The sequence below is a fragment of the Ruegeria sp. CDSC045 genome, assembly GCF_059610725.1.
In genome coordinates, this window is the sequence record NZ_JBXWOE010000008.1 from 54,548 (window position 1) to 165,599 (window position 111,052).

Annotated in this window: 113 protein-coding genes, 1 other RNA gene and 1 riboswitch (2 of these 115 cut by a window edge); of the genes, 66 read left to right on the forward strand and 48 right to left on the reverse strand. The window is 58.0% G+C overall.

Features of this window, described 5'->3' with window-relative positions; genetic code table 11:
• The 3 genes from rnhB to AC2FH6_RS14505 all read left to right on the forward strand — a co-directional run.
• A protein-coding gene (gene rnhB, locus AC2FH6_RS14495) for a ribonuclease HII (RefSeq protein WP_496692538.1) crosses the window boundary here: on the forward strand, positions 1–616 show its 3' portion. It extends 2 nt beyond the left edge of the window; 616 of the gene's 618 nt are visible here — the last part of the coding sequence; only part of the start codon is in view: it crosses the left edge, with 1 base visible at position 1; it ends in the stop codon at positions 614–616.
• A gap of 106 nt (positions 617–722) precedes the next feature.
• Positions 723–1,826, forward strand: coding sequence for a site-specific DNA-methyltransferase (locus AC2FH6_RS14500; protein WP_142637139.1), 1,104 nt, complete (start codon positions 723–725; stop codon positions 1,824–1,826).
• A 145-nt stretch (positions 1,827–1,971) separates the two neighbouring features.
• Positions 1,972–3,354 carry an adenylate/guanylate cyclase domain-containing protein gene (locus AC2FH6_RS14505; RefSeq protein WP_496703285.1) on the forward strand — a complete coding sequence of 461 codons (1,383 nt, stop codon included), beginning with the start codon at positions 1,972–1,974 and terminating at the stop codon, positions 3,352–3,354.
• A gap of 84 nt (positions 3,355–3,438) precedes the next feature.
• On the opposite strand, the gene AC2FH6_RS14510 is transcribed toward AC2FH6_RS14505, so the two are convergent.
• Positions 3,439–4,575, reverse strand: a complete 1,137-nt coding sequence (locus tag AC2FH6_RS14510) for an alkane 1-monooxygenase (RefSeq protein ID WP_496692535.1) — start codon at positions 4,573–4,575, stop codon at positions 3,439–3,441.
• Between the two features lie 58 nt (positions 4,576–4,633).
• Positions 4,634–5,689: an A/G-specific adenine glycosylase gene (gene mutY / locus AC2FH6_RS14515; RefSeq protein WP_496677842.1), complete on the reverse strand. Its 1,056-nt coding sequence runs from the start codon at positions 5,687–5,689 to the stop codon at positions 4,634–4,636.
• Between the two features lie 81 nt (positions 5,690–5,770).
• Here mutY and AC2FH6_RS14520 point away from each other — a divergent pair, with 81 nt between their 5' ends.
• Together AC2FH6_RS14520 and AC2FH6_RS14525 are read left to right on the forward strand one after the other, a co-directional pair.
• Positions 5,771–6,277, forward strand: coding sequence for a DUF721 domain-containing protein (locus AC2FH6_RS14520; protein WP_496689939.1), 507 nt, complete (start codon positions 5,771–5,773; stop codon positions 6,275–6,277).
• Between the two features lie 14 nt (positions 6,278–6,291).
• Entirely contained in the window at positions 6,292–6,954 is a 663-nt protein-coding gene (locus tag AC2FH6_RS14525) for a DsbA family protein (RefSeq protein WP_496703287.1), read from the forward strand.
• Between the two features lie 36 nt (positions 6,955–6,990).
• On the opposite strand, the gene lpxK is transcribed toward AC2FH6_RS14525, so the two are convergent.
• From lpxK to AC2FH6_RS14545, 4 genes are read right to left on the reverse strand one after another with little or no spacing between them, the layout of a single operon-like run.
• A complete protein-coding gene (gene lpxK, locus AC2FH6_RS14530) occupies positions 6,991–7,989 on the reverse strand; it encodes a tetraacyldisaccharide 4'-kinase (protein WP_496703289.1) in 999 nt (332 codons plus the stop codon).
• Complete coding sequence (locus tag AC2FH6_RS14535) at positions 7,976–9,211, reverse strand: 3-deoxy-D-manno-octulosonic acid transferase (protein WP_496692532.1); 1,236 nt, start codon at positions 9,209–9,211, stop codon at positions 7,976–7,978. The genes lpxK and AC2FH6_RS14535 overlap by 14 nt, the downstream gene beginning before the upstream one ends.
• On the reverse strand, positions 9,208–10,008 hold the full coding sequence (locus tag AC2FH6_RS14540; RefSeq protein ID WP_496703290.1) for an inositol monophosphatase family protein: 801 nt from the start codon (positions 10,006–10,008) through the stop codon (positions 9,208–9,210). Before AC2FH6_RS14540 ends, AC2FH6_RS14535 begins: the two co-directional genes overlap by 4 nt.
• Entirely contained in the window at positions 9,995–11,341 is a 1,347-nt protein-coding gene (locus AC2FH6_RS14545; protein ID WP_496703292.1) for a TldD/PmbA family protein, read from the reverse strand. Before AC2FH6_RS14545 ends, AC2FH6_RS14540 begins: the two co-directional genes overlap by 14 nt.
• A gap of 155 nt (positions 11,342–11,496) precedes the next feature.
• On the opposite strand from AC2FH6_RS14545, the gene AC2FH6_RS14550 reads away from it, so the two are divergent.
• Complete coding sequence (locus tag AC2FH6_RS14550; protein ID WP_496703294.1) at positions 11,497–12,240, forward strand: FkbM family methyltransferase; 744 nt, start codon at positions 11,497–11,499, stop codon at positions 12,238–12,240.
• A 35-nt stretch (positions 12,241–12,275) separates the two neighbouring features.
• Here the strand turns inward: AC2FH6_RS14550 and AC2FH6_RS14555 are convergent, their stop codons facing one another.
• Entirely contained in the window at positions 12,276–13,805 is a 1,530-nt protein-coding gene (locus AC2FH6_RS14555) for a DUF2125 domain-containing protein (RefSeq protein ID WP_496702718.1), read from the reverse strand.
• A 139-nt stretch (positions 13,806–13,944) separates the two neighbouring features.
• Here AC2FH6_RS14555 and AC2FH6_RS14560 point away from each other — a divergent pair, with 139 nt between their 5' ends.
• From AC2FH6_RS14560 to AC2FH6_RS14570, 3 genes are read left to right on the forward strand one after another with little or no spacing between them, the layout of a single operon-like run.
• The gene (locus AC2FH6_RS14560) at positions 13,945–14,688 is read left to right on the forward strand and encodes an SDR family oxidoreductase (RefSeq protein WP_496703296.1); all 744 of its coding nucleotides are present in this window, start codon (positions 13,945–13,947) and stop codon (positions 14,686–14,688) included.
• Complete coding sequence (locus AC2FH6_RS14565; protein ID WP_496703298.1) at positions 14,685–15,293, forward strand: enoyl-CoA hydratase/isomerase family protein; 609 nt, start codon at positions 14,685–14,687, stop codon at positions 15,291–15,293. Before AC2FH6_RS14560 ends, AC2FH6_RS14565 begins: the two co-directional genes overlap by 4 nt.
• Positions 15,290–16,027, forward strand: coding sequence for a VOC family protein (locus tag AC2FH6_RS14570; protein ID WP_496702714.1), 738 nt, complete (start codon positions 15,290–15,292; stop codon positions 16,025–16,027). The genes AC2FH6_RS14565 and AC2FH6_RS14570 overlap by 4 nt, the downstream gene beginning before the upstream one ends.
• Here AC2FH6_RS14570 and AC2FH6_RS14575 read toward each other — a convergent pair whose 3' ends face one another.
• The gene (locus tag AC2FH6_RS14575; protein ID WP_496702712.1) at positions 16,028–16,324 is read right to left on the reverse strand and encodes an HNH endonuclease; all 297 of its coding nucleotides are present in this window, start codon (positions 16,322–16,324) and stop codon (positions 16,028–16,030) included.
• Positions 16,325–16,371: 47 nt separating this feature from the next.
• Here AC2FH6_RS14575 and AC2FH6_RS14580 point away from each other — a divergent pair, with 47 nt between their 5' ends.
• Positions 16,372–17,544, forward strand: a complete 1,173-nt coding sequence (locus AC2FH6_RS14580) for a TIGR03862 family flavoprotein (protein WP_496703299.1) — start codon at positions 16,372–16,374, stop codon at positions 17,542–17,544.
• Here the strand turns inward: AC2FH6_RS14580 and holA are convergent.
• From holA to AC2FH6_RS14600, 4 genes are all read right to left on the reverse strand, one after another.
• Positions 17,541–18,569 carry a DNA polymerase III subunit delta gene (gene holA, locus AC2FH6_RS14585; protein WP_496702708.1) on the reverse strand — a complete coding sequence of 343 codons (1,029 nt, stop codon included), beginning with the start codon at positions 18,567–18,569 and terminating at the stop codon, positions 17,541–17,543. The genes AC2FH6_RS14580 and holA overlap by 4 nt on opposite strands.
• Positions 18,566–19,069, reverse strand: coding sequence for an LPS assembly lipoprotein LptE (gene lptE, locus AC2FH6_RS14590; protein WP_142637105.1), 504 nt, complete (start codon positions 19,067–19,069; stop codon positions 18,566–18,568). The genes holA and lptE overlap by 4 nt, the downstream gene beginning before the upstream one ends.
• On the reverse strand, positions 19,056–21,593 hold the full coding sequence (leuS, locus tag AC2FH6_RS14595; protein WP_496703301.1) for a leucine--tRNA ligase: 2,538 nt from the start codon (positions 21,591–21,593) through the stop codon (positions 19,056–19,058). Before leuS ends, lptE begins: the two co-directional genes overlap by 14 nt.
• A 71-nt stretch (positions 21,594–21,664) precedes the next feature.
• Entirely contained in the window at positions 21,665–22,153 is a 489-nt protein-coding gene (locus AC2FH6_RS14600; RefSeq protein WP_142637277.1) for a DUF3576 domain-containing protein, read from the reverse strand.
• A gap of 283 nt (positions 22,154–22,436) precedes the next feature.
• Between AC2FH6_RS14600 and AC2FH6_RS14605 the strand changes: the two genes are divergently transcribed.
• Both AC2FH6_RS14605 and AC2FH6_RS14610 read left to right on the forward strand, forming a co-directional pair.
• Positions 22,437–23,474 carry a porin gene (locus tag AC2FH6_RS14605; protein WP_496692521.1) on the forward strand — a complete coding sequence of 346 codons (1,038 nt, stop codon included), beginning with the start codon at positions 22,437–22,439 and terminating at the stop codon, positions 23,472–23,474.
• Positions 23,475–23,576: 102 nt separating this feature from the next.
• Positions 23,577–24,236, forward strand: a complete 660-nt coding sequence (locus AC2FH6_RS14610) for a YggS family pyridoxal phosphate-dependent enzyme (RefSeq protein WP_142637099.1) — start codon at positions 23,577–23,579, stop codon at positions 24,234–24,236.
• On the opposite strand, the gene AC2FH6_RS14615 is transcribed toward AC2FH6_RS14610, so the two are convergent.
• On the reverse strand, positions 24,220–24,720 hold the full coding sequence (locus AC2FH6_RS14615) for a L,D-transpeptidase family protein (protein WP_496703303.1): 501 nt from the start codon (positions 24,718–24,720) through the stop codon (positions 24,220–24,222). The two genes, AC2FH6_RS14610 and AC2FH6_RS14615, sit on opposite strands and share 17 nt — an antisense overlap.
• Entirely contained in the window at positions 24,717–25,811 is a 1,095-nt protein-coding gene (gene ribA, locus AC2FH6_RS14620) for a GTP cyclohydrolase II (protein WP_496703304.1), read from the reverse strand. The genes AC2FH6_RS14615 and ribA overlap by 4 nt, the downstream gene beginning before the upstream one ends.
• Positions 25,812–25,974: 163 nt before the next feature.
• On the opposite strand from ribA, the gene AC2FH6_RS14625 reads away from it, so the two are divergent.
• The 6 genes from AC2FH6_RS14625 to AC2FH6_RS14650 all read left to right on the forward strand — a co-directional run bounded on the left by AC2FH6_RS14625 (position 25,975) and on the right by AC2FH6_RS14650 (position 29,983).
• Entirely contained in the window at positions 25,975–26,661 is a 687-nt protein-coding gene (locus tag AC2FH6_RS14625; RefSeq protein WP_142637092.1) for a response regulator transcription factor, read from the forward strand.
• A gap of 228 nt (positions 26,662–26,889) precedes the next feature.
• Positions 26,890–27,282, forward strand: coding sequence for a GFA family protein (locus tag AC2FH6_RS14630; protein ID WP_496692520.1), 393 nt, complete (start codon positions 26,890–26,892; stop codon positions 27,280–27,282).
• Positions 27,283–27,353: 71 nt separating this feature from the next.
• Complete coding sequence (locus tag AC2FH6_RS14635; protein ID WP_496692519.1) at positions 27,354–28,142, forward strand: exodeoxyribonuclease III; 789 nt, start codon at positions 27,354–27,356, stop codon at positions 28,140–28,142.
• A 75-nt stretch (positions 28,143–28,217) separates the two neighbouring features.
• Positions 28,218–29,132: a thioredoxin gene (gene trxA, locus AC2FH6_RS14640; RefSeq protein ID WP_496702695.1), complete on the forward strand. Its 915-nt coding sequence runs from the start codon at positions 28,218–28,220 to the stop codon at positions 29,130–29,132.
• Between the two features lie 27 nt (positions 29,133–29,159).
• Positions 29,160–29,801 (forward strand): LON peptidase substrate-binding domain-containing protein, encoded by a 642-nt coding sequence (locus AC2FH6_RS14645; protein WP_142637086.1) that lies wholly within the window; start codon positions 29,160–29,162, stop codon positions 29,799–29,801.
• Positions 29,798–29,983 (forward strand): Trm112 family protein, encoded by a 186-nt coding sequence (locus tag AC2FH6_RS14650; protein ID WP_142637084.1) that lies wholly within the window; start codon positions 29,798–29,800, stop codon positions 29,981–29,983. Before AC2FH6_RS14645 ends, AC2FH6_RS14650 begins: the two co-directional genes overlap by 4 nt.
• Here AC2FH6_RS14650 and AC2FH6_RS14655 read toward each other — a convergent pair.
• The gene (locus AC2FH6_RS14655) at positions 29,980–31,206 is read right to left on the reverse strand and encodes an FAD-dependent monooxygenase (RefSeq protein ID WP_496703387.1); all 1,227 of its coding nucleotides are present in this window, start codon (positions 31,204–31,206) and stop codon (positions 29,980–29,982) included. The two genes, AC2FH6_RS14650 and AC2FH6_RS14655, sit on opposite strands and share 4 nt — an antisense overlap.
• A gap of 89 nt (positions 31,207–31,295) precedes the next feature.
• Here AC2FH6_RS14655 and AC2FH6_RS14660 point away from each other — a divergent pair, with 89 nt between their 5' ends.
• The 4 genes from AC2FH6_RS14660 (at position 31,296) to AC2FH6_RS14675 (ending at position 37,452) form a co-directional block, all read left to right on the forward strand.
• Positions 31,296–32,624, forward strand: coding sequence for an amidase (locus AC2FH6_RS14660; protein WP_496703306.1), 1,329 nt, complete (start codon positions 31,296–31,298; stop codon positions 32,622–32,624).
• 107 nt (positions 32,625–32,731) lie between these two features.
• Positions 32,732–33,913 carry an aminotransferase class I/II-fold pyridoxal phosphate-dependent enzyme gene (locus tag AC2FH6_RS14665; protein WP_496703307.1) on the forward strand — a complete coding sequence of 394 codons (1,182 nt, stop codon included), beginning with the start codon at positions 32,732–32,734 and terminating at the stop codon, positions 33,911–33,913.
• Between the two features lie 14 nt (positions 33,914–33,927).
• Positions 33,928–36,816: a DNA translocase FtsK gene (locus AC2FH6_RS14670; protein WP_496703309.1), complete on the forward strand. Its 2,889-nt coding sequence runs from the start codon at positions 33,928–33,930 to the stop codon at positions 36,814–36,816.
• A 39-nt stretch (positions 36,817–36,855) separates the two neighbouring features.
• Positions 36,856–37,452, forward strand: coding sequence for a LolA family protein (locus AC2FH6_RS14675; RefSeq protein ID WP_496703311.1), 597 nt, complete (start codon positions 36,856–36,858; stop codon positions 37,450–37,452).
• Between the two features lie 12 nt (positions 37,453–37,464).
• On the opposite strand, the gene AC2FH6_RS14680 is transcribed toward AC2FH6_RS14675, so the two are convergent.
• Together AC2FH6_RS14680 and AC2FH6_RS14685 are read right to left on the reverse strand one after the other, a co-directional pair.
• Positions 37,465–38,046: a transglycosylase SLT domain-containing protein gene (locus AC2FH6_RS14680; RefSeq protein ID WP_282021966.1), complete on the reverse strand. Its 582-nt coding sequence runs from the start codon at positions 38,044–38,046 to the stop codon at positions 37,465–37,467.
• Between the two features lie 60 nt (positions 38,047–38,106).
• Positions 38,107–38,988, reverse strand: a complete 882-nt coding sequence (locus tag AC2FH6_RS14685) for an AEC family transporter (RefSeq protein ID WP_496703313.1) — start codon at positions 38,986–38,988, stop codon at positions 38,107–38,109.
• Between the two features lie 80 nt (positions 38,989–39,068).
• On the opposite strand from AC2FH6_RS14685, the gene hspQ reads away from it, so the two are divergent.
• Positions 39,069–39,395, forward strand: coding sequence for a heat shock protein HspQ (gene hspQ / locus AC2FH6_RS14690; protein WP_142637073.1), 327 nt, complete (start codon positions 39,069–39,071; stop codon positions 39,393–39,395).
• 34 nt (positions 39,396–39,429) lie between these two features.
• Here hspQ and AC2FH6_RS14695 read toward each other — a convergent pair whose 3' ends face one another.
• From AC2FH6_RS14695 to AC2FH6_RS14705, 3 genes are all read right to left on the reverse strand, one after another.
• Positions 39,430–41,007 carry a gamma-glutamyltransferase family protein gene (locus AC2FH6_RS14695; protein WP_496692512.1) on the reverse strand — a complete coding sequence of 526 codons (1,578 nt, stop codon included), beginning with the start codon at positions 41,005–41,007 and terminating at the stop codon, positions 39,430–39,432.
• 212 nt (positions 41,008–41,219) lie between these two features.
• Entirely contained in the window at positions 41,220–41,660 is a 441-nt protein-coding gene (locus AC2FH6_RS14700; protein WP_496692511.1) for an ATP-binding protein, read from the reverse strand.
• A 32-nt stretch (positions 41,661–41,692) separates the two neighbouring features.
• A complete protein-coding gene (locus AC2FH6_RS14705; protein ID WP_496703315.1) occupies positions 41,693–42,031 on the reverse strand; it encodes an STAS domain-containing protein in 339 nt (112 codons plus the stop codon).
• A gap of 100 nt (positions 42,032–42,131) precedes the next feature.
• Here AC2FH6_RS14705 and AC2FH6_RS14710 point away from each other — a divergent pair, with 100 nt between their 5' ends.
• The 3 genes from AC2FH6_RS14710 (at position 42,132) to AC2FH6_RS14720 (ending at position 44,427) form a co-directional block, all read left to right on the forward strand.
• Positions 42,132–43,304, forward strand: a complete 1,173-nt coding sequence (locus tag AC2FH6_RS14710; RefSeq protein WP_496703316.1) for a thiolase family protein — start codon at positions 42,132–42,134, stop codon at positions 43,302–43,304.
• A 73-nt stretch (positions 43,305–43,377) separates the two neighbouring features.
• Positions 43,378–43,845 carry a GAF domain-containing protein gene (locus tag AC2FH6_RS14715; RefSeq protein ID WP_496703318.1) on the forward strand — a complete coding sequence of 156 codons (468 nt, stop codon included), beginning with the start codon at positions 43,378–43,380 and terminating at the stop codon, positions 43,843–43,845.
• A 57-nt stretch (positions 43,846–43,902) separates the two neighbouring features.
• A complete protein-coding gene (locus AC2FH6_RS14720) occupies positions 43,903–44,427 on the forward strand; it encodes a GNAT family N-acetyltransferase (protein WP_496703320.1) in 525 nt (174 codons plus the stop codon).
• A gap of 39 nt (positions 44,428–44,466) precedes the next feature.
• On the opposite strand, the gene AC2FH6_RS14725 is transcribed toward AC2FH6_RS14720, so the two are convergent.
• Positions 44,467–44,796, reverse strand: coding sequence for a DUF1294 domain-containing protein (locus tag AC2FH6_RS14725; protein ID WP_282021963.1), 330 nt, complete (start codon positions 44,794–44,796; stop codon positions 44,467–44,469).
• Positions 44,797–44,853: 57 nt separating this feature from the next.
• Between AC2FH6_RS14725 and AC2FH6_RS14730 the strand changes: the two genes are divergently transcribed.
• The 10 genes from AC2FH6_RS14730 (at position 44,854) to rarD (ending at position 55,928) form a co-directional block, all read left to right on the forward strand.
• Positions 44,854–45,423 carry a helix-turn-helix domain-containing protein gene (locus tag AC2FH6_RS14730; protein ID WP_281973073.1) on the forward strand — a complete coding sequence of 190 codons (570 nt, stop codon included), beginning with the start codon at positions 44,854–44,856 and terminating at the stop codon, positions 45,421–45,423.
• The gene (locus AC2FH6_RS14735; RefSeq protein ID WP_496703322.1) at positions 45,423–46,046 is read left to right on the forward strand and encodes a LysE family translocator; all 624 of its coding nucleotides are present in this window, start codon (positions 45,423–45,425) and stop codon (positions 46,044–46,046) included. The genes AC2FH6_RS14730 and AC2FH6_RS14735 overlap by 1 nt, the downstream gene beginning before the upstream one ends.
• A 5-nt stretch (positions 46,047–46,051) precedes the next feature.
• Positions 46,052–46,432 (forward strand): GFA family protein, encoded by a 381-nt coding sequence (locus AC2FH6_RS14740; protein ID WP_496692506.1) that lies wholly within the window; start codon positions 46,052–46,054, stop codon positions 46,430–46,432.
• Between the two features lie 15 nt (positions 46,433–46,447).
• The gene (locus tag AC2FH6_RS14745; RefSeq protein WP_496703324.1) at positions 46,448–48,898 is read left to right on the forward strand and encodes a GcvT family protein; all 2,451 of its coding nucleotides are present in this window, start codon (positions 46,448–46,450) and stop codon (positions 48,896–48,898) included.
• A 19-nt stretch (positions 48,899–48,917) separates the two neighbouring features.
• On the forward strand, positions 48,918–49,394 hold the full coding sequence (locus AC2FH6_RS14750) for a cupin domain-containing protein (protein ID WP_496692504.1): 477 nt from the start codon (positions 48,918–48,920) through the stop codon (positions 49,392–49,394).
• A 2-nt stretch (positions 49,395–49,396) separates the two neighbouring features.
• Positions 49,397–50,449 (forward strand): alcohol dehydrogenase family protein, encoded by a 1,053-nt coding sequence (locus tag AC2FH6_RS14755; RefSeq protein ID WP_496703326.1) that lies wholly within the window; start codon positions 49,397–49,399, stop codon positions 50,447–50,449.
• Positions 50,450–50,461: 12 nt separating this feature from the next.
• Positions 50,462–51,352 (forward strand): homocysteine S-methyltransferase family protein, encoded by an 891-nt coding sequence (locus AC2FH6_RS14760; protein WP_496703328.1) that lies wholly within the window; start codon positions 50,462–50,464, stop codon positions 51,350–51,352.
• A gap of 12 nt (positions 51,353–51,364) precedes the next feature.
• Positions 51,365–52,339 (forward strand): GlxA family transcriptional regulator, encoded by a 975-nt coding sequence (locus AC2FH6_RS14765; protein ID WP_496703330.1) that lies wholly within the window; start codon positions 51,365–51,367, stop codon positions 52,337–52,339.
• A gap of 89 nt (positions 52,340–52,428) precedes the next feature.
• Positions 52,429–54,882: a GcvT family protein gene (locus AC2FH6_RS14770; protein ID WP_496703332.1), complete on the forward strand. Its 2,454-nt coding sequence runs from the start codon at positions 52,429–52,431 to the stop codon at positions 54,880–54,882.
• A 143-nt stretch (positions 54,883–55,025) separates the two neighbouring features.
• The gene (gene rarD, locus AC2FH6_RS14775) at positions 55,026–55,928 is read left to right on the forward strand and encodes an EamA family transporter RarD (protein ID WP_496703334.1); all 903 of its coding nucleotides are present in this window, start codon (positions 55,026–55,028) and stop codon (positions 55,926–55,928) included.
• Here rarD and AC2FH6_RS14780 read toward each other — a convergent pair.
• Both AC2FH6_RS14780 and AC2FH6_RS14785 read right to left on the reverse strand, forming a co-directional pair.
• Positions 55,919–56,635 carry an SGNH/GDSL hydrolase family protein gene (locus AC2FH6_RS14780; protein WP_496703336.1) on the reverse strand — a complete coding sequence of 239 codons (717 nt, stop codon included), beginning with the start codon at positions 56,633–56,635 and terminating at the stop codon, positions 55,919–55,921. The two genes, rarD and AC2FH6_RS14780, sit on opposite strands and share 10 nt — an antisense overlap.
• Positions 56,632–57,042, reverse strand: a complete 411-nt coding sequence (locus tag AC2FH6_RS14785) for a nuclear transport factor 2 family protein (protein WP_496703338.1) — start codon at positions 57,040–57,042, stop codon at positions 56,632–56,634. The genes AC2FH6_RS14780 and AC2FH6_RS14785 overlap by 4 nt, the downstream gene beginning before the upstream one ends.
• Before the next feature lie 60 nt (positions 57,043–57,102).
• On the opposite strand from AC2FH6_RS14785, the gene AC2FH6_RS14790 reads away from it, so the two are divergent.
• A complete protein-coding gene (locus AC2FH6_RS14790; protein ID WP_496703389.1) occupies positions 57,103–57,786 on the forward strand; it encodes an RluA family pseudouridine synthase in 684 nt (227 codons plus the stop codon).
• Between the two features lie 2 nt (positions 57,787–57,788).
• On the opposite strand, the gene AC2FH6_RS14795 is transcribed toward AC2FH6_RS14790, so the two are convergent.
• The gene (locus AC2FH6_RS14795; RefSeq protein WP_496703340.1) at positions 57,789–57,974 is read right to left on the reverse strand and encodes a hypothetical protein; all 186 of its coding nucleotides are present in this window, start codon (positions 57,972–57,974) and stop codon (positions 57,789–57,791) included.
• Between the two features lie 103 nt (positions 57,975–58,077).
• On the opposite strand from AC2FH6_RS14795, the gene AC2FH6_RS14800 reads away from it, so the two are divergent.
• The 4 genes from AC2FH6_RS14800 (at position 58,078) to AC2FH6_RS14815 (ending at position 61,055) form a co-directional block, all read left to right on the forward strand.
• Positions 58,078–58,770, forward strand: coding sequence for a helix-turn-helix transcriptional regulator (locus tag AC2FH6_RS14800; protein ID WP_496703342.1), 693 nt, complete (start codon positions 58,078–58,080; stop codon positions 58,768–58,770).
• Positions 58,771–58,887: 117 nt separating this feature from the next.
• Positions 58,888–59,559: a YiaD family glycine zipper/OmpA-like lipoprotein gene (locus tag AC2FH6_RS14805; RefSeq protein ID WP_142637036.1), complete on the forward strand. Its 672-nt coding sequence runs from the start codon at positions 58,888–58,890 to the stop codon at positions 59,557–59,559.
• Positions 59,560–59,674: 115 nt separating this feature from the next.
• Positions 59,675–60,217 (forward strand): NADPH-dependent FMN reductase, encoded by a 543-nt coding sequence (locus AC2FH6_RS14810; protein ID WP_496703344.1) that lies wholly within the window; start codon positions 59,675–59,677, stop codon positions 60,215–60,217.
• Between the two features lie 49 nt (positions 60,218–60,266).
• Positions 60,267–61,055, forward strand: a complete 789-nt coding sequence (locus AC2FH6_RS14815) for an HTD2 family dehydratase (protein ID WP_496677824.1) — start codon at positions 60,267–60,269, stop codon at positions 61,053–61,055.
• Here the strand turns inward: AC2FH6_RS14815 and AC2FH6_RS14820 are convergent.
• Both AC2FH6_RS14820 and AC2FH6_RS14825 read right to left on the reverse strand, forming a co-directional pair.
• Positions 61,047–61,526 (reverse strand): GNAT family N-acetyltransferase, encoded by a 480-nt coding sequence (locus AC2FH6_RS14820; RefSeq protein ID WP_496692494.1) that lies wholly within the window; start codon positions 61,524–61,526, stop codon positions 61,047–61,049. The two genes, AC2FH6_RS14815 and AC2FH6_RS14820, sit on opposite strands and share 9 nt — an antisense overlap.
• Complete coding sequence (locus AC2FH6_RS14825) at positions 61,523–62,563, reverse strand: NAD(P)/FAD-dependent oxidoreductase (RefSeq protein ID WP_496692493.1); 1,041 nt, start codon at positions 62,561–62,563, stop codon at positions 61,523–61,525. Before AC2FH6_RS14825 ends, AC2FH6_RS14820 begins: the two co-directional genes overlap by 4 nt.
• A gap of 49 nt (positions 62,564–62,612) precedes the next feature.
• On the opposite strand from AC2FH6_RS14825, the gene mnmC2 reads away from it, so the two are divergent.
• The gene (gene mnmC2 / locus AC2FH6_RS14830; RefSeq protein ID WP_496703346.1) at positions 62,613–63,278 is read left to right on the forward strand and encodes a tRNA (5-methylaminomethyl-2-thiouridine)(34)-methyltransferase MnmC2; all 666 of its coding nucleotides are present in this window, start codon (positions 62,613–62,615) and stop codon (positions 63,276–63,278) included.
• A complete protein-coding gene (locus AC2FH6_RS14835; protein WP_281973084.1) occupies positions 63,275–64,144 on the forward strand; it encodes a DMT family transporter in 870 nt (289 codons plus the stop codon). Before mnmC2 ends, AC2FH6_RS14835 begins: the two co-directional genes overlap by 4 nt.
• Here the strand turns inward: AC2FH6_RS14835 and AC2FH6_RS14840 are convergent.
• Positions 64,118–66,082: a lytic transglycosylase domain-containing protein gene (locus AC2FH6_RS14840; protein ID WP_496703391.1), complete on the reverse strand. Its 1,965-nt coding sequence runs from the start codon at positions 66,080–66,082 to the stop codon at positions 64,118–64,120. The genes AC2FH6_RS14835 and AC2FH6_RS14840 overlap by 27 nt on opposite strands.
• A 133-nt stretch (positions 66,083–66,215) precedes the next feature.
• On the opposite strand from AC2FH6_RS14840, the gene dapA reads away from it, so the two are divergent.
• Positions 66,216–67,088: a 4-hydroxy-tetrahydrodipicolinate synthase gene (gene dapA, locus AC2FH6_RS14845; RefSeq protein ID WP_496703348.1), complete on the forward strand. Its 873-nt coding sequence runs from the start codon at positions 66,216–66,218 to the stop codon at positions 67,086–67,088.
• 99 nt (positions 67,089–67,187) lie between these two features.
• On the opposite strand, the gene AC2FH6_RS14850 is transcribed toward dapA, so the two are convergent.
• The 6 genes from AC2FH6_RS14850 to pdxR all read right to left on the reverse strand — a co-directional run bounded on the left by AC2FH6_RS14850 (position 67,188) and on the right by pdxR (position 76,091).
• On the reverse strand, positions 67,188–68,060 hold the full coding sequence (locus AC2FH6_RS14850; protein ID WP_281973086.1) for a dimethyl sulfoxide reductase anchor subunit family protein: 873 nt from the start codon (positions 68,058–68,060) through the stop codon (positions 67,188–67,190).
• Complete coding sequence (locus AC2FH6_RS14855) at positions 68,060–68,809, reverse strand: 4Fe-4S dicluster domain-containing protein (RefSeq protein WP_271949727.1); 750 nt, start codon at positions 68,807–68,809, stop codon at positions 68,060–68,062. Before AC2FH6_RS14855 ends, AC2FH6_RS14850 begins: the two co-directional genes overlap by 1 nt.
• Positions 68,806–71,619, reverse strand: a complete 2,814-nt coding sequence (locus tag AC2FH6_RS14860) for a molybdopterin oxidoreductase family protein (protein WP_496703350.1) — start codon at positions 71,617–71,619, stop codon at positions 68,806–68,808. Before AC2FH6_RS14860 ends, AC2FH6_RS14855 begins: the two co-directional genes overlap by 4 nt.
• 87 nt (positions 71,620–71,706) lie before the next feature.
• Positions 71,707–72,720: a phosphate acetyltransferase gene (pta, locus tag AC2FH6_RS14865; RefSeq protein ID WP_496677819.1), complete on the reverse strand. Its 1,014-nt coding sequence runs from the start codon at positions 72,718–72,720 to the stop codon at positions 71,707–71,709.
• 5 nt (positions 72,721–72,725) lie between these two features.
• Entirely contained in the window at positions 72,726–74,504 is a 1,779-nt protein-coding gene (xsc, locus tag AC2FH6_RS14870; RefSeq protein WP_142637005.1) for a sulfoacetaldehyde acetyltransferase, read from the reverse strand.
• Between the two features lie 126 nt (positions 74,505–74,630).
• Positions 74,631–76,091, reverse strand: a complete 1,461-nt coding sequence (gene pdxR / locus AC2FH6_RS14875) for a MocR-like pyridoxine biosynthesis transcription factor PdxR (RefSeq protein WP_496703352.1) — start codon at positions 76,089–76,091, stop codon at positions 74,631–74,633.
• A 135-nt stretch (positions 76,092–76,226) separates the two neighbouring features.
• Between pdxR and AC2FH6_RS14880 the strand changes: the two genes are divergently transcribed.
• Both AC2FH6_RS14880 and AC2FH6_RS14885 read left to right on the forward strand, forming a co-directional pair.
• Positions 76,227–76,535: an ArsR/SmtB family transcription factor gene (locus AC2FH6_RS14880; protein WP_282021955.1), complete on the forward strand. Its 309-nt coding sequence runs from the start codon at positions 76,227–76,229 to the stop codon at positions 76,533–76,535.
• Positions 76,528–77,559: a permease gene (locus AC2FH6_RS14885; protein WP_496692487.1), complete on the forward strand. Its 1,032-nt coding sequence runs from the start codon at positions 76,528–76,530 to the stop codon at positions 77,557–77,559. Before AC2FH6_RS14880 ends, AC2FH6_RS14885 begins: the two co-directional genes overlap by 8 nt.
• Before the next feature lie 42 nt (positions 77,560–77,601).
• On the opposite strand, the gene AC2FH6_RS14890 is transcribed toward AC2FH6_RS14885, so the two are convergent.
• A complete protein-coding gene (locus AC2FH6_RS14890; protein ID WP_142636997.1) occupies positions 77,602–77,991 on the reverse strand; it encodes a hypothetical protein in 390 nt (129 codons plus the stop codon).
• A gap of 51 nt (positions 77,992–78,042) precedes the next feature.
• On the reverse strand, positions 78,043–78,801 hold the full coding sequence (locus AC2FH6_RS14895; protein WP_142636995.1) for a DUF1013 domain-containing protein: 759 nt from the start codon (positions 78,799–78,801) through the stop codon (positions 78,043–78,045).
• Positions 78,802–78,931: 130 nt separating this feature from the next.
• Here AC2FH6_RS14895 and AC2FH6_RS14900 point away from each other — a divergent pair, with 130 nt between their 5' ends.
• On the forward strand, positions 78,932–79,561 hold the full coding sequence (locus AC2FH6_RS14900; protein ID WP_496692574.1) for a ribonuclease T2 family protein: 630 nt from the start codon (positions 78,932–78,934) through the stop codon (positions 79,559–79,561).
• Between the two features lie 369 nt (positions 79,562–79,930).
• Here AC2FH6_RS14900 and AC2FH6_RS14905 read toward each other — a convergent pair whose 3' ends face one another.
• The 4 genes from AC2FH6_RS14905 to AC2FH6_RS14920 all read right to left on the reverse strand — a co-directional run bounded on the left by AC2FH6_RS14905 (position 79,931) and on the right by AC2FH6_RS14920 (position 83,759).
• On the reverse strand, positions 79,931–80,518 hold the full coding sequence (locus AC2FH6_RS14905) for a hypothetical protein (RefSeq protein WP_496692486.1): 588 nt from the start codon (positions 80,516–80,518) through the stop codon (positions 79,931–79,933).
• A gap of 99 nt (positions 80,519–80,617) precedes the next feature.
• Positions 80,618–81,211 (reverse strand): recombination mediator RecR, encoded by a 594-nt coding sequence (gene recR / locus AC2FH6_RS14910; protein WP_496692485.1) that lies wholly within the window; start codon positions 81,209–81,211, stop codon positions 80,618–80,620.
• Positions 81,212–81,275: 64 nt separating this feature from the next.
• On the reverse strand, positions 81,276–81,620 hold the full coding sequence (locus AC2FH6_RS14915) for a YbaB/EbfC family nucleoid-associated protein (RefSeq protein WP_496692484.1): 345 nt from the start codon (positions 81,618–81,620) through the stop codon (positions 81,276–81,278).
• A gap of 387 nt (positions 81,621–82,007) precedes the next feature.
• Entirely contained in the window at positions 82,008–83,759 is a 1,752-nt protein-coding gene (locus tag AC2FH6_RS14920) for a DNA polymerase III subunit gamma/tau (protein WP_496689908.1), read from the reverse strand.
• Between the two features lie 156 nt (positions 83,760–83,915).
• Here AC2FH6_RS14920 and AC2FH6_RS14925 point away from each other — a divergent pair, with 156 nt between their 5' ends.
• On the forward strand, positions 83,916–84,416 hold the full coding sequence (locus AC2FH6_RS14925) for a protein-tyrosine phosphatase family protein (RefSeq protein ID WP_425595855.1): 501 nt from the start codon (positions 83,916–83,918) through the stop codon (positions 84,414–84,416).
• Position 84,417: 1 nt separating this feature from the next.
• On the opposite strand, the gene AC2FH6_RS14930 is transcribed toward AC2FH6_RS14925, so the two are convergent.
• The gene (locus tag AC2FH6_RS14930) at positions 84,418–84,822 is read right to left on the reverse strand and encodes a hypothetical protein (RefSeq protein ID WP_496703355.1); all 405 of its coding nucleotides are present in this window, start codon (positions 84,820–84,822) and stop codon (positions 84,418–84,420) included.
• 83 nt (positions 84,823–84,905) lie between these two features.
• Positions 84,906–85,125: riboswitch (cobalamin riboswitch) on the reverse strand.
• Between the two features lie 139 nt (positions 85,126–85,264).
• Between AC2FH6_RS14930 and AC2FH6_RS14935 the strand changes: the two genes are divergently transcribed.
• Positions 85,265–86,122 carry an alpha/beta hydrolase family protein gene (locus AC2FH6_RS14935; RefSeq protein ID WP_282021949.1) on the forward strand — a complete coding sequence of 286 codons (858 nt, stop codon included), beginning with the start codon at positions 85,265–85,267 and terminating at the stop codon, positions 86,120–86,122.
• A gap of 21 nt (positions 86,123–86,143) precedes the next feature.
• On the opposite strand, the gene rsgA is transcribed toward AC2FH6_RS14935, so the two are convergent.
• The 3 genes from rsgA to AC2FH6_RS14950 all read right to left on the reverse strand — a co-directional run bounded on the left by rsgA (position 86,144) and on the right by AC2FH6_RS14950 (position 89,328).
• Positions 86,144–87,172: a ribosome small subunit-dependent GTPase A gene (rsgA, locus tag AC2FH6_RS14940; protein ID WP_496703357.1), complete on the reverse strand. Its 1,029-nt coding sequence runs from the start codon at positions 87,170–87,172 to the stop codon at positions 86,144–86,146.
• A 158-nt stretch (positions 87,173–87,330) separates the two neighbouring features.
• An RNA gene (gene ffs / locus AC2FH6_RS14945) (signal recognition particle sRNA small type) lies at positions 87,331–87,429 on the reverse strand.
• 39 nt (positions 87,430–87,468) lie between these two features.
• Positions 87,469–89,328: a 5'-nucleotidase C-terminal domain-containing protein gene (locus AC2FH6_RS14950; protein WP_496703359.1), complete on the reverse strand. Its 1,860-nt coding sequence runs from the start codon at positions 89,326–89,328 to the stop codon at positions 87,469–87,471.
• A 177-nt stretch (positions 89,329–89,505) separates the two neighbouring features.
• Between AC2FH6_RS14950 and nudC the strand changes: the two genes are divergently transcribed.
• From nudC to AC2FH6_RS14965, 3 genes are read left to right on the forward strand one after another with little or no spacing between them, the layout of a single operon-like run.
• Positions 89,506–90,486, forward strand: coding sequence for an NAD(+) diphosphatase (nudC, locus tag AC2FH6_RS14955; protein ID WP_142636972.1), 981 nt, complete (start codon positions 89,506–89,508; stop codon positions 90,484–90,486).
• A gap of 40 nt (positions 90,487–90,526) precedes the next feature.
• On the forward strand, positions 90,527–90,994 hold the full coding sequence (locus AC2FH6_RS14960; RefSeq protein ID WP_496677812.1) for an SRPBCC family protein: 468 nt from the start codon (positions 90,527–90,529) through the stop codon (positions 90,992–90,994).
• A gap of 24 nt (positions 90,995–91,018) precedes the next feature.
• Complete coding sequence (locus tag AC2FH6_RS14965; protein ID WP_496702638.1) at positions 91,019–91,486, forward strand: GNAT family N-acetyltransferase; 468 nt, start codon at positions 91,019–91,021, stop codon at positions 91,484–91,486.
• 1 nt (position 91,487) lies between these two features.
• Here the strand turns inward: AC2FH6_RS14965 and AC2FH6_RS14970 are convergent, their stop codons facing one another.
• Positions 91,488–92,321: a prephenate dehydratase gene (locus tag AC2FH6_RS14970; RefSeq protein ID WP_271949791.1), complete on the reverse strand. Its 834-nt coding sequence runs from the start codon at positions 92,319–92,321 to the stop codon at positions 91,488–91,490.
• 119 nt (positions 92,322–92,440) lie between these two features.
• Here AC2FH6_RS14970 and AC2FH6_RS14975 point away from each other — a divergent pair, with 119 nt between their 5' ends.
• From AC2FH6_RS14975 to AC2FH6_RS14995, 5 genes are all read left to right on the forward strand, one after another.
• Positions 92,441–92,950 carry a c-type cytochrome gene (locus tag AC2FH6_RS14975; protein ID WP_281973121.1) on the forward strand — a complete coding sequence of 170 codons (510 nt, stop codon included), beginning with the start codon at positions 92,441–92,443 and terminating at the stop codon, positions 92,948–92,950.
• Between the two features lie 174 nt (positions 92,951–93,124).
• A complete protein-coding gene (locus AC2FH6_RS14980) occupies positions 93,125–95,029 on the forward strand; it encodes an extracellular solute-binding protein (protein ID WP_282021944.1) in 1,905 nt (634 codons plus the stop codon).
• Between the two features lie 9 nt (positions 95,030–95,038).
• The gene (locus tag AC2FH6_RS14985) at positions 95,039–96,124 is read left to right on the forward strand and encodes a microcin C ABC transporter permease YejB (RefSeq protein ID WP_142636962.1); all 1,086 of its coding nucleotides are present in this window, start codon (positions 95,039–95,041) and stop codon (positions 96,122–96,124) included.
• On the forward strand, positions 96,125–97,231 hold the full coding sequence (locus AC2FH6_RS14990; protein WP_142636960.1) for an ABC transporter permease: 1,107 nt from the start codon (positions 96,125–96,127) through the stop codon (positions 97,229–97,231).
• A complete protein-coding gene (locus AC2FH6_RS14995) occupies positions 97,228–98,805 on the forward strand; it encodes an ABC transporter ATP-binding protein (RefSeq protein WP_496703362.1) in 1,578 nt (525 codons plus the stop codon). Before AC2FH6_RS14990 ends, AC2FH6_RS14995 begins: the two co-directional genes overlap by 4 nt.
• Before the next feature lie 19 nt (positions 98,806–98,824).
• On the opposite strand, the gene AC2FH6_RS15000 is transcribed toward AC2FH6_RS14995, so the two are convergent.
• Positions 98,825–100,753 carry an elongation factor G gene (locus tag AC2FH6_RS15000; protein WP_496703363.1) on the reverse strand — a complete coding sequence of 643 codons (1,929 nt, stop codon included), beginning with the start codon at positions 100,751–100,753 and terminating at the stop codon, positions 98,825–98,827.
• A 207-nt stretch (positions 100,754–100,960) separates the two neighbouring features.
• Positions 100,961–102,316 (reverse strand): oxygen-independent coproporphyrinogen III oxidase, encoded by a 1,356-nt coding sequence (gene hemN / locus AC2FH6_RS15005; RefSeq protein ID WP_496703365.1) that lies wholly within the window; start codon positions 102,314–102,316, stop codon positions 100,961–100,963.
• A 61-nt stretch (positions 102,317–102,377) separates the two neighbouring features.
• On the opposite strand from hemN, the gene fnrL reads away from it, so the two are divergent.
• Both fnrL and AC2FH6_RS15015 read left to right on the forward strand, forming a co-directional pair.
• Positions 102,378–103,121, forward strand: a complete 744-nt coding sequence (fnrL, locus tag AC2FH6_RS15010) for a transcriptional regulator FnrL (RefSeq protein ID WP_496703367.1) — start codon at positions 102,378–102,380, stop codon at positions 103,119–103,121.
• A 73-nt stretch (positions 103,122–103,194) separates the two neighbouring features.
• Positions 103,195–103,449, forward strand: a complete 255-nt coding sequence (locus tag AC2FH6_RS15015) for a GlsB/YeaQ/YmgE family stress response membrane protein (protein WP_142636950.1) — start codon at positions 103,195–103,197, stop codon at positions 103,447–103,449.
• Between the two features lie 28 nt (positions 103,450–103,477).
• Here the strand turns inward: AC2FH6_RS15015 and AC2FH6_RS15020 are convergent, their stop codons facing one another.
• The gene (locus AC2FH6_RS15020) at positions 103,478–104,317 is read right to left on the reverse strand and encodes a universal stress protein (RefSeq protein WP_142636947.1); all 840 of its coding nucleotides are present in this window, start codon (positions 104,315–104,317) and stop codon (positions 103,478–103,480) included.
• 195 nt (positions 104,318–104,512) lie between these two features.
• On the opposite strand from AC2FH6_RS15020, the gene ccoN reads away from it, so the two are divergent.
• Genes ccoN through ccoP form a run of 4 tightly spaced genes read left to right on the forward strand, consistent with a single transcriptional unit; the run spans position 104,513 to position 107,947 of the window.
• A complete protein-coding gene (gene ccoN, locus AC2FH6_RS15025; RefSeq protein ID WP_142636945.1) occupies positions 104,513–106,120 on the forward strand; it encodes a cytochrome-c oxidase, cbb3-type subunit I in 1,608 nt (535 codons plus the stop codon).
• Between the two features lie 14 nt (positions 106,121–106,134).
• A complete protein-coding gene (gene ccoO / locus AC2FH6_RS15030) occupies positions 106,135–106,863 on the forward strand; it encodes a cytochrome-c oxidase, cbb3-type subunit II (protein WP_142636943.1) in 729 nt (242 codons plus the stop codon).
• Positions 106,864–106,874: 11 nt separating this feature from the next.
• Complete coding sequence (locus tag AC2FH6_RS15035; protein WP_142636941.1) at positions 106,875–107,087, forward strand: cbb3-type cytochrome oxidase subunit 3; 213 nt, start codon at positions 106,875–106,877, stop codon at positions 107,085–107,087.
• Positions 107,084–107,947, forward strand: a complete 864-nt coding sequence (ccoP, locus tag AC2FH6_RS15040) for a cytochrome-c oxidase, cbb3-type subunit III (RefSeq protein WP_496703369.1) — start codon at positions 107,084–107,086, stop codon at positions 107,945–107,947. Before AC2FH6_RS15035 ends, ccoP begins: the two co-directional genes overlap by 4 nt.
• A 103-nt stretch (positions 107,948–108,050) precedes the next feature.
• Here ccoP and AC2FH6_RS15045 read toward each other — a convergent pair whose 3' ends face one another.
• Positions 108,051–108,233: a hypothetical protein gene (locus tag AC2FH6_RS15045; protein ID WP_281973103.1), complete on the reverse strand. Its 183-nt coding sequence runs from the start codon at positions 108,231–108,233 to the stop codon at positions 108,051–108,053.
• A gap of 100 nt (positions 108,234–108,333) precedes the next feature.
• On the opposite strand from AC2FH6_RS15045, the gene AC2FH6_RS15050 reads away from it, so the two are divergent.
• The 3 genes from AC2FH6_RS15050 to AC2FH6_RS15060 form a co-directional block, all read left to right on the forward strand.
• Positions 108,334–109,209: a LysR family transcriptional regulator gene (locus tag AC2FH6_RS15050; RefSeq protein WP_496703370.1), complete on the forward strand. Its 876-nt coding sequence runs from the start codon at positions 108,334–108,336 to the stop codon at positions 109,207–109,209.
• Between the two features lie 100 nt (positions 109,210–109,309).
• Positions 109,310–110,737 carry a cytochrome c oxidase accessory protein CcoG gene (ccoG, locus tag AC2FH6_RS15055; protein ID WP_281973105.1) on the forward strand — a complete coding sequence of 476 codons (1,428 nt, stop codon included), beginning with the start codon at positions 109,310–109,312 and terminating at the stop codon, positions 110,735–110,737.
• Positions 110,738–110,739: 2 nt separating this feature from the next.
• Positions 110,740–111,052, forward strand: partial view of a FixH family protein gene (locus AC2FH6_RS15060; protein ID WP_496703372.1) — the 5' portion only. It continues 146 nt past the right edge of the window; only the first 313 of its 459 coding nucleotides appear in the window; it begins with the start codon at positions 110,740–110,742; its stop codon lies off the right edge, out of view.

A 111,052-nucleotide genomic window follows, 5' to 3' on the forward strand; every position in this document is an offset into this window, starting at 1 on the left:
GACCACACCAGATTATGAGATTGAAAAAGCCGCTCTTGCGCAGGGATATCTGCGGATTGCCGGTGTCGATGAGGTTGGCCGAGGTCCGCTGGCCGGTCCTGTTGTGGCGGCGGCGGTGGTCCTGAACCCCGCGGAAATTCCCCAAGGTCTGAACGATTCAAAGAAACTCTCGGCCAAGCGCCGGGCCGCATTGGATACTGCCCTGCGTGGCTGCGCCGAATTCGCGGTGGCCGAGGCTTCGGTGGCCGAGATTGATGAGCACAACATCTTGCGTGCCTCGCATCTGGCAATGGAGCGCGCGGTGGCGGCGCTGGATCCCCCCCCTGATTATCTGTTGATCGACGGAAATATGATTCCGCGCGGACTGGCCATTCCGGCGCAGGCAGTGGTCAAAGGCGATGCCCATTCCGTGTCGATCGCCGCAGCTTCGATCCTTGCCAAAAACTGGCGCGATCAACTGATGGTGGATTTGGCGCAACAGCATCCGGGATACGGCTGGGAGACAAATGCCGGTTATCCGTCAAAACAACACAAGGATGCGCTGCGAAATCTTGGTGTGACCCCTCACCATAGAGTTTCGTTCAAGCCCGTCCACAATATGTTGTATCAAGAGTAAATCGTAAGCCGCTGATTCAAAAAAGAAATTGACGGCGAATCGTCTTTGACTCATCCTTGTCTCAACCAAATGAGCGCATAAGCGCCGTGGAACTTGAGGCAGCGATATGACAACGACCACCAAAAAGGGCGCGACAGCGCTCCCTGTAAACACGATTCTATCCGGGGACTGCATCGAAGTGATGAACAGTCTGCCCGAGGCATCGGTTGACCTGATTTTTGCCGATCCCCCATATAACCTGCAGTTGAAAGGGCAACTGCACCGCCCCGATAACAGCCAAGTGGATGCAGTCGATGATCACTGGGACCAGTTTTCCAGCTTTGGCGTCTACGACCAGTTCACGCGGGAATGGCTGAAGGCGGCCCATCGTCTGCTGAAGCCCAATGGCGCCATCTGGGTGATTGGATCGTATCACAACATTTTCCGCGTTGGGTCTGCGTTGCAGGATGCAGGGTATTGGATCCTCAACGATGTAGTTTGGCGCAAATCGAACCCGATGCCGAATTTCCGTGGCAAGCGGTTCACCAATGCGCATGAGACAATGATCTGGGCCTCCAAGCGTGAAGGGGCGAAATACACCTTCAACTATGAGGCACTGAAAGCGTTGAACGAAGGCGTCCAGATGCGCAGCGACTGGGTGCTGCCGATCTGCACTGGCCATGAACGGCTCAAGGATGAAAACGGCGACAAGGCGCATCCGACGCAGAAACCGGAATCATTGCTGCACCGCGTGCTGGTTGGATCAACCAATCCGGGTGACGTTATTCTGGACCCGTTCTTTGGCACCGGGACTACGGGGGCCGTGGCCAAGATGCTGGGTCGCGAATTCATCGGGATCGAGCGCGAAGAAAGTTATCGCAAAGTGGCCGAAAAGCGCATCGCGAAAGTGCGTAAATTCGACCGCGAAGCGCTGGAGGTCAGCGCCAGCAAACGCGCCGAGCCACGCGTGCCCTTTGGCCAGTTGGTCGAACGCGGCATGCTACGCCCGGGCGAGGAACTCTATTCCATGAACCAGCGTCACAAGGCCAAGGTCCGCGCCGATGGGACACTGGTGGGGCAAAATATCAAGGGTTCGATCCATCAGGTTGGCGCCCATCTCGAGAATGCGCCCTCCTGCAACGGCTGGACCTACTGGTGCTTCAAGCGCGACGGCAAAACCGTGCCGATCGACGTCTTGCGTCAGCAGATCCGGTCCGAGATGCACAACTGATAGACCAATACCGCCGGTGCCTGTGGCCTGACACAAGGCACTAAGCCTTGCCCCGCCGATCAACGGCGGGGTCTTTTGTTTCTTTCCCTGATGAGTTCCGATATGAGCCTAATGAAGCAATCGGCGCAGTGTAGGAGCTTTCGCAATGTCGGACACAGCAGCCAGCGAACCTCGGGCTAGGCGGTTCTTTTTCACCCGTCCGAACGAAGTAGAAATCGAGAATAAATACACCGAAGCTGCGCTGGAACGGCACAAGCGCGAGGGGCTGGAGCTTGCTGTCCGGGCCCGCTGGATCGCAATGGGTCTGACTGGCCTTTTGCTGATCTACCTGAACCCGCATTGGGAGGTCCTTTGGTATCATTTCATCCTTTTGCTGATTTGCGCAAATGGTTGGATGATCCGACGGGCAGGCCGTGTGGGGCAATCTCGGACAGAGTTGCTACTAATCTTTGTTGACCTTTTGATTATGACTTTGGGGATGATCATTCCCAACCCGTTCAGCGATGATGTGCGCCCGTTGGCGATGCAATTCCGGTTTGACAACTTTCAGTATTTCTTCGTCATTCTTGCAGCAGGAACCATGGCCTATTCCTGGCGCACGGTGATTGCCATAGGCACATGGACTGCAATAATCTGGACTACCGGATGGGTGATCGCCTGGTGGGTTGCGTTTCCGATTCCCGGCATAAGTGAGAAAGTGGCCGAGGCCTTGCAGGGGTATCCGGATGTAGCCGAGATGTTGGATCCAAATAGTTTCAGATCTTCGATCCGAATCCAGCAAGTGATTGTGTTCCTGATGGTGGCGGTGACGCTGGGCGTGTCGATGCGGCGGCTCAATCATCTGCTGATGACCAATGCTGGGTTGGAACGGGAACGAGCGAACCTGTCGCGATATTTCTCACCAAATGTGGTGGAGGAACTGAGCCAAAATGATGATCCGCTCAAACAGGTGCGAAAAGAGAATGTCGCAGTGCTCTTCATAGATATTGTGGGGTTCACCAAATATGCGGCGGGTCGTGATCCTTATGACGTGATCGAGGTGCTGCGTGGATTTCACGCCAGGATGGAGGCCGAAGTGTTCCGCCATCATGGGACATTGGACAAGTACTTGGGCGATGGTCTTATGGCAACTTTCGGGACCCCGGTGACGACACCGTTGGATGCGACCAACGCGGTATCCTGCGCGCGCGGCATGGTGACTGTGATTGACCGGTGGAACATAGAACGTAGACGTGCCGGAGAGCCCGAAATTCATGTTGGCATCGGTGTCCATTATGGCTCGGTTGTTCTGGGGGATATTGGCGCCAACCGTCTGGAATTTGCTGTGATCGGTGATGCGGTAAACGTCGCTGCGAAACTTGAGGCAATGACCCGCGAGCTGCAGGCCCGGATCGTGCTGAGTGATGCGGTGCGCCTGCAGCTTGAGCAGGAAGGGAGCAGTGCCTCCGAACTGACAGCCGAATTTACCGAAAACAAGGGCCACCCTGTGCGCGGTGTTGAATACCCGATGGATATCTGGGTGATGTAGCTTAAGGCTCTATCGTCGATGGACCATGCATCAAAGACGCAGGGCCAGTCGTTGGGCCGGGCAGCGCGCCGAGGCACGCTGCGGTCAGGACCCTGGCATCGGGTTTTGTGACTTGTTGTAGGGTTGCCAGTCTGTGACTTCGGGGTAGTACCGGCGGCGCCAATCCCGCACACGGGGGTTCATGACACGCCGCCAGAGCGGTGGGATCATCGCGGCGATCGTCATCACTGGGTATCCGTAGGGCAGTTGCGGTGCGGTGTTCTGATCGTGATGTTGAAGCAGTGGAAATCGACGGTTGGGTTTGTAGTGATGGTCCGAGTGGCGCTGTAGATTGATCAGCAGCCAGTTCGACGCTTTTTGCGACGCGTTCCACGAATGACAGGGCAGGACGTGTTCGTACTTCCCCTGGCCCAGATATTTTCGGGTCAGCCCGTAATGTTCGACATAGTTCACCAGTTCAAGCTGCCAGATGGCGACGCCGGCCTGAATCAGAAACAGGACAAGGCCGGACCATCCGCCAATCAAACCTGCCAACGCCAGCAAGCCGCCCTGTAATATCCAATACCGCCAGAACGGGTTTGTGCGGTCCGTCCAGGGGCGGTCCTTGCGCGCCAGTTTCTCGCGCTCGGCATGAAAGGCGGAGGCCAGACATTGCCACAGAACACGCGGATAGAAGCGATGAAAGCCTTCGTTGTACCGTGCTGTTACCGGATCGCGCGGGGTTCCGACATAGCGGTGGTGAACCAGCAAATGTTCGGACCGGAAGTGCGAGTACAAGACCATGGCCAGTAGGATGTCGCCAAGCCCGCGCTCCAGCCGGCCCTTCTGGTGCATCAGTTCGTGGCTGTAGTTGATTCCAATCGTTCCCGAGATCACACCCATGCCAAAGAACAGGCCGATCTTTTCTGGTGAAGACAGGTGAGAGCTGTGCGTCACATACCAAAGCAGCCCGTAAAGGGTCAGGAACTGTACCGGAACCCAGGCTTTGGTCAGCAGGATATACCAGCGCAACATGCTGTCCGGCGTCTCTGGGTCCGCATTTTCGAGGTCGAGCCCGGTGAGCTGATCCAGCGCGGCAAATATCCACCATGTTGAAAGCGGCACCAGCAAGACCCACCAGCCACCCACAAAGGCCGTGGCCCAAATCAATGGAATCAGCAAAAACGAGACCCAGAATGGAAGGGTGGATTGCCAGCGAGTCAATGTTTCAGATGCGATCATCAAAGGCTCCGGTCGACGCGGGACAGACTATCCGTAGATCGTGTTTCAGCATAATGTGTTACTGGTTGCGCCAGAGGTCAAATGCCTTGCGCATGACCGTCGGCAGATCGCTGGGCCGAAAGGCATGTTTATCAAGCAAGATCATGTCCTCCGGTGCCGCACCGGGCGGTAAAGAGGTTGCCCAAACCTGCAGGATCAGGTGGAAATGCGTGAACGTGTGGCGCACTTCGCCCGGTAGAACGCGCCAGTCCGCCGCAAACGGCGCGGTGTCAGACGGCGCATCGGACCATTCGGATCCCGGCCATCCCAGCATACCGCCCAAAAGCCCTTTGTCTGGGCGGCGTTCAAGCAACATCGCCCCGTCCGCTGTCTGGGTGATGTAGACATGGCCATAACGTGTGGGTTTTGGCTTTTTCGGTGTTTTGCGGGGCAGATCGGCCTGGGTACCCGCAGCGTGGGAGCGGCAACGCGTGCGCATTGGACATATCCCGCATGCCGGGGATCTTGGGGTGCAGACAGTCGCACCCAGATCCATCACGGCCTGTGCATAGTCGCCCGGACGCACCGCTGGGGTCAATGCAGCTGCACGTTGCTTGAGTTGTGGTTTTGACCCCGGCAGCGGATCGTGAATGTCGTATAGGCGGGCTATGACACGTTCGACATTGCCGTCCAACACGGTTTCCGGACGATCAAAGGCAATGGCTGCAATCGCGGCGGCTGTATACGGGCCTATGCCCGGCAGGTTCAGCAGCTCATCGTGTGAGTCGGGAAAACAGCCATCATGGCTTTCAACCACAACGCGCGCGCATTTCAGCAGATTGCGGGCGCGGGCATAATATCCCAGACCGGCCCATTCCCCCATGACCTGCTCGTCAGGCGCTGCGGCCAGTGATTCAACTGTCGGCCACCGAGATGTGAACCGCAGGAAATAGTCGCGCACCGCTGCCACAGTTGTCTGCTGTAGCATGACTTCGGACAGCCAAACCCGATAGGGGTCAGGACGCATTCCGGAAGACCTATCGGCAGGACCGATGCGCCATGGCATTTCACGGGCATTGCGGTCGTACCAGGCCAGCAACTCATCGCTGAAGTCAATTTCGTGGGTGTCACGCAAGTTTTACATATCTCCTTGTCGGGTTTCGCTGGCGCCCGGTGTTCTGCCCTTTACAATAGAGAGACAGGAGTTGGAAACCAGATGCAGCCCAGACGTTCTTCGACACGCGGCTTTAAACGTACTGCGACATTGCTGAACGGCCAGATCAGGCGCGCCGGGGAAAGCCGGGGATTCGCCGTTTCACGCCTGTTGACCCATTGGGCCGAGATCGTCGGACAGGATGTGGCCTCGATCGCGCGGCCGGTTAACGTAGGCTATGGCAAGGGCGGTATGGGGGCCACGCTGACGGTGCTGACCACCGGCCCGCAGGCGCCGATGCTGGAAATGCAGAAGGAACAGCTGCGCGGTAAGGTGAATGCGGTCTATGGCTATAATGCGATTAGTCGGGTGCGCATCACCCAGACGGCTCCTACAGGATTTGCCGAGGGGCAGGCCAGCTTCGACCACAAGCCGAAACAGGCGAAACCCACAATCGAACCAGAAATTGCAGCCGAGGCAGACCGGGCTGCGCAGGGCGTCCATGATGGCGATCTGCGTACAGCCCTTGAACGTCTGGGCCGTAACGTTTTATCCAAGCAAAAACGCTGAGAAAGGGCTGATTCATGAGCCGTATTGCAATCGGAATCTGCGCGGCTGTCGCCATAGCCGCAGGTGGCTATTGGCTGTCGCTGTCAAATTCCTCTCCGTCCAACCCGCTGGTCAGCAGCGCCGAGGCACAACAGGCCGATCTGGACACTTCGACCATCATCGAAATGGTGCAAGGGTCCGCGGACGCGCCCGTCGAGATCATCGAATATGCGTCCTATACCTGTCCGCATTGCGCGAGTTTTCATCAGGGGCCGCTGAAGAAAATCAAAAAGGACTACATCGACACCGGCAAGGTCAAGTTTACCTACCGCGAAGTGTATTTTGACAAATACGGACTTTGGGCCTCGATGGTCGCGCGCTGCGGCGGCCCCGAGAAGTTCTTCGGCATCTCCGACTTGATCTACAAGGATCAGGCTGAATGGACCCGTGCCGGTGGACCTGCGGAGATCGTGGATGAACTGCGCAAGATCGGACGTTTAGCTGGGATCAGCAATGACCAGCTTGATGCTTGCCTGCAGGACGGAAATCGTGCGCAGACCTTGGTGGCCTGGTATCAGGAGAACGCAGAACGCGACGACATCAGAGCAACCCCATCCTTTATTGTGAACGACAAGAAGGTCGACAATCAGTCTTACGAAGAATTCAAAAAGCTGATCGACGCCGAACTGGGCAGCTAAATCCAAATACGACCGGCCTGTCAGGGCCGGTCGCCTTCAGGGCGAAGGCGCGACCTGCAGTAGCAACTGTTTGACCCGGTCGCCCTCGTCCATATTCAGCCGGACTGGTAGGGTGATGACTTTGCTGCGAAAGGCGGCTGGCAGGCGGACCGCATCTTTTTCCGTCGTGACCATCTGAGCGCCCAGCAGGCGTGCTTCATTCTCTAGCCGTGTCATCAGGGCCGGTGTCAGGGGCTGGTGATCGTCCAGCGCCTCGGCCCGCAGCAGGGTGGTGCCCTGTTGGCGCAATGTGGCAAAGAACTTTTCCGGATGACCAATTCCTGCAAAGGCGAGAACCGGCGTGCCCGTCCAATCCATTCCGGTCTGCAGCGGTTCGACCGCACCGGTCGCATGTGGAACCGTCAGATTTCCCCCCCAGCGGGCGGCGAACTGTGTCTGCGCGTCTGAGCCGCCCAGCGACAACACCAGATCGGCCCGTTGCAATCCGACATCAACAGGCTCGCGTAATGGACCCGCAGGCAGGCACAATCCGTTGCCGAAACCACGTACGGCATCCACTACGATGACCGAGAAATCCTTGGCGACCGAGGGGTTCTGAAACCCGTCATCCAACAGGATTACCGTTGCCCCGGCCTGGGCAGCGGCTTTTGCGCCCGCGGCGCGGTCCTTGGCCACCCAGACATCCGCAAATGCGGCCAGCAGCAGCGGTTCATCCCCGACTTCTGCCGCCGAATGTTTGCCAGGATCGACGCGCACAGGTCCTGTCAGTGCGCCGCCGTGGCCTCGGGTGACAACATGGGTCTGATGCCACGCGTCCCGCAGCTGTTCGATCATCCAGATCACGGTTGGTGTTTTGCCGGTCCCGCCTGCATTCAGGTTTCCAATGCAGATAACGGGGACGCCTGGGTTGAAACCTGTTTCCGAGGCCAGCCTGCGGGCTGTCGCCGCCGCATAAACCCGTCCCAACGGGGACAGCAGCCGGGCCCTGAGGTCCAACTGATCCGGAGCGGTGTTCCAAAAGTCAGGTGCCCGCATCGTCGGTGCTCCGTTCGTCCAGATAGTCCTGTACCAGTTCGATCAGCTGATCTGATTGCGGCGCGCCGTCGGTCACGATCTGCCAGCCTGCCAAAGCCATATCCGCCGCGCGGTCAGGCGCAAGTAGCTCTACCACGGCATCCCCAAGTTCGGTTGCGGTTCGGACCGTTAAAGCGGCGCCTGCCTGGTCCAGCTGATCGTAGGCTGTCTGATGCTGGTCAACATGTGGGCCATGTATGACAGCCGATCCCAGGGCGGTCGCACCAAACGGATCCTGTCCCCCGTCGCCCCGTTCGAGCGAGTTGCCGATAAAGGACACTGCCGAAACACGGTACCACAAGCCCAAAACCTCTGGGTCCGAGGACAAGACGACCTGTGTGGTATCTTCAATCATGCCGCCATCGTCCCAGTTGATGCAGCGCAAGTCCATGGCTTCGAGCCGCCGGTGCAGTGGGGCGGCTTCCTGTATGTCGGCGACATGCAGGATTAAGGTCAACCGGGGCAGCATCCGCATGGCCTGACGGTGGGCGCTGAGGACCGAGATGAACTCTTTATCCTTCACCCAGGCCGCAAGCCAGATGGGTCTGCTTGAAAAGGCGTGATTGGTTTCGATCAGTTCGTCTTCGGGCCACGGAGAAGGGTTCGGACTTATCAGCAGAGGAGGCGCCTCGCTGACCTTGGTGAAGGCGATTCCCAGTTTGCGGATCTGCCGGGCCGTTTCGTTGCTGGTAGCCAGAATTCGTTGAAAGCAATCGAGAGTGTACCGGCTGATATCGGGCAGCCACCGGGTCCCACGCGCGGTGTTCAGGTCGATTTCAGCTTCGATCAGGATCAACGGCACTTCGCGCTCGTGGGCACGGGTAATCACATTGGGCATCAGCCCGCCGCCAACCCAAATGCCAATATTCGGACGCCAATGGTCCAGAAACACCCGCGCGGCGCCGGTTTGTTCCGAAGGTAGGTTCACAAGTATGTATTTCGAGCAGTCCCACTGACTCAGGTCCGCTTCGGGTGGGGCCGACAGGACAACCGACAGGCCTGGGCGCGACTGCAGCAGCCTGTGGCAGAAATCCATCATCGCCCGAAGGCGACCCGGATTGGCGATGTGAATCCAGATCAGATCTCCTGATGGTCGGGGCACATAGGGTTGGTCCCCGTTGCCGGGTACGCCCCACGAAAGCACGCGATAGGCCGCCAGACTAAGGGATCGCGGTTTGCTCATGGCGCAATGCCCGCACTGTCTGGGTCAATCTGATCAGCCAGTTGCCGGTGCAATGGCGGGTTTGCCGCGATGACACCATTCAGGCGCGGATGTGGGTTGTTAAAGCGCAGTGGGGCGCCAAGCCGGTCCGTACATATGCCACCTGCCTCTTGGACGATCAAATCCCCTGCGGCGATGTCCCATTCCCAGCTGGGGCGCAGTGTCAACATTCCGTCAAAGCGACCCTGCCCGACCAATGCCAACCGATAGGCAAGCGACGGGCGATAGTTTCGACGGAATTGAGGAACCCGGCCCTGACACCAGTGCCGGCTGTCCAGATTGGGTTTCGCGGCCAGGATCTCGGCCGTCGTGATGTCTTGGGTGTCCGATACGACAATCGGCGCGCCGTTTAGTGTGGCCCCTTGGCCCTTGGCCGCCGCATACAACAGGTCACGCAAGGGCAGGTAAATAACCGCCGCCGTCACCTGACCATGTTCCGCCACAGCCAGGGAATGCGCCCAGGTCGAGGAACCTTCGGTGAAGCTGCGGGTGCCGTCGATCGGGTCAATGATAAAAACCCGGTCCCGGGACAGGCGATGCTGGGTGTCCTCGGTCTCTTCGCTGAGCCAGCCGTAACCCGGTCGCGCAGAGGGCAAGCGCTGTTCGAGCATCGCGTTCACGGCCAGATCAGCCTCGGTTACCGGGCCTGCACCATCGGGCTTATCCCAGCGTTGTGCTTTTGCCCCGGAATACCGTGTTGCGATGTTTCCAGCCTCGCGCGCGGCGTCAATCAGCAGGGGCAGATCAGTTGCCGGCAAGTGTCATTCCCTCGATCAGCAACGATGGGACCACACGCGACAAATAGGGGCGGGCGTCATTCGCCGGAATAATCCGCAGAAGCATATCGCGCAGATTTCCGGCGATGGTGCATTCGTTGACCGGATGGGTGATCTCTCCGTTTTCGACCCAAAAGCCCGAAGCCCCACGAGAGTAATCCCCTGTATTGGGGTTGATGGTCGATCCGATCATCGACGTCACCAACAATCCGGTGCCCATATCGCGCAGCAGCTCTGCGCGGCTGTGCTCGCCCTGTGTCAGGCTCAGGTTCCAGTTGCTGGGCGACGGAGGCCCGGACACGCCACGCGTAGCATTTCCTGTCGAGGCCATCTTGAGCTTGCGTGCGCTGGACAGGTCCAATGTCCAGCCCGTCAATACACCGTTTTCGATGATCGCCCGGCGTTGTGTGGGCAGGCCTTCGGCATCAAAGGGGCGCGACCCGGACATGCGCGGGCGATGTGGGTCTTCGATCAGCGAAAGATATTCCGGCAGAACCTGCTGTCCTAGGCTATCCGACAACCAGGACGAGCCGCGCGCGATGGATGTGCCGTTGCTGGCGCCCAGAAGATGCCCGATCAGCGACGAGGAAATCCGTTCATCGAACAGAACCGGATAGACGCCTGTTGCAGGCTGGCGCGCGCCGACCTGTGCCACTGCACGTTCGCCTGCGGTCCGGCCAATCTCGTCCGGGCTGCGCAAATCGCTTTGGAAGGTGCGGCTGTCGCCGTCGTAATCCCGCTCCATCCCGGTGCCCTGGCCCGAGATTGCCACGCAGGAGGTCGACCGGCTGCTGCGCTCATACCCGCCGGAAAAGCCGTTGGTGGCGGCCAGATGCACGCGGTGGGTGCCATAGGCGGCTGCGGCATCCGACACTTGTGTGACACCGTCGACCGTAAGCGCCGCGGATTCCGCCGCCAGAGCGTCCTGCAAAAGGTCTTCGGCCGTGGGTGCCGGCGCGGGATCGCGCAGTTCCAGCGCCTGAATATCCCAATCCCGGATCAGCTGGTCCTCATTCGCCAGACCGGTAAACGGGTCTTCGGGCGCTTCGCGGGCCATGGCAACGGCGCGTTCGGCCATGGCCGTCAGGGTTTCGGCGCGGCTGTCGGAACTTGAGACGATGGCTTGACGCTTGCCCAGAAACACCCGCAGCCCCAGATCGGTGCCCTCGGACCGCTCGGCGGCCTCAAGCGCGCCAGAGCGTACCTCTACCGAGACCGAAGACCCGTCCAGCACGATGGCATCCGCAGCCTCGGCCCCGGCCTTTCGGGCGGCATCCAGCAGGTGTTGGCTGATCTCTTCGGGTGTGCGCGTCATGTGGCCTCCGGTCTTGTTTCTTTGGACCTATCGTCCGCCCGTCCGTCCCGCAAGACCTGCGGTCATTTTCGGGGGTTTGCAGAAAGGCCAGAAAGGCGAATTTCGCATGTGGCTGCAATAATTCCGCTGTTTTGTCCGTAGCCGTAGGTTAGTAGTTGATCCAACTGGATGAGAATGAGACGACTGGGCAGGAAGAACGGGCAGGCCACAACATGCAGAACAATCTATCGCTGCGCGGGGTTACGATCCCCGATGATCCGCAGATCATTACGCCTAAGGTCAAGCGTTCAATCCTGGCCGAGCGTTACGAAAAAGACGAAGTGACCGGTCTGCCGAAATTCATCGACGCGAAGGATCGCGTGGTAGAGCTGGGCGCTGGGATCGGCTTCATCTCATCCTATCTGGTGACGCAACTTGGTGTACGCCACGCAATGTGCATCGAGGCGAACCCGACGCTGTGTGAATTCATCGGCCGTGTCCACAAGGCAAATGACATTGCGAATGTCGAGGTGGTGAACGCGGTTGCTCTCGGCGATACACGGGTTCCCGGAACCGCCCGATTTTACATACGTGAACCGTTCTGGTCCTCATCTCTGGACCCTGATCCGGACTATGTCAGAGAGGTCAGCGTGCCGGAACGTCCTCTGTCAGAAATTCTGCGGGACTTTGAAGCCAACGTGCTGATCGTCGATATCGAAGGAGGCGAGAAGTTTCTGTTCGACGGGGTCGATCTTGTGAATGTCCAGAAAGTCTATCTTGAGGTCCACACCCGTAAGATCGGATTGCACGGGATCAAGGCTTGTTTCGATCATCTTTCGGCACTTGGGTTTGCCTACGATCAACGTGTCAGCAGCGGTGGGTCGGTGCTGTTCCGGCGTGTTCGCCGGCGCTCGTCGTAAAAGGGAAGGCAGCCGGGCCGCCTTCCCTGTTTCTTTTATTTGATGCGCTGTCCATTGGCCAGAATTTGACCATCTTCCTTGAACTCGATTGTCGAATTCAGCGTGTCGGGCTCTTCCCCTGGCACTGCCATGAGACCCATCATCATTCGCGCGCCCATTGCGTCTTGCTCGGCAATCAGACCCATACCGATCAGAGTGTCGATCAGGGCATTCGCACCAACCAGTTGCAGGTTCGCAACGCCAGCGGGGGTCGGCAGACCGCCCAGTTCCTCAGTGTTGGAATTGTCGAAGGTGAAGTCGCCATCGCCGGACAGTTCCGCACCGACCATAGAGACCAGCAACTCGTTGATCGTCAGAGAGTGCAATTCACCCGGCGCTTCGTCCGCAAACTCAAGCGCCTCTACGGCCTCTGGGTCAAAGAGGTTGGTCAGCACTTTGGCCGTACCGGAAAGGTCCAGCGCAATCGTGGCCGGATCGCGTGGCAGGGCGGCTGCGGGGTCAAAAATGCTCCACAGTACGTCTGACATGGTGAAGTCCGACAGGTTCATGGCCAGGCCAAAGGGCTGAATCTCTTCAGATTCATGGAGCGGGAATTCGAACTTGAAACCAGCACTTTCCATGGCAATTTCGATTGGAAAGGGCAGTTCCGCAGTGGTTACAGCAATCTTGGCGCTGTTTTGTTCGACGTCATATTCAAGTCGGTTGGCGTCGATGCTACCGGAAAGTCGTCCACCTTCGGATTCGCTGGCCAGCGTAAAGTCTTCGCCTTCGCTGCTGCCCGCCATAGAGGTCTGGCCCGATCCGTAGGTAAAGACGCCCGAGAACGCAAAGCCAGCTTCATAGATTGCCTGCGGGTCAGAGAGATCGAAATCTGAAGGGATAATGCTGGTGCCGTCGAAGGCCAGATCGCCAAGCGTGCCGTCGAATTTTCCAGCGTCGTCGCTTTCGGGATCCTGAAATGCCAAGCTGTAGGTCATCTCTGATGCCGTAAAGCTTTGGTCGACATCGCGGTTTTCGCCGATCTTCATTTGCGAGCTGCCGCTCACATCCGCCATTTCAAGGTAGCCACCAACCACTTCGGGCGGCAACGTTTCACCGTCGACTTCGATGTTACCCAGTTTGATTCCAAGGCTGTCTGCAGAGTAATCGTAAGTCACATCATCCGGATCGCCAGAGACGGTCATAACAAGCCCGCTGTGGAGGTATTCGATATCGACTGTAAATGACTCGTCCTGACCATCGACATTGCCGGTGACGGTCATGGGGAAACTTTCCGGGACACCAATATTGACGCTCCCGTCGCCATTGTCGGTGAGGGTCATTTCAGGCATGGCCATGCTGAACGATCCCTCTTCTTCCGGGAGATCCATCGACATCGTCAGGTTTTCGATGGTGATACCATTGCCGGTATCTGTCTGGTCACCTGATACAGTATAGCCCATCTGCGCCAGATAGGACTGCCAGTCATCCCAGACTTCCTGTGGAGTAACGTCGGCAAGCGCCCCCTGCGAAATGACAGTGTAGGCCAGAACTGCGCCGCAGGTGCGGCGGAGAAAAACGGACATCATAGAACCCTTCTTGATCAAATTTGCGCGCATGGTGATGCCGGTGGCGGCGGGCGTCAAGGGGGAAGGGCTGGACCCATTCCCCGTTCGCAGGATAGAGGTTCATTAATTCTCAGGACAATGGAGGTACTGGAACCTTATGCAGGGGAAAACCGTACTGATCACTGGGGCCAGTCGCGGCATCGGGGCCGAGGCAGGGCGCGTATTTGCCGCAGCAGGGGCTAATGTCGTGCTAGTGGCGCGTAATCGGGATCAAATTCAGGAACTGGCGTCGTCGCTTGGTGAAAACGCTATTGCACTGGCCTGCGACGTCAGTGACTTCGCCCAGGTCGAGCTGGCCGTGGAAGAGTGTGTAAACAAGTTTGGCGGACTGGATGTTCTGATCGGCAATGCGGGTGTCATAGACCCGATCTTCCATTTATCCAGCGCTGATGTTGCCTCATGGGGCAAGGCGATCGACATCAACCTCAAGGGTGTATTTCACGGAATGCGTGCCGCGCTGCCGGTTATGCGCGCTGCGGGTGGGGGGACTGTCCTGACGGTCTCTTCCGGTGCGGCGTCGAACCCAGTCGAGGCCTGGAGCCATTATTGCGCATCGAAGGCCGGTGCCAAGATGCTGACGGAATGTCTGCATCTTGAGGAATCCTCAAATGAGATCCGCGCCATGGGCCTGTCGCCCGGCACGGTTGCAACCGATATGCAGCGGGTCATCAAGGCCAGCGGGATCAACGCCGTCAGCCAGTTGGATTGGACCGATCATATCCCCGCCGATTGGCCGGCGCGGGCGCTGTTGTGGATGTGTTCGTCAGACGCGGATGAGTTTCTAGGCACCGAAATTTCGCTACGGCGCGAAGATATTCGGCAAAGGGTTGGATTGACGTGATTGAATTGAACAAAGCGGACGGGCTGTGGACAGTCACGCTCAACAACCCCGACAAGGCAAATGCGCTGACCGGTGCGATGCTGACCGAACTGTGCGAGATTGCCGAGGCTGCGACCGATGCAAGTGCGTTGATCCTGACCGGGGCTGGCAAAGTGTTCAGCGCCGGGGCCGATCTGGAAGAGGCGCGCGCCGGTCTGGCGACCTCGGACCTGTGGGAGAGGTTGTCTGGGGCCATCGCCGCGCTGCCCTGCCTGACGGTCGCCGCACTGAACGGGACGCTGGCGGGCGGGGCCAATGGCATGGTGCTGGCCTGCGATATCCGCATCGCCGTACCGGAAGCCAAGTTCTTTTATCCGGTTATGAAGCTGGGTTTTCTGCCACAACCCTCTGATCCCGCACGCATGGCGGCCCTGATCGGTCCGGCTCGGACAAAGATGATCTTGATGGCCGGGCAAAAGATCACTGCGGATGAGGCTTATGCCTTTGGGCTGGTCGATCGCGTGGTTGCACCTGAAGACCTGATGCAGACCTCCCTTGATCTGGTGGCTGACAGCGTCGCCGCCAATCCTGAAATTGCGACTGGTATTGCGCGGTTATGTTCATGAGGTTGTCTGCCCTGCGTCTGCGCGTGGCTGACACGGATCGTCTTGCCGAGTTTTACGGGGATGCAATGGGTATGACTGCACGCCGGCAGGGCGCAAGCCTGCGATTGGGATATGTCGGGCAGGATGCCGATCTGCTTTTGATGCCCGGCGGGGGCGGGTACACACATGATCGGGGCCAGAGATATTGGAAGATCGGCATCACCCTGCCGGATGTTGATCTGGCCGCCGCCTATCTGCGCGAAAAAGACATCGAGGTTTCCGAGCCGGACCAGTTTCTGGATATCGGCTATATGTGCCACCTGACTGATCCCGAGGGTTTCGTGATCGAACTGCTGCAACACGATTTCCGTGGCAATCGCCCGGACGGTATCGCCGATCCCAAGACCCCTTTCGCGGATGCGCGTATTGGACAAATCACCCTGCGCACCGGGAACATCGCGGCCGAGGATTCCTTTTGTCGTGCACAGGGGATGCAGCTGTTATCTGTGCAGGATGTGGCACAATATGGGTTCGATCTGCACTTTTATGCCTTCACCGACGAGGTTCCCCCTAATGCTGACCTGTGGTCTGTTGAGAACCGCGAATGGCTTTGGAAACGCCCCTATACCACGCTCGAGTTTCAGCACAGCGCAGGTGCTACGTTTGCTCGGGCCCCCGATTTTCGGGGGCTTGAGATGCAGGGCTTGGCCCAGCCCGGCCATGATGCTTTTGGCGACCCTGTCCTGCCGGGCTGATTACCGACGACGCCGTTTTCTCGGCACTTTGGATCGAAAATCAGGGGGCCGTTTGCGAATCCAGTTCAGAAATCTTTCTAGGCGAGGGTGGGCGCGCAATGCTTCGATCGTATTGAAATCCCGTGCCAGCTCCGCTTCGGTCAGGGTGGCGTGGATCTCTTTGTGGCAGATCACATGCAGAAAAACCGTGGGGCCGCCCTTGCCCCCTTTCAGTTTTGGGATCAGATGGTGCAGGCTGCCGTTCCCATCGGGGATCGGCCGGTCGCAGAGGGGGCAGATCGGGTCGCGGTCGGTCATATCAGCGTAACGTCGCGCCGCAGGGCGCAAAAGGCAAGAGGACAGCAATGGCACAAGCCGTCGTGATCGGAGGCGGGCCAGCGGGCCTGATGGCGGCGGGTGAACTGGCCGCCGCAGGTCATGATGTGCTGGTGGCCGAGGCCAAACCCTCGGTCGCCCGAAAGCTTTTGATGGCGGGCAAGTCCGGCCTGAACCTGACCAAGGATGAATCGCTGGAAACACTCCTGTTGTCTTATGGCCCCGGTGCTGAGTGGCTGCGCCCCATGCTGGCGGAGTTTGATGCCACCGCCGTTCAGGACTGGGCGCGCGATCTGGGGCAAGAGGTGTTTACAGGCTCAACCGGGCGGGTGTTTCCAAAGGCGATGAAGGCCTCACCACTGTTGCGAGCTTGGCTGGGGCGGCTTGATGCGGCGGGGGTGCAAATCAATACCCGGTGGCGGTGGACTGGCTGGAACGGCGATGCCCTGGAATTCGACACTCCGGAAGGCCTCCAGCAGATCAAGGCAGACGCGACCATTCTGGCGATGGGCGGCGCAAGCTGGGCGCGGTTGGGATCGGATGGCGCCTGGGCCCCGCTGCTGCAAGAGGCAGGTGTCGACCTGTCGCCATTTACCCCGGCGAACTCGGCCCTGTCGGTGGAGTGGAGCGCACATATGCAGCCGCATTACGGGGCTGCGATCAAATCCGTTGGGTGGACTGCCGGGGGTGTGATCAGTCGCGGCGAGGCGACGATTTCATCCAAAGGCCTTGAAGGCGGAGGGCTCTATTCCCTGACGCCCGCTTTGCGAGAAGGAGCGCCGTTGAGTGTTGATCTGGTTCCCGATCTGGATGTAACTACCTTGCAGCAGAAAATTGCAACCAAGAAATCCAAGACGACGCAGTCGCAATGGATGAAGAAATCTCTGCATCTGTCTCCGCAAAAGATCGCTCTGTATCACGAGATGAACAGGGGAAGCGGTCTGAGTGTCGAAACGTTGAAATCTCTGCCCCTCAGCCACGCGGGGTTGCGGCCAATGGATGAGGCAATCTCAACCGTTGGAGGTGTTCGGCAAGGCGCTTTGGACGAAGGGTTGATGCTGAAATCCAGGCCCGGAATGTTTTGTGCCGGCGAGATGCTGGATTGGGAAGCTCCGACTGGTGGGTATCTGCTAACTGCCTGTCTGGCGACAGGGCGATGGGCCGGGCGATCAGCTGCAAACTGGCTGGCGCGGACCGCTTAACGCGACTTTGCCAGCATCGCCAGACGGATCATGGCACGTTCGACCAAAGCCATGGCTGGGGCCGTTTGCCCAGCTGACCGCAATGACAGATCCGTATCAGTCAGAACGGTCAAAGCGGTCTGCAGTTTGGGTGCCCCCCATCCCTGTGCTTGCCGCAGAATACGATCACGCCGCTTTCCATAGACGGGTGGGCGCAACTTGCCGACGCCCTGTGCCGCACCACCGGGATCGGCGGCACAGGCGTAAAGCGTTCGAAAGTGTCGGGTTGCTCCGATACACAGGCTGACCGCATTTGTACCTTGCGATTGCAGCCGTCGTATCAGCGGGCTAATCTCTCCGGCTCTGCCTTCGGCGACCACGTTCAGGACATCGTCCAGAGCGGCCTCGGTCGAGCTGGGTGCACAGGCCTCGATATCTTCGAGAGCCAATTCAGTATCGTCTCCGCGCTTGTAAAGAGACAATTTTTCAATGGTTTGCGTAAAGTCCCCGGGGCTGATGGCCGTGGCAAGTTCGGTGATGGCCGACATTGCATCCGGTGGAATGTTATTGACTCCGGCCTGTGCCAGAACCCGTTCAACCTCGGCCCTAGAGGGCGGATCGTCATAGATCCCAACGGCATAGGCTGCGGGATGCAACTCGAATGCCTTACGGATCTTTGAGCTGGGTTTGAGCTGCCCGGCAGTCACGATGATCTGAGCGTCGCCCGTTGCCCAATCCTCGAATGCGGTAATGATGGCTGGGGCGGCGACATCAGTTGCATCTTCGACGAAAACTGCACGTGGGCCGGGGAAGAACCCGACAGCCTTGACCGCGTCCAGCAACAGTGCCGGTTCCCCGCGCAGATCACCACCTGGCATTCGGGTCAGGCGCATTTCCTCTTCGGCGCCTTCTCCCAGCAGGGCTGACAAGACCTGTTGCCGTTTCAAGGCCACACGCATCGCATCGGATCCGTAAATCAACAACCCTGCCTTGCCCGCGTCCGGTTTGGCGAAATACCCCTCAGCCTCGCGCGGGCTGAGCTTCATTGGGTCAGGCCCGGTGCTGCATAAAGGCGGTTCACGATTTGATCGGACAGGATGATCATCAGCCGCTCGGTCGCGTCACGTTCGTCCGCAAGCGTTGAGACGGTTGAGCCTGCAGCGGAATAGCCCACGAAATCATGGACATTTCCTGATACCAGAATCCGCCCGGTTTCAGCGGACCTGAGGGAAAATTCCGCGCGCCCTTCGATTGTATACCGGTTTGTCTCGTTGGTAGTCGTGATCGCTGCAGATTGCGTGGCCGTAGCAACCTTAACATCCAGATCATACAGCTTTTGTGCGCTCGCATCCCGGCCCAGCCGCTGTTCCAAATTCTGGACAAGCAAATAGCTTTCCACGGAATTTGGCTCAGTTACAGCAACTTTACCATGCAATGCTTCACCTGTTCCGCCCGGCGCGTAAACGGGTTGGAACCCGCATGCGGCCGCCAGCAAGCAAGCAGCCAGCGGCATCAACAAAAGGCTTCTGCGATTAAACAACGACATTCACGATCCGACCTGGAACAACGATCACTTTCTTCGGCGCGGCACCGTCCAGTGCCTTTTGCACAGCTTCGGTGCTGAGCGCGATTTTTTCAACCTCTGCCTTGTCCATATCTTTTGGAACGCTGATTTCCGCGCGGCGTTTGCCGTTGATCTGGATCGGCAGGGTTACAGTGTCATCGACCAGCATAGCTTCGTCCGCGACGGGCCAGGGGGCTGTTGCGATCAAACCTTCGCCGCCCTGATGCGCCCAGATATCTTCGGCCAGATGTGGTGTCATCGGCGACATCAACTGTGCCAGCGTCTTTATCGCCTGCTTTTGGGCCGCTGCACCCGCTTTGGATTTTGCCAGCGTATTGGTAAACGCATAGAGCTTTGCAATGGCGGCATTAAAGCCGAAGCTTTCAACACCAAGCGTCACGTCATGGATGGCTTTGTGCATCTCGCGCAGCAGGTCTTGATCCCCGTCGCCTTTTGCCTCGGGGTCCATCGCGCCGATCTTGTCGCAGAGGTTCCAGACACGGTTCAGGTGCTTGAATGCAGCCTCTGCGCCTGATGCTGTCCACTCCACATCCCGCTCGGGCGGTGAATCGGATAACACGAACCAGCGCGCGGTATCCGCGCCGAAGGCCGAGATAATGCTGACCGGGTCGACCACGTTTTTCTTGGATTTCGACATCTTGGCCGAGGGGATGATTTCGACCTCCGTGCCATCGGCGAGTTTGCCGTCGGTCACATCCTCGGGCAGGTGATAGACCGGACGGCCATTGGCGTCGTGGGTTTGATAAATCTCGTGCGTGACCATGCCTTGGGTAAACAAGGCATCAAAGGGCTCGATGGCCTTTTTCGGCAAATGGCCAGTGATCTGCATCGCCCGCGCAAAGAAGCGGGAATAGAGCAAGTGCAGGATAGCGTGTTCGATGCCGCCGATATATTGATCGACATTCATCCAGTATTCAGCCTCGGCCAGATCGGTCGGGGTTTCCGCGTGCGGAGCCGTAAAGCGGGCGAAATACCACGACGAATCGACGAACGTATCCATCGTGTCGGTTTCTCGCTTGGATGGCGCACCGCAAGACGGGCAGGCGCAGTCGCGCCAGGTCGGGTGGCGGTCCAGAGGATTGCCCGGTTTGTCAAAAGTGACATCGTCGGGCAGGCGGATCGGCAAGTTTTCTTTCTTTTCGGGCACCACGCCGCAGGATTCGCAATGCACCACGGGAATCGGGCACCCCCAATAGCGCTGACGCGACAGACCCCAATCGCGCAGACGGTATTTGGTAACGCCTTCGCCCCAGCCCGCTTTTTCGGCGAAATCGACGGTGGTGTTGATTGCGTCATCACCCGTGGCGTCGGTCAGCCCGGCAAAATGGTTTACCCAGCGGACTTTTTCGGTTTTCGGCGGAACGAATGCGGTTTTGTCGACCGGCGTGTCATTATCAAGCGCAAAGAACGTGTCGACGACGGGCAAACCGTACTTACGGCAGAAATCCAGGTCGCGCTGGTCGTGGGCCGGGCAGGCAAAGATGGCGCCGGTGCCGTAATCCATCAGGATGAAATTGGCGATCCAGACCGGCAGCTCCCAATTCGGATCCAGCGGGTGTTTGACCTTGATACCAGTGTCATAGCCCAGCTTTTCGGCGGTCTCTATGGCCTCTTCCGTGGTGCCGCCCTTGCGGCATTCGGCAACGAACTCAGCCACTTCGGGGTTTTCGGCCTCAAGTTGCTTGGCAATCGGATGGTCCGGCGAGATGCCGACGAAAGACGCACCCATCAGTGTATCGGGGCGCGTTGTATAGACGGCGATTGGCTCACCACCATCGATGCGTTCAAAGCCAAACTGCAATCCACGCGACTTGCCGATCCAGTTTTCCTGCATCAGGCGCACTTTTGCCGGCCAATTCTCCAGCGTTTCCAGCGCATCCAGCAATTCCTCAGAGTAATCGCTGATCTTGAAGAACCATTGCGTCAGCTCGCGCCGTTCAACCAATGCGCCCGAGCGCCAGCCGCGCCCGCCTTCGACTTGTTCATTGGCCAGTACGGTCATATCGACCGGGTCCCAGTTCACCACTGCGTTCTTGCGGTAAACCAGACCGGCCTGCAGCATATCCAGGAACAGCGCCTGTTGCTGGCCGTAATATTCTGGGTCACAGGTGGCGAATTCGCGGGACCAGTCGATGGACAGGCCCAGAGGCTTCATCTGGCTGCGCATGTCGGCGATGTTGCCATAGGTCCAGTCTTTCGGGTGACCGCCAATAGCCATCGCAGCGTTTTCTGCAGGCATCCCGAACGCGTCCCATCCCATCGGGTGCAGCACGTTATGGCCGGTCGCAAGCTTGTGGCGCGCGATTACGTCGCCCATCGTATAGTTGCGCACATGTCCCATATGGATGCGGCCAGACGGGTAGGGGAACATTTCAAGCACATAGTATTTCGGCTTGTCCGCCTTGTGGTTGGCGGTGAAGATTCCGGCCTTGTCCCAGGCCTCTTGCCATTTTGCTTCGATTTCGGTGGCCGAATAGCGCGACATCGTGCGGTCCTTCGTAATGAAAACGCCGGGCATGAACCCGGCGTGGTAATATTGTGATTTGAAGCGGGTTGCTAGAGCTTGTTGTCCGCAATGCGCAGCTGACGGGCGCGGGACAGGATTGCATCTTCGATTGCGCGTGTGGTTGCCGCGCTGACCGGGGCACCCCCGCTGGTCTGCAGCGCAACCGACAAGGATCGTGCCGCCAGGGCGGGATCGCTGATGTGAACCGTGGCCCTGTATTGCCGTCCGCCACCCGGAGGCGTGCCGTAACCTGTTACGATTACACCGGTAAAGGGATCGACTTCCTGCACAGGCAGAAAGTTAAGGACATCCAGCGAGGCAGCCCACAGATAGCGGTTCACATTGGTAACCTGCTCGGCGTCTGCGGTGTTGAATACATCCCAGATCGTTGAGCGATTCGGATCGTTCAGCTCACGCTCGTCCGAGCGACCGCCATCCACATTGAGTGGCGTTGCACTGGGTTCTGCGTTGCGATTCTGTCCGCAAGCCGACACCGCGGCTGTCACTATGATCAAACCGAAAATTGTCTGCAGGCGCATGTTGGACAGGTTCCGTTTCGTTGGTTTTAGGTTATTCACGTTACTCCTAGACAAGGTCTGGTTCGTCAACAAGCTTAATCTTGTCACATCCAGAGCAGGCTTCGGGGTTGATTCAGTGGGCAAATCAGACTGTGGCATCCTTGCACCAATTCTAGGCCAATGCGCGTCAGTTTTTATGCCAAGCTTGCGTGACAGGGGCAAAAAGGGCGAAACGGTTCCCGTGCTGAGACATGTGCCTAAGCACGTGTCGAGTTAAAAAACTTTTGAAACCGAGGGAAACAAGATGAAAAAAGTTCTCTTCGCATCGACCGCACTGATTGCAACCGCAAGTGTTGCAGCGGCCGAAGTTAAGTTCAGCGGCTACGGCCGTTTTGGTATTGGTTATCAGGAGGACCGCACAGCGGCCACCACCACCACCACTACCACCACCACTACTGCAAGTAGTGCAACTGTTCAGAACGTTAACGTGTTCGCGAACGACACTGACGACGCAATCCTGGTCTCGCGCTTCCGCTTGAACATCGACGGCACAGCCGAAACCGATGGCGGCGTTGAGTTCTCGGCTCGTGTACGTCTGCAGGCTGACGAAGACTCGTCCACCGGCGAAGCCAACTCGGCTGGCCTGAACGGCGCGCGCTTCTCGGTCATCTACGGTGGTCTGCGTGTTGACGCTGGCAACGTTGCTGGTTCTTTCGACAACTTGGCAAACTACTACGGTAACGAGCCTGGCCTGGAAAACTTCATCGGTCAGTATTCTGCCGTTGACTATAGCTTCCTGGGTTACTCGTCGACCGGTTCGGGTTCGAACGCTGTGTTCTTCCAGTACGCAGTTGGTGACTTCGCCTTTGGTGCGTCGTACGACCAAGCAACTATCTTTAACGGTGGTGGCAGCACAACCGACGCGGATCGTTGGGACGTAAGCGCGACTTACACCTTCAACAACATCACTGCAGCGCTGGCCTATGGTCAAACTGACGCGGGCACTGGTGGCGACGATCCAAGCCTGCTGGTCTTCACCCTGGGTGCAGAATTCGGCGACTTCTCGGGTACGCTGTTTGTTGCTGACGATAAAACCGAAGTTGACGCCACCGACGGCACTGCTTGGGGTGTATCGGGTGCCTACAATGTTGGCGCCGCGACCACGCTGACCTTCGCCTACGGTGACGGTAACGCTGATGCGGACACGCAGCAGTACGGCATCGGCGCCATCTACGACCTGGGTGGCGGTGTATCGCTGCGCGGTGGTGTAGGTGTCAGCGACTGTGACGTCTGCGACGACTCGACCACACGTGCCGACTTTGGTGCACAGTTCAACTTCTAAGTTGATCTGAGCCGCAAGGTTTAAGGGCAGGTCTTCGGACCTGCCCTTTTCTTTTTGTCCGACATAGTGTTTTTCTTCGCCCATAACTGATCGAGGACCCAAATGTCGCTGCAAGAAATCTCTGCCCGGATAACCAAAGCCGAAACCGCCTCGGGGCGGGACGTTGGGGCCGTGAAGCTGATCGCCGTGTCAAAGGTTCAGCCGAATGAGCGTGTAGCGGAAGTGCTTGCTTTAGGGCATCGCTGTTTCGGTGAAAACAGGGTTCAAGAAGCCGTCGGAAAATGGCCGGAATTCAAATTGCAGTACCCGGATGTCGATTTACATCTGATTGGGCCGTTGCAAACGAACAAAGCCCGTCAGGCGTTGGATCTGTTCAGCACGATCCATTCTGTTGACCGCCCCAAACTGGCCAATACTCTGGCCCGGCTCGCGCAAGAGGTCGGCACTTGCCCGGACCTGTTCATTCAGGTCAATACCGGTGAAGAGGATCAAAAGGCAGGAATTCTGCCCACTGAGGCAGACGCATTTATTGCCGATTGCCGCGGGCTCGACCTTCCGATTCAGGGCCTGATGTGCATTCCGCCTGTCGAGGAAGAGCCATCTCTGCATTTCGCCTTGCTTGCCAAGATAGCTGAACGCAATGGTCTGAAAGGGCTATCCATGGGGATGAGCAGCGATTTCGAGCAGGCCATTGCACTTGGCGCGACCCATGTGCGCGTCGGCTCGGCCATTTTCGGCGAACGAGTTAAGCCTGAGGGATAATCAGCCGCGTGCCTGGCTCGATTCGACGTGCGATCCACCGCAGATGGTCGCGCCGAAAGGCAACGCAGCCTTCTGTAGGAAAACCAGGCCGTCGCCATTGATGCAGGAAAATTGCTGAACCGCGCCCGGCCACCGCATTGGGCCAGTTCCAGTCAGTGATCAGAACCAGATCGTAAAGCGGGTCCGCGCGGCGGAGTTTTTCGTGGCTGAAAGGATAAGGTGTGCTGACCATATGATTGTACTGCGTGTCTTCCACATCATCTGACCAGAGGTCCTGAGGACCGATTGGGATGGCCCAAGGCGTCGGTCTTGCGAGCCGGTCGGGCCGGTACAGTATCCCAACGATGTTGAGGCAGCCGGTCGGCGTGGCGCCGTCCCCCTCACGCTTGCTGTTGCTTAACCCACCTTTCCCGATCGAACAGGGAAAATACCCGCCGCGAAAACGAACGCCGCGGCGGGTTAGAACCAGATCTGCGGGTGTCACAGCAAATGTCCCGACTTGGCTGCTTTGGTGGCCAGATAGTCGCGGTTATGGGCAGTTTCGCCGACTTTCAGCGGGACGCGTTCGGTGACGGCGATGCCGGTCTTCTCCATCATCGCGATCTTGGCGGGGTTGTTGGTCAACAGCCTTACGGAACTGAAGCCGAGCAATTTCAGGATGTCCGAGCCCAGACGGAAATCGCGCTCGTCATCCTCGAACCCGAGACGGTGATTGGCCTCGACTGTATCGAACCCTTGATCCTGCAGGAAATAGGCGCGCATCTTGTTGGCCAAGCCAATCCCGCGGCCTTCCTGATTCAGATACAGAAGTACTCCTGCCCCTTCAGACCCCATCTGGGCCAGGGCCCCACGCAGTTGTGGCCCGCAATCACATTTCAGGCTGCCCATCAGATCACCGGTGAAGCAGGCCGAATGCAGCCGAGCCAATACCGGTTTGCTGCGGTCGGGGCGGCCGATCTCGATTGCGTAATGTTCCTCGCCGCCATCTTCAGGGCGAAAAACGTGCAGGCGCCCGGCTTCGGATACCTCCATCGGCAGTCGGGCGGCCACGACCTCATTCAAAATGCTTCGATCCGACAGATGTGGCGCGGCGCGGGTATGGTCAATACATGTCAGGCCATGTGCAGTAGCGAAGGTTCGGCCGTCTTGGACAGGAACAACGATTGCCGCCGGCAGAAGGTGGGCTGACTTGGTCAAAGCAATGGCAATGCGATGCAGATTGGCGTTGCCCTGACGCTCTGTCATCAGTGGGCCTTTCATAGGCGCGTTCAGATCGTCCGAGGGATCGGCCACCGCCTGCACCCAGGCAACATCGGCATCTGCCGGAACGATCACACGCGCTAGGTCACCGTCATAGGCCCGTGCCTTTAATGTCTCGGCCCGTCGGACAGTCACTGCGACAACAGGATCGCCACCCAGACCTTGCAAGTCGGCAAGCCGCTGTGCGCTCAGCGTTTCCGACGCAATGGCCAGTACGCTAAAGCCGGTGTCATCCGTCAGGGCGACCGGCAAGCCCATGCGCAGGTCAGCCCGTGCCCGAGCGAGCAGTTCCGAGATATCCGGGATAAGACTCATCTGTTGTTACCCTGTAACGATCAGCCCTTCATGTAGCCTGATCAAAAGGAAATGTGAAACAATTCCTCATCCTGAGACACGAGGGCGTGAAACGGTTGCAGCAAACCTTGTTGATTGCATCTTTCGCGCGCAAGTGGTGGAAAAGGGCTTAGGAGGACCGGATATGGCACAGCTAAAGAAAATCCTGCTAGTGGATGATGATGAGGATCTGCGCGAAGCGTTGAGCGAACAACTCGTGATGACCGAGGATTTTGATGTATTCGAAGCATCGGACGGGGCATCAGCCATGGAGCGGGCTCGCGAGGCGATTTACGATCTGGTCATTCTGGATGTTGGCTTGCCCGACACCGATGGGCGCGAGCTGTGCCGCCTGATGCGCAAGCAAGGTGTGAAAAGCCCGATCCTGATGCTGACCGGTCATGACAGTGACGCGGACACCATCCTGGGTTTGGATGCCGGTGCCAATGACTATGTTCCCAAGCCGTTCAAGTTTCCGGTCCTTCTGGCACGTATCCGTGCGCAGCTGCGCCAGCATGAACAATCAGAAGACGCGGTATTTGTACTCGGGCCTTATACGTTCAAGCCGGCGATGAAGATGCTGATCACCGACGAAGACCGCAAGATTCGACTGACCGAGAAGGAAACCAATATCCTCAAGTTCCTGTACCGGTCCGCCGACGGTGTCGTCGCCCGTGACATTCTGCTGCATGAGGTCTGGGGCTATAATGCCGGTGTCACCACACATACGCTGGAAACTCATATCTATCGCCTGCGTCAGAAGATCGAGCCCGATCCATCCAACGCGCGCCTTTTGGTCACAGAATCGGGTGGATATCGCTTGGTATCGTAACTTGATGTGGATTGACTTGGATCAAAGTGATACCCTGTAGACATCTTTAAGTTACTCCCAACCCGTACATGTCCGGGTAATGACATGTACCTCCCTGTTGGACTGCCGGGCCTGATGGCCCGGCCTTTTTTGTTTGTGCTGCAAAATGTTTTGCGGCTCCTAGCGGATTGCGACAAACTATATGTTCATGTAATGTTCTATTTCTGGAATGCAAAATTGGAGGCGAAAGTGATTCATGGAAGTTGCCTGTGTGGCGCCGTAAAATTCCAACTTACCAGTGAACCTTCGGTTATGGGAACATGCCATTGTTCGCGTTGTCGGAAGGCAGGTGCAAGCACTGTTGTCTTCGTCAAGAAAGATGATGTTGTTTGGCTGGACGGTAAGGACCGAGTTGTCACTTACCAGCCTGAACCGCCCTATAAATATGGCAGGTGTTTCTGCGATACCTGTGGGACGTCGCTTGGTGAAATTCTGGCTGATGCGGACAGTTTTCCGATTGCGGCTAATGCGCTGGACACTCCGTTTGATCTGAAAGTCCAGTTTCACGAATCCGTATCTGAGATACCGCATTGGTACGAGATTTGCGATGATGCGCCCCAATCCTCAGGGCATCCGTCCTGATAATTTCTTTTACGATGGTACCTGTGAAAGCACCGCGTTAGGGTGCGCCAACCGCGACAGAGGAATTCCCTATGCCTTTTACTCTTGCCACATGGAACATCAACTCGGTCCGCCTGCGCGAGCCTATCGTGCTGAAATTGTTGCGCGAAGAGGCGCCGGATGTTCTGTGCCTGCAGGAATGCAAGTCTCCGGTGGACAAGATCCCCACCGAAGGGTTTGCCGAACTGGGTTACACTCACATGGTTGCGCGCGGGCAAAAGGGCTACAACGGCGTTGCGATCCTGTCTCGCCTGCCGATGGTCGAGGCGGGAGACATGGATTTCGCAGATCTCGGCCATGCGCGCCATATCGCGGGGCGGCTGGAAAACGGCGTGACGATTCACAATTTCTATGTCCCTGCGGGCGGTGATGTGCCGGATCGTGAGGTGAATGAGAAATTTGGCCAGAAGCTGGATTACCTGACCGATATGCGTGACTGGTTCCACGCGGAAAAGCCGGAAAAATCCATTCTGGTTGGTGATCTGAACATCGCTCCGCGTGAGGATGATGTCTGGTCGCACAAACAGTTGCTCAAGGTCGTTTCGCATACACCGGTCGAGGTCGAGGCTTTGGCCGAAACACAGGACTCAGGCGGTTGGGTCGATGTCACCCGGCAGGACATCCCCGAAGGGCAGCTTTATAGCTGGTGGTCCTACCGCGCGCGGGATTGGGACGTGGCCGACAAGGGGCGGCGGCTGGATCACGTCTGGGCGACCCCGGATATCTCGAATGCAGGCCATTCCAGCCGCGTTCTGCGCAACGCGCGCGGGTGGGAAAAGCCCAGTGATCACGCCCCGGTCTTTGCGACCTTTGACGTCTGACGTAAAACTCTGCCCTTGGTTTCCGGGTCAAGCGACTGCATATAGAGCGCAAGTTTAATCGAAAGAGTGACAGCCATGGACCTTCTGAACGGCGCAGACACCCCCGCCACCGATCTGATCAAGGACGGGACCGAAGCCACTTTTATGGCGGATGTGGTCGAAGCCTCGCAGGACGTGCCGGTCATCGTTGATTTCTGGGCGCCGTGGTGCGGCCCATGCAAAACGTTGGGCCCGCTGTTGGAAGAGGCTGTGACCGCCGCCAAGGGTGCGGTCAAGATGGTCAAAGTCAATGTGGACGAAGCACAGATGATCGCCTCACAGATGCGCGTTCAGTCCATTCCGACCGTTTATGCCTTTCACAAGGGTCAGCCGGTTGACGGGTTTCAGGGCGCGGTGCCCGGGTCCGAGATCAAGGCCTTTGTCGACCGTGTGATCGAGGCGACAGGCGGCGAAAGCCCTGGTGGTCAACTGGACGATGCCGTTGAGGCGGCCGAGGAAATGTTGACCGAAGGTGCTGCGGGGGATGCGGCACAGACCTTTGCCGCCATTCTGGGCGAAGATCCGAACCACGCCGCTGCCTATGGCGGGCTGGTACGCGCGCATATCGCCACGGGTGATCTGGAGCAGGCCGAAGCAATTCTGAACGGGGCCCCGGCGGAGATTTCCACATCGCCAGAGCTTGAAGCGGCAAACGCACAGTTGGAACTGGCCAAGCAAGCGGCAGATGCCGGCCCGGTGGCCGAATTGACCGCAGCGGTTGAGGCCGATCCTGACAATCATCAGGCACGGTTCGATCTGGCGCAGGCCCTGCATGCCAATGGCGAGGTTGAAGAGGCGGTGGCGCAGCTGCTGGAAATGTTCCGCCGTGACCGTGAATGGAACGAAGGCGCGGCCAAGTCTCAGCTGTTCACGATATTTGATGCGCTCAAACCTAATGATCCGATTGTTCTGAACGGGCGGCGCAAGCTCAGCTCGATGATATTTGCCTAATTCTGGATCAGAGCTACACTCGGGTACATGATGCATCCCGCTGATCTGCCGGAAACGGTATCCGTTTTCCCTTTGCCCGGGGCGCTGTTGCTGCCCCGATCGCGCTTGCCGCTGCATATATTTGAGCCGCGCTATCTGCAGATGCTGGACGACGCTTTGAAAACCCAGGAACGGTTGATCGGGTTGGTTCAACCGAATCCCTGTCAAAGCAACGAAAACAAGCTGCACCAAATTGGCTGCGCGGGGCGGGTGACGCAGTTTTCCGAAACTGAAGACGGCCGCTATCTGATCACTCTGACTGGCATCTCCCGGTTCCGTATTCAGGCCGAGTTGGATGCATTTACCCCATACCGCCGTTGTAACGTGACCTGGCGCGGGTTTGACCGTGATCTTGGCAAGGTCGAGCACGACGAGGGTTTTGATCGGGTGGGGCTTTTGAAGCTGTTGGAAAAATTCTTTTCGTCGCGAAAGTTGTCGGCTGATTGGGATATGTTGAAAGACGCGAATGATGAACTGCTTGTGAATTCGCTGTCGATGTTGCTGGATTTTGATCCGGAAGAAAAACAAGCCTTGCTAGAGGCTCCCTGTTTGCGCACCCGACGCGAGACTTTGGTGACACTGATTGAATTCGCCATGCGCGGCGGAGCGAATGAGGAAACACTACAATGACCACCGTTGAACACGCTTTTGACCGCCACATGCTTGAGGCGCTAATTTGTCCAAAGACGCATACAACGCTGCATTATGACGCTGAAAAACAGGAACTGGTGTCAAAAGCGGCGGGTTTGGCCTTTCCGATCCGCAATGGCATTCCCGTCATGTTGGTGGATGAGGCGCGCGAGCTGGACTAGATCGCCCGACCCTGCAGTAGTTTTGGCAGGTCCCCAGTCAGGCCAGCGGCCTCGCGCACGAAACCGCGACGCAGGCCGGGTAGTGACCCGACGACGCCCATCCCGATATCCCGTCCGATCCGTAGTAGAGGATTGTCGTTGGAAAACAGCTTGTTGAACACATCCGTCGCCATCGCTAAAGACGCGGTATCAAACCGTCGCCATTCCTGAAAACGCTCCAAAACCAGTGGCGAACCAATATCTTCCCCGCGCCGTCCGGCCAGGGTCAGTACCTCGGCCAGGGCGCCCACGTCGCGCAGGCCCGCATTCAGGCCCTGGCCTGCAATCGGGTGCATTCCATGGGCTGCGTCTCCGACCAGCGCCATCCGTTCTCCGATGAAAGAGTTGGCGATGGTCAGGTTCAGCGGATAGGTAAACCGATCTCCGGCCAGACGGATTTCGCCCAGGAAATCGCCGAATCTGGGGCGCAGGACCTGCAGATAGTCCTCCTCGGGCAGGGCGTTGATGCGCTTGGCCATTTCTGTTCGCTCGCTCCAGACGATAGAGCTGCGATTGCCGGTCAGAGGCAGAATGGCCAAAGGGCCGGGTGGCATGAAGAACTGATGCGCGATGCCGTGATGCGGCAAGTCATGTTCGATGGCGCAGACCAGCGCGGTCTGCCCGTAATCCCATCCTGTGCGTTTGATCCCGGCACGTTCCGCTGTGCCGCTGCGACGCCCATCGCATCCGATCAGCAGCGCACCCTTGACGACCGCGCCATCATCCAATGTCAGGCTGACGCCTGTTCCCGAGGTCTGCTGTGACACTACCGACTTGCCGCTGATCTGGGTAATGGCCTTTTCCGCGGCCATCGCGTCCAGAAAGGCACGGCGCAGGAGGCGGTCTTCGACCATAAAGCCCATCGGACCTTCTTCGATCTCGGCATGGTCGAAATGCATGAAAAACGGCGACGGGCCAGCGCCTGCATGGCCATCGGTGACCTTGATTTCGAGCATTGGCTGCGCGTGTTTGGCAACCCGTGTCCAAACCCCAATCGCCTCTAGCAGGCGCTGCGAAGCCAGGGCCAACGCATAGGCTCTGCCGTCAAAAGCCGCATTTTTGCGAACCTTTTCGGCCAGCGCGTCAATGACGGTAACTCTGTGCCCTGTTTGTGCCAGTGCCAAAGCCAAAGCGGGGCCATTCAGGCCGCCGCCGACGATCAGGATATCCGAGCTCTGTTCCATGCTGCGCACTATGCGCGCCCATTCGGGATTGTCCATGTGCGGTCCTGTCGCTACCGTCGCTGGGAATGCAGAAATCGAAGGGGGCAGTGATGCAGGATTGGTTGTCGATGACGGCTTGTGATCTGGGTCGGGGCATTGGCATGGGCCAGATTGACCCGGTTGAACTGACAGAGACCTTTCTGACTGCAATAGCAGCCCACCCGCATCGCGACCGTATCTATGCCCGCGTGACCGAAACGCGCGCCCGAGCCGAGGCTGAGGCGGCGCAGGAACGGGCCAAGCTGGGATTGCGCCGATCATTGTTGGATGGGGTGCCGATCAGTTGGAAAGACCTATTCGATACTGCCGGGACTGCCACCGAGGCAGGAACGGCACTGCTGAAAGACCGGGTTCCCAAAACTGATGCAATCGTGCTGCGAAATGCCAGTGCCATGGGCGCTGTATGCCTTGGCAAAACCCATATGAGCGAGCTGGCTTTCTCGGGTCTGGGCCTGAACCCGATCACCGGAACACCGCCCTGCATCGATGATGAGGACGCGGTTCCCGGAGGATCATCTTCGGGGGCTGCGGCATCCGTGGCTTGGGGGTTGGCGGCTTGCGCGATTGGCTCGGATACCGGTGGGTCAGTGCGGATACCGTCAGCCTGGAACAATCTGGTCGGGCTGAAAACCACTGCCGGGCGGGTCAGCCTGGAGGGTACAGTCCCGTTGTGCCTGCGGTTTGATACCGTTGGACCGCTGGCCCGCTCGGTCGAAGATGCGGCCCATATGCTGGCCATGCTGGAGGGCGGGACGCCAGCTGATTTGCGCGGAGCCAATCTAAAGGGGCGTCGTTTCGCGGATTTGCAGACTGTCGCCAAGGATGATTTGCGCGCAGAGCCGCGTGTCGCTTACGAGGATGCCCTGGATCGGTTGCGTGAGGCCGGTGCAGATATCCTGCCTCTTGAGGTCCCTGAACTGACCGACGCGATGGGGCTGTCGGGGGTTCTTTACACCACCGAAGCCTATGGCCTGTGGCGCGATGTGATCGAGGCCAACCCAGATGTGATGTATCCCGAAATACTCGAACGGTTCCGTGCTGGACGAAATGCTTCGGGCCCCGATTATGTTGCAGCCTGGTCAAGGTTGAAGGCGTGTCGCGGTGCATGGGACGTGGGCACTGCCGGGTTTGACGCCGTTTTGGCCCCAACTGCACCGATCCTGCCGCCCAATCTTGAACGGCTGATGAGCGATCATGACTATTACGTCACCGAAAACCTGCTGGCTTTGCGGAACACCCGGATCGGCAACCTCATGGGGCTGGCAGCGCTGACCTTGCCGACCGGAAAACCGGGCTGCGGGCTGATGATGATGGGTTATCCGGGGTCCGAAGAGGCGCTTTTGCGGCTTGGTTCCGCGGCCGAGGCCGCATTGGCTTGAATGCCACAATCCCCTGATTCGGCACCTCTTTGTCTGGACGAAGCCCCGCCCGGCCTGTAACCTGCTTGAAAACGGGGCGGAATGATCCCGATATTGAGGCAGTAGTTATGAATTTCCCCGAGCGGTTTTCGAACCTTCCGGAATACGCATTCCCGCGCCTGCGCACCCTGTTGGATCATCACCAACCGGGCGGTGAAGTGATTCACATGACCATTGGTGAGCCGATGCACGCATTTCCTGCCTGGGTCAGCGATGTTATCGCGGAAAACGCTGCCGGGTTTCAGGGATACCCGCCGAATGAGGGCTCGGCCGAGCTGCGCGGCGCGATCACTGACTGGATTGCACGCCGCTATGGCGTCACGATGGACCCGGACACGCAGGTTATGGCCCTGAACGGGACGCGCGAAGGGCTGTATAACGCCGCAATGGCGCTGTGCCCCGAGCAGAAAAACGGGCAAAAGCCGGTTATTCTGTGCCCGAACCCGTTCTATCAGGTCTATATGGTTGCTTCGATTTCGGTCGGGGCCGAGCCGGTTTTTGTCCCTGCCACGGCGGCCACAGATCATCTGCCTGACTATGCCGGTTTGCCCGCCGATGTGCTGAACCGCACCGTCGCCGCCTATATCTGCTCCCCCGCCAACCCGCAGGGCGCAGTGGCCACGCGCGAATATTGGGCCGAGCTGATCCGGCTGGCCGAGACATATGATTTCCGCATCTTCGCCGATGAATGCTATTCCGAGATTTACCGCGACACAGCGCCAACGGGTGTTTTGACGGTCGCAAAGGAACTGGGCGCTGATCCCGAACGGGTCACGCTGTTCAACTCGCTGTCAAAGCGGTCGAATGTGGCCGGGCTGCGGTCAGGTCTGATTGCAGGCGGGCCGGAAACGATCCGTCGGGTCAAGCAGTTACGCAGCTATTCGGGAGCGCCATTACCTCTGCCATTACAGGCCGCTGCCGCGAAACTTTGGGCCGATGAGGCGCATGTGGTCGAGAACCGCGCGCTCTATCAGGAAAAATACGCCATCGCAGACGAGGTGTTTGCAGGCATCCAGGGCTACATGCCGCCCGAAGCCGGGTTCTTTCTGTGGCTGCCGGTTGAAAATGGCGAGGAAACCGCATTGAAACTGTGGCAGCAGACCGGAGTTCGGGTGCTGCCGGGCGCATATCTTTCTCAAGGTGATCCGGGGCAAAACCCGGGCGAGCAATTTATCCGGGTCGCTATGGTGGCCCCAAAAACAGAGATGCGGCAGGGGCTGATCACGCTCCGCGACTGCATTTATTCGTGAGGTACGAGGGCAAAATGGCATCATATAACGCGCGCAACCGCGATCCATTGCTGGACAGCACGACTCAGGCCGCCATCGAGAGGCGCAGCAAAGAGTTGATCGGCATCGCCCTGATCCTACTTGGGTTGGCTTCGGCGGCAATGATCTGGTCCTACACACCGGATGACCCGAACTGGATGGTGTCGACGGATGCACCAGTGCAAAACTGGATGGGGCGTGTTGGTGCCTCGATCGCGGCGCCATTGTTCATGATTGTCGGTTGGGGCAGTTGGAGCATCGCGTTGGTGTTGATCGGCTGGGGTGTGCGTTTTGCCGGGCATTTCGGTGAAGATCGTGCCGTCGCGCGCCTGATATTTGCACCGATCTGGATCGCCATTGTCTCGGTCTATGCGGCGACATTAGTGCCGGGTGAGGCTTGGCGCGTAACGCATAGTTTTGGTCTGGGTGGATTGTTTGGGGATACGGTCATGGGTGCCTTCCTGACCTTGTTGCCCATATCCTCGCATTTTATTGTCAAGCTGATGTCTCTGGCGATGGCTATTGGGATGCTGACGCTGGGTGTGTTTGTTCTTGGTTTCACCAAGGAAGACGTGCGCAAGGGGATTCGTGCCTTTCTGCTGGGGCTGGTCATGTCCTATGACATACTGATGAATCTGCTGGGCCGTGGGGCTGCCGCAACAGCGGAGGCTGCGCGCGAACGTCGTGCCCAATGGGACGAACGCAAGATGGCCCGCGCCGAAGGGGCCGTGTTCGACGACGAGATTGCCTTTGCGGACCCTGTTTTCGACGAGCCACTTCTGGAAGCGCCCGAACCGGTAAAGACCGGCCTTCTGTCGCGCATTCCTGATCTGATCCGTCGCCCGGACCCTATGCCCGAACCCGAGCTGATCGACCGTGAACCTGTCGCGGGTTACGAGGAAATGCCGGGTGAGGACCGTATCCGTTCAAAGATTTCTGCCGCCGTGCGCAACCGTAAGGTTGCAGTCGGAGAGATGGCTCCTGAGCCCGATCCCGACCTGCCGCTGACCAAAGGGCGGGGCCGTGGACCCGACCCGTTGATCCTGAACGCAGGGCCTGCGGACGATCTGCCGCCCGAGCCGCCAGTGACATCAACCGGGCTGCCGCCCGAACCGATGCTGTCAGCGAAGCCTGAAACAGAATGGCAGGAACCGCTGCATCAGGATTTTGCGCCCGAGCCAGATTTCGATGACGAGGCCGTTTTCGAGGATGACGCCGATGAGATGCCGCAAGCCCGCCCAGCGATGAAAATCCCCGTGGCCGAGCCGCGCAAGCCTGTGGTTGCGCAACCCGTGCGCCGCACCCCGCCGCCCTCGCGCCGGGCCCAGGCCGAGGCGCAGCCCGCGTTGTCGTTCGAGGAAAAGCACTCCGATTTCGAACTGCCTCCGCTGGGCCTGCTGTCCAACCCCTCCAGCATTCAGCGCCATCACCTGAGCGATGAGGCCCTGGAAGAGAATGCGCGGATGTTGGAAAATGTGCTGGATGACTATGGCGTCAAAGGTGAGATCGTCAGCGTCCGCCCCGGTCCAGTTGTCACCATGTACGAACTTGAGCCGGCTCCGGGTTTGAAAGCCAGCCGCGTTATTGGTCTGTCGGATGACATTGCCCGCTCGATGTCGGCCCTGTCGGCGCGGGTTTCGACCCTGCCGGGCCGCTCGGTCATCGGGATCGAACTGCCCAATGAAAACCGTGAAATGGTGGTGCTGCGCGAAATCCTTTCGAGCCGTGACTTCGGAGACGGCAATCAGGCGCTGCCTTTGGCGCTGGGCAAGGATATCGGCGGTGAATCCGTTGTGGCCAATCTGGCCAAGATGCCCCACCTGCTGATCGCGGGGACCACCGGTTCCGGTAAATCGGTGGCGATCAACACGATGATCCTGTCGTTGCTGTATAAGCTGACGCCGGATGAATGCCGCCTGATCATGATCGACCCCAAGATGCTGGAATTGTCGGTCTATGACGGCATCCCGCATCTGCTTTCTCCGGTCGTGACAGACCCGAAGAAGGCGGTTGTCGCCTTGAAATGGGTCGTGGGGGAGATGGAGGATCGCTATCGCAAGATGTCCAAGATGGGCGTGCGTAACATCGCGGGCTATAATGGCCGGGTGAAAGACGCGCTGTCCAAGGGCGAAATGTTCAGCCGCACGGTCCAGACCGGTTTTGACGACGAAACAGGTGAACCGATGTTCGAGACCGAGGAATTCGCACCCGAGTCGATGCCCTATATCGTTGTTATTGTCGACGAGATGGCCGACCTGATGATGGTCGCGGGCAAAGAGATCGAGGCCTGCATCCAACGTCTGGCGCAGATGGCGCGGGCCTCAGGTATCCACCTGATCATGGCCACGCAGCGCCCCTCGGTCGATGTGATTACCGGCACGATCAAGGCGAACTTTCCGACTCGGATTTCCTTCCAGGTGACGTCAAAGATCGATAGCCGCACCATTCTTGGTGAAATGGGCGCCGAACAACTGCTGGGTCAGGGTGACATGCTGTATATGGCGGGTGGCGCGAAGATCACCCGTTGCCACGGTCCGTTTGTCTCGGATGAAGAGGTCGAGGAAATCGTCAACCATCTGAAGCAATTCGGCCCGCCGGATTATATGAGCGGTGTGGTCGATGGACCGACCGAGGAAAAGGCTGATAATATCGACGCTGTTCTGGGTTTGAACACCGGGGGCAACACCAATGGCGAAGACGCCCTGTACGATCAGGCCGTGGCGATTGTGATCAAGGATCGCAAATGCTCGACCTCGTATATCCAGCGGAAACTTGCCATTGGCTATAACAAAGCTGCGCGTCTGGTTGAGCAGATGGAGGACGAAGGCATTGTTTCATCGGCAAATCACGTCGGAAAACGCGAAATCCTGGTGCCAGAGCAATAGGATATTTAATAACAAGGGCAGAGCGCTTATCTGGGTCTTATGAAACAGATTGCTTTTGCCCTTGCACTGACACTGGCCACACCCGCCGCCTGGGCTGCGGACAAGTTGCCGCTGTCGCAGATATCGAATTACCTGAATGGTCTGAAAACTGTCGAGACGACATTTACACAGGTCAATGATGATGGCTCACTGAGCACAGGAAAGCTGTGGGTCGCACGGCCTGGAAAGATGCGGTTCGAATATGACCCGCCAGACAGCGCCGTTGTGTTGGCGCGCGCTGGCACCGTACAGATATTCGATCCGAAATCCAATCAACCGCCCGAGCAGTATCCGTTAAAGCGAACCCCTCTGTCCCTGGTTTTGGCGCGGAATGTCGATCTGGGTCAGGCTAATATGGTGGTTGGGCATGACTTTGACGGAACGGCCACTGTCGTGACAGCACAGGACCCGAAAAACCCTGACTCCGGTCGAATTGAGCTGATGTTCACTGGCGATCCGGTTGAGCTGCGAAAATGGGTGATCCACGATAATGCAGGCGGACAGACAACGGTTCTGTTGGGTCAGCTTGAGACCGGAAAGAATCTAAGCAGCAACTTGTTCTCGAATAAGAACAGAAGCGGGTCAGGCAATCGCTGACCCGCTGTTTGTTCAGTAACGACAGCCTGACAGTTGCGCCTGGTACATCCGGGCGCGCGCATCCACATCATTGGCTACGTTCAGCAACCACGTCTTGCTGTAATGGCTGCCGCGGGCATAACCGGTATGGCCTTCATGATAGGCCAGATACTGATTGCGCGTGTCGCTTGGCTGGATGCCATTCCGCTCATAGCTTTTGTTCATGTACCAGCCGATGAAATCCGAAGCGTCCCGAATACGATCCCGCTTGGCCCGGCGTTTGCCGGTTTCGCGCTGATACTCATCCCATGTCCCGTCCAGCGCCTGGCTGAAGCCATAGGCGCTGCTCTGACGGCCCATCGGAATCACACCCAGAACATATTGATGGGGCGTTCGCGCATCGTGGCGATACCGGCTTTCCTGATAGATCGTTGCCATCTGAACGTGAACGGGGATTCCCCATTTCCGCTCGGTGCTTTTGAACGCCTTGATATATTCAGGCCGTTCACGCGCAATGCTGCATGCATCATTCAGCTTGCTGGGTGGCTGGTTGGAACCACCCCCGCAGGATGCCAAAAGCAGCACCCCGAAGAGTACGATAAGAATTCTGCTCATGTGCCTCGTGCCTTTTTTCTTCATTCTAGCGCAGATTGAGCGATTAGGAAATCACAATCGCTACAGAACAATAGCTAGAATTATAGGCAAAGCGCCGACGGACATCAGGGTTGAGACCATAACCAGCCCCGCAACCGCGTCAGAATCCGCCTCGAACCGTTCGGCTAGCAGGTATGAGGTTACGGCAACCGGTGTACACATCTGCACCACCAGAACGCCGAACGCGACGTTATCCAGATCAAACCCTTTTGCGATTGCCCATGCCAGGGCAAAACACACGACCAGTTTCAACGCCGATAGCCAGACCGCTTGCCCTAGCTTTCTGGTGGTCAGCCGCGCAATCGCAACACCAAGCGTGATCAGCATCATCGGAATCGCCATCTGTCCCAGCAGGTCCAGCGTATTGGTCACGAAGACAGGTGTTTGCCAGCCCTGCCACAGAAACAGCGCCCCCAGCAGAGTAGCCCAAACCATGGGTTCACGCGCTACCTTGCCGAAAGCGCCTTTTCCCGCCACCAAGTAGATCCCGTAAGTAAAGGAAAACAGGGCGGTAACGGCCAGAAATATCACCGCGAAACCCAAGCCTGCCTGCCCAAATGCGAAAATGGCCAGAGGCAGGCCCAGATTCCCCGTGTTGCCGAATATCAGCGGCGCCAGATAGGTGCGCCTTTCCAGCTTGCTGGCCCGGACAAATACGCCAAATGCGACCGCCAGCCCGACATGGCCTGTGATGGCGGCCAAAGTGAACCGGGTCAGCTCTCCGGGCGGGATCTGGGTTTGCATCAGGGCCACGAAAATCAGGCTGGGCACGGCGAGCGTCACCGCAAGGCGGGTCACAAATTGCAGCCTGTATTCAATGCCAAGTTTGACCCAGGCAAACCCGATCCCCGCCAAGAGGAAGACCGGGGCCACGATTTCAAGCACTGTCAGTAAGAGGTTCACAGACTGTTTCCCATTATTTTAGATCAATGATTGGCATTCCTATGAGGAAACGGGTAGTAAGACCTTTGGGGGCAAACGTGATGCTAAAGACACAAGCAAAGTACCGGCTGGGCCAAGTCGTCCGCCACAAAAAACATCCCTTCCGAGGGGTGATTTTTGACGTGGACCCAGAGTTTTCAAATACCGAAGAATGGTATCAGGCCATTCCCGAAGACAGCAGGCCGATCAAGGATCAGCCGTTTTATCATCTGTTGGCGGAAAATGACCAATCCTTCTATGTTGCTTATGTTTCTGAACAAAATCTGATTGCTGACCAGTCCGGAGAACCGGTCGAGCATCCGGATATCCCTGATATGTTTGGTCCGTTTGAAAACGGCGCATATCCGTTGCATTTCCATTTGAACTAAAATTGGAAGCGTGGGTGAAGCCGGGCCCATACTGTCAATAACCAAGCGCGCACCCATCTTTTCGTGGATCGCTTGCGCCTTGCAAAACGCCGCTCTTCTGGATTCGGATCGCTTGAGCCCCGCCAAGAGGTGTTTCTGAAATCAAAACTTTGTGGCCGATTTCAGATAATTGTTGCGCAACATTACGCGGAATTCCGCGTTCCAGTTTCAAGACAGGTCCGTCTGCAAAGGCGCGCGGTGTGTCTATGGCCTGCTGCAGCGCAAACTCATCGTCGGTTAGTAGCGAGACCAGCTTTGCATGCCCTGTGGGCTGAAAGGCGCCACCCATCACACCGAAGGGCATCAGGATTTTGCCTTTCTGTTTCAACATGCCGGGAATGATTGTGTGCATCGGACGTTTGCCGCCGCCGAACTCGTTCGGATGGCCTGATTGCAACGTAAATCCAGACCCACGGTTTTGCAGCAGAATGCCGAATTTCTCAGAAGCGATACCGGATCCAAAGCTATGAAAGATCGAATAGATCAGCGATACCGCCATCCTGTCCCTGTCGACCACCGTGATATAAACCGTGTCCTTGTGGATGGCTTCGGTCAGTGGGGCAGCAGCGGGCATGGCATGGTTTGGATTGATAAGCTCTGCCAGCCGATCGGCTGTTGTCTGGTCCCAAAACCTGTCTGCGTGTGTCGTATGATCCGGATCGGCGATGAACCTGTTGCGGGCATCGTAGGCGAGTTTTGAGGCTTCGGCCTCGATATGCAGACGCTCTGCGGATAGCGGATCCATGGATCCGAGGTCAAAGTTCTTGAGGATATTCAGCAGCAAAAGGGCGGTTGCACCTTGGCCATTGGGCGGATGTTCCAGCAGGTCCAAGCCACGATAGTGCCCTGCGACCGGAACTGTAGGTGTGGCGGCGGTCGCGTCCAGATCTTCTGCTGTGTGTACCCCGCCCATGGCCGTCAGGGTCGAGATAATATCTTCTGCGACCTCGCCCGCGTAAAACGCCTTTCGTCCGTATTTGGCGATTCTGCGCAGCACTTCTGCCTGCCCGGCGGACCGGAACATGTCTCCGGTCTTTGGAACGTCTCCTTTCAGCAGATAGTGGTTCCTGGCTGCCCCCTGCAACGTGTTAGCACCCGGGCCCCAATCAAAAGCCACACGTGGGGCGACCGGCACGCCCTGGTCTGCATAGCGGATGGCGGGTTGCAGGATGGCGTCCAGCCCTAGTTTGCCCTCGGTTTCGGCCAGCTGGCAGAACGCCTCGACCGCGCCGGGAATGGTGACCGCATCCGGTGTATTGAGTGGAACTGCAGTCAGTCCCTTATCGCGCAAGCTGCCAGCGTTGGCTGCTGCCGGTGCCCGGCCAGAGCCGTTGAGGGCCCGAACCTCATCTTCTCCGGCGCGGTTGTACAGAACAAAGCAATCTCCGCCCAGGCCGGTCATTTGTGGTTCGCAAAATCCCAAAAGCACTGCCCCGGCGATGGCTGCGTCCATCGCGTTGCCACCTTGCTGTAGAATGCCAAGGGCCGCTTGGGCTGCCAGCGGGTGAGATGTGGCGCACATCCCTTCGGTCGAAAAAACTTCGGATCTGCCTGGTGCCTGAAAATCCCGCATTGCGCTGCCTTCCCGTGTGATCGCGCAGAAGGTATCGCGCGTCCGGGTATTGTCCAGTCAAATCAAAGGGGAAGTTCCTCGGCATCGTTCACTGGGTGGGGGCTGTGACATACGATGCCGAGGGAAGCTATCTGAGCTACAGTTAAGACTTTGATCTTTGTTTGCGGCGCTACAATGGTTCGAAAAGGGCCTTATTGTGACGTTTTATAGCCCTAATCCGCGTCGAGAAAACTGAATCGCAGTGACAACCGGTTGCAGCCTTCGCTACGGTCATAGCGGATTTCACTGGTCAATTGGTGGATCAGAAACCATCCAAATCCCCCCTCGGGCAGGTCTTCACGTCTTTCCCCCAGAGGTGCAGGTGCACCTTCTGGTACGCGAAAGCCGGGAAGGGGATTGCCGGTATCCGAGATGAGGATTTCCAACCAGTTCTGATGCAGGCGGCAGTGTACCTTGACGCTGGCGGGCGTGGTTCCGGCATAGGCGTGTTCAACGACATTGTTAATGGCTTCGGCCAGGGCAATTCTGACATCAGCCGCTTTGTGTGAAGGCAGCCCTTTAGACGACAGTGCCTGGCTCAACTTGGCAATGCCAGAACTTGCTTCGACCTCGGTCGCAGCGAAGCTCAAATCGAAACTGATGCCGTTACACATTAGCCTTACGCCTGTTCAGTTTCTCCTTGTGTTCAATCCGGCGCACCGGACAGTGCGTCATCCATCGTTGGGTAAAGCTTGAACACTGTGTCCATGCGCGTAAGACGAAACACCTTTTCCACAAAAGGCTGAAGACCTGCCAGATCCAGGCGCCGTTCCGCGCCGAGTTGTTTCATGGCGGCGACAATGGCGCCCAAACCACTGGAATCGATAAATTCGACGCCGCTGAGGTCCAGAACCACACGCACAGACCCACCTTCGGTTTCCGTGCGCATGTTTTCTTTGAACTGAATGGCCATTGCGGCATCAATCCGGTTGGATTGTACTGTAATTATTTGAATATTGTTGGTCGTAGTACTCGACAGGCCCATACGTGACGGTCCTTTAACTGAAATCGCTCGTAGAAATACGCTAGACGGGAATTCTTACCATTCGGTATCCATTGAACGACAAGAATTTAGGAGCGCCCAGATGAAGCAAGTTTTAATCGCCGGAGCAGCACGTACCCCGATGGGTGAATTTCAAGGAATGTTCGATGGTGTTTCTGCCGCCGATCTGGGTGGAGCCGCGATCCGGGCCGCGCTGCAGGGTGCCGGTGCTGAAACGGTTGACGAAGTGCTGATGGGCTGCGTTCTGCCAGCCGGTCAGGGTCAGGCCCCTGCACGTCAGGCTGGGTTTGTAGCCGGTTTGGGCCAAGAGGTCCCGGCCACGACGCTCAACAAGATGTGCGGATCAGGGATGAAGGCTGCGATGATGGCCTTCGATCAGATCGCATTGGGCCATGCCAACACAATGATCGCAGGCGGGATGGAGAGTATGACGAACGCGCCCTACCTGTTGCCCAAAATGCGTGAGGGTGCGCGCTTGGGGCACGCTCAGGTCGTCGACCACATGTTTCTGGACGGGCTGGAGGACGCCTACGACAAAGGTCGTCTGATGGGCACTTTCGCCGAAGACTGTGCCGAGGCGTTTCAGTTCACCCGCGAAGCGCAGGACGAGTACGCCCTGCAGTCCCTATCCAACGCGCTGGCCGCGCAGGACAGCGGCGCGTTCGACGGTGAAATCACTCCGGTAACCGTCCGCACAAGGAAAGGCGAGGTCACGCAGTCCGCGGACGAGCAGCCGAAAACCGCCCGCCCGGAAAAGATACCTTCGCTGAAACCGGCTTTTCGCAAGGGTGGAACGGTGACGGCGGCCAACGCGTCGTCGATCTCTGATGGGGCGGCAGCTCTGGTTCTGGCGTCAGCTGAAGCCGCCGAAGCGCTAGGCCTCTCGGTTCGGGCGCGCATTCTGGGTCATTCCAGCCATGCGCAGGCTCCGGGATTGTTCACGACTGCGCCAGTTCCCGCTGCGCAAAAGCTTTTGGCCAAAATCGGCTGGTCCAATGATGATGTGGATCTGTGGGAGGTAAACGAAGCCTTTGCCGTGGTGCCGATGGCATTCATGCATGAGATGGGTCTGACGCGTGACAAGGTAAATGTGAATGGTGGTGCATGCGCCCTGGGTCATCCTATCGGCGCTTCGGGGGCGCGTATCATGGTCACCCTGCTGAACGCGTTGGAAAAGCGGGATCTGAAACGCGGCGTGGCGGCGATCTGCATCGGTGGTGGAGAGGGCACTGCAATCGCGATTGAGCGCGTTTGACGCGGGGCCGATTCCACCATAGGTCCGGTGCTGTAGAACCTGTTTACAAGATCACTGACCGGACCCGCCCCCCATGACCGTTGATTACGATACGCTGACCAAGACAATCGTCGCCCTAACCGCAGGCGAGACAGATCAAGTTGCTCTGATGGCGACAATCGCCTGTGAAGTTCATCGCGCCGATGATCGGTTTGACTGGACGGGGTTCTATCGCGTAACAGATCCGGGCATTTTGAAAATAGGCCCCTATCAGGGTGGTCACGGGTGTCTGGTTATTCCCTTCGGGCGCGGTGTCTGTGGTGCCGCGGCGCGGACCGGAAAGGTACAGTTGGTGGCGGATGTGCATGCGTTTCCAGGTCACATCGCCTGCGCCTCGTCTACGCAGTCCGAACTGGTGCTTCCGGTGCGCAATGCCTCGGGCGAGGTCATCGCGGTTTTTGACATCGACAGTGACCAGCCGGATGCATTCACGGATGAGGACGCAGAAAAGCTGTCTGCAATATTGTCAAAGGCGTTCTCGGGCGAGTTAAGAGGGGCCTGATGCAAAATCGGTCCGTCTGTTAGACTGGAATGGACACTAATTGCAACTGGCCAAGGCATGATCCCGGACCAATTCACCACAGAGCGGCTTGCCGTCTGCCACTGGCAAGTGGAAGTCTCTGAAGCTGGTCGCCTTTCAGCGTTGACGGCCGAGTTGGCAGCCGTCCTGACACCAGCGGTTCTTGAGCCCCTGCCGCCTTCGATGCAGGTCGAAGAAACGCCCAGCGGGATGACCGACTGGATCGCGGCACGCAAGACCGAAAGCGATGTTCTTCTTGTTCGGCTAAGGCAAAATAATCAGCTGATCGGACTGCTGATACTGGCCTCAGAACCCGAAGATCAGGCCGCACCAACCATCCACCTTGGATATCTGTTTGCCGAACGAGCCTGGGGCTGTGGCTATGCAACCGAACTTGTGTCCGGCTTTATCGCGGCCTGCGGCACGAGCCGCGCCATTCGGTTTTTGGCCGGGGTCGAGCACAGCAATCCCGCCTCTGCCCGTGTGCTACAGAAATCGGGGTTCACGCGATCCTCAGCTCACTCCACCGACGATACCGATATGTATGTCTGCGACATTTCCTAGATCCCATCGGGATCTTACGTGGCTTGCGGATCAAGCCAACTACAGAATGTCTGTGATTAGGAAATATGCCAGCCCGACCTGAGTCGCAAAGATCGCAAACAGCGACAGGGAAAACCGGCCTTTTCGGGACTTGTGATTGAAAATCCAACGCCCGACCAGCGCACCGGGACTGCCGCCCAGTGCCGCCAGCCACAATAGCCTGCGTTCCGGAACCCGGCTTTTTCTGCGTCTGGCGCGCAGCTTGTCCCAGCCAAAGGCCAGCAAAGTCAGGCCGTTGATGACCCACAGGTATATAACCGCAATCCACATAGCTGACGGATAGCTAAATGCGTCGATTTTCCCAAGTGAAAAAATGCTTGGAATTTTCACCGATTCGCGTCATCGTGAAAAAGATAACGAAATTTTCACCAGATATCGGAGAGTTCGGTGAACAGCCAAGCCCCCCACAGTGCAACGCTCGGAGCCGACATTCGTGCATTGCGTAAGGCGCGTGGGTTGACGCTGACCGAGATCGCAGAGCGGTTGAACCGGTCGGTCGGATGGCTCAGCCAGGTTGAACGCGACAAGTCCGAACCGTCAATTTCAGACCTGCGTCAGATCGCGGAATGTCTGGGTGTGCCGATGTCCATGCTGTTCGCCCATTCTGCCGCCCCCGCCAATGAACAAGGCTATGTCGTGCGCGCCGGGTCGCGTCGCCCTATGGGGTCGGGCGAAGAAGGTCTGATCGAGGAACTGCTGTCACCCGATCTGACTGACGATTTTGAGATGGTGCATTCCACCTTTAAGCCGCATTCCAAGATGCAGAACCCGGCGGACCGCCCCACGCAAGAGGTTGGCTATGTGATTTCCGGTCAGTTGAATCTGACCATCGGCGCGCAAAGCTTTTCGGTTGGGCCCGGTGACAGTTTTCGGATCAAGAACGAACCCTATATTTGGGCGAACCCTCATGATGAGCCCGCTGTGGTCATCTGGGTCATCGCCCCTCCGGTGTACTGATGAGTTTCGAGGCCTGGACCATATTCGCGCTGTTCTGGGTGGTGTTTGTAACCACACCGGGGCCTAACGCGGTGAACTGTATCTCGAACGGGATGAGCCTGCCCTTCGCAAAAGCGATGCTGGGTGTCTTGGCGATCCTGACCCAAGCCAGCGCCTTTTTGGTTTTGTCGGCGCTTGGGGTGACGGCCTTGATCGCGGCCTCACCCACCGGATTCTTCATCGCCAAGCTGGTGGGCGCAGGGTTTCTGATCTGGCTGGGTGTCCGAGGCTGGAAGGCTGCAGCAAATCCCGCCCCTATATCCGAACGCCCTGCACGGCATGTCTATCTGCACGCGCTGGCCGTCGCGACAATCAACCCCAAAAGCGTCGCGGGTTATCTTGCTGCATTCTCGCAATTCGTGCAGCCGGATGTGCCGATCTGGGAGCAAATGTTGGTCATCATGCCAACGGCGCTGATCATCACAACGCTCAGCTACATCGGGTTCACTCTTCTAGGTTCGCTTATGGGGCGGGCCGCGCTGGGGGCCGTGTTCAACATCTGGGTACGCCGGGTCATGGCCACCTGTTTCATCATTTATGGCGTGTTGCTGGGCACCACCAGCGCGCCAGCAGCTAGGGGATAAGCGAAATGCATACAGGTTCCTGTCTGTGCGGCTCGGTTACGTTCAAGATCGAAGGCGATCTTCCTGCCGCCTCGGCCTGTCATTGCGGTCAATGCCGCAAACAGTCGGGTCATGTCTGGGCCTCGACCTCGGCCCATCAAGACGACATCACCTTCACCGTCAGCGATACGCTGAGCTGGTTTCGTGCTACCGACATCGCCCGGCGGGGATTTTGCAACGCCTGCGGCTCTTATCTGTTCTGGCAGCATAAGGACGAAGACCGGATTGCCATTGCTATGGGGGCGCTGGATGCACCCACCGGACTGACCCTCGCCCGCCATATATTTGTGGCTGACAAAGGCGATTACTACGACATCACGGACGATCTGCCTCAAGAGGCACAGTAACAGGGACTGAAAGACATGAGTGATTTTCCGACAAAAGCCCGCGTGGTTATTATCGGTGGCGGAGTGGTGGGGACATCGTCCCTGTATCATCTGGCCAAAAAGGGCTGGACCGATTGTGTTCTGCTGGAGAAAAACGAGCTGACCGCCGGGTCGACCTGGCATGCAGCTGGCAACGTGCCGACCTTTTCGACCTCTTGGGCGATCATGAACATGCAGCGCTATTCGACCGAGCTTTATGCGCGGCTGGGTGAAGAGGTCGACTATCCGATGAACTATCACCAGTCCGGCTCAATCCGGTTGGCCCATTCGAAAGAGCGGGTGCAGGAGTTCGAGCGGGCAATGGCGATGGGCCGTTATCAGGGCATCGAGATGGAGATGTGGTCACCCGAACAGGCCAAAGAGCATTACCCGTTCCTGGAAACTCATGACCTTGAGGGTGTTCTGTTCGACCCGACCGATGGCGATATCGACCCGGCGCAGCTAACCCAGGCACTGGCCAAGGGTGCGCGCGACATGGGGGCGAAGATCCTGCGTTTCTGCCCGGCCACGGGTGTGACCCAGAAGGAAGACAAGACCTGGATCGTGCATACTGACAAGGGCGATATCGAAGCGGACCACGTGGTCAATGCCGCCGGGTATTACGCCCAGCGCGTGGGTGAATGGTTCAAGCCCTTCGGCGGTCGCACAGTTCCGGCCATGGTGATGAGCCACCAGTACCTGCTGACCGACGAAGTGCCCGAGATCGAGGAATGGTCCAAGGCCAATGGCGGTAAAAAGCTGCCGCTGCTGCGCGACGTGGATATCTCGTATTACCTTCGGCAGGAGAAGAACGGATTCAACCTCGGCCCCTATGAGCCCAACTGCAAGGGCCACTGGATGACCGAGGATGATCCGATGCCCGAGGATTTCAGTTTCCAGCTATGGAATGATGATCTGGACCGGATCGAAGACATCGTCACCGACGCGATGGAGCGGGTGCCGCTGATGGGGACCTCGGGAGTGGGCAGGGTGATCAACGGGCCCATCCCCTACGCGCCGGACGGGCTGCCGCTGGTTGGCCCGATGCCGGGCGTGGCCAACGCGTTTGAGGCGCATACTTTTACCTTCGGCATCGCGCAGGGCGGTGGTGCCGGCAAGGTGCTGGCCGAATGGATCGTCGATGGCGCAACTGAGTGGGATATGTGGGCCGTCGATCCGCGCCGTTACACCGATTACACCGATCAGGATTACTGCAACCAGAAGGGGCTTGAGGTCTATGGCAACGAATACGCCATGCATTTCCCGCACCATGAATGGCCCGCCGCGCGCGACAAAAAGCTGTCGCCTGTCCACACCAAGGTCAAGGAATTGGGCGGCGTGATGGGGCCCTATAACGGCTGGGAACGCGCCAACTGGTTTGCGCAACCGGGCGACGATACCTCTGAAGAAGCGACCCATACCTGGGGCCGTTCGGGGCCATGGGAGAAGCGGATCAAGGAAGAGTGCGAGGCTGTCCGTGATCATTGCGGCGTATTGGACTTGCCCGGATTTTCGCGTTTCATCGTAAAAGGTGAGGGTGCCGCCGAGGCGCTGCGGTCGCTGGTCACCGGCGGTTTGCCCAAGGTGGGTCGCATCAACCTGGTCTATATCTCAGATGGTCGCGGCCGGATCCTGACCGAAATGTCCTGTATCCGCCTCGGCGATGACGAGTTCGTCATGATCACGGCCGCTACAGCGCAATGGCATGACCGCGATATCCTGACCGAGGCAATGCCCACTGGCGTCACCGTCGAAGATGTCACCACCACTCGTGACACGCTGATCGTGACAGGTCCAAAATCGCGCGACATTCTGGCGGGGCTGAGCGATGCGGACCTGTCCAGCGGCTGGCTGACCCATCAATCCGCCACGGTTGCAGGTCAGCCCGCATTCCTGATCCGCGTCTCGTTTGCAGGAGAACTTGGTTGGGAGGTTCACGCGCTGAACGACCATATGCCCGCGATCTATGGCGCGATCCTTGACGCTGGTGCCAAACCGTTCGGTATGTACGCCCTGAACTCTCTGCGCATCGAAAAGGGTTATCGGGCCTGGAAAGGCGATCTGTCCACTGATTACTCTCTGTTGGAAGGCGGGTTGGAACGGTTCGTCAAACTTGACAAACCGCAGGACTTCCCCGGCAAGGCCGCGATCCTGAACGAAAAGCAGCAGGGCGTGAAAAAGGCGTTTGCCACTATGTTGGTTGAGGCAGGTGACGCGGATGCGCCCTACATGTCCTGTATCTGGCACAACGGCGAGATCGTTGGCGAAACCACCTCGGGCGCTTGGGGGTATCGCGTTTGCCAATCCATTGCGCTGGGCATGATCCGTCCCGAATTGGCGGTGGCAGGTACCGAGCTTGAAATCGAAATCTTCGGTGAAAAGCGACGCGCCGTGGTACAGGACGATAAACCGCTCTGGGATCCAGAAAACGAGCGGCTGCGCGCCTGATCGCCCGAAGGAGACCTGCATGAGCACGCGTTATTCAAAACTGGGGCCCGGAGAGGGCCTCAATTACGACTGGGAAAATGACCACACATTTGTGAAGGTTTCGACCCGGGATACTGATGGCGCCTATACGCTCATGGAAGACAATCTGAAGGCCAGCTTTGCGCTTGGCCTTCATCGCCATGAAACCCATGCCGAAAGCTTCTATTTTCTGGAAGGCGAAGTGGACTTCTATGTTGATGGCGACTGGCATCGCTGTGGGCCGGGCAGCACGATGCATGTGCCGCCCGGTGTGCCGCATGCCTGCCGCGTTGCTGGAAATGCACCTGCTAAGATGCTGATGATTTTCCAGCCTGCCGGTTTTGACGGATTCCTTGCTGAACTGACCAAGATGACCGAGGCGGACTTCGCCGATGAGGCGAAAATGGCCAAATTGAACGCGCGGTATGACATTGTCCCGATGGGCTCTGTGCCGCCTCATCCCGATGACGAGGTTTGATCATGACACTGCCTAAAACGATGTCCGGTGTATTCCTGACCTGTCACGGCGGGCCCGAGGCGCTGGAATGGCGTGACGATATACCCGTCCCAACCCCTGCGCCGGGGCAGGTTCTGGTCCGTGTGGCCGCAGCCGGGGTGAACAACACCGATATCAACACCCGTATCGGCTGGTATTCCTCGGACGTGACCGGCGCCACAGATGCCGTGGATCAAGAGGTCGAAGCCGGAGGCTGGGGCGGCGCGTTGAACTTCCCGCGCATTCAGGGCGGTGACCTTTGCGGCATCGTCGAAATCGCGGGGCCCGAGACCGGGTTCACCCCGGGCCAGCGCGTGACCTGCCCGATCAACCTGCCACGTCCGCGACCGGGCAACCCGACAGGCTTCATCGTGCTTGGGTCCGAGATTGACGGCGCCTTTGCGCAATATTGTCTGGTGCAGGCCGATGACCTTTACGATGTCAGCGCCTCACCCCTGTCTGATATTGAAATTGCCGCCATCCCCTGCGCCTTCGGAACTGCCGAGGCTTTGCTGACCCGATCCGGTGTGACTGCCGGGCAAAAAGTGCTGATCACCGGCGCATCTGGTGGCGTCGGCCTTGCCGCTGTGCAACTGGCGGCGCTGCGCGGTGCCTCGGTTTGGGGCGTGACCGGTGCGGCCAAGGCCGAAGCGGTGAAAAGCCAGGGCGCGACCGCCACGTTCGACCGGGATGCGTCGCTGCCCGCCGACATGTTCGACGTGGTCATTGACGTGGTGGGCGGACCTGCATGGGCTGACCTGATCCTGGCGTTGAAACCGGGCGGTAACTATGCCGTTGCGGGTGCGATTGCTGGCCCGATTGTTCAAGCCGATCTGCGGGATATCTATCTGCGCGACATTACCATTCACGGCAGCACCCATCAGCCGTTCGAAGTCTTCGGTCGCCTGGTCGAACTGATGAATGCGGGGCGGATCAAGCCCCTGATTTCAAAAACCTATCCGCTGAAAGACATTGCGACGGCGCAAGAGGATTTTCAGTCAAAAACGTTTCCGGGAAAACTGGTTCTGGTTCCCTGAGGAGGTTCATCAATGGCAGACATAACCCTTCTGGATGGGTCTATCGGGCAGGAACTGGTCAAACGCAGCGGCGATGCGCCGACGCCTTTGTGGTCGACCCGGGTGATGATGGACCATCCCGAGTTGGTCGGGGATGTGCATGCGGATTATTTCTCACGCGGTGCGACTGTGGCCACGACAAATACCTATGCTGTTCACCGGTCGCGTCTGGACCGTGTCGGCTTGGGTGATCAGCTGCCAGATCTGATCGAGGCGGCCCTGTCGCAGGCCGAGCGTGCGCGCCCGGCGGGTAGGCGCATCGCTGGGGCTTTGGGTCCGCTTCTCGCCTCTTACCGGCCGGACCTGAATCCAGAGGTCGAAGAGGCGGCAGAGAAATTCTCCGAACTGGTGGCGATGATGGCAGATCGCGTTGATCTGTTCCTGATCGAAACCGTGTCGTCGGTGCAAGAGGCCGAAGGCGCGTTGCGTGGAACGGAACAGGCAGACAAGCCGGTCTGGCTGGCGCTGTCCGTGGTGGATGATGATGGGACGCGGCTGCGGTCGGGTGAGCCATTGTCGGGAATAGCATCTTTGGTTGATCGCTTTACGCCTGAGGCCGTGCTGATCAACTGCTCACGCCCGGAGGCGGTGCCTGCTGCGCTGAATATTATCGCTACCTTCGGGCGTCCGTTTGGGGCATATGCCAATGGCTTCACCGGGATTACCCAGGAATTTCTGCAAGACGCCCCAACCGTTGATGCGCTGCAACAGCGCCACGACCTTGGGCCGGATGAATATGCTGATCAGGCGATGGGGTGGGTGGCGCAGGGTGCAACTATCATCGGCGGATGCTGCGAAGTCGGTCCCGATCACATTCAGCGACTGGCAGATCGGCTATGCGCTGCTGGCCACAGCATCGTCTGAAGGGGGGTAAAGATGCGGCAACGACCAGATAGCTTGACCGACAAGGCGCAGACACATTTCGATGTTCTGGTCGCGCCAGGCTATGTGCTGTTGGAGCTTGCCGCATTGATTGAGGTTCTGAGGCTGGCAAACCGCGTCTGCCCCAACCCGCCCTTCAGCTTTACCTATCGGTCTCTGAAAGGTGGGCCCGTTGCCAGCAGCAGCGATGCGACGGTCCAAACTGAACCTGTATCAACCCATCCCAAGGCGGATTATCTGTTTGTGATCGGAAATTCCGACCCTGACCACCCCGATCTGTCCATCGGACGGGTTGTATCGGACTATACGTTCCGAGGTGCTCAGGTCTTTTTGCTGGCCGAAGCTGCCAGCCGCTATATCGACGAATTCGGCTCCGCAGACATGGCGACCCATTGGGAAAACGCCTCTTTCCTGAGTGAACGCGGGGCCCGGTTCGAGGCGAAGCTGTCGATAGCCACAGAACAGGGCCAGGTCGTGACCTGCGCAGGGATGGAGGCGACAACCGATATTGCTTTGTCCGTGATCGGACGCCACATCTCAGGGCCTGCCAAGATGACGGTGGCCAATATCATGCTGCACGAAAACATCCGCGACTTTTCATCGATGCAGCCTTTCTCGGGGGCGCAACTGACAGCTACTGGGGACGCCAAGCTGGATCAATGTATCAAGCTGATGCAGGCCAATATCGAAGACCCCTTACCCATCCAGCAAATTGTCGAGGCGTTAAATCTTTCGAACCGATCGCTTGAGCGAAAATTCAAAGCTTTCTTTGGCACCAGTCCAAACGGTTTCTATCGCGAGATGCGGCTGGCGAAGGCTAACAACCTGCTGCTGAACACCACGATGAGCGTTCGGGAAATCGGTCTGGCCTGCGGCTTTCCGAACGGTTTCTCCTCGGTTTACAAAAGCTTTTTCGGGGTCACGCCCTTTGTTCTGAGACGCGAAAGACGGGCTGCGTCACATAGGTGAAAATCGCCCATAACATGACGCTTTTGGTGCATTTATTGTCGATCTTCCATGGCAACGTGCCCAAAACCTGATTCAGCGGAGACCTCAGGATGGTTGATCTTCCAAACAAAGCCCGAGTTGTCATCATCGGCGGCGGCGTCATCGGATGCTCGGTCGCCTATCATCTGACCAAGAAAGGTTGGAGTGATGTTGTGCTGCTTGAACGCAAGCAGTTGACCAGCGGCACCACATGGCATGCGGCGGGTCTGATCGCTCAGCTGCGGGCCTCGTCCAACATGACCAAACTGGCGAAATACACGCAGGAGCTTTACGGCGCGCTGGAAGAGGAAACCGGTGTGTCCACCGGGCTTAGGCGCTGTGGATCGATCACCGTGGCGCTGACCGAGGAACGCCGTGAAGAGATCTATCGCCTGGCCGCCATGGCCCGCGCCTTTGGCGTCGAGGTCGAAGAGATTTCCAATGACCGCGTCAAAGAGATGTATCCGCATCTGAATGTCGAAGACGTCAAGGGCGCGGTCTATCTTCCGCTGGACGGGCAGGGTGACCCGGCCAATATCGCGCTGGCCCTGGCTAAGGGCGCGCGGCAACGCGGTGCCATTACCAAGGAACGAGTGAAGGTCACCGACATCACTAAACAAGGTCGCACTGTGACCGGTGTGGACTGGGTTGCCGATGACGGCAGCGCTTCGGGTCATATTGAATGCGACATGGTGGTGAACTGTGCCGGCATGTGGGGGCATGAGGTTGGCCGCATGGCCGGTGTGAACGTCCCGCTGCACGCCTGCGAACATTTCTACATCGTCACCGAAGGCATTGACGGACTTTCGCAACTGCCGGTTCTGCGAGTGCCCGATGAATGCGCCTATTACAAGGAAGATGCCGGTAAAATCCTGCTGGGCGCGTTTGAGCCTAATGCCAAACCTTGGGCGATGAAGGGCATCCCGGACAGTTTCGAATTCGATCAGCTGCCCGAAGATTTTGATCATTTTGAGCCCATTCTAGAAGCGGCGTGTAACCGGATGCCGATGTTGGCCGAGGCGGGCATTCATACCTTTTTCAACGGCCCTGAATCCTTTACTCCGGATGACGCTTATCATCTGGGTCTCGCGCCCGAGATGGACAATGTCTGGGTCGCAGCGGGCTTCAACTCGATCGGCATTCAATCTGCGGGCGGTGCGGGCATGGCGCTGGCGGAATGGATGGATAGCGGCGAGAAACCGTTTGATCTGGGCGATGTGGATATCAGCCGGATGCAACCGTTTCAGGGCAATAAGCAATATCTGTTTGAGCGTTCGAAAGAGACGCTGGGCCTGCTCTATGCCGACCACTACCCCTATCGCCAGAAAGCCACTGCGCGCGGTGTTCGGCGCACCCCGTTCCATCACCATCTGAAAGAGCAGGGCGCGGTGTTTGGTGAACTGGCGGGCTGGGAGCGTGCAAACTGGTACGCAAATCCTGGGCAGGAGCGCGAATACCAGTACAGTTGGAAACGTCAGAATTGGTTCGAGAACTCAGCTGCTGAACACCGCGCGGTGCGCGAGAATGTGGGCATGTACGACATGTCTTCTTTTGGCAAGATTCGCGTTGAAGGACCGGATGCCGAGGCGTTCATGAACTATATCGGGGGCGGCGATTATTCGGTGCCGAACGGCAAGATCGTCTATACCCAGTTCCTGAACCGCACCGGCGGGATCGAGGCGGATGTGACGGTGACCCGTCTGACCGAGACCGCCTATCTGGTCGTGACCCCGGCGGCGACGCGGCTGGCGGATCAGACCTGGATGATGCGCCATGTGGGTAGCTTCAACGTGGTCATAACCGATGTAACCGCTGGCGAAGGCGTTTTGGCCGTGATGGGCCCCAATGCGCGCGCTTTGCTGGAAAAGGTCTCGCCGGCGGATTTCTCGAACGCGACCAACCCCTTTGGCACCGCACAAGAGATTGAGATTGGCATGGGCCTGGCCCGCGCTCATCGGGTGACCTATGTGGGCGAGCTGGGATGGGAGATCTACATGTCCGCCGATATGGCGGGCCATGTGTTCGAGACGCTGCATGAGGCCGGTCAGGACATGGACCTGAAACTCTGTGGCATGCACATGATGGACAGTTGCCGGATCGAAAAGGGCTTTCGCCATTTTGGTCATGACATCACGTGCGAGGACAACGTCGTGGATGCCGGGCTTGGTTTTGCGGTCAAGGTGGACAAAGGCTGTGACTTTATCGGGCGCGAGGCAGTGATTGCCCGCAAGGAAAGCGGGCCGAAAAGCCGCCTGGTTCAGTTCCGCCTGACCGACCCGGAACCGCTGTTGTTCCATAATGAACCGATCGTGCGGGACGGGGAATATGTCGGCTATCTCAGCTCGGGCAATTATGGTCATACTTTGGGTGGCGCTATCGGTATGGGCTATGTGCCCTGCGAGGGTGAGAAGGCGGCGGATGTTCTGGGGTCAACCTATGAGATCGACGTGTGCGGCGTGAAGGTAATGGCCGAGGCGTCGTTGAAACCGATGTACGATCCGAAATCCGAACGCGTCAAAGTGTAATCAAATTGTCGGAGCGCTGCGGCGCTCCGGCTTTGTTCTGGTCTCACATATCAAATATCCTGATGGGCCGCTTCACAGTTTTCGCGGTTCCCAAGCATGTCTGGATTACCGTAAAGACGACCGGTACCCCCCGGAGACCCGCAATGGCCAACGCAACACCCACACAGAATGCCGATACGCCAAAAGGCCTTGTTCTGGCGGTTACGGCTTATGTTTTGTGGGGGTTTTTGCCTTTATACATGAAGGCGATGGCCCATATCGGACCGGTTGAGATCGTAGCGCATCGGATCATCTGGTCTGTACCCGTTGCCGGACTATTGCTGATCGCACTGGGGCGGACGCGGGATCTGAAGTCAGCTTTGCGCGATCCCAAGATGCTGGGCATGGCCTGTCTGACGGCTGCATTGATATCGGTGAACTGGGCGATCTATGTCTGGGCGATTGCCAGTGGGCATGCGCTGGACGCAGCGCTGGGCTATTACATAAATCCGTTGTTCAGTATCGCGCTGGGCGCGGTGCTGCTGCGCGAACCTTTGAACCGGACGCAGCTGATTGCTGTTGGGTTGGCCGCAGCCGGGGTGGTGGTTCTTGTTGTAGAGGCCGGAAGCCTGCCTTGGGCGGCGCTGGGGCTTATGTTCAGCTGGGGGTTCTACGCCTTCTTCAAACGCTCACTCCCCATCGGGCCAAATCAGGGGTTCTTGCTGGAAGTGCTGATCCTGCTGATCCCCGCATTGGTTTATGTGACTTGGCTGGGGGTCAACGGCACGGGGCATTTCGGGCTGGTCGCAACCGACACCATGCTGCTGGCCGGGGCAGGGGTGGTGACCGCAGTGCCGTTGCTGATCTATGCCAATGGTGCCAAACTGGTGCGCCTGTCGACGATGGGCATCCTGCAATACATCGCGCCGACCATGATTTTTGTGACTGCCATCGCGGTTTTTGGAGAGCAGATTGACCGTGGCCGCATGATTGCGTTTCCGCTGATCTGGGCCGCACTTGTGGTCTATTCGATCCCGATGATCCGGCAGATACGCGCTCAGGTCTGACGCAGCAATTCGGCGGCCTTCTGCGCCCAGATCGCATAGGCTTTGGGGCTCGGATGATAGCCGTCCGGTGCGGCCAACGCCGGATCATCGGGTAAATCAATGGACAGATGGCGGATTTGCGGGAAGCCGGTCGTAATCTGTTGCAGGCCTTGGTCCAGGCGGGCTGCCTGACGCCCCAGCACCCAGGCAAGCGGTTGAGGCAAGGCGGGAAACCGACCCATCTGGGGAACGGCCGTTACAATGACACGCCGGGCTCCAAGCTGGTCGGTGATCAGGTGCATCAGACGGGATTGGTTTTCGACAAACCGCTTTTTAGTGACGCCACGGGTGACGTCATTGACGCCAAGCGCCGTAATGGCCGCATCAAATTGATCTGTCAGACCGTCAAGGCGTTTCAGCGTATCCAGCGTTGTATGCCCTGTCATAGCCTCGAGCCGCCATTCGACACTGTGGCTTTTTGCTAGCTGTGCGACCAACTGCCCGGACAAAGCCTGCGCCTGGGTGCCAGCGCCAACACCTGCTGCCGAGCTGTCGCCTGCGATTAGCAACCGCAAACGCGGGCCGCGCCCTTCACGGCCTTCGCGCGGCCCGGTCGGTTCGGGCAGGAACCGCGCCTGTCGTCGAACTGAAATCCCCTGTGCCGCCAATAGTGGCAACAGCGGTAGTCTCAGAAACTGATCAGCTCCGATCCGGGCAGGCTTGGTCAACCCAAAGCGTCCTTAAAATTGATAAAGCGAGGGTCTTTTGCCACGCGTGCCATCATCTCGGTGCGCAGGGCTGCAATAGTTTTAAGTGGGCGCATGACCACTTCGAACTTTTCGATCAAGCCTTCATCATTCAGCCGGATCAAGTCCACACCAACCGCATCCAGATCACCAACCTTGCACTGAAATTCCAGCGCCCAGTCTTTGCCGTCACCCATGATCCGACGATAGCTGAAGTCCGAGAATACCTGCCCCACATGCCCTAGCAGAGCCGCCACGGGTTCGCGCCCGGCCCAGGTGCTGTAGTAGGTCGGCGGCAGAAAACGCACGTCTTCGGCCAGAAACTCGTGAATCAGACTTTCATCGCCTTTTGTGATGACATCTTTCAGTTGTTCGATTGTCGGGTGCATGGTTTCTCCTCCGAGTTGTCGCATGATTTGCTGAACTATTCAGTTCAGGCAAGCGCGACGTTGCGGGAGGTTGTCGCTTGCGATAGGCAGACCCGCATGAGCGAGACCTACGATCCCCCGAAAACACCGCTGGATGTGCTGCACGAAGATGCGCATCTGATTGTGGTGAACAAGCCCTCGGGGCTTTTGTCCGTACCGGGTCGCGGAGAGCATCTGGCCGATTGTCTGTTGACCCGTGTGCAGGCGGCGTTCCCGCAGGCCCTGCTTGTGCACCGGTTGGACCGCGACACTTCGGGCGTGATGGTTTTTGCCCAAACCCCTCATGCTCAGCGCAATCTGAGCATGCAGTTCGAACAGCGTCAAACTCGCAAGACTTATATTGCCCGCGTCTGGGGCATGGTAGAGTCAAAGACCGGAACTGTTGATCTGCCGTTGATTGTAGACTGGCCCAACAGGCCGCTGCAAATGGTGTGCCATGAGACCGGCAAACCTGCGGTGACGGATTGGCGCGTGGTCAAACATGAAGGCAACACTACCCGCATACGCCTGTTCCCGAAAACCGGGCGCTCGCACCAGCTGCGGGTTCACATGCTGGCGCTGGGCCATCCGATTTTGGGTGATCCGTTCTATGCAAAAGGTGAGGCGCGGGCCTTCCCGCGCCTGATGTTGCATTCCGAGGAATTGCGGCTGAAGAACCCCGATGGCGGGGCGTCGATGAAGTTTCGCGCCAAGGCCGAGTTCTAGAGTCAGGCGGGGTTGGTCCAAAGCAGTTTGAGATTGCCCAGTGAAAATCGTCTGACCCGTTTCCTAGGAGCGCAGGGCTGTCGGCTGGCCATGATCTCGCGTTCGATTTCAAAGGCGCGCAGGGTATGGTCCTGGGACCAGCGTCCCAGTTGCAGTGTCATCATTACGTGATTGTCGAGGCTGGGCATCAGTAATCTCCTGTGAATTGTTGAACCAGCATCCCGCATCACTCCTGACAGCGCGTTGTCAGGGGGGTGTGCTAAGGTGTCAGCAGAGAAACCGGAGTTTGCCATGCGCCGTTCGTCCCGCCTGTTTGAAATCATCCAGATTCTGCGTGCTGCCAACGCTCCGGTTACGGCTGAGATGCTGGCGCAAAAGCTCGAAGTCTCGGTGCGCACGGTGTATCGCGACATCGCGGCACTGCAGGCCCAACGCACACCGATTGAGGGCGAAGCCGGCGTCGGGTATCTGATGCGGCGGGGCTATGACTTGCCACCACTGAACTTCGACGCTGAAGAGGTCGAGGCGCTTTGGGTCGGTCTGTCAATGCTGGCACGGACCGGCGACAGTACCCTGCAGGAGGCCGCCAAACGCATTTGCCGGAAAATAGAAGGCCTGCGCGCAAGTCCCGACTGGTTGCAGGTCGCGCCTTGGGGGGCTCCGGTTGATGATCCGGCCAAGGGCTGTATCCCGGTCGTGAATTACCGCGAAGCCATCCGGGACGAGCGCAAGCTTCGCCTCACATATGTCAGCTCGCAAGACGTTCGCTCCGAACGGGTCGTCCGTCCGGTTGCCCTGATCTATCACATCGAGTGCACGATGCTGGTTGCGTGGTGCGAATTGCGCAACGGTTTTCGCCATTTTCGGACCGATCGCGTCTGGGCCTGCGAAATGGTTGACGATCATTTCTGCGGCCAAGGGCAGCCGCTGCGGGAGATCTGGCAGGAGCAGAACCAATGGGGTTCCCCTGCCGAGGCCCATTGAGCGGCGGGTATTCGCCGATATCACCTGATTGTTGCTTGAGCCTGCGGGGGGGCAGCGCGATATACTGTGCCAAATAATGGGACCCGGCAAACGGGCCTCTGAGCAGAAGGTGATATCATGACGATTTCCAAGCTTGTTGTTTCTGCTGGGCTTTGCTCGGCCTTGTTCTTGGCGGGCTGCACCGACCCCGGAACGCTGAACTTGCCCTCGGACCCCAACCAAAATACCAAACAGGGTGCGCTTTTGGGTGGGTTGGTTGGTGCCGGTGTCGGGGCCATTGCGAACGACTCGGATCCGCTTTTGGGTGCGCTGGCTGGTGGTGCAATCGGTGCAGCAGGTGGCGGCCTTATCGGCAATCAATTGGACCGTCAGGCGGCTGAGTTGCGCCAGCAGCTGGCAAATGATGGCATCACAATCGTCAACGCGGGCGACCGCCTGATTGTTACCGTCCCCAACGACATCACCTTTGACACCGACAGCTCGACCGTGCGGCCTGCATTGCGTTCTGATTTGGTCCGGGTGGGTCAGAATTTGGTGAGATATCCCAACTCGGCCGTTCAGGTCATTGGCCATACGGACAGTGATGGCGAAGCCTCTTATAATCAGGCCCTATCTGAGCGTCGGGCTAGGTCCGTGGCGGATGTTCTGCAAGCCAATGGTGTGAACGGGGCCCGTATCAGCACTATCGGTTTGGGTGAGAACCGACCTGCGGCCTCGAATCTCACACCCGAAGGGAAGGCGCGGAATCGTCGGGTCGATATCGAAATCATCCCCAACGGCAACACCTGATGTGATCGGGCACCGTCAAGGTGCCCGTTTTTGCACATTGACTGCGCGTCAAGTGGGCTTTGGCTGGCGGTGATCAGGGGCTACCTTCTGGAAAACGCCTGAACGGAGACCTTTTATGTCCGAACCGATCCTTCTGAGCCTGTCAGGTTCGCTGCGCCAAAATGCCACCAACCGAAAACTGCTTCGCGAGGCGGCGCGGCTGTTTGAGCCGGGCACCCATACCGAGGCTGACTTGAACTTGCCGCTCTATGACGGCGATCTTGAAGAAGGCGAGGGCATCCCCAAGGGCGTTCAGGTTTTGGCCGGTCAGATCGCCCGTGCGGATGCGGTGATCATTTCGACGCCGGAATATAACAAAGCGCCGTCCGGCGTGTTGAAGAATGCGCTGGATTGGGTAAGTCGCACCAAGGATAAGCCTTGGGCAGGCAAGCCGGTTGCGGTGATGTCTGCCGCTGCGGGCCGTGCCGGCGGGGAACGTGCACAGATGATACTGCGCAGCTATATGGTTCCGTTCCAGACGCGCATCTTGCAAGGGCCGGAAATTCATCTGGCCGACAGTTCGAACGAATTCGACGCGCAGGGCAAGCTGGTTAACGAACGCTATGAAAACGCCCTTCGGACCTTGATGAAGAACTTGCGGTCAGAGGCCGGTTTCTGAAACTGCCGGTTTGCTTGCCCGTATGGGGCAGGCCGCCTAATCTTGCGCTATGTCGATGGAAATTCAGACAGATGTGATGGACGCAGCCCGTGCTGGCGCGCTGCAGGTGGCGCTTGGGAAACAGGCAACTGCGAGGGGCGGCACTGCGTTGCCGCCGTTCTTTCATCACCTGTATTTCTGGACTCCGCAGCCACCCGGCCAACTTGGGCGCGACGGACATCCCAAAGTCGGGGGCCTGATCCCCGATATGGGCCTACCCCGCAGAATGTGGGCAGGCGGACGCTTGGAGTTTTTCGCGCCTCTGATAGCAGGTCAGTTAGCCGAACGGCGATCGCTATGTGAAAGTTCGAGTTCGAAATCGGGACGCACCGGCCCCTTGGGCTTTGTCACGTTGCGCCACGAGGTTTGGCAGGGCGGTGCGCTGCGCCTGACCGAATGGCAGGATCTGGTTTACCGCCAAGACCCCTCGGCGGATACGGTCACCCCTCCCGCACCACTGGCCAGGCAAGATGAAACCGAACATCGCGAGCTGTCCTTCGACAGCACGATGCTGTTTCGCTACTCGGCCCTGACATTTAACGGACACCGCATTCACTATGACATCGACTATGCTCGTGATGTCGAAGGATATCCCGGGCTGGTCGTGCATGGCCCGCTTTTGGCGCAGCACCTGATGTTGTTTGCGGAAGATGTGATGGGCCCATTGGCGCAGTTTTCTTTCCGCGCAACCTCGGCATTGATGCATTTCGAAACTGCGAGCCTGTGCCGGAGGGGCAATACCCTGTGGGTGCGTGCGGCAGACGGGCGCCAATGTATGATTGCCGAAGCCTCAGCCTAAATGTTTCTGCATGGTAATCGAGGTCGCCCGGGTGAACCCGGGATGCGCCGTTTCCGCCGTTTTGACAAAGCCCATCCGGGCAAAGGAGGCATGGTTTTCGACCAATTCGACCCGTGTCTTCAGTTCCAGCGTAGCAAAACCTATTTCAACCGCCCGCGCGGATGCCAGATCGACCAGACGCTGTGCCAGCCCCTGACCACGTCGGGTTTCGTCCACAGCCAGTTTGCTCAGATACAGGCTGTCCTGTTTGGGTGTCAGAAAGACGACCGCATCCGGGCGATTGCCTATGATCCAAACCTCGTGGTCGCGGGCCTGTTGCCGAAGCGTTTCCTCGGTCAGGCGATGCATTGACGAGGGCGGGTCTATACGCCCCTCCATGAATGCAAAGCTGTGGCGGATCAGGCGTAACACCTGTGGCAATATAGGATCGTCTGGTTGCAGGCGAACTGGGGTGTTGTCGAGGGAGGTCACAAAGAAGCCTCGGGTTGAAAATCTGCGGGGATTTCATCGCGCCCTTCAAGCACCAGTTCGGCCATGACTTCTGCCACTTTGGGCGCCATGCCAAAGCCGATCTTGAACCCTCCATTGGCGATGAATTCTCCGGCGTGCAGCGGATGTGCACCCAACATCGGCGCTCGGCTTTTGCTGCGGGGTCGGATCCCGGCCCAGCGTTCGATCACTTCGGCACCGTGCAGGACCGGAACCGCCCGCGTGGCCCGATCCAGGACATCATCCAGCGCCGCATCGGTGCTGGTTGGGTCGTCATAGTCCCGTTCCGAGGTCGATCCGATGGCCAAAGTGCCATCCGCATGCGGGATAATGTGAACGGCATCTGCAAACAGCTGGGAGACGTCCCCGGCATCGAACCGCAGCAAAGCCGCCTGTCCCTTGACGCCATTGCCGACCGTTTTGCCAAAGGCGTCGTTCAGTTCTAGCAGGCCAGAAAGCCCGGTGGCGTGAATGATATGCCCTTGATTGGCCGCATCGGTTTTGACCTCAACCCCCATCACCGCCAGCGCCGAAACCAGTGCAGAACATGCCCGCCTTGGGTGCATCCGGGCGCTAAGCGTGTCGTGGATTACAAAGCCGGTGGGGCTGGGAGGGCACCACGACCCGACCTCATCCATTGCAACAACGCGCCATTCGGCCCGCCCCTGCCAAAGCTCTGCGGCGGTGACCGTACGTGCATGGGCCAGATCCAGCGTGCGGCTATCTGCGATGGGCTGTAGCCTTCCCAACCGGGCATATCCGGCTGAGACGCCTCCGGTCGCCTCAACCTGTTTCCAGAAGGGTTCGGCCATGATCAGGCTTTCGAATTGAAAAGCTTTCTTGGCATTCCAATTCTCGGGCACATGTGGTGCCAAAGCCCCGACCAAACCGCCACTGGATCCTGCACCGGGCCCAAAAGGGTCAATGATCTGAACTTTTGCGCCGCGTTTTGCGCAGGCCCAGGCGATCGAAAGGCCAAAAATGCCCGCGCCTCGCACCGTCACATCGACCATTGCCATTCCCCTTTTCCTTGTTCAGTGTCGCGCCGCTTAGCTACAGGATTCCCCGATGGCAGACCAGCGCGCCGAACTGACCTGGAAAGACGGGCAGATACCCGTCTCGGACCGTTTCGACGACCCCTATTTCTCGTTGCAGAACGGGCTGGAGGAGACGCGGCATGTGTTTTTGGCGGGCAATGACCTGCCCGCGCGGTTTGCGCCGGGGTTTCATATTGCCGAGCTTGGTTTTGGCACCGGCCTGAACTTGCTGACTGTCTGGTCCGAATGGGAAAAGGCTGGCCAAACGACCCCGCTGACATTCACCAGTTTCGAAGCCTATCCAATGGCGCCAGACGACATGTCGCGCGCTCTGGCCGTCTTTCCTGAGTTGTCCCCTTGGGCCGACCGGTTCCTGTCCCAATGGCAGGGCGGTACCTGCTATCTGGGCACCCTGCGGCTTGAGGTTATCGAGGGCGATGCGCGGGCCACCCTGTCCGCATGGTCGGGGCAGGCGGATGCGTGGTTTCTGGACGGGTTCTCGCCGGCTAAAAACCCCGAGCTTTGGGGCGCAAAGCTGATGCAGCAGGTATCCGACCACACGGCGCCCAATGGAACCGCCGCCACCTATACCGCCGCTGGGTTCGTCCGACGCGGGCTCCAAGACGCGGGGTTCAACGTCACCCGCGCGCCGGGCTATGGGCGCAAGCGTCACATGACGCGGGCGGTCAAGCCATGACCCAACAGAACAACACTCGCGCCGGTATCGCGCTGATGATCGCGGCGACTGTGGTTTTTGCGCTGCAGGACGGTATCTCGCGCCATCTGGCTGGGACGTACAACACCTATATGGTCGTGATGATCCGCTATTGGTTCTTCGCAGCATTTGTCGTCGCTCTGGCGCTGCGTGCGCCCGGCGGTATCGCGGCCACGGCCCGCACCAGCCAGCTTGGGCTGCAGATCCTGCGCGGGGTGCTCTTGGCGGGGGAAATCTGCGTCGCAGTCTATGCCTTCACCATCCTGGGGCTGATCGAAAGCCAAGCCGTATTTATCTGTTACCCCCTGCTGGTGGCGGCGCTCAGCGGACCCGTTCTGGGTGAGAAAGTCGGCTGGCGTCGGTGGTCGGCTATCGGCGTGGGATGTATTGGTGTTCTGATCATTTTGCAGCCCGGGGTGGGAGTGTTCAATCCGTGGGCAGTGATCCCGTTGATCTCGGCCCTGATGTTTGCCGTCTACGGCCTGCTGACCCGCTATGCGGCGCGACGCGACACTACCGCCACCAGTTTTTTCTGGACCGGCATCGCCGGGGCGGTTGCCATGACGGCCGTGGGCGTATGGTTTTGGGAGCCTATGCAGGGCGGTGACTGGCTTTGGATGGGCCTGCTCTGCCTGACCGGAGTTCTGGGGCATTGGTTGTTGATTAAGTGCTACGAAATGGCCGAGGCCAGCGCCGTGCAGCCCTTTGCCTATTTTCACCTGATGTGGAGCGCCATTCTGGGAATCTCGGTCTTTGGTGAAAGCTTGCGACCCGCGGTCGTTGCAGGGGCCACATTGGTTATTGCCGCCGGACTGTTCACCTTATGGCGCGAACGACGCCAGAGTTGACCCGATCAGTTCCTCGGAAAATGGCACCGGCAACGCCTGCTGCCCCAACCGTGCGCGATACACAGGCAGGCTTTCGGCGACGCGCATGACATAGTTGCGGGTCTCGCTGAAGGGTATGAATTCGATCCAGTCGACGATATCGGCCTCACCCCGGCGCGGGTCGCCATTGCGTTTCATCCACGAGATCGGCCTGCCCGGTCCGGCATTATACCCCGCAGCCATCATCACCACATTGCCGTTGAATTCTGCTGCCAGCTCGGACAGGTAATTCGCCCCCAATTTGGCGTTATATCGCCAGTCCGAAGTCAGTTTTCCGGTTTGGTGGCTGCTTAGGATGCCCATGTTCCGGGCCACAACTTTCGCCGTCGCGGGCATCACCTGCATAAGCCCGCGCGCGCCCGCGCCGCTGATGACAACCGGATCAAACTCGCTTTCGCGCCGGGCGATTGCTAGCGTCATTTCTTTGGCCATGGGCAGGCCCAGATCTGCCACCGGATGAACCGGATAATACGCGGCGGGCAGGACAACGCCGGTGGTCGCGGCGCGCTTGGCGATCATCACCGCCAGATGTGGTTCGTTCAGTTCGATGACCAGATCGCCCAGTTGGCTTGCCTGAACGGGGTCGAGCCCCTCAACCAGATGGGTCAGGAACCGCTCGGATAGGTTTGCCTCACCTGCGCGCAACAGCAATAGCCCCGCTTCCAGAACGCTGGAATCGGCAAACTCCGCTTGTTTCCAGTGCGGTGCCCTTCGCGGGTTTGCCAGATCGCTGTCGAAGGGGCGCCCTATCCGTTCGGCGGCAAGAAGCCCGTAGAACGAGGTCTGGTGATCAGCACCCATGGCATAGGCCTCATAAGCCTTTTCCGCATCCCCCTGCGCGGCATAAGCCCGACCTAGCCAATACCCGCCGCGTCCCTTGGAAATCGGTGACTGCACCGCGCCCGAGAAGTTTTGGAAATGCCGCACAGCCGTTGCGGGATCATTCAACCGACGCAGGGCAAGGAAGCCGGAAAGCCATTCAAGATCGGCATAGGCATAGCCCATGTCCGGCGTCATATGGTGACTAGAGGCAATCTTGTATGCGCGGCTCACATCACCGTTGCGCATCTCAAGCCGGGCCAACCGGCGACGGCCCTCGGCCCATTTGTCTGGCTCGCCCAGAGCATCCGGGCTGGATGACCGCGCCAGCATCAGATCAATCGCACTGTCATCCAGTTCCTTTTTATCTCGCCAGACAAAGCGGTCAAAAGCAAGCCCCGCCGATCCGGCCACCGATTCGGGAACCGCCCCTACTTTGGCATCAACACCCGGCGCACGTTTTTGCAATGCAATCCGCGCCTCGGCCAGCTTGCGCTGATCGTCATTCACCAATGGCAGCATTTGTCCTGCGCTGATCAGATGACCGTCCCACAGCATCCGGTCTAACCGCGCCGCGTGGTGGGGTTTCAGCAATGTCGCGAAGTTCTCGATATAGTCTTTCTGCAGGCCCGATCCCATCGGCATCGTACGCCAGGCGGTGACGATATCCGCCTGCGCATCGCCCTGTCGCCCTTTAGCCTTCAGCGCTACGGCGAAATTCAGCGCCCCTTCCGCCGTTTGTGGGGCAGTGCCGGCGTAGAATTTCAACACCCGGTCCGGGTCAGCCCCGGTAAAGGCGGGTTCGCTTTCGCGCCGTAACCATGCCAGCCCCGGCCAATCCGGCCTGCGGTTCAGAAATACCAGCACATCGCCCGAGCTTCCGAACCCCTCGCGCAGCCAATGCCATACGATGATGTCACGTGACACAGATCCGCGCGGGCCTGCCTCTTGCAGCGCGGCGTTCCAATCGCCCTTGCGCATTTCATACATGCCAGCGCGCAGATCGCCCACCGAGTCGGCTTGGGCCGGCCCGAAGGATGCCAGAATCACCGCTGTCAAAAGCGCCAGAACGCGTGTCATGCCTTGCATTTCCCAACCAACCAAGGATAGAGCCATTTAGGATAAACCTTGCGCCAGCGGGATCAACACACATTGCTAGGAATGTGATTGCCCAAGGCGCAAAAATTGCTAACCGCACAGCAAGGAGCGTGTCATGTTCAAAGGCTCGATGCCAGCCCTCGTTACCCCGTTTTCGAATGGCGAGTTGGATCTGGGCACGCTCAAACGTTTGGTGGAATGGCAAATTCAGGAAGGCTCGACCGGTTTGGTGCCGGTGGGGACCACCGGTGAAAGCCCAACCCTCAGCCATGAAGAACACGAAACGGTGGTGGCAGAAGTTGTCAGTGCCGCAGCCGGTCGTGTCCCGGTGATCGCTGGTGCGGGCTCGAACAACACGGTCGAGGCGATCCGATTCGTTCAATTTGCGCAGCAAGTCGGCGCGAATGCCGCTCTGGTGGTGACCCCGTATTACAACAAGCCGACCCAGAAGGGCCTAATTCAGCATTTCCGTACCCTACATGATTGTTCTGATATTCCGATCATCATCTACAACATTCCAGGCCGTTCCGTCATCGACATGACGCCCCAGACGATGGGTGAGCTGGCCGAGTTGCCAAGGATCGTTGGGGTTAAAGACGCAACCGGAGATTTGGGGCGTGTCAGCCAACAGCGCGCCTCTTGCGGGCCCGAGTTCTGCCAACTGTCGGGCGAAGACGCCACGGCGCTGGGTTTCAATGCGCATGGTGGTGTGGGCTGTATCTCGGTCACGGCGAATGTTGCGCCCAAGCTATGTGCCGAATTCCAGCAGGCCACCCTGCAGGGGGATTATGCCAAAGCGCTGACTTATCAGGACCGCCTGATGCCTCTGCATGAGGCGATCTTTATCGAACCCGGTCTGGTCGGGGCCAAATACGCCCTCAGCAAGCTGGGCCTGTGCAGCGAAGAAGTTCGCTCGCCCCTGACCACGTTGGACGACAGCACCAAAACAGCCATCGACGCAGCCATGAACCACGCAGGTCTGCTGTAACCAGGGGTGTTCTTGGCCTGATCCGATCTTCATCTGGCCAAAAATACCTCGGGGGATGAATTGGCCTGTTAGGGCCAAGAAGGGGGCTGGCCCCCTTCTTTACCGTTTGCCGTAATACAAACCCACGACATGCTCGGCCTGCGCAAAAAACAGCCAGCGCGAAACTGCAACGCCTGCCACATGCGACAGCGCAGCCAGAAGAGCGAAGAAGTGGTTGAACGGCAGGATCAGCAGGATGACCGGCAATAGGAAGGCCAGCACAAACGAGATGACCCGCAATTTGTCCGCATGTTTCCTGCCAACCACGTGGACAAATTCGCGCAGAAGATAGTTTGTACCTGTATGTGGAGGCTCAAACGCACGCACTGCCCCGCGCTGCCCCAAACCCGTAGCGGTGCCAAGGTTTGTTCCTGAGTTCGCAAATGCCTTATCCCCTTGCCACCAGTAAAATGTCTGCGCAACGGCAGCGACCACCAACAGAGGGACGGCAAGGCTGACCTGACCGGCCAGAAGCGAGCCACCGGCAAAGCTGAAGCTCAGAAACATGATTGGTGTCAGTTTCATGTTCCAACGTGGGATTGTCTTGAGCTGGGTGTAGATCATTGAGGTGGTGAAAACTGTTGCCAGCGAAAACAACGCGCCAAGGACGCCCAGAACACCCCAACGCTGACCAAAGATGACAGCGCCCAGCGCGTAGAGGCCCATAAGAATCAAGGCGATCACTGCGCACCAACCCTCACGGCTGAGCCAGCTTGACCGCCATTGGGTGAATGCTTTCCACGCACGTTCAGGATGGCCCAGGTGAAAGGTCGAGGCCATCAGCCCACCCACCGACAGGCCAAAGGCCATGGCATAGAATACGAAGGCCACCCATCCGGTGACATCCGGCATCCCAAGGCCCAGAAAAAACAGCAGCCCAAAGCCCAGACCGGACAAGGTGGTGAAGATAATGACGGATGGGGCCGGATGCATCAGAGCTTCTCCAGTGTCTTGTCGAGCCAACCCAGAAAGCCCTTGGGCTCTTCGGCTACCGGGGCCAGAAGGGGCGCGAGAATGTCGATCTGGTCCTCGATCTGATCTTTAGGGCGAGGTGGCAGGTATTTGTTGACGGGCTTGGTGCCCATTTCAGGCATCAGATCCATGCCACCACGTTCGGCGACCAATTTGCTGACATCGCTATCTGCGTCGCCCAGATCACCGAAATGGCGGGCTCCGGCGGGGCAGGTCCGCACACAGGATGGCACGCGGTCCACTTCGGGTATGTTCTCGTTATAGATGCGATCCACGCAGAGGGTGCATTTCTTCATCACGCCCTCGGCCATATCCATCTCACGCGCGCCGTAAGGGCAGGACCAGGCGCAAAGCCCGCAGCCGATACAGTCGCTTTCATTGACCAATACGATACCGTCCTCGACCCGCTTATAGCTGGCCCCGGTGGGGCAGACGGTGACGCAGGGCGCGTCCTCGCAATGGAGGCAGGATTTGGGGAAGTGGATCAGCTGAGCGTGACCCTGTTCGGGTTGGACCTCGTAGGAATGTACGCGATTCAGGAAGGTGCCGGACGGGTTGCCGCCATAAGCGTCCTGATCCGACAGGGGCGCCCCGTAGTTTTCGGTGTTCCAGCCTTTGCAGGATATCACACAGGCATGGCAGCCGACACAGGTGTCCAGGTCGATGACCAGACCCATTTTCTTGTCTGTGGATTGGGGGAGCTGGGTCATTTTCCTACCTTCCACGCCAGATCTTTTGGTCCGGTGCCGACCGGTGATTTGATCGGTTTGAATTCGGGCTGGCTTTCTGCATCCGAAGGTGGCGCCGCCTTTTCGATCCTGACCTTCAGGTCGAACCAAGCAGCCTGACCTGTAATCGGATCAGAATTGGCCCAACGCATTCCATCGCCTTTTGACGGCAGCAGTTCGTGGATCAGGTGGTTCAGCAAAAAGCCTTTGGTGGCCTCGGGCGCGTCTTCTTGCAGGGCCCATGCGCCTTTGCGTTTGCCGATGGCGTTCCAGGTCCAGACAGTGTTTTCGTTCAACGCGGCCATCTCCATGACCGGCACGGTGATCTCCCCGTGCGGAGAGGTGACTTTGGCCCAGTCGCCGTCCTGCAGCCCGTGTTCGCGCATCAGTTTGGTTGGGACGTATAGCGGGTTGCGCCCGTGTAGCTGGCGCAGCCAGGCGTTTTGGGTGCCCCATGAGTGGTACATCGCCATCGGGCGCTGGGTCAGGGCGTTGATGGTGAAGCCTTCGTTGCCCTGTTGGTCGGTTTCGTACCAGATCGGCAGCGGGTCCATGGTGTCTTTGAGGCGTTGACGCAGATTTTCCGGGGGCTGGCGGTCGCCATGACCCTCGGCGGCCAGTTGGAATTTGCGCATCGGTTCTGAGTAGAGCTGGAACAGATAGGGTTGCGGGCTGTCGTAGATTCCCATGCCCACGGCCCAATCCTGATAGGCAGCGTTCCAGGGTTTGTAGTAATCCGCCCCTTCGGGGATATGCGCGACGTAGAAGCCGCCATTTTCGATGTAGCGATTCAGCTGGTCGGGGTTGACCTCGCCACGACCTTCCTTGTCGCCATTTTCGCCTCGAAACCCGGCCAGTGGGCCAATACCGGGCTTTCGCTGATGGTTAACGATATAGTCAGCGTAGTCTTTCCACTTCGGCGTACCGTCTTCGTTGGTAAAGCCTGGCAAGCTCATGCGGTTGGCCAGTTCCACCAGCACCGACTGAAAGCCTCGCACGTCGCGGTCGGGCTCGATCACCGGCCAGCGGATTGCGTCGGCGGCGGCGTCTGCCTCGCAGATCGGGCGGTCGAGCAGCGAGATGCAGTCGTGCCGTTCAAGATAGGTGGTGTCGGGCAGGATCAAGTCGGCATAGGCCACCATTTCCGAGGAATAGGCATCGGAATAGATGATGTTTGGGATGACATATTTGCCGTCTTCGGTCTTGGCGGTCAGCATCTCCATCACACCTTTGGTGTTCATGGAGGAGTTCCACGACATATTCGCCATATACATGAACAGCGTGTCGATCTTGTAGGGATCACCGGCGGCGGCGTTTGAGATTACCATATGCATCAGCCCATGGGCTGACATCGGGTTTTCCCATGTGAATGCTTTGTCGATCCGTTGGGGAGTGCCGCAGTCGTCCAGCAACAGGTCTTCGGGCCCGCGGGGGAAGCCTAGATGGGGGCCTTCCAGGGGTCTGCCGGGGCGGCGGTCGCCATGCGGGGTTGGGTGTGCCTCGACTGGTTTGGGATAGGGCGGTTTGAAGCGGAAACCGCCTGGAACTTCGACGGTGCCGAGGATGATCTGCAGCACGTGCAGCGCGCGGCAGGTCTGGAACCCGTTGGCATGGGCCGAGATGCCACGCATGGCGTGGAAGCTGACCGGGCGACCGATCATCTTAGCATGGGTTTCGCCGCGGAAATCGGTCCATTCCTGATCCAGCTCGATCGCCTCATCAAAGGCGACGCGGGCGATTTCCGCCGCGATGGCGCGAATGCGACTGGCCGGGATGCCACAGCGGTCAGCCACGGCCTCAGGGGCGTGCTCGTCGCTTAGGTATTTCTCGGCCATCAGGTGGAAAACCGGGCGATGGGTGACGCCGTCCTTTTCGTAAGTAGCCGACAAGTCCGGGCGTACGCCCGGCTTGTCGAACGCTGTGAGTTCGCCTGTGGCCCGGTCGATCACCAGCGGTTTGCCGTCACTATCGCGCAAGAACAGACCTTTGTCGGGGCCTTCGGATGCGTTCACCAGAACAGGCGCGTTGGTATAACGGCTGAGGTAATCCAGGTCGATCTTGCCGGCCTTCATCAGCACATGGATCAGCGACAGGATGAACAGCCCGTCGGTGCCGGGCGTAATCCCGACCCAGTCATCGGCGACGGCGTTATAGCCTGATCGAATCGGGTTCACACCGATCACCCGTGCGCCGCGTGCCTTGATCTTGCCGATGCCCATCTTGATCGGGTTGCTGTCGTGGTCTTCGGCTACGCCGAACAGCATGAATAGCTTGGTGTGGTCCCAGTCGGGCTGGCCAAACTCCCAAAACGCGCCGCCCATGGTGTAGATGCCGCCTGCGGCCATGTTGACGGAACAGAAGCCGCCATGGGCCGCATAGTTTGGGGTGCCGAAATTCTGAGCCCAGAAGCTGGTGAAGCTTTGGCTTTGGTCGCGACCGGTAAAGAAGGCCAGCTTTTGCGGCGCTGTCTCGTGCAGCTCATTCATCCAGCCGACGGCTGTGCTGATCGCTTCGTCCCACTCGATCTCGCGGAACTCGCCCGATCCGCGCGGGCCGACACGGCGCAGCGGTTTGCGTAGGCGCGACGGCGCGTTAACCTGCATAATGCCCGCGGACCCTTTGGCGCACAGAACGCCTTTGTTCACCGGGTGGTCTCGGTTGCCCTCGATATAGGCGACCTTGCCGTCTTTCATGTGAACGTTGATGCCACAGCGACAGGCGCACATGTAACAGGTGGTCTGCCGGATCTCGTCCGAGACTTTGGGCGAGGTGTCAATCACTGGCTGGTTCATAGGCGCCCCTGTAGTTTGCAGACCGGTATTCCCCCGAGTATTGCCGGGAACCGGAATAAAATTTGTTTTTCACGGACTTGTCGAGACTTATATTCCGTTTTCGCCATGTTGTGCTTGAACAGCAGTCACGGCGATCATGTGAAGGATGTCCTCTGCCGTACAGCCGCGCGATAGATCATTTGCCGGCTTGGCCAGGCCTTGTAGGACTGGCCCGATTGCCTCAACCCCTCCGATGCGCTGTGCGATCTTATAGCCCAGATTGCCCGCATTCAGGCTGGGGAAGACAAAGACATTCGCTTCGCCCTTCAGTGGCGAATCCGTCGCCTTTTGCGCCGCAACCTCGGGGACAAAGGCGGCATCGAACTGCAGCTCTCCGTCGATCAGAAGGTTCGGATCTTTTTCGCGTGCGATCCGGGTTGCCTCGACGACCTTGGATACTTTTGGATGTTCGGCGCTTCCCGAGGTGGAAAAAGACAGCATCGCCACACGCGCCGTGTTTCCAGTCAAAGCTGAATAGGATGCGGCCGATGCGCGGGCAATTTCCGCCATTTCTTCGGCGTTTGGATCCACCACCAGGCCACAATCGGCAAAGATGCGCGCGCCTTTGACCTCGTGATGATCCTGGCAGAACAGCATGAGAAAAAAACTGGATACCATTGTTGTACCCGGCGCTGTTCCGATGATCTGCAACGCCGCGCGAACTGTGTCAGAGGTGGTTTCAACCGCTCCGCCCACGGTGCCGTCAGCGATACCCTGATGCACCAGCATGGCGGCAAAGGTCAGCCGGTTGGTGATCTGTTGCCCTGCCTCTTCAAGGGTCATGCCCTTGTGCTTGCGGCGATTAAACAGCGCTTCAGCCAGTTCCGTGGTGATTGAGGAATGCGCCGGGTCAAGAATGTCTATCCGAGTGGGATCAAATCCTTCATGCGCATCCAGAAGGGCCGAAATTTTGGCCCCGTCGCCGATCAGGATGATCCGTGCAACGTCCTCTTTTACGGCCCTGACCGCACCTTCCACGACGCGGGGATCATCGCCCTCTGACAGGGCGATGATCTTGTCCGACGCGCTGGCCGTCCCGAGAATGGCGCGCAGCGGTTTCACGCGGATTATACCCCGGCCTGCGGTTCCATGTCGTCATTGCTGATGCCTGCCACCGCGACCGGTTTCTTCATTGCGTCCCGACGGAACGGCTCGCCCAGTTCCTGGTTGATCATTGCTTCGATCAGCGTGGTGATCCCATTCTTCTGATCCTCAATGGCCTGATTCAGGGCTGCAGTCAGCTCATCCTGTGTGCGGGCCACGACACCTTTCAGGCCACAGGCCTGAGCGATACCGGCATAGGACACTTTGGTGTCCAGTTCGGTTCCAACAAAATTGTCGTCGAACCACAGGGTCGAGTTGCGCTTTTCAGCACCCCACTGATAGTTGCGGAAAACGATCTGGGTGACTGCGGGCCATTCATCGCGGCCGATTGCGGTCAGTTCGGTTACAGCAATACCAAAGGCGCCGTCACCCGAGAACCCAACGACAGGCACATCCGGGCAACCGATCTTGGCACCCATGACAGATGGCAATCCGTATCCACAGGGGCCGAACAGCCCGGGGGCCAGATATTTGCGGCCCGCTTCAAAGGATGGGTAGGCGTTGCCGATAGCACAGTTATTGCCGATGTCGGACGAGATGATCGCCTCTTTCGGCAGGGCTGCCTGAATGGCGCGCCACGCCATGCGCGGGCTCATCCAGTCGGGCTTGGCTGCACGGGCGCGTTCGTTCCAGGTGGTACCCGGATCGTCCTGCTCGTGGTCCATCGAAGTCAGTTCCTGCGCCCAGCGTGACTTGGTTTCCGCAATCTTCGCTTTGCGTGCATCGCGTCCTTCGTCACCTGCGGTGTCCGACAGCTGTGCCAGGATATTGGTTGCAACGGTGGCTGCGTCGCCAACAATACCGACAGATACCTTCTTGGTCAGACCAATGCGGTCGGGGTTAATGTCAACCTGAATGATCTTTGCATTCGCCGGCCAGTATTCCATACCATAGCCAGGAAGAGTCGAGAACGGGTTCAGGCGAGTGCCGAGACACAGAACCACGTCTGCTTCTTTTATCAGCTCCATACCGGCTTTCGAGCCATTGTAACCCAACGGGCCAGCAAACAGCGGGTGCGAGCCCGGGAAGGCGTCATTGTGCTGGTAGCCAACACAAACCGGGGCGTCCAGACGCTCGGCCAGTGCTTTCGAGGCTTCGATGCCGCCCGCAGACAGAACCGTGCCCGCTCCGTTCAGGATGACAGGGTTCTTGGCATCCGACAGCAGCGCGGCGGCTTCGGTAACGGCTGATGCGCCGCCAGAAGGCAGTTCAAATTCAACTACGGCAGGCAGTTCGATATCGACAACCTGAGTGAAGAAATCACGTGGAACATTGATCTGTGCCGGTGCCGAGGCGCGCTTGGCTTTGGTGATAACGCGGCTCAGAACTTCGGCCATCCGCGAAGGGTCGCGTACTTCTTCCTGGTAGCAGACGCAGTCTGCGAACATGCGCATTTGTTCCATCTCCTGGAAACCGCCCTGACCCATGGTCTTGTTTGCGGCCTGAGGGGTCACCAGCAGCAGCGGGGTGTGGTTCCAGTAGGCGGTTTTGACGGCAGTAACAAAGTTGGTGATCCCGGGTCCGTTCTGCGCGATCATCATCGACATTTTGCCGGTGGCGCGTGTGTACCCGTCAGCCATCATCCCGCCCGAGCCTTCGTGTGCGCAATCCCAGAACGTAATGCCAGCTTTTCCAAAAATATCCGAGATCGGCATCATCGCCGAACCGATGATCCCAAACGCATGCTCGATCCCGTGCATCTGCAGAACTTTAACAAAGGCCTCTTCGGTGGTCATTTTCATCTGATTTGTCTCCGCGGATTTGTGGATGAAGCCGGACGATCAGCCCAGCCTTTGGGTACGGTTGTGGCCCAAGGGACGGAATGGCGTTAGGTCCAAAACGAAATGCGGATTAGGTCCAGACGCGGGCTACTGCGTTTGGATGGCATCCGCGATCAGCTTCACGCCCGGAGCGATGCGGTCGGGCGCGATGGATGAGTATCCGAGCCGGTAGAAGTTCTGTGGCCTATCTGGCCCTGCGAAAAACGGTGCACCAGGCTCGATGTGAACGCTTTGGTTTTGCAGGCTGCGCGCCAGCTGGGACATGTCGACATGTTCGGGGGCGGACATCCACATCGAAGATCCGCCCATCACACCGCGCCCGGCCACCGACAGCCCGTATTCGTCGATAGCCTTGTCCATTGCATCCCGCCGCTTGGACAGCTCTTTGGACATGCGCCTGATCTGAGCATCGTAATGTCCCAGAGACAGAAAATACGCTGCAGTGCGCTGAATGTGGCCCGGCGGGTGGCGCAGCACCAAAGAGCGCAGCGCGCGCGCCTCGCGGATAAACGGCTCGGATCCAACCATGTAACCAAGGCGCAATCCGGGGAACAGCGATTTCGAGAAGCTGCCCACATAGATGACACGGCCATCCCGGTCCATGGATTTCAGCGCAGGCGAAGGCGCCCCTAGAAACGCCATTTCGAACTCATAGTCATCCTCGACCACCATCGCGTCCAGGTCCCGGGCCCGGTCCAAAAGTTGGCGGCGACGGGTGATCGGCATGGTGGCCGTTGTCGGGCTTTGATGACTGGGCGTGGTGAAGATGACATTCGTATCATCGGGCAGCGCTTCGGGTGGCAGGCCATCCCTGTCCACGCAGATGGGGGTGACCGCGCAATCCCAGTGGTTCAACAGGCTGCGCAGCGCATAGTAACAAGGGTCTTCGATGACGGCGGTGTGATTGTGGGTCAGCAGGATGCGCGACGCCAGCCAAAGTGCGTTCTGCGCCCCCAGTGTGATCAATATTTCTTCGGGGCGGGCCGAGATTCCACGGCGGGGCAGAGTGTGGCGGGCGATGAACTCGATCAGCAACGGATCGTCCTGATCGACATAGTCGCGGGTCAGCGATTCGAAATCCTTGTGCCCCAATGCCCGCACTGCGCATAGTCGCCAGTTGGCATGATCGAACAGGGTTCGGTCCGCCTGACCATAGATAAAAGGATAGGTATAGTCCCGCCAATTCCAGGGCTTGGGCAACACATCCGAATCTACAAACCGGCGGGCCAGCGCCTTGTCCCAATCCACGGTCTCAGTGCCCCGTTGGATGGGCGTGTATTTAGGCGGTACTGGCGCATTTTCCGACACATAATACCCAGATCGGCCCCGGGCCGTCAGGTAGTCATTGGCCAACAGCTCGGTATAAGCCAATGTCACGGTGATCCGGCTGACACCCAGATGCGAGGCCAGTTTACGCGACGAGGGCAGTTTTTCTCCGACATGGAACCGGCCTGACAGGATACCTTCTGCAATCATTTGCTGAATCTGGGCCTGCAAGGTGCCTTGCCCATTCAGCTCTAGAAAGAACGTATCTACTGAAATCCCCATAAGACCTTATAGAGTGGCCTTATTGATTGAGCAATCTGGACTCACTCTCTTTTCACGAATTCTGATCAGAATTTGTTGACGGTAGCTTTCAATACTTCTATATAACTAGAAATCTAGTTTATTGGAGTTGTGGATATGTGGGAAACCGCTGCAGCAGGATTTTCGGCGATGGGGTCAGAGGCGCGACTGAAAGTCCTCAAGACACTCGTTCGCGCCGGAGAGACCGGGCTCACCGTAGGTGAAATCCAGGAGAGAACCGGCATTGCCCCGTCGACGCTGGCCCATCACCTCCGGTTTCTTGCGGCCGGTGATGTTGTCGAACAGGAAAAGATCGGGCGCACCACGATCAACCGTGCCCGGTATGACCATCTCAGAAACCTCGCGCAGTTCATTCTGTCGGAATGTTGTGCGGACGAAACTGGAAAGGCGGCAAACGATGGCTGACCTTACTCAGAGCCCTCGGGCTCCGTTCAAAACCGTCTTCGACCTGATCAAAACCCCATGGGCGGTGATTGTCGCCATTCTGATCGCGGTGGCGATACTCGACCCAGGCAATCTTACCGAGGTGATAACATTTGCCGGTAAGGCACTGGCCCATACCGGCCAATATATTCTGTTTGCTGTGCTGCTGTTGTCATACCTCAAGGCCACCGGTGCCGAAGTCATGGTGGCCCGAGCCTTTGAAGGCCGCGAAACGCGGATGATCCTTTTGGCTGCCCTGTTTGGCGGGTTGGCCCCATTCTGTTCCTGCGAGGTCATCCCGTTCATTGCTGGTTTACTGGCGCTTGGGGCGCCACTGTCTGCGGTTATGGCGTTCTGGCTCAGCTCTCCGCTGATCGACCCGCCGACGCTATTGATTACGGCTGGCGCATTGGGATGGCCCTTTGCTATCGGAAAAGCCATAGCCGCAGTGGCACTTGGCCTGTTTGGCGGATTCGTCGTGCGCACCATGACGCGCAGCGGTGTGTTGACTCAACCTTTGCGGAACTACCAACCAGCTGGATGCGGCAGTTGTGGACCTAAGCAAGAGGACAAACCGGTTTGGAAATTCTGGCATGACCCTGCGCGCCGGAATAGATTTCGTAGCGAGTTTTTTCGGAACGGCCTGTTCTTGTTGAAATGGCTGGCGCTTGCCTATGTTCTCGAGGCGTTGCTGATCAATTATGTACCCGCTGATCTGATCGCACGCGCGGTCGGAGGAGACGGCGTGTTGCCCATAATCATCGCGGCACTTGTTGGGATGCCGGCCTATCTGAACTCATACGTCGCGCCGCCGCTATTGGCAGGTCTGATGGAGCAGGGGATGAGCGCCGGGGCAGCAATGTCCTTTATGATCGCGGGTGCGGTCAGCTCGATCCCGGCCATGGCTGCGGTATGGTCGCTGGTCAGGCCGAAAGTGTTTGCGACCTATCTGGGCCTGGGGATAGTCGGCGCAGTGATCGCAGGAATCATCTTTCAGATGATCTGAAGGAAAAACCGCCCGGTGTGGACACCGGGCGGTTTTGCTTTGTCAGCTTGCTTCGCAATAACGCGGAAGTTTGAAGCGATACCTTGGTTCGCCACTTTCCACATAGACCCGCTTTTCGACACAGGCGCTTTGGCCGACGGTCTGGGAAATCGGGGCCTCGGTCGAAGTGATCGACGTCGCGGACCCGTCGGGTAAACGTACCGAGGCAATCACCCCGTTCTTGAGGTCGCCGTTGATAGCGGTGGCGGACAGAACCGGGACGGTCATGAAGGCTTCGTGTTCATGCGTGCCGTCGTCGTTCAGCAACAGCAGGGCTGCGGCAACTGCGATAACGCCTACGACACCGAACACGAGCAGGCCCCAGGTTCTTAGGAAGGCATAGATTGTCACGGCGCGGTGTGGGCCAAAAATGGCAGACAGTATGTTCAGCATCAGAGTCTCGTCAAAAAAGCCCCGGCCAGTTTGACCGGGGCTGTCTGCGTATCAGAAACGCGGATCGCTTTCGTCTTCATCCTCGGCCTCGCCTTTGGGCAAGTTGAAGAAACTGTCGGCGTCGATGATCGGCTCTTCTTTCTCCTCGGGGGAGTCATCAGACAACGAGAAGGTCTCGAGACCCTCGATCGCCGTTGGAATTTTGGGCGCTGCGTCCATTTCCAGTGACTGCTCGGTCGAAACCAGCTTGCGGCGTTCATCATCGCTCATGACGCCACCTTCAGCAGCTTTCTTGGCGGCGGCTTTCTGCACGATTGCGTCCAGCTCGGACTGTTTACACAAGCCCAGAGCGACGGGGTCAATCGGTTGCATGTTCGAGATGTTCCAGTGCGTCCGTTCGCGGATCGACTGGATGGTCGGCTTGGTGGTGCCAACCAGCTTGGCAATCTGACCGTCGCTGAGTTCGGGGTGGAACTTGACCAGCCACAGGATCGAGTTCGGACGGTCCTGACGCTTGGACAGCGGGGTATAGCGCGGGCCACGACGTTTTTCCTCGCCACTGGCAGCGGGGTTGAACTTGAGCTTCAGCTTGTGCAGCGGGTTGCCCTGCGCCACGTCAATCTCTTCCTGCGTAAGCTGGTTGTTGGCGATCGGGTCGAACCCTTTGACGCCAGCGGCCACATCGCCATCGGCGATGCCCTGCACTTCCAACTCGTGCATTCCTACGAAATCCGCGATCTGCTTGAAGCTGATCGTTGTGTTGTCTACTAGCCATACGGCTGTTGCCTTGGCCATAAGCGGTTTTGCCATCAGCCCGTCTCCTATGCATACATCTTTCCCGTCGCCGGAATTCGGCGGCCCCGTGATCTTGGGGCAGGTTTCCGTTGTCGGGGAACTTGGGCTGTATATAGTCGCGGCAGGGCAAGAAGGGAAGAGGCGAATGCGCTGGCTGGTTCTATGGGTTTTTAGTGCAATGACGGCGCTGGCCGAGGGTGAAAAACCGGGCGCGTTCGACTACTATGTCCTGGCGCTGAGCTGGTCGCCGAACTGGTGCGCGCGCGAAGGCGACGCGCGTGGGTCGGATCAGTGTGATGTACGGCATGATCACGGCTGGATTCTACACGGGCTTTGGCCGCAATTCCATCAGGGCTGGCCATCTTATTGCCGCACGGCCGAGGCCTCGCCGACGCGGACTATGACCCGTGAAATGGAAGATATTCAAGGCAGTTCCGGCCTTGCCTGGCATCAATGGAAGAAGCACGGCACCTGCTCGGGCCTAAGCGCTTCGGACTATTACACCTTGTCGCGGCAGGCCTATGGGTCGGTCGAGCGTCCAAAGGTGTTCCGCCAGTTGGACACATCTGTAAAACTGCCCGCATCTGTCGTGGAAGAAGCGTTTCTAAAGGTCAATCCGGGGCTGGAGCGCGACATGATCACCGTCACCTGCAAACAAGGCTATATCGAAGAGGTGCGCCTGTGCCTGTCCCGCGATCTTGAACCGGTGCCTTGTGGCCGGGATGTGATCAAGGACTGCGCGGCCAAAGACGCGCTTTTTGATCCGATTCGATAGAGGGTTCGGATGGCAGTCGCGCTAACGAATGCGCGTCTTGAAAACACGGTCGCTTCCAGCGTGTCATAGCCCAGCCGCACGACCGGGAGGTCCTGATAGATCGACTGGATGAGGCACCCGTGTCCTAGCGCGGGGCCATCATGATGTTCCAGCCGTCGACAATGCCTTTGTCGGCGAGGTCCTGCACGAGCGCCGCGGTGGCAACAGTGAAGGTGGCGAGGGTGAGGGCGAGAAGGCGGGTCACTGATGCTCCCAGGACGAATAATTGAAAGGCTTTCATTGTCAGATTCTAGCCAACAGAGGCCAAAAAATCATCAGGAGGTAGAAAATTAGATTTGGGAGGTTTTGCTGCTTACTTAAGATGCACTCTCAGAGCTTTAGGACTTCGCATTTCTTGCCATCAACGCGAACGCGGTACTGAATCGCATCAGCTTCAATCTCAAAAATGTGAACAAGGTAGCCAAGGTAGAGTGTGTCTGGACTTTCCGATATTTGATCGCTTCTTGGCATCTGTTCCAAGCTTTCGTTGTCTCCAATATGCCTAACTCGATAACTCAGAAGCTCAATAGTTTTGGGCATACCGCCAATATCGTCCATCACCGCCTCTACAGCGAGGACAGACGCTCCGTGACGAGCGAGTAGCACCGGTCGACCAAAAAACTTCTTAATTTTCTTCGCAATTTCCCCCCAACTTTCAAGGTTCTCGTTTATGGGCTTCCCCAGAAAAAAGGCGCTCAGCAATAAAGTCCAAACCGGGACAGTGGAAGTTGCAATAATTGTCAAAAACGCTGGGATGTCGGCGCCCGGCCCAACGTTTGCCTCGATGAAGTCGGCAGAGAACTCGGTCTCGAGATCGCGCCTGTATCGTTCGCTTTCCTCCCAACTTTCTTCGGAATCTCCGTAAGTTTCATCAATCACAACTACGAAAATTTGTTGTTCGTCTTCTTTGGGCTGCATAAATACTATTCCAAAAAACTATTTCAGGAAAAGTCCTAAGAGAAGTCTAGGCGATGGACAAGGTGCGCTTACTTACCCAGCCTTTTTCAATTATTGAACTTATACTTCCTTCCGCGCCCTCAGCGCCGCCGTAATTGTCCCGTCATCCAGATAGTCCAACTCGCCGCCAATCGGCACACCCTGCGCCAGCGACGTCAGGCGCACCTGTCCCTCCAACTGATCGGCGATGTAATGAGCGGTGGTCTGGCCGTCGACGGTGGCGTTCAGAGCCAGAATGACCTCGGTGATCCCCTCTGCGGTGACCCGGTCCTTGAGGCGGGGGATGCGCAGCTCATCCGGGCCTATCCCGTCCAGCGCCGACAAGGTGCCGCCCAGCACGTGATAGCGGCCTTTGAAAACTGCGGCGCGTTCCATCGCCCAAAGGTCGGCGACGTCTTCGACGACGCACAGCTCTCCGGTCGCGCGGACTTCGCTATCGCAGATATCACAGATGTCCGAGGTGCCTACATTGCCGCAATTCAGGCACTCACGGGCAGTGATGGCAACCTGTTGCATTGCGTCCGCAAGCGGTGTCAGCAGAAGGGCGCGTTTGCGGATCAGATGCAGCACTGCGCGACGGGCCGAACGTGGGCCGAGGCCCGGCAGTTTGGCCATCAGGTCGATCAGATTGTCGATATCGCTGTTCGAACTCACCGCGCTTGCTCCTGCATAAGGGCCGGGCAGTTGGGCCCGGCCGGTATTTCGTCAGGAGTGCCTATCAGAACGGCAGCTTGATGTCTGCGGGCAGGCCCATACCTTCGGTCAGCTTAGCCATCTCAGCCTGCGACCGTTCAGCGGCCTTGGCCTGAGCATCTTTGATGGCGGCCAGGATCAGATCTTCGACCACTTCCTTGTCGTCGCCGTTAAAGATTGACGGGTCGATATCGAGACCTTTCAGCTCTCCCTTGGCCGTGGCTGTTGCCTTGACCAGCCCTGCACCGGATTCGCCGACAACCATGATGGTATTCAGCTCTTCCTGCATATCCGTCATCTTGGTCTGTAGATCCTGTGCGGATTTCATCATCTTGGCCATATCGCCCAGACCGCCGAGTCCTTTGAGCATTTACTGTCTCCTAAATTGTGATCGCCTTAGGCGAACATATACAGCGTAAAGTGTCATCGACGCACATAGCGCAATTGTCAGCCCTATGAACAGGGTGGAATGACCGATGCACCCGATGTCTGCCGCCGATCTACGCGAGTCATCCATCAAGTCGTCGACAAAAATGTGAGCCGCCCAAATCGCCCAAGCGAAGGACGTCGCCAATGCGATCCATAGGTTTCCGCGCCAGATTGCTATAGCAGACAACACCAGCAAGACCATGGATACCGGATGCAAGGTGAGAGCAACTGCTTCGACCAATTCGCTAACCGGTTCGCCATCCCAGCCAGGGTTAAATACTTCGCATGCTTCGTAGTAGACCGCATCGATGTGTGCAAAGTGCAGCTGTTAATCCTCCTCGAACGGGTCCCATTCGTCTTCGACCTCAGGTAGGGCTTCGGTTTCTACCTTGGCGGCGCGTTCCTCCGGGGTTTCGATCCGTTTGATGCGTGCCTTCGGAAATTGCATGAGCACCGCCTGAACCAACGGGTGTTTCTCAGCCTCTGCTTTCAACGCCAGCTCAGCGGCGTCTCGAATCTCGGCGATGGTCGCAACCTCACCATCGGCCACAATCGACACAGCCCAGCGGTTGCCAGTCCATCGTTGCAGCGACGAACCCAGTCTCGCTGCCAGATCTGTGGGTGCGTTCTGTGTCGGGGTGAATTCGATCCGCCCCGGTTGGTAAGAAACCAGCCGCACCCCGTTTTCGACCTCGACCAGAAGTTTCACATCCCGATTGGTGCGGATCAATTCAACCACGTGGTCAAAACTCGGATACCGTGCAAGCGCCGATTGGATATCATGGGCCAGAGCGGCCGACGGCGCGCCGGCGGGGCTGCTAGTTGCGGATACGTAAGAAGATGATGCCGCTGGTACCGGAGCCTGAGAGGGCACGGCCATACCACCGCCAGGACCGCCATTCGGAGGCGGAGGCGGGTTGTCCTGCAGGCGCTTGATCAGCTCTTCGGGGCTGGGCAAGTCGGCAACATGGGTCAGGCGGATAACGGCCATTTCAGCAGCCATCATGGCATTTGGCGCGGCCGATACCTCTTCCAGCGCTTTCAGCAACATCTGCCACATCCGGGTCAAAACGCGCATTGGCAGGGCCTCGGCCATTTGCTGACCACGGGCACGTTCATCAGGGGAAACCGTCGGGTCCTCGGCTGCGTCTGGCGTGATCTTTACAACCGAAACCCAGTGCGTGATTTCGGCCAGGTCACGCAGCACGGATAGCGGATCGGCCCCTTCGGCATATTGCCCGCCCAATTCAGTCAGCGCGCTTGCTGCATCCCCTCGCAGGATCATTTCCATCAAGTCCAATACCCGGCCCCGGTCGGCCAGACCCAGCATCGCGCGCACTTGATCTGCGCTGGTTTCACCGGCCCCATGGCTGATTGCCTGATCCAGCAGCGATGTTGCGTCGCGCGCCGACCCCTCGGCCGCGCGGGTGATCAGCGCCAGGGCATCATCCGCGATCTGTGCCTTCTCAGCCGCTGCGATCTTATTGAGCAGGCCAATCATGTCCTCGGGTTCGATCCGGCGCAGGTCAAATCGTTGGCACCGCGACAGAACAGTCACCGGGACTTTGCGGATTTCGGTCGTGGCAAAGATGAACTTCACATGCGCAGGAGGTTCTTCCAACGTCTTGAGCAGCGCGTTGAACGCGCTGGTCGAAAGCATGTGAACCTCGTCGATAATGTAGATCTTATAGCGTGCACTGGCGGCACGATAGCGCACCGAGTCGATGATTTCGCGGATGTCATTTACGCCGGTGCGGCTGGCGGCGTCCATCTCCATCACATCGACATGGCGGCCTTCCATGATGGCGACGCAATGTTCGCACTGGCCGCAGGGTTCGGTCGTGGGCTTGCCTTGCCCATCAGGACCGATGCAGTTCATGCCCTTGGCGATGATCCGGGCCGTGGTCGTCTTACCGGTGCCGCGGATGCCAGTCATGATGAAGGCTTGTGCAATCCGGTCGGCCTCGAACGCGTTTTTCAGCGTGCGCACCATTGCGTTCTGACCGACGAGGTCAGCAAAAGTTTCCGGGCGGTATTTCCGCGCGAGAACCTGATAGGCGGGGCTGGGCGTGTCGGTCATGTCTGCTCTGTTGGATTCGTGTCAGGTTTGCAGCGTAGAGACCCCCGCCGTCCGCGTCCACCGCGCGCGAAAAGGAATTTCGTTTTGGCAAGTTGTATCAGAGCCGGTAAATCATGAGGGGCTTTAGCCCCATGTGGTGATGCAGGAAAAGGAGCTGTGTTGGAGAGTTTTGCAATTCACCCTCTTGGATTGGGCAAAGGGCAGATCGCTCTGTGCCCACTGCCGGGTGTCACGGGCGATTATGCTGGGGATTTCGCAGTAATCCGGGATTGGGCGCCGGACCTGGTCATCTCGATGACTACTCTGGATGAGTTCCAGCATTCCGGCGCGCGTTCATTCGAGGCGGACCTGCAGTGCGAACGGATTGCCTGGGTCCACCTTCCGGTCTCCGATTTCGGCGCCCCCACGCCTGAGGTTGAGGCGCTTTGGCCGCAAGCCAGCGCCGCCGCCCAACATGTCCTTGCCAGTGGCGGCAAGGTGCTGGTGCATTGCCGCGGTGGGTGCGGACGTTCGGGGATGGTTGTGATGCGGCTAATGGTGGAATGCGGCGAAGCGCCTGACCAAGCGCTTCGGCGGTTGCGTGCGGTTCGGCCCTGCGCGGTGGAAACCGACGCGCAAAAGGACTGGGCCGGGTTGCCGGCCCGAACCCTTCCTTGAATCAGGCAGACACTTGATACGGAATACTGTCGCTGCGCGGCGGCAGGGTCGATACGTCGAGCATCGCACAGGGTGGTTCTGACAGAAAACCAGCGGATTTCTGGATGAACTCCGGCCCGAACATCATGTCGCCATAGGCGTCCAGCTTTTCTGTCGGCGTGTCCGTGCTGGTGCCGCAATAGACTCTGATCTGTTCTGATTGTGCCCGAAAACGGGCCGTGCAGCCTTCGGTGCAATGGGTCAGATCGCTGGTGCCTTCGACCTCGAATGTTTTGGATGTCGCAGGCCTTGCCGTCGCTATCGCCTCGGCCATGGCGCGTGCCATTCGGGCCAGGGCGGGGCAGGGTTTCCCGGTCCTCTGACAGACGGTTGCGGTGAATTCATGTGTCTTTGTTTTCCAGATCATAATGCGCCCTCCGCGCGCAGGACGAAGGGTGAGGATCAGGTGTGACAGCGCGCTGACGACCTGCCCGGACACCCCGCCCGAGTTTCGGTTTCGATACGATGGCAGGTCTCCTGACTTGCGGGTCGTCGCTTTGCCGACCTTCCCAGCCCTGGGGCCAGTGGTATTTCGGCATTGCTCACCGCTTACAGTTGCGGGGGCAGTCGCGGAGTTGGCCCTTTCCGGCATCGCCGGGGCAGACCGCACCGTGTTCCCTTTTCATCCCGCCCCAATTCCGGGGCAAGAACCATCACCACATCGCTAGCGGCTATGCAGACCCCGAGTCAAGCCACCTGTTGGGGTTCAAACCGGACGTTTGGTCATCTTGATGAAATCTTGACTCTGGTGGCCGAAATCGGGCCGATTGTTGAGTGAACCGAGTAGTTCAGAATTTGTCGGAAGCGCCATGCTTGATACCACGCCCTGCGTCCAGACTAAGGACTTTGACTTTGCCTCAGGCTCTGCCAGCCTGTCGGCGCGGCTGTATCTGCCTGAAACCGAGCCGAAGGTCGCCGTGGTGATTCACAGCGCAACTGCAGTGCCGCGCGAATATTACCAGCATTTTGCCCGTTGGCTGGCCGCCGAACAGGGTATTGCCTGTTTGACCTATGACTACAGCGATTTCGGGCATTCGCTGCGCGACAAACTCAAAACCTCCGAGGTGACCATGGCGGATTGGGCCTTGGTCGACATGCCCGCCGCACGGGCTGAGATGCGCAGGCGGTTCCCGGACGCTTTGCAGTGGAGCATCGGTCATTCCCTTGGCGGCTTGCTGGGGCCGGTGCAGCCAGACATTGATCAGATCGACCGGATGATCTGTGTATGTTCGGGGCTGGTTACTCTGTCCGACCATCCCTGGCCCTATCGCGGGCTGGCGTGGATGTTCTGGCATGTGCATGGGCGTCTGGCAGTGAATGCGCTGGGCTATCTGCCGGGCAAAGCGGTGGGGATCGGTGCCGATTTGCCTGGTCCGGTCTATTGGCAATGGCGTAGCTGGTGCACGGCGCCGCAGAATTATGTGCCGCAGATCGGTGACGCTCTGCCCGAAGCGAGATGGGCGCAATCGAATACGCCGGTGGACCTGTTCACCTTCGAGGACGACCAGATGGTGCCGCCAGACGCTGTCTGGCGGCTTGCCGATCTGTATGGACCAAAGGCGCGGCGGCATCTGCTGTCTCCGAAAGAGATCGGAGTGCCCGAGATCGGTCATATCGGTGCCTTTGCCCGCAGAAATCAGGCGCTTTGGCCCCGGTTGATTGCCTGAAGACGCGCTTTTCCGTCCCCGTTAGGGTCTGTTGCGAGACTTTTTGTCATGCATGACAGACCGCACCATTTTACCAAAGGCTTTGTCGCGCGCCCGGGATTGCGCAAGGGTTTCAGAGTTCCTCTGATCCTCGCGCCGCAGCTTGTTCCAGCGTACCAGCCGGTCCGGCGAGAGCAGGCCATCGGCAATCGCCTCTTGCACGGCGCAACCGGGTTCGGCCTGATGCTGGCAATCTGAAAACCGGCAGGTCGCAGCCAATTCCAGAAGGTCTGAGAAAACCTCATCCACGCCGTCTTGGGCATCCATCAAACGCAGGGCGCGCATTCCTGGCGTATCAATCAGCCACCCCCCGTTTCGCATCGGGTGAAGCGCACGATGGGTCGTGGTGTGGCGACCCCGTGCGTCATCCTCGCGGATCCCCGCCGTTGCCCCGGCCTGACCAGTCATGGCGTTCGCCAATGTGGTTTTGCCGACACCGGATGAGCCGACCAAAGCAGCAGTTTGCCCGGCAGGGCACCAGGACAGGATCGGATCAATTTCTGACGCCTCCAGCGCGTTGACGGTTAGAACGGTCAGAAACCGAGCCAGCGAACTGGCCTGACTGGCATAGCTCTCTGGGTCAGGGCAGCTGTCGGCCTTGGTCAGGACAACAACCGGATAGCACCCGGCCTGATGCGCCAGCGCCAGATAACGCTCAAGCCGTGCCAGATTGAAATCGGCATTGCAGGAACTGACGATATACAGCACATCCACATTCGCCGCGATCAGCTGAACTTGCGCACCGGTGCCTGCGGCCCGGCGTTGCAAGAGGCTTTTGCGCTCCAAAAGATGCCGAATGCGGTTTTGATCATCCGCAAGGACCCAATCGCCAACCGCAAATTCGCCGGTTGATCGGTCAGGGGTCAGATCAGATGTGCCGCCAAGCGCATTCAGGCCGATCAGGCGATCACGATGGACGGCGTTGATGCGATGCGGTGTGCAGGTAGGGTTCACAGCATGTTGGGCTGCAAAATGAGAGGACCATCCCAGGTCCGAAAGTGTTTTGGACATTGTTCTGCCTGTGTTCAGATACAGGAAACCATCAGGGTGGCAGACGCGCACCCATCGGTAACGTGTTCAGGCAAAAGCGGGGGTTAGTCCCGGAAACGCTCTGCCCGAAGGGTCATTGCTACAATCATAAAGTCCCTCCTGCGGCGGTCGTTGCGCGTAAGTGAGAGGTTGGACATCGACCCAAGCGGGGCTCGTTGTGGCTGCTTCCTTCCGGATCTGACCAGGTTGGCGAGGCGCTCGCCCGCGCCAACCTCTCGAGGGTGGATATAGGCAGTTGGCCGGAAAAACACAACCCGTCAGAAGGTCAGAAGAATCCGTAAAAAGCCATTTCCGTCAGTTCCAAGGACTTGTGGATCAAATTCCTGAATGTCCTGCAGATGTCGGTGGGCATTTGGACCGGTGCGTAAGATCGCCTGCGTACCCGTGTTACTAGTGATTCTGAAGGGTTCCTGGGCCTCTTCCAGCGGATCGCTGACCAAGGTGCCTGACAGATAATCCAGCAGGGCTTGCTGGACCGGCAGGATGGGCATGTTGATACGTTGCGCATTACCCGCAAATGGGAAATGCCCGCCCCCGCTGGCGCGATAATTGTTAAGCGCGACGGCAAATTGCTGATCCGGTGCAATGGGGGTGGCACCGACCAGAACCTCTGAAACACGCCGGTTTTCGGCATTGATCAAGGTGCCCATATCGTCGAAACGCGGAGGTTGTGTCAGATCAATTCTGCAGGACAGCCCGTATAGCACATCAAAGTTGTGACCCACCCGATTTTCGCAAATAAGTTCGGATGCAGATCCGGTCGAAATCTGGTTGAAAACAGCTGCGGACATCTCAAGCCAGTCCACGATTTGGTCACCGGATACAATGACACCCTGCAATTCGTTTGGAAAAACATGCAGGTCAACCACGTTACGCAGGAATATCTCGCCAGGCTTAACATCCGTATAGAATCGCGGCCCGGCCCGACCGCCGAATTTCGAAGGTGAAACCGCCGATAAAATCGGAATATCTGCCAGGTCGGTATCGGACATACACAGACGTAACGCGGCAGCCTGGGCGGCGGCGACCAGCCTCAGCCCACGGTCCTCGGCGCAAAAGCTGAAATAGCTGTGCAGATGGTGCGGGGTGCGGCCGACCGGCTGGCCCGCTCGCCTGCGGGTTTCGGCATGACCAGAGGAAAACAGATGCAACAATTCCGGATCTTCGGGCGCCAGTGATACCAGTTCGTCGGGACGCCCTGCAGATATCGGTCGTAGCGCCGCCCGGGCTTCGCCAACGGTCCAGCCGCCGCGCTCTGCCGAGTGAAGTTTCAAGTCGATCACCCCCAGATGTGATCCGGCCGTTCCGGGTAAGACAACTGGTTTGCCATGCACCAGAGTGTTTTCAGAGCCGGCCTTGACGGGATAGGTCAAATGGGAATGACCAGCAATTATTGCGTCGATACCTTCGATTTCGGCCAGCGGAATAATCGCGTTTTCCATATTCCGTTGTGACCTGTCCGGTCCGAAACCGGTATGGGCCAGCGCGATGATCAGGTCGCAATTTTCGTCTTTGAGCTTTCTGACTTTGTTTGCCGCACAAGTCAGGATGTCCTGAGTGGTAAGGGTGTCGTGCAGCTTGTGCGCCTCCCATTGCGCTGTCTGAGGGGGAAGGACCGAAAATACACCAATCTTCAGGGCCATAGGTGTCGGCGCGCCAGGGATCTCTTTGTGCAAAATGACATGATCTTGCCAGATCTGTGGCCCATTCGTGCGCAAGGCATTGCTGCTGAGCACAGGGCAGGGGGCGTCAGAGATAACGTGCTGTAAGAATTGAAGCCCAAATCCGAAGTCGTGATTTCCCAGGCCAATCGCGTCATATCCCAGGCTGCCGAAGGCCTGCATCAGGATGTGCGGCGCATTGGCGGGATCGGCAGCCCAATCCCCCAACGGTGTACCCTGCAGAGCGTCTCCGTTGTCGAAGAGCAAGACGATATCTCCGTCTGCCTCAGCCTCGTTCCGCGCCTGCCGGATCAGGCTGGCCGTTCGGGTCAATCCGATCGTAGGTTCGTCTTGATCCGCGTAATAATCAAAACTGCACAGGTTCATGTGCAGATCGGTGGTCGCCAAAATCCGGATACCTACAGACTGATCAGACAAATGCGAAATTGTTTTCAATACTCTACTTTTGGCAGTTTTATGAATAACAACTTCAACAAAAAGCATAGTAAGTGCAAATTTTTTTATGCACTTGCGGTAATTTGACAGGATCGCCTCGGTTTTCGGTCGTGGAATTGTCGTTGCAACACCGAAGCTGTCATGGCAGCCCTGTGCAGGCGAACCAGAGGAATTTAAATGAAGAACGCGGAACAGGTAACGTTTGGTGGATCAGGGCTGGATCGTGCCGCACATCTTCGTGGAGACGTCGACGCGATGGCAGCAGCGCGAGCACATCCGAAAGCGAAATGCCTGTTGCTGTGGCGCGGAAAGCTGCTGGTTCAAGGAGAGGCCCTTGATCAACTCTGCTTGTTACCTGTCTTGCACGAGCTGATCGCAAATGGTCCCGGTGGGATCGTCCCAGCGCCAGTATTGCTTGGTCTCTCGGATGAGGTTCCGGTTTTTGCCTTTGATATATCCGATTGGATGCCCGAGGGCGTTGACCTGTCCGAGCTTGGAGCATTCTTCGACCGATCAGAGCAACAGCACCCGGATTTGCCTGAAGGTCAGGTTTTTGTCGAATTGCGCCGCATCATGGCGCGCCTTTCCCCACGTGATGCCGAACTTTCGGCTTCCGCCAAGGCGGTCATCGCCTGGCATGAAACCCATAGGTTTTGCGCTCGTTGCGGCGCCGCCAGCGATATGGCGCAAGCAGGATGGCAACGCAGTTGCCCGTCGTGTGGGGGGCAGCATTTCCCACGCACCGACCCGGTGGTCATCATGTTGATCACATATAGGAATTCGGTGCTGATGGGGCGATCCCCGGGATGGCCTGAAGGGATGTATTCGCTACTGGCCGGATTTGTCGAACCCGGAGAAACGCTGGAAGCGGCGGTGCGCAGAGAGGTGATGGAAGAGGCCGGTGTCCCCGTCGGGCAAGTAACCTATCTTTCCAGCCAGCCCTGGCCCTTTCCGGCGTCACTGATGTTTGGCTGTGCAGGCGAGGCATTGTCGCAAGAAATCACTATAGACCCGGTTGAAATCGAAGACGCGATATGGGTGAATAAGGCTGAAATGATGCAGGTCTTTGCTGGGGAACATCCCAGCCTTCTGCCAGCGCGCAAAGGCGCGATTGCGCATTTTCTGCTGCAAAACTGGCTTGCAGATACGCTCGACTGACAAAATACTGGGCGAATAGGCAAGAGAACGATAACCCACCATGCAATTCTCCGCACGTGAAGATATTCAGGCCCCTGTCAACGCCGTGTTCGAAATGTTTGCGGATTTCGAACGGTTCGAGCGGATGGCAATGCGCCGCGGGATCGAGGTCCGGCGTTTGTCAGGGCATATGGGCGTTGTGTCCGGTACATCCTGGGAGACCGAGTTCCGTATGCGCGGAAAGCCCCGGCGCGTGGAAATCAATATGGCCGAATGTGATCCACCGACCCATATGCGGTTCGAGGCGGCAAGCAAGGGAATGAATGGCTCAACCAGGGTCGAGTTTCTGGCCCTGTCGCAACGTAGAACCCGGCTGACCGTGGATATGTCGCTATCGGCCAAATCCCTGCCTGCACGGCTGTTGCTGCAATCGCTCAGATTGGGTCAGTCGCGGTTCCGGCGACAGTTTCAGGCCCGCCTCAGCGAATTCGCGCGGGAAATGGAAGAACGTCATCTGCACGGTTCTTGAGAATTCCGAGACAAGAGGCCCTGAATGTCTGATGTGATATTGCGCAGCGCTGTTGTGGATGACGCCAAAGGTATTTCCGAGGTCCTGCAAGAGATCGTGACCGCCGGTAAGCGCACCAAACCCAGCGATGAGGGTTTTGCCAAAGAGCATTACATCAGCCACCACGGCAGCATCCAATGCACCGTGGCGGTGCAGGGTTCACAGGTATTGGGCTTTCAGGCGCTGAAACTGGCCGTCGACGGAAACCCTTATGGCGTAACAGCCGGTTGGGGCATCATCGGAACACATATACGTCCATCAGCCGCGCGCATGGGGGTCGGGCGGGCCCTATTTCAGGAAACGCTGCTGGCGGCCCGCGCCGCAGGTCTGCCTGCAATAGACGCGACCATTGGCGCGCAAAATGCCGAAGGCCTGGCCTATTACGCGGCCATGGGATTTGTCGATTACCGCTCACATGAAGGGGCGATGTGCAAGAAATACCGGCTGGGTTGAGCTAGCCGCGCGGCTGGACTGCCGGATAGACGCCCAGAATCTCGACATTGGTGGTAAAATGTTCCAGCTCTTCCAGGGCCAGTTGCACATTGCGATCGTCCGGGTGCCCGACAATATCCGCATAGAACTGAGTGGCCGTGAACGACCCGTCGACCATATAGCTTTCCAGCTTGGTCATGTTGACACCATTGGTGGCGAACCCGCCCATCGCCTTATACAGCGCGGCCGGGATGTTGCGGACCTGAAACACAAAGCTGGTGATCATCCCATGCGCCCCGCGCCGCGACAGGTCCGCATCGCGTGACATGATCAAAAAACGCGTGGTGTTGTCGTCGCTGTCCTCGATATGGCGGGCAAGGACGTTCAGGTTATAGATCTCTCCGGCCAACTCGCTGGCCAGCGCGGCAGAATGCAGTTCGGCAGCCTCGGAAACCTCGCGCGCGGCGCGGGCATTGTCCGGGCTGACGCGTCCGTGAATGCCGTGCTGCTTCAGGAACCCAGCGCATTGTGGCAGCAGTACCAGATGCGAATGCGCTTCGGTGATGTCGCTCAGCTTGGCACCGGGGACGGCCAACAAATTGATGTGTACGCGAACAAAAGCTTCGTCGATGATATGCAACCCGCTATGGGGCAGCAGGCGGTGAATATCGGCCACCCGCCCATAGGTCGTGTTTTCGACCGGAAGCATCGCCAGGTCTGCTTTGCCGGACCGAACTGATTCGATCACATCCTCAAATGTGCGGCAGGGCAGGGCCTCCATATCGGGACGAGCGTTTCGGCATGCCTCGTGGCTATAGGCACCGGGTTCTCCCTGAAATGCGATACGTTTTGTCATTTGGTCGATTCCGTGCAACAAGTTCCAGAATTGGGCGTTTAGTCGCGGTGTCTATACCTTGCCTCTTGTAAGGGGAAGCCTTAGACACCCCGCAGACAGCTGAAATGGACTCGCGATCAATGTTCGACACGATGACAGTTACCAAGGCCGCAGCAGGCCTGTTTGGCACCTTCCTGGTGCTGCTTCTGGCCAAATGGGCCGCAGAAGAGCTTTACCACGCCGATGCCCATGGCGAGACGGCTTCGTACATCATCGAAACCGAAAGCGCAGGCGAAAGCGCCAACGGTGAAGAGGTAGTATTTGAAGAGCTTCTGGCCGCCGCCGACGTTGAAAAAGGCGCCAAAGTTTTCCGCAAGTGTACCGCGTGTCACAAGCTGGAAGACGGTGCAAACGGCACAGGCCCCTATCTGTATGGTGTCGTTGACCGCCCTGTCGCAACGGCCAGCGGTTTTACCGGCTATTCGCCACCGATGCAGGCCCATGGCGGCAACTGGACACCCGAAGCACTGGATGCCTTCCTGACCAAGCCAAGCAGCTATATCTCGGGCACATCCATGAGTTTTGCTGGCCTGAAAAAACCGCAGGACCGTGCCGATCTGATTGCCTATCTGCAGACAATCGGCAACTGATGCCAGACCGGCACATCTGAAATTCAAAGCCGCTGCCCCGTGCAGCGGCTTTTTTTGTATGAAGAAACCTTCACAATGCGCTCACGCATTCTAAACTTGAATCAGTCAACGCTGGACCTTTAGCTTCGTTCAGGCGCAAGACTATAAGAAGTGACGCAACAGGGGATGAGCCAAATGGAATCCAACCGACAGATTGTTCAGGCACGTGCATTGGATTTCAGAGGTTGGTTGACCATACCGATTACCGGCTTTTTGCTGCTTGCGCTCATGACCTCTCAACTGTTTGCCGAAGAGACCATCATCAAAAGCCACGGATTCTCGGAATTTGGCGATTTGAAATACCCTGAAGGGTTTGCCCATTTCGACTATGTAAATCCTGATGCGCCGCGCGGCGGAGAGTTGTCTTATGCAGCACAAGGGACATTTGACAGTTTCAACCCCTACACGCGGCAGGGCCGCGCGGGTGCGCGTTCTGCGGATCAGTATGAATCCCTCATGGTCGCGTCCTATGATGAAACGGCCACTTACTACGGTCTGCTGGCAGAAAGCCTTGAATACCCGGAAAGTCAGGATTGGGTCATCTTCAACATGCGACCTGAGGCACGGTTTTCCGATGGAACCCCGGTGACTGCCGAAGATGTTGTGTTTTCGCATAATCTGCTGCTGGAACAGGGGTTAAAATCCTATGCCGACGCCGTCCGCGAGATGATTCCGCGTGCCGAAGCGCTGGATGATCATCGGGTTAAATTCTACTTCGCACCGGATATCCCGCGCCGTGGCCTAATAAGTCAGGTTGCCGGGACATCTGTGTTTTCCAAGGCCTGGTTTGAGGCAGACCCCGAAAACCGGCGGCTCGACAAATCCCGGCTTGAGCCGGGTATCGGATCCGGACCTTATGTTTTGGACAGCTATGACATCAACCGGCGCATCGTCTACAAGCGCAACCCGGACTATTGGGGCGACCACGTTAATGTGAATGTTGGCCGCAACAACTATGACTCCATCCGGATCGAATATTTCGCGGACTCGATTGCTGCGATGGAAGGGTTCAAGGCGGGCACGTTCACACTGCGCCAGGAAAACAACTCGAAAAGCTGGGCAACGGCCTATGATTTTCCTGCCATAGCAAACGGAACAGTGGTTCGGGTAGAGCTGGAAGACGGGGATGTCCCCAACGCTTCGGGCTTTGTCATGAACCTGGACCGACCGCAATTTCAGGATCCCAAGGTGCGCGAAGCCGTCCAGTTAGGATTCAACTTCGAATGGACGAATGAAAGCTTGCAATATGGCCTGTTTCAGCAGCGCGACTCATTCTGGCAGGGAACTCACCTAGAGGCGACGGGGCTGCCCGAGGGGCGAGAACTGGAGGTTCTGCAAAGCCTCGGCGATGCGCTGGACCCTGCGGTACTGACCGACCTACCGGTCGTTGCCCATGAATCCCGCGCCGAGCGTCAGAATGATCGTCGCAATCTGCGCGCCGCGATGAAGCTGCTGGATGAGGCCGGTTGGCAGGTGGGCGAAGACGGTATCCGCCGCAATCAAAACGGTGAAGTACTGGCCATAGAATTTCTGTCAGACCAGCCGACTCTTGATCGTATCATCCAGCCATTTGTCGCTAACCTGAGGACGATGGGCATAGATGCGACCTACAATCGTGTGGACAATGCGCAATTCACCCTGCGCCGCCGTGACCGGGATTTCGACATGATTTTCGGCGGGTACCCAAGTTCGCTGCAACCTTCGACGGGACTGTACCAGCAATTCGGAACCGAGGCGGCCTCGTATTCCGTATTCAACCCGTCTGGTGCGTATGGCCCGGATATTGAACCGTTGATCGACAACATCGTGGCAGCGACCAACAGCGAAGAGTTGTTTGCCAATGTTCGCGCCCTGGACCGTGTTCTGCGGGCCAAGCGGATCATGGTGCCCACTTGGTATTTGGGCAAATACTGGGTTGCCTATTGGGACATGTATGAATACCCGGAAAACCTGCCGCCTTATTCATTGGGAGTCGAAGACCTGTGGTGGATCAACGCCGAGCAGGAAGCCCAGTTGAAATCCTCCGGCGCCTTGAGGTAATCCGCCCAAATGGGAGCATATATTCTAAGACGCCTGCTGCTGGTCATTCCCACACTGCTGGGAATCATGATCGTCAACTTCACCCTTGTGCAGTTTGTGCCAGGCGGCCCGATTGAACAGATCATCGCCCAGATGGAGGGTGGTGGAGATGTATTTGAAGGTATCGCTGGCGGTGGTGGCGATATTGAGCAGCAGACCGGCGGCACAAATGACCGCTATATCGGCGGGCGTGGCTTGCCGCCTGAATTCATCGAAGAACTGGAAAAAGAATTCGGGTTCGACAAACCGCCCTTGGAACGGTTTCTGAATATGATGGGTAATTACCTGACGCTGGATTTTGGCGAGAGCTATTTCCGGTCGATCAGTGTGACCGATCTGGTGCTGGAAAAGATGCCGGTGTCTATTTCGCTAGGGCTTTGGTCGACGCTGATTGCCTATCTGGTGTCGATCCCTCTGGGTATTCGCAAGGCGATCAGGGACGGATCAAGCTTTGACACCTGGACCAGTGGCGCCATCATCGTGGCCTATGCCATCCCAGGATTTCTGTTCGCCATTTTGCTGCTGGTGCTATTTGCCGGTGGGTCCTATTGGCAGATCTTTCCATTGCGGGGGCTTACCTCGGACAACTGGGACAGCCTGAGTGTATTTGGCAAGATTGCCGATTACTTCTGGCATATCGCGTTGCCGATCCTGGCGCTGACCATCTCGGCCTTCGCAACGCTCACCTTGCTGACCAAAAACTCGTTTCTGGACGAGATTAAAAAGCAATATGTCATGACCGCCCGCGCCAAGGGCCTGAGCGAAAGCCGGGTGCTGTACGGCCACGTGTTCCGCAATGCGATGCTGATCGTAATCGCGGGTTTTCCGGCCGTCTTCATCGGTGTGTTTTTCGGAGGGTCAATCATCATCGAAACCATCTTTTCGCTGGATGGATTGGGTCGCCTTGGGTTCGAGGCGGCGGTCGCGCGCGATTACCCGGTTATTTTCGGGACCCTGTTTATCTTTGGCCTGATGGGTTTGGTGGTCGGCATCATCAGTGATCTGATGTATGTGTTGGTTGATCCGCGCATCGACTTTGAAAAGCGGGAGGGGTAAATGGCGCTTTCCCCCCTGAATCAGCGCCGGTGGCGCAACTTCCGTCGCAATGGCCGGGCGTTCTGGTCGCTGATCATCTTCTCGATCCTGTTCGGCCTGTCGCTATTTGCTGAATTTATCGCAAATGACAAACCGATCCTGGTGAAATACCGCGGTGAGCTTTATACGCCGATCTTCAATTTCTACCCAGAGACCGAGTTTGGCGGTGATTTCCAAACCGAAGCAATCTATCGCGACCCCGAAGTGCGTTGTCTGATAGACAGTGGCGGTTTGGATCAGTGCTTTGACGATCCTGACGGCATTATCGAACAGATCGAGGCCGGATCCTTTGCCGCCGACGGGTTCGAGCGCGGCTGGGCCATCTGGCCGCTGATCCCATACTCTTTCAAAACCAGCGTTGATCGGCCGGGCGCCGCCCCGCTGCCGCCCAATGGTCAGAACCTGTTGGGCACCGATGACACCAAGCGCGATGTGCTTGCACGGGTGATCTATGGGTTCCGTCTGTCCATTCTGTTCACGCTGATGGTCACAGGTGTTGCCAGCCTGATCGGTATCTTCGCAGGCGCCATTCAGGGCTTTTTTGGCGGCTGGCTGGATTTGATCTTTCAACGGATCATCGAGATTTGGTCGGCCACCCCATCGCTTTATGTGATCATCATCATGTTCGCTATTCTAGGGCGCAGTTTCTGGTTGCTGGTGTTGCTTATGATCCTGTTCAGCTGGACCGGATTGGTTGGCGTTGTCCGAGCTGAGTTCCTGCGGGCGCGAAACCTTGAATATGTCCGGGCCGCGCGGGCGTTGGGCGTCAGCAACAGGACGATCATGTTCCGCCACATGCTGCCCAATGCAATGGTCGCCACGCTGACCTTCATGCCCTTCATCGTCACCGGCACGATTGGCGGACTTGCCTCGCTGGATTTTCTGGGCTTCGGCCTGCCGTCCTCGGCCCCGTCACTTGGCGAGCTGACCTTGCAGGCAAAACAGAACTTGCAGGCCCCTTGGCTGGCCTTTACCGCCTTTTTCACCTTTGCCATCATGCTGTCGCTTCTGGTCTTCATTTTCGAAGGCGTCCGCGATGCGTTTGATCCCAGAAAGACCTTCTCATGAGCCTGCTGGATGTAAACAACCTCAAGGTTTCGTTCCGGCAGGACGGGCAGGTCAGTGCGGCGGTCAAGGGCGTGTCCTTCACCGTGGATCGTGGGGAAACCGTGGCTTTGGTAGGGGAATCCGGGTCCGGAAAATCTGTGACCGCCTTGTCGACCGTCTCGCTGTTGGGAGACAGCGCGATTGTCGAAGGTTCGGTGAAATATGACGGGCAAGAGATGATCGGGACGTCCGAGCAACATCTGATGGATGTGCGCGGCAACGACATCAGCTTCATCTTTCAAGAACCGATGACATCGTTGAACCCGTTGCACACGATCCAGAAGCAGATGGCAGAATCGCTGGCGCTGCATCAGGGGGTGGTGGGCGACGCGGCCCGTGATCGGATTGTCGAGTTGCTGACGAAGGTTGGTATCCGGGACCCGAAGGATCGGTTGGACAGCTATCCGCACCAACTTTCGGGCGGGCAACGGCAGCGCGTCATGATCGCCATGGCGCTTGCCAATAAGCCGGACATTCTGATCGCAGATGAACCGACCACGGCGCTGGACGTGACCATTCAGGCACAGATACTCGAGTTGCTGGCAGACCTGCAGAAAGCCGAAAACATGGGGATGCTGTTCATCACCCATGACCTTGGCATCGTGCGCCGGATCGCCGATCGAGTTTGCGTCATGAAGGACGGAGAGATTGTCGAAGCCGGTGCAACCGCGGACATCTTCGAGAACCCTCAGCATCCCTATACCCGGAAATTGCTGGCGGCCGAACCGTCGGGCCAACCCGATCCGGTCGCCGCGGATGCAGAAGAGGTCGCCCGCACTGATCATCTGAAAGTCTGGTTCCCGATCCAGCGCGGCTTTCTAAAGCGAACTGTCGGCCATGTTAAGGCGGTGAATGACGCCAGCCTCAGCGTGCGCGCCGGCGAAACCGTGGGGATCGTGGGCGAAAGCGGGTCGGGCAAGACCACGTTGGCGCTGGCCATCATGCGGCTGATCGCGTCCGAGGGTGGTATCACCTTTCGCGACCAGGATGTGCGCCGTTGGTCCACACGCGAATTGCGCCGTTTGCGCAAGGATATGCAGATTGTGTTTCAGGACCCGTTTGGCAGCCTGAGCCCGCGCATGACCTGTATGCAAATCATCGCCGAGGGTCTGGCAATCCACAAGATTGATCCACACCGCTCCCCGCGTGATCTGGTGGCGGATGTGATGACCGAAGTGGGGTTGGACCCGGCGTCGATGGACCGGTATCCGCACGAGTTCTCGGGCGGGCAGCGGCAGCGTATCGCCATCGCACGGGCGATGGTGCTCCGTCCCAAACTTCTGGTGCTGGATGAGCCGACAAGCGCGCTGGACATGACGGTTCAGGTGCAGATCGTAGACTTGCTGCGAGATCTGCAGCGGAAATACGGGTTGGCATATCTGTTCATCAGCCATGACCTAAAAGTGGTCCGGGCGATGTCACATAATGTCATCGTTATGCGGAACGGTGACGTGATTGAAATGGGCGCTGCCGAAGACCTGTTCGAAAACGCGCAGACAGATTACACCCGCGAATTGATTGCGGCAGCGGGCTGAAGCCCGCTCGCCGTGTTTTTCACGCGTTTGCGGTTTCCCGCGTTGCCGTTTTCGGTATAGGGCCGCGCAGTTCTTCATAGTGATCAAAGCTTAACTTTACCCAACCGGTGCCGCGCGTGGCGCTGGCCAGGGTGCGATGCAACTCATCCTCGGCCACGGCAGGAAGTTGGGCATTGAAAATCTCCCAGCCCGAAGCGTTGGGGTTGCCTTCGAAACCCAGCACTTGACCCTGTAAGGAACTGATCGTGGGGACAAGGTCGCCGACGAAATCGGATGGCAGGTGAATCTCTGCGTTCAGAATGGGCTGCAGGACCACCGGTTTGGCCTGAGGCAGCGCCTCGCGTACGGCGTTCTTGCCTGCGGTGCGGAAAGCATAATCGGAACTGTCCACATTGTGGTGTTTGCCGTCACTCAGCGTGATTTTGACATCAACAACAGGGAAGCCCTCGGGCCCCTGCTCCAGCGCGTCCTTGGCTCCGTGTTCAACTGAGGGAATATAGTTGCGCGGCACCGAACCGCCTTTCACGATCTCTTCGAACTGAAACCCTGATCCGCGCGGCATGGGCGTGACCGAGATCACGACATCTGCAAACTGACCCGCACCACCGGATTGCTTGCGGTGACGGTGGCGGTGTTCGATGGGCGCACGGATGGTTTCGCGATAGGCGGTCTCGATCGGGTCGGCCACGATTTCAATCCCGAAATCTTCGGCCAGTTTGGCGGTGATCCGGCGCATGTGCTGCGGGCCTTGAGAGCCCAGCACCGCATGGCCGGTCAGCTCATCCTGTTCCAGATGGAGACCGGGGTCGATCTCGACAAGACGGGTCAGAGCGTTCGACAGGCGCACGTCATCTCGCTCATGCGCGGGTGATACGATCTGACGTTGGGCGACTGGATGTGATGATGCCCATTCCGGCAACGGAGATTCGGATTTGCTGTCGTAAATATTGCCGGGGATCAGGTGATCGGATTTCACGGCCAGCCCGATCTGACCTGCCTCCAGCCCGGAAATCTGGGTCTTGACGTCAAGTGTCGTCAGATTGCCGACCGTCTCACCTCCCAAAGCTTCATGCGCATGCACGCCATCTCCCAGGCCACGAAGGACGATGATCTTGCCGATATGTTTCTTCACGTCCGCGAATCCCGCAATGGCGCGGGCAGTCTCGGTGGCCTCATCGCGGTTGGCGGCAATGTTGAACTCAGGGGCTTCGTGCCGCAGGGCTTTCATCAGGCGGGTCAGGCCATTGCCATGGCTGGCCGCGCCCAGACAGGCGGGGATCAACTGGTGGTTCTGCAAAACCTGCGCGGCCAGATCGTAGATCTCGGCACTTGCGGGCTGTTTGTCTTCGATCAGCTGCTCCAACAGGTGATCGTCAAAATCCGACAGCGTCTCTAGCAGCTCGGTGCGGGCTTCTTGTTCGCGGTCCTCGACCGAGTGCGGCAGTTCGATCAGGGCCGAGGGCTGGCCTTCCTGATATTTCCAAGCCCGCTCCGAGATCAGATCGACCGCGCCGACTATTGTCTCGCCGTCGCGTATAGGGACCTGACGTAGGGCGATGTGCTGGGTGCAGTAGGTCTGTAACGCGGCGATGATATCCCGGATACGGCCATTTGGGGCATCCATCCGATTGATGAACAGGAAACAGGGAATGCCCGCCTCTTCAACCAGCCGCAGATAGGGCGCGCACAAGACAGCTGCGTCTGGGTCTGGCGGGACAACCACAACCGCCGCATCCGAAATCGCCATGGCTGGTCCGACATAACCCAGATTGTCGCTGCCCCCGTCCACATCGATCGCGCACCAGGGCTCGTCCAAGTAAGAAAAACCGTGCAAGTGCACGGTTCCGGAGACATCGAATGTGGTGGGTCGGTTGTCGAGGCGGCTTATGGCCTCGACCAGGGTTGTCTTGCCAGATTGGCTGGGGCCGAGGACGGTGAATACGCGCATGAGTGATGTCCCTCTTTTCAGGTTGCAGTAATACCTGCACGAAAAGGGCCGACCCACACGGCTGCGTGGGCGAGGACTGACTGCGAATTCACCTGCCTCAGGGTTCGGATCGTTCCGCCCAAGTGTGAAGACAACCAGAGGCTCGCGTCAAGCCCCTGTACTGGTATCTAAGCGGCGGGCCGCACAACCGGGCCCACCTGTAAGCGATCAGATCGCCGAGCTGTGGCCTGCCTTGCTCAGGTCATAGGCGTCAAAGCTGCGGGCAATCATTCGGGTCAGCGGCCGGGCCTCGGGTGGAATGAACAGGCCATCCTTGGTGACGTGTAGCAGATTGTTGAAGTCGGCATTGGCCCTCTGGTACATCTCGTTCAGCTCTTGGGCGGATATGTTGTGGTCACGCAGAATCTCAGCCGAATTGATCTGAAAATCACACATCAGCGCTTCGATCAGACGTGCGCGCAAAATGTCCTGCCCTTTGAACAAATGTCCGCGCGAGGTTGCAAAGCGCCCCTCGCGGATGGCTTTCGTATAGGCCGATGTTGCCGGTGCGTTCTGGGCGTAGCCCTGAGGAAATCGCGAGATCGAGCTTGCGCCCACACCGATCAGCACCTCGGCCTGATCATCCGTATAACCCTGAAAGTTCCGTTTCAGTCGCCCGGCCCTGAGCGCATGTGCCAGACCATCATCCTGCGTGGCAAAGTGGTCAATTCCGATCTCGGCGTAATCATCCCAGAGGAACAGTCGACGGGCCGTCTCGAACAGCTCCAGACGTTGCTCGGGCGTGGGCAATGCGTCCGAAGGAATCAACTGTTGCCGTTTGGCCATCCACGGCACGTGGGCGTATCCATACAGCGCAACGCGGTCGGGGTTCAGTGACAGCAGTTTCTGTACGCTTTCTGTCATCCTTGATTTGGTCTGATGCGGCAGACCGTACAGGATATCAGCGTTCAGGCTGGTAATGCCGCGGGCACGGATCATGTCCACAGCTGCGCGCGTGGTGTCATAGCTTTGGACGCGACCGATAGTTTTCTGAATCTCATCGTCGAAATCCTGCACGCCGATCGAGGCACGGTTCATGCCCGCTTCGGCCAACGCGTCCAGTCGGGCCTGGTCAATCTCGTTCGGGTCGATTTCTACCGAGAATTCAGCACCCGGGCCCAGCGGTACAACATCCAGAATGCGTGTGGCCAGATCCCGCATCAGATCGGGATTCAACAGCGTTGGTGTGCCACCGCCCCAGTGCAGACGCGACAGGGTGACGCCTTGAGGCAGGCGCGCGGCCAGCAGATCAAGCTCGGCCTTGAGGACGTCGACATAGGCGATGACCGGGTTGTCAGTTTGCGTCCCCTGTGTTCTGCAGGCACAAAACCAACACAGCCTGCGGCAGAAGGGCACGTGTATGTACAACGAGACGGAGCTGCCGGGTTTGATGCCGGTAATCCAGTCTTCGTAAAGGTTTACCCCCACATCATTGTTGAAGTGAGGGGCTGTTGGATAGCTTGTGTAGCGCGGTACTTTCGCGTCAAATAGTCCAAGCTTTGCAAGTTGTGGTTTAACTATCATGGCGATACCGTTAGAGGACGGCACGCCTAGCAACCTTGATAGAGATCAAGTGGGAACGCGCATGACACAGATTTTCAAAATCGATCATACAAACTGTGAAGATTGTCCAATCCGCCACAGAGCAGTCTGCGCGCATTGCGATGTTCATGAGCTGGAGCTTCTTGAAGGTATTAAATATTATCGCAGCTTCGAGGCTGGGCAGACAATCATCTGGTCCGGTGATCAGATGAATTTCGTGGGCTCGGTCGTGTCGGGGATCGCTTCTTTGACTCAGACCATGGAAGATGGGCGCACGCAGATGGTTGGCCTTTTGCTGCCCAGCGATTTCGTCGGTCGTCCCGGTCGAGATTCAGCGCCTTACGACGTCGTGGCAACGACTGACATTGTCATGTGCTGTTTCCGTAAGAAGCCGTTCGAAGAACTGATGGGTGCTACTCCGCATATCGCGCATCGTTTGCTTCAGATGACATTGGATGAGCTGGACGCTGCCCGTGAATGGATGCTGGTGCTGGGGCGCAAGACTGCGCGCGAAAAAATCGCAAGCCTGTTGTCCATCATCGCGCGCCGGGATGCGTCGATTGCGCAGAACGGAAGTTCCAGCCCAATCGTTTTTGATCTTCCGCTGACGCGCGAGGCGATGGCAGACTACCTTGGCCTTACACTGGAAACCGTCAGCCGTCAGATATCCGCCTTGAAGAAAGACGAGATCATCTTGCTAGAAGGCAAGCGCCGTGTATCTGTTCCGGACATGGGCCGGTTGATGGAAGAGGCAGGCGACGATTCCGATGGCGGATATCTGGTGTGATTCACATACGGCGTGACCCGTTGTCTTAACCGTGGTTTAGTGGGACCAGTGAAACTGCGTCAGGAGTTAAGTCATGGGATTCAGCAGCCTTTTGGCCATGCTGCTTATTGGTGCCATCGCGGGATGGTTGTCCGGAAAGATCATGGAAGGCCGGGGATTCGGCTTGATTGGTAACATCATCGTTGGCGTTGTCGGGGCATTTCTGGCCGGGCTAATTTTCCCAGCCCTTGGTTTTGCCGTTGGCGGCGGTCTGGTCTCGTCAATTATTTTCGCCACCATTGGGGCAATCATTCTGCTTTTCCTGATCGGCCTTGTGAAACGCGGATAAGAGCCGCCCGCTGGGCGGCTCTGCCGTTTCAATGTGCCATGAACACCGGAACAGTCGATTGTTCCAGCATATTGCGTGTCGCGCCGCCCAGGATGGCTTCTCGGAATCGGGAATGCCCATAGGCGCCCATGACGATCATATCTGTTTCGGTATCCGTCGCATGGCGGTTCAGGATGTCCGATACACGCGACATTGTTTTGCTGAGCACGTCGATTTCGCACTTAACTCCGTGGCGCGACAGCATCTGGGACAACAACCCACCGGGGTCCGAGCGATCCGGCCCATGCGTTGGTGGGTCGATCACCACGATCCGCACCTGATCGGCCCCGATCAGGAAGGGTAGGGCGCAGCGAATTGCGCGCATGGCTTCGACGCTTTCGTTCCAGCCGACCAAGACAGTACCGGGCTTGTCAAAAGGCGTCGTGTTTTCGGGTATGACCAGAACCGGAGCGTGACCTTCGAACATGGCTGCCTCGACGATAGGCTCTGCTTCGACGCTGCGGTCTTTTCCGTAAGGTTGCGGCAAAATAACAAGGTCCGAGAACCGCGCCCGATGGGCAACGTGGCGACCAATATCGGCAATCTGGGCCACGCCGCTTTCCGCAGACCAGCGTACGCCGGAACTGTTCAGATAGGTCTCTGCATAGTGCAGGGTGTCCTCGGCCTCTGCTTTGGCGCGGGACAGGGTCTCCTGCAGAATCAGCGCGTTGGCGCCAGCATAGTAATAACCGGTCTGACTGCGATCGACCCCCAGGCACAGGGCTTCGGCATGCGCATCCTGGGCTGTGGCCAGGGCTGCCATCTGTGCCAGCGCCGGGGCCGATTGTTCCGTTTCCGTTAGAACTGTGAGAAGGGACTTATACGCCATCTTGACCTCTTGCCTCCAGGGCCGTTCCGTCCGCGACATTCCGGCCAAATCATTTCTGTAGCCTTGTCATAATATTCGCTATTCTGTCTTGATACAGATCAAAGCAGTTTGGGCTGTCCTCGGACAAAACAACGACCAGTCAAATGGGTTCCGCGACAAAAAAGAATCGCGCGGAGCATGGCAAAGGGACGCAATATGTCAAATTACATCAAGCTGATCGTGCTTGGTCTGATCGTGCTGTTTGCAGCGATCGGGACCAATTATGCACGCGATTTGGCGTATCAGGTGCATGCAATTCTGGTGATGTTGATCGCCGCGGGATTGTTCATCTGGACGCTTAGAAACACGGATGAGCCAGATATCCTCATAGATCGTTCAGGCGAATACATGGACGATGTGGTCCGTTACGGCGTAATCGCGACGGCCTTTTGGGGCGTGGTTGGTTTTCTTGCCGGGACATTCATCGCCTTTCAGCTGGCCTATCCGGTGCTGAACTTTGAATGGGCACAAGGATATCTGAATTTTGGCCGATTGCGTCCGCTACATACATCGGCGGTTATCTTTGCCTTTGGCGGCAACGCACTAATCGCAACGTCCTTCTACGTCGTCCAGCGGACCAGCGCCGCGCGCCTGTGGGGCGGCAATCTGGCATGGTTCGTTTTCTGGGGCTACCAGCTGTTCATTGTGCTGGCTGCGACCGGGTATGTGCTGGGCGGAACCCAGTCCAAGGAATACGCCGAGCCGGAGTGGTATGTCGATCTGTGGCTGACCATCGTCTGGGTGGCCTATCTTGCCGTGTTCCTGGGAACAATCGTCAGGCGGAAAGAGCCTCATATCTATGTGGCGAACTGGTTCTACCTGGCCTTTATCGTTACCGTCGCCATGCTGCATCTGGTCAACAACATGACTATCCCCGTCAGCATTTGGGGTTCGAAATCTGTCATCGTCTGGTCAGGCGTTCAGGACGCGATGATCCAGTGGTGGTACGGCCACAACGCTGTGGGCTTTTTCCTGACAGCCGGCTTTCTGGGCATGATGTACTATTTCATCCCGAAACAGGCCGAACGTCCGGTGTTCAGCTACAAGCTGTCGATCATCCACTTCTGGGCGCTGATCTTCCTGTATATCTGGGCTGGTCCGCACCATTTGCACTATACCGCGCTGCCCGACTGGGCCTCGACACTGGGCATGGTGTTCTCGATCGTGCTGTGGATGCCGTCCTGGGGTGGCATGATCAACGGCCTGATGACCCTATCGGGTGCGTGGGACAAGCTGCGTACGGACCCGGTGATCCGGATGATGGTGATTTCGGTCGGCTTCTATGGCATGTCCACTTTTGAGGGCCCGATGATGTCGATCCGAGCGGTTAACTCTTTGAGCCACTATACCGACTGGACCATTGGTCACGTGCATTCGGGTGCGCTGGGTTGGAACGGCATGATCACCTTTGGTGCGCTGTACTTCCTGGTTCCTGTCTTGTGGAAGCGTGAGCGTCTGTATTCGTTGCAAATGGTCAGCTGGCACTTCTGGCTCGCCACTATCGGCATCGTGCTCTACGCCGCGTCGATGTGGGTGACAGGTATCATGGAAGGCCTGATGTGGCGCGAAGTGGATGCCAACGGTTTCCTTGTGAACTCGTTCGCCGACACCGTGGCTGCCAAGTTCCCGATGTATGTGGTGCGAGCTCTGGGTGGGGTCATGTTCCTCGCTGGGGCGCTGATCATGTGCTACAACCTGTGGATGACTGTGCGGAAAGCGCCGGCCAAAGAGGCCAGCCTGACCGTCGCGGTCCCGGCTGAATAAGGAGGGCCGGAGCAATGGCAATTCTCGACAAACATAAGATCCTCGAGACCAACGCGACCCTCCTGCTGATCTTCAGCTTTCTGGTCGTGACCATCGGTGGCATCGTGCAGATCACCCCGCTGTTCTATCTTGAGAACACCATCGAAAAGGTGGAGGGCATGCGCCCTTACACCCCCTTGGAAATGGCGGGCCGTGACATCTATATCCGCGAAGGCTGCTATGTCTGCCACAGTCAGATGATCCGCCCGATGCGGGATGAGGTCGAGCGCTATGGCCACTACTCGCTGGCGGCTGAATCAATGTATGATCATCCGTTCCAGTGGGGGTCCAAACGCACCGGCCCTGATCTGGCCCGTGTCGGTGGTCGTTATTCTGACCAGTGGCATGTGGATCACCTGCGCAACCCGCAGTCGGTGGTGCCTGAATCTGTAATGCCGAAATACGGCTTCCTCGAGCATCGCAAGATTGACGGTAAGTACATCGGTGATGTCATGAAGGCGAATGCGCTGGTAGGCACGCCCTATACCGAAGAGATGCTGGAGAACGCCGTGGCGGATTTCCGGGCGCAGGCCGATCCCGACAGTGACTATGACGGCCTGCTGGAACGCTATGGTGACAAGGTCAGCGTGCGGAACTTCGATGGTCAGCCCGAGCTGACTGAAGCGGATGCGATGGTCGCTTATCTGCAGATGCTGGGAACGCTGGTCGATTTCTCGACCTTCACCCCAGACGCGAACCGGTAAAGGAGGGTGTGATGGAAGAATATACACTCTTACGGCAATTCGCGGATAGCTGGATGTTGCTGCTGCTCTTTGTTTTCTTTGTTGGGATCATAATCTGGGTTTTTCGCCCGGGTTCCAGCAAGGAATACAAGGACACCGCGAATATCCCGTTTCGGCATGATGATGCACCAGCGCCCCTGCGGGGCGACGACAATCCCGCCACATCCAAGGAGGCGCGGCAATGAGCAAGACACCTGAAAAACAGCCGGGTGATCCGAGTACAACCGGCCACAGCTGGGATGGTATCGAAGAATTCGAAAACCCGATGCCGCGCTGGTGGTTGTGGACATTCTACGCCACCATCTTCTGGGCGGTAATCTATACGATCATGTATCCCGCATGGCCCTTGGTTCAATCCGCCACTGCTGGCGTTTTGGGCTGGTCCTCTCGCGCTCTGGTACAAGAAGAGATGATTGCGTTTGAAGAGGCGAATGCCCCTTGGAACGCCAAGCTTGTGGAATCATCGCTTGAAGATATCTCGGCAGATCCCGAACTGCAGCAATACGCGGCGAATGCCGGGGGCGCGGTGTTCCGTACCTGGTGTGCGCAATGCCACGGCTCAGGCGCGCAGGGTGCACCAGGATTCCCGAACCTGCTGGATGACGCCTGGCTGTGGGGTGGTTCGCTTGAGGATATCGAGACCACAATCGCCTATGGCATTCGCAACGAGGAAAGCGACGATGCGCGCTATTCCGAAATGCCTGCATTTGGCGAAATCCTGGAACATGACGAGATCACCCAAGTGGTTCAATACGTGATGTCCCTGACCAATGCGCAGACTGATGACGTAGCTGCGCAGGCAGGCAAGGTTGTCTTCGAAGATAACTGTTCGTCCTGTCATGGCGAGGATGGCACTGGTGACGTCTTTCAGGGCGCACCCAACCTGACCGATGCGATCTGGCTCTATGGTGGCGACGCAGAGGCATTGACTGAGACCGTGACCAATAGCCGTTTCGGTGTAATGCCTGCTTGGGAAAACCGCCTTACCGACGCGCAGATCCGCGCTGTGACGGCCTATGTCCACCAGTTGGGTGGCGGTCAGTAAGGCCAAAAGAATACCTTCGGACGGTTCGCCGCCCGAAGGTTAAGGCACCGGCTGTTCTCTCTGTTCGCGCGTTTCCTGAACAGCCGGTGCTACTATTATCAGACTACAGGCCCCCATTGGTGCAGTCCAGATGCGCCTTTTCGCGCGGGCCAGACTTTTCAATCCACCAGTGATGGTCCGGCAGCCAGCTGCTGCGCGCAAGGTCGCGGCTATCTGTGCCAGTGCCTTTGCCGTTAGCCTCTGTTTTGGTGGCTACCATGAAACTTCGTGCCAGTATCGCAAGCATCTGATCCCTCCTGGATTGTGTTGCCGCTGTTATCAGGATTGATCTTTAGCCTGATAAATGCGACTCAATTACGATTCCAATATGTAAGTAGGACTTACAGATGAACTGGATGGATATGCCGCCGCTTGCGGCTTTGCGCGCCTTTTCTGCCTTTGCTGAGACTGGAAATGTTGTTCAGGCAGGGGCGTCGCTGAATGTCAGTCACGCAGCGATCAGCCAACAACTGCGTGCGCTTGAAAAACACCTGGATCTGGCCCTTCTGGACCGATCCGGTAAATCCATGACCCTGACGGCCGAGGGCAAGGTTCTGGCGCGTGCCCTGCATTTGGGATTTGGGGCCATAGGTGCGGCGGTCACTGACCTGAAGCGTACAACCGAGGATCGCCCGGTCCACGTATCGCTGACGGCCTCTTTCGCAGCTTCGTGGCTTATGCCGCGCTTGCCCGCATTTCAGGCCGAGCATCCAGGCATTCACCTTGCGCTGGATCCTTCGCCCCGGTTGGTCGATCTGCGCCCGGGCGGCGTGGATCTGGCGATCAGATATGGGGCAGGGGACTGGCCCGATGTGACGGCCGAACTGCTGTTGCAAAGTCCGATCGTGATTGTCGCTGCGCCATCCCTGTTGACTGGGCGGGCACCTGTGACACCTAAAGCACTCAGCCGTCTGCCCTGGCTTGAGGAGTTCGGCACAACGGAGGCAACGCAATGGCTGGCCCGTCACGGCGTGGACCACAGCCCCGGCGCTGGCCGCATCGCCTTGCCGGGAAACCTGCTGCTTGAGGGAGTGCGCGCCGGGCAGGGTGTAACAGCCACCGTGCGGCATTTTGTCGAAGCGGATATCATTGCGGGTCGATTGGTCGAACTGTTCCGCGAACCCGACGGGCGCGGATACCATATTGTCACCGGTAATATGCCGCTTCGTCCAGGGGTGAAGATATTTATCAGGTGGCTCAGGCGGCAAGCTGGTAAGATGTGACAAAAGGTGTCTTTACGATGCGCTTTTGACCCATGTCAAAGTGGCTGCCCGTATGATCTGGAAGAAGACGCCGTAGAACAGCTACATCTGGAGCCAGCCCGTGAGCGATTCCGACCCCGCCCCCAGCCTATACGCAGCGCGCGAACCGATCTTTCCCCGCCGCGTGTCCGGCCCGTTTCGCAACCTGAAATGGTTCATCATGGCGGTAACGCTGGGGATCTATTACGTCACACCCTGGATCAGATGGGATCGCGGTCCCAGCCTTCCGGACCAGGCGGTGCTGCTGGATCTGGCCAACCGGCGCTTTTACTTTTTCTGGATCGAGATCTGGCCGCACGAGTTCTATTTCGTGGCCGGGTTGCTGATCATGGCCGGTCTGGGCCTGTTTCTGTTTACATCGGCGCTGGGGCGCGTGTGGTGCGGCTATGCCTGCCCGCAGACCGTCTGGACTGATTTGTATATCTTGGTCGAGCGCTGGATCGAAGGTGATCGAAACGCCCGTCTGCGCCTGCATCGTCAGAAAAAGATGGATTTCCACAAAGCAAGGCTGCGCGTCACCAAATGGGTCGCCTGGCTGTTTATTGGTCTGGCAACGGGTGGTGCCTGGGTGTTCTATTTCGCGGATGCGCCAACGCTTGTCCGTGATCTAGTGACCGGAAATGCACATCCGGTCGCCTATACAACCATATTGATCCTGACGGGGACGACCTTTTTGTTCGGTGGGTTCGCACGCGAGCAGATCTGTATTTACGCCTGTCCCTGGCCGCGCATTCAGGCCGCGATGATGGACGAGGATACTCTGGTGGTTGGGTATCGCGAATGGCGCGGTGAACCGCGCGGCAAAGGCAAGCGGACCGCGGATTCCGATCTTGGGGACTGCATTGATTGCATGGCCTGTGTGAATGTCTGCCCTGTCGGTATCGACATCCGCGATGGTCAGCAGCTTGAATGTATCACCTGTGCGCTGTGCATCGACGCCTGCGATGACATGATGGCCAAAATTGGCAAGCCGCGTGGCTTGATCGACTACATGGCGTTGAGCGACGAATCGAGTGAACGCGCCGGTCATCCGCCCAAGAATGTCTGGAAACACATCCTGCGGCCTCGGACCATTATGTATACGGGTATGTGGTCTGCGGTTGGCTTCGCGCTTTTGTTCGCCCTGTTCATCCGGTCTGACATTGATCTGACCGTAGCGCCGGTGCGAAACCCGACATTTGTAACCCTTTCTGACGGCACTATCCGTAACACTTATGATGTACGACTGCGGAACAAACATGGCGAGGACCGCCCATTCCAACTGACCCTGTCCGGTGATCCGGCCCTGAAGATACAGATCGAGGGGGTTGAAGGTGAGACTGTCAATGTGACGGCGGATACGGCACAGTTGACCCGTGTTTACATCGTCGCATCGGGCGACACCGGGCCAGCAACTTTGGATACAACGCCGGTCCGCATCTGGGTCGAAGACCTGCAGAGCGGTGAGCGCGCCTATAAGGACACCACGTTTAACGGACGAGGGAACTGAACATGGCTGAACGTAAATTCACCGGCAAACATGCGCTGGCTGTGTTCGTTGCATCCTTTGGCGTGATCATCACGGTGAACCTGGTTCTGGCCTATAGCGCGGTGAAGACCTTTCCGGGGCTCGAGGTCAAGAATTCTTATGTGGCCAGCCAGGAATTCAACGAACGCCTGAAGGAACATCAGGCGCTGGGCTGGTTTATCCGCGCCGAGATGTCGGGCGGCTTGCTGATCCTGCATATAACCGATCAGACGGGCGCACCGGTCAAGGTGGCTGACCTGCAGGCCGTTGTGGGCCGCGCGACCCATGTCAAAGATG

Excerpts from the sequence above, each read along its gene's own strand:
- AC2FH6_RS14500 (WP_142637139.1), top strand. The coding sequence starts at position 723 with ATGACAACGACCACCAAAAAGGGCGCGACAGCGCTCCCTGTAAACACG.
- AC2FH6_RS14505 (WP_496703285.1), top strand. The coding sequence starts at position 1,972 with ATGTCGGACACAGCAGCCAGCGAACCTCGGGCTAGGCGGTTCTTTTTC.
- AC2FH6_RS14510 (WP_496692535.1), bottom strand. The coding sequence starts at position 4,575 with ATGATCGCATCTGAAACATTGACTCGCTGGCAATCCACCCTTCCATTC.
- AC2FH6_RS14520 (WP_496689939.1), top strand. The coding sequence starts at position 5,771 with ATGCAGCCCAGACGTTCTTCGACACGCGGCTTTAAACGTACTGCGACA.
- AC2FH6_RS14525 (WP_496703287.1), top strand. The coding sequence starts at position 6,292 with ATGAGCCGTATTGCAATCGGAATCTGCGCGGCTGTCGCCATAGCCGCA.
- lpxK (WP_496703289.1), bottom strand. The coding sequence starts at position 7,989 with ATGCGGGCACCTGACTTTTGGAACACCGCTCCGGATCAGTTGGACCTC.
- AC2FH6_RS14535 (WP_496692532.1), bottom strand. The coding sequence starts at position 9,211 with ATGAGCAAACCGCGATCCCTTAGTCTGGCGGCCTATCGCGTGCTTTCG.
- AC2FH6_RS14545 (WP_496703292.1), bottom strand. The coding sequence starts at position 11,341 with ATGACGCGCACACCCGAAGAGATCAGCCAACACCTGCTGGATGCCGCC.
- AC2FH6_RS14555 (WP_496702718.1), bottom strand. The coding sequence starts at position 13,805 with ATGTCCGTTTTTCTCCGCCGCACCTGCGGCGCAGTTCTGGCCTACACT.
- AC2FH6_RS14560 (WP_496703296.1), top strand. The coding sequence starts at position 13,945 with ATGCAGGGGAAAACCGTACTGATCACTGGGGCCAGTCGCGGCATCGGG.
- AC2FH6_RS14570 (WP_496702714.1), top strand. The coding sequence starts at position 15,290 with ATGAGGTTGTCTGCCCTGCGTCTGCGCGTGGCTGACACGGATCGTCTT.
- AC2FH6_RS14575 (WP_496702712.1), bottom strand. The coding sequence starts at position 16,324 with ATGACCGACCGCGACCCGATCTGCCCCCTCTGCGACCGGCCGATCCCC.
- AC2FH6_RS14580 (WP_496703299.1), top strand. The coding sequence starts at position 16,372 with ATGGCACAAGCCGTCGTGATCGGAGGCGGGCCAGCGGGCCTGATGGCG.
- holA (WP_496702708.1), bottom strand. The coding sequence starts at position 18,569 with ATGAAGCTCAGCCCGCGCGAGGCTGAGGGGTATTTCGCCAAACCGGAC.
- lptE (WP_142637105.1), bottom strand. The coding sequence starts at position 19,069 with ATGTCGTTGTTTAATCGCAGAAGCCTTTTGTTGATGCCGCTGGCTGCT.
- leuS (WP_496703301.1), bottom strand. The coding sequence starts at position 21,593 with ATGTCGCGCTATTCGGCCACCGAAATCGAAGCAAAATGGCAAGAGGCC.
- AC2FH6_RS14600 (WP_142637277.1), bottom strand. The coding sequence starts at position 22,153 with ATGCGCCTGCAGACAATTTTCGGTTTGATCATAGTGACAGCCGCGGTG.
- AC2FH6_RS14605 (WP_496692521.1), top strand. The coding sequence starts at position 22,437 with ATGAAAAAAGTTCTCTTCGCATCGACCGCACTGATTGCAACCGCAAGT.
- AC2FH6_RS14610 (WP_142637099.1), top strand. The coding sequence starts at position 23,577 with ATGTCGCTGCAAGAAATCTCTGCCCGGATAACCAAAGCCGAAACCGCC.
- ribA (WP_496703304.1), bottom strand. The coding sequence starts at position 25,811 with ATGAGTCTTATCCCGGATATCTCGGAACTGCTCGCTCGGGCACGGGCT.
- AC2FH6_RS14625 (WP_142637092.1), top strand. The coding sequence starts at position 25,975 with ATGGCACAGCTAAAGAAAATCCTGCTAGTGGATGATGATGAGGATCTG.
- AC2FH6_RS14635 (WP_496692519.1), top strand. The coding sequence starts at position 27,354 with ATGCCTTTTACTCTTGCCACATGGAACATCAACTCGGTCCGCCTGCGC.
- trxA (WP_496702695.1), top strand. The coding sequence starts at position 28,218 with ATGGACCTTCTGAACGGCGCAGACACCCCCGCCACCGATCTGATCAAG.
- AC2FH6_RS14645 (WP_142637086.1), top strand. The coding sequence starts at position 29,160 with ATGATGCATCCCGCTGATCTGCCGGAAACGGTATCCGTTTTCCCTTTG.
- AC2FH6_RS14650 (WP_142637084.1), top strand. The coding sequence starts at position 29,798 with ATGACCACCGTTGAACACGCTTTTGACCGCCACATGCTTGAGGCGCTA.
- AC2FH6_RS14655 (WP_496703387.1), bottom strand. The coding sequence starts at position 31,206 with ATGGAACAGAGCTCGGATATCCTGATCGTCGGCGGCGGCCTGAATGGC.
- AC2FH6_RS14660 (WP_496703306.1), top strand. The coding sequence starts at position 31,296 with ATGCAGGATTGGTTGTCGATGACGGCTTGTGATCTGGGTCGGGGCATT.
- AC2FH6_RS14665 (WP_496703307.1), top strand. The coding sequence starts at position 32,732 with ATGAATTTCCCCGAGCGGTTTTCGAACCTTCCGGAATACGCATTCCCG.
- AC2FH6_RS14670 (WP_496703309.1), top strand. The coding sequence starts at position 33,928 with ATGGCATCATATAACGCGCGCAACCGCGATCCATTGCTGGACAGCACG.
- AC2FH6_RS14675 (WP_496703311.1), top strand. The coding sequence starts at position 36,856 with ATGAAACAGATTGCTTTTGCCCTTGCACTGACACTGGCCACACCCGCC.
- AC2FH6_RS14680 (WP_282021966.1), bottom strand. The coding sequence starts at position 38,046 with ATGAGCAGAATTCTTATCGTACTCTTCGGGGTGCTGCTTTTGGCATCC.
- hspQ (WP_142637073.1), top strand. The coding sequence starts at position 39,069 with ATGCTAAAGACACAAGCAAAGTACCGGCTGGGCCAAGTCGTCCGCCAC.
- AC2FH6_RS14695 (WP_496692512.1), bottom strand. The coding sequence starts at position 41,007 with ATGCGGGATTTTCAGGCACCAGGCAGATCCGAAGTTTTTTCGACCGAA.
- AC2FH6_RS14700 (WP_496692511.1), bottom strand. The coding sequence starts at position 41,660 with ATGTGTAACGGCATCAGTTTCGATTTGAGCTTCGCTGCGACCGAGGTC.
- AC2FH6_RS14705 (WP_496703315.1), bottom strand. The coding sequence starts at position 42,031 with ATGGGCCTGTCGAGTACTACGACCAACAATATTCAAATAATTACAGTA.
- AC2FH6_RS14710 (WP_496703316.1), top strand. The coding sequence starts at position 42,132 with ATGAAGCAAGTTTTAATCGCCGGAGCAGCACGTACCCCGATGGGTGAA.
- AC2FH6_RS14715 (WP_496703318.1), top strand. The coding sequence starts at position 43,378 with ATGACCGTTGATTACGATACGCTGACCAAGACAATCGTCGCCCTAACC.
- AC2FH6_RS14720 (WP_496703320.1), top strand. The coding sequence starts at position 43,903 with ATGATCCCGGACCAATTCACCACAGAGCGGCTTGCCGTCTGCCACTGG.
- AC2FH6_RS14735 (WP_496703322.1), top strand. The coding sequence starts at position 45,423 with ATGAGTTTCGAGGCCTGGACCATATTCGCGCTGTTCTGGGTGGTGTTT.
- AC2FH6_RS14740 (WP_496692506.1), top strand. The coding sequence starts at position 46,052 with ATGCATACAGGTTCCTGTCTGTGCGGCTCGGTTACGTTCAAGATCGAA.
- AC2FH6_RS14745 (WP_496703324.1), top strand. The coding sequence starts at position 46,448 with ATGAGTGATTTTCCGACAAAAGCCCGCGTGGTTATTATCGGTGGCGGA.
- AC2FH6_RS14750 (WP_496692504.1), top strand. The coding sequence starts at position 48,918 with ATGAGCACGCGTTATTCAAAACTGGGGCCCGGAGAGGGCCTCAATTAC.
- AC2FH6_RS14755 (WP_496703326.1), top strand. The coding sequence starts at position 49,397 with ATGACACTGCCTAAAACGATGTCCGGTGTATTCCTGACCTGTCACGGC.
- AC2FH6_RS14760 (WP_496703328.1), top strand. The coding sequence starts at position 50,462 with ATGGCAGACATAACCCTTCTGGATGGGTCTATCGGGCAGGAACTGGTC.
- AC2FH6_RS14765 (WP_496703330.1), top strand. The coding sequence starts at position 51,365 with ATGCGGCAACGACCAGATAGCTTGACCGACAAGGCGCAGACACATTTC.
- AC2FH6_RS14770 (WP_496703332.1), top strand. The coding sequence starts at position 52,429 with ATGGTTGATCTTCCAAACAAAGCCCGAGTTGTCATCATCGGCGGCGGC.
- rarD (WP_496703334.1), top strand. The coding sequence starts at position 55,026 with ATGGCCAACGCAACACCCACACAGAATGCCGATACGCCAAAAGGCCTT.
- AC2FH6_RS14785 (WP_496703338.1), bottom strand. The coding sequence starts at position 57,042 with ATGCACCCGACAATCGAACAACTGAAAGATGTCATCACAAAAGGCGAT.
- AC2FH6_RS14795 (WP_496703340.1), bottom strand. The coding sequence starts at position 57,974 with ATGCCCAGCCTCGACAATCACGTAATGATGACACTGCAACTGGGACGC.
- AC2FH6_RS14800 (WP_496703342.1), top strand. The coding sequence starts at position 58,078 with ATGCGCCGTTCGTCCCGCCTGTTTGAAATCATCCAGATTCTGCGTGCT.
- AC2FH6_RS14805 (WP_142637036.1), top strand. The coding sequence starts at position 58,888 with ATGACGATTTCCAAGCTTGTTGTTTCTGCTGGGCTTTGCTCGGCCTTG.
- AC2FH6_RS14810 (WP_496703344.1), top strand. The coding sequence starts at position 59,675 with ATGTCCGAACCGATCCTTCTGAGCCTGTCAGGTTCGCTGCGCCAAAAT.
- AC2FH6_RS14815 (WP_496677824.1), top strand. The coding sequence starts at position 60,267 with ATGTCGATGGAAATTCAGACAGATGTGATGGACGCAGCCCGTGCTGGC.
- AC2FH6_RS14825 (WP_496692493.1), bottom strand. The coding sequence starts at position 62,563 with ATGGCAATGGTCGATGTGACGGTGCGAGGCGCGGGCATTTTTGGCCTT.
- mnmC2 (WP_496703346.1), top strand. The coding sequence starts at position 62,613 with ATGGCAGACCAGCGCGCCGAACTGACCTGGAAAGACGGGCAGATACCC.
- AC2FH6_RS14835 (WP_281973084.1), top strand. The coding sequence starts at position 63,275 with ATGACCCAACAGAACAACACTCGCGCCGGTATCGCGCTGATGATCGCG.
- AC2FH6_RS14840 (WP_496703391.1), bottom strand. The coding sequence starts at position 66,082 with ATGACACGCGTTCTGGCGCTTTTGACAGCGGTGATTCTGGCATCCTTC.
- dapA (WP_496703348.1), top strand. The coding sequence starts at position 66,216 with ATGTTCAAAGGCTCGATGCCAGCCCTCGTTACCCCGTTTTCGAATGGC.
- AC2FH6_RS14850 (WP_281973086.1), bottom strand. The coding sequence starts at position 68,060 with ATGCATCCGGCCCCATCCGTCATTATCTTCACCACCTTGTCCGGTCTG.
- AC2FH6_RS14855 (WP_271949727.1), bottom strand. The coding sequence starts at position 68,809 with ATGACCCAGCTCCCCCAATCCACAGACAAGAAAATGGGTCTGGTCATC.
- AC2FH6_RS14860 (WP_496703350.1), bottom strand. The coding sequence starts at position 71,619 with ATGAACCAGCCAGTGATTGACACCTCGCCCAAAGTCTCGGACGAGATC.
- xsc (WP_142637005.1), bottom strand. The coding sequence starts at position 74,504 with ATGAAAATGACCACCGAAGAGGCCTTTGTTAAAGTTCTGCAGATGCAC.
- pdxR (WP_496703352.1), bottom strand. The coding sequence starts at position 76,091 with ATGGGGATTTCAGTAGATACGTTCTTTCTAGAGCTGAATGGGCAAGGC.
- AC2FH6_RS14880 (WP_282021955.1), top strand. The coding sequence starts at position 76,227 with ATGTGGGAAACCGCTGCAGCAGGATTTTCGGCGATGGGGTCAGAGGCG.
- AC2FH6_RS14885 (WP_496692487.1), top strand. The coding sequence starts at position 76,528 with ATGGCTGACCTTACTCAGAGCCCTCGGGCTCCGTTCAAAACCGTCTTC.
- AC2FH6_RS14890 (WP_142636997.1), bottom strand. The coding sequence starts at position 77,991 with ATGCTGAACATACTGTCTGCCATTTTTGGCCCACACCGCGCCGTGACA.
- AC2FH6_RS14895 (WP_142636995.1), bottom strand. The coding sequence starts at position 78,801 with ATGGCAAAACCGCTTATGGCCAAGGCAACAGCCGTATGGCTAGTAGAC.
- AC2FH6_RS14900 (WP_496692574.1), top strand. The coding sequence starts at position 78,932 with ATGCGCTGGCTGGTTCTATGGGTTTTTAGTGCAATGACGGCGCTGGCC.
- AC2FH6_RS14905 (WP_496692486.1), bottom strand. The coding sequence starts at position 80,518 with ATGCAGCCCAAAGAAGACGAACAACAAATTTTCGTAGTTGTGATTGAT.
- AC2FH6_RS14915 (WP_496692484.1), bottom strand. The coding sequence starts at position 81,620 with ATGCTCAAAGGACTCGGCGGTCTGGGCGATATGGCCAAGATGATGAAA.
- AC2FH6_RS14920 (WP_496689908.1), bottom strand. The coding sequence starts at position 83,759 with ATGACCGACACGCCCAGCCCCGCCTATCAGGTTCTCGCGCGGAAATAC.
- AC2FH6_RS14930 (WP_496703355.1), bottom strand. The coding sequence starts at position 84,822 with ATGATCTGGAAAACAAAGACACATGAATTCACCGCAACCGTCTGTCAG.
- AC2FH6_RS14935 (WP_282021949.1), top strand. The coding sequence starts at position 85,265 with ATGCTTGATACCACGCCCTGCGTCCAGACTAAGGACTTTGACTTTGCC.
- rsgA (WP_496703357.1), bottom strand. The coding sequence starts at position 87,172 with ATGTCCAAAACACTTTCGGACCTGGGATGGTCCTCTCATTTTGCAGCC.
- nudC (WP_142636972.1), top strand. The coding sequence starts at position 89,506 with ATGAAGAACGCGGAACAGGTAACGTTTGGTGGATCAGGGCTGGATCGT.
- AC2FH6_RS14960 (WP_496677812.1), top strand. The coding sequence starts at position 90,527 with ATGCAATTCTCCGCACGTGAAGATATTCAGGCCCCTGTCAACGCCGTG.
- AC2FH6_RS14965 (WP_496702638.1), top strand. The coding sequence starts at position 91,019 with ATGTCTGATGTGATATTGCGCAGCGCTGTTGTGGATGACGCCAAAGGT.
- AC2FH6_RS14970 (WP_271949791.1), bottom strand. The coding sequence starts at position 92,321 with ATGACAAAACGTATCGCATTTCAGGGAGAACCCGGTGCCTATAGCCAC.
- AC2FH6_RS14975 (WP_281973121.1), top strand. The coding sequence starts at position 92,441 with ATGTTCGACACGATGACAGTTACCAAGGCCGCAGCAGGCCTGTTTGGC.
- AC2FH6_RS14980 (WP_282021944.1), top strand. The coding sequence starts at position 93,125 with ATGGAATCCAACCGACAGATTGTTCAGGCACGTGCATTGGATTTCAGA.
- AC2FH6_RS14985 (WP_142636962.1), top strand. The coding sequence starts at position 95,039 with ATGGGAGCATATATTCTAAGACGCCTGCTGCTGGTCATTCCCACACTG.
- AC2FH6_RS14990 (WP_142636960.1), top strand. The coding sequence starts at position 96,125 with ATGGCGCTTTCCCCCCTGAATCAGCGCCGGTGGCGCAACTTCCGTCGC.
- AC2FH6_RS14995 (WP_496703362.1), top strand. The coding sequence starts at position 97,228 with ATGAGCCTGCTGGATGTAAACAACCTCAAGGTTTCGTTCCGGCAGGAC.
- AC2FH6_RS15000 (WP_496703363.1), bottom strand. The coding sequence starts at position 100,753 with ATGCGCGTATTCACCGTCCTCGGCCCCAGCCAATCTGGCAAGACAACC.
- hemN (WP_496703365.1), bottom strand. The coding sequence starts at position 102,316 with ATGATAGTTAAACCACAACTTGCAAAGCTTGGACTATTTGACGCGAAA.
- fnrL (WP_496703367.1), top strand. The coding sequence starts at position 102,378 with ATGACACAGATTTTCAAAATCGATCATACAAACTGTGAAGATTGTCCA.
- AC2FH6_RS15015 (WP_142636950.1), top strand. The coding sequence starts at position 103,195 with ATGGGATTCAGCAGCCTTTTGGCCATGCTGCTTATTGGTGCCATCGCG.
- AC2FH6_RS15020 (WP_142636947.1), bottom strand. The coding sequence starts at position 104,317 with ATGGCGTATAAGTCCCTTCTCACAGTTCTAACGGAAACGGAACAATCG.
- ccoN (WP_142636945.1), top strand. The coding sequence starts at position 104,513 with ATGTCAAATTACATCAAGCTGATCGTGCTTGGTCTGATCGTGCTGTTT.
- ccoO (WP_142636943.1), top strand. The coding sequence starts at position 106,135 with ATGGCAATTCTCGACAAACATAAGATCCTCGAGACCAACGCGACCCTC.
- AC2FH6_RS15035 (WP_142636941.1), top strand. The coding sequence starts at position 106,875 with ATGGAAGAATATACACTCTTACGGCAATTCGCGGATAGCTGGATGTTG.
- ccoP (WP_496703369.1), top strand. The coding sequence starts at position 107,084 with ATGAGCAAGACACCTGAAAAACAGCCGGGTGATCCGAGTACAACCGGC.
- AC2FH6_RS15045 (WP_281973103.1), bottom strand. The coding sequence starts at position 108,233 with ATGCTTGCGATACTGGCACGAAGTTTCATGGTAGCCACCAAAACAGAG.
- AC2FH6_RS15050 (WP_496703370.1), top strand. The coding sequence starts at position 108,334 with ATGAACTGGATGGATATGCCGCCGCTTGCGGCTTTGCGCGCCTTTTCT.